Origin of the sequence: Cupriavidus alkaliphilus (assembly GCF_900094595.1) — a bacterium.
Lineage (GTDB): Bacteria > Pseudomonadota > Gammaproteobacteria > Burkholderiales > Burkholderiaceae > Cupriavidus > Cupriavidus alkaliphilus.
This window is the reverse complement of sequence record NZ_FMAD01000007.1, coordinates 111,566-223,316: the sequence shown is the minus strand read 5'-3', so window position 1 is coordinate 223,316 and position 111,751 is coordinate 111,566. Positions and strand designations below refer to the sequence as shown.

The 111,751-nt window shown below is 68.6% G+C and carries 106 protein-coding genes and 1 tRNA gene (2 of these 107 cut by a window edge); 69 read left to right on the top strand and 38 right to left on the bottom strand.

Features of this window, described 5'->3' with window-relative positions; translation table 11 throughout:
- Window positions 1-408: the 5' portion of a flavin-containing monooxygenase gene (locus GA0116996_RS16740; RefSeq protein ID WP_092313901.1), read on the bottom strand. The gene continues 1,146 nt to the left of window position 1, outside the view; 408 of the gene's 1,554 nt are visible here — the first part of the coding sequence; its start codon is at window positions 406-408; its stop codon lies beyond the left edge, outside the window.
- Between the two features lie 98 nt (window positions 409-506).
- Between GA0116996_RS16740 and GA0116996_RS16735 the strand changes: the two genes are divergently transcribed.
- On the top strand, window positions 507-1,184 hold the full coding sequence (locus GA0116996_RS16735) for a TetR/AcrR family transcriptional regulator (RefSeq protein ID WP_092313899.1): 678 nt from the start codon (window positions 507-509) through the stop codon (window positions 1,182-1,184).
- On the opposite strand, the gene nth is transcribed toward GA0116996_RS16735, so the two are convergent.
- Both nth and rsxB read right to left on the bottom strand, forming a co-directional pair.
- The gene (gene nth / locus GA0116996_RS16730) at window positions 1,153-1,797 is read right to left on the bottom strand and encodes an endonuclease III (protein WP_092313897.1); all 645 of its coding nucleotides are present in this window, start codon (window positions 1,795-1,797) and stop codon (window positions 1,153-1,155) included. The two genes, GA0116996_RS16735 and nth, sit on opposite strands and share 32 nt — an antisense overlap.
- Complete coding sequence (gene rsxB / locus GA0116996_RS16725) at window positions 1,794-2,615, bottom strand: electron transport complex subunit RsxB (RefSeq protein ID WP_092313895.1); 822 nt, start codon at window positions 2,613-2,615, stop codon at window positions 1,794-1,796. The genes nth and rsxB overlap by 4 nt, the downstream gene beginning before the upstream one ends.
- 321 nt (window positions 2,616-2,936) lie before the next feature.
- On the opposite strand from rsxB, the gene GA0116996_RS16720 reads away from it, so the two are divergent.
- Complete coding sequence (locus GA0116996_RS16720) at window positions 2,937-3,572, top strand: TetR/AcrR family transcriptional regulator (protein WP_092313893.1); 636 nt, start codon at window positions 2,937-2,939, stop codon at window positions 3,570-3,572.
- A gap of 49 nt (window positions 3,573-3,621) precedes the next feature.
- Here the strand turns inward: GA0116996_RS16720 and GA0116996_RS16715 are convergent, their stop codons facing one another.
- Together GA0116996_RS16715 and GA0116996_RS16710 are read right to left on the bottom strand one after the other, a co-directional pair.
- Complete coding sequence (locus GA0116996_RS16715; RefSeq protein WP_092313891.1) at window positions 3,622-4,890, bottom strand: polyhydroxyalkanoate depolymerase; 1,269 nt, start codon at window positions 4,888-4,890, stop codon at window positions 3,622-3,624.
- A gap of 307 nt (window positions 4,891-5,197) precedes the next feature.
- Window positions 5,198-6,394 (bottom strand): amino acid aminotransferase, encoded by a 1,197-nt coding sequence (locus GA0116996_RS16710; protein ID WP_092313889.1) that lies wholly within the window; start codon window positions 6,392-6,394, stop codon window positions 5,198-5,200.
- Window positions 6,395-6,566: 172 nt separating this feature from the next.
- Here GA0116996_RS16710 and uvrB point away from each other — a divergent pair, with 172 nt between their 5' ends.
- The 14 genes from uvrB (at window position 6,567) to iscX (ending at window position 18,203) form a co-directional block, all read left to right on the top strand.
- Entirely contained in the window at window positions 6,567-8,660 is a 2,094-nt protein-coding gene (uvrB, locus tag GA0116996_RS16705) for an excinuclease ABC subunit UvrB (protein WP_092313887.1), read from the top strand.
- Window positions 8,661-8,750: 90 nt separating this feature from the next.
- Window positions 8,751-8,972 (top strand): hypothetical protein, encoded by a 222-nt coding sequence (locus tag GA0116996_RS16700; protein ID WP_092313885.1) that lies wholly within the window; start codon window positions 8,751-8,753, stop codon window positions 8,970-8,972.
- 39 nt (window positions 8,973-9,011) lie between these two features.
- On the top strand, window positions 9,012-9,254 hold the full coding sequence (locus GA0116996_RS16695) for a hypothetical protein (protein ID WP_062797958.1): 243 nt from the start codon (window positions 9,012-9,014) through the stop codon (window positions 9,252-9,254).
- Between the two features lie 95 nt (window positions 9,255-9,349).
- The gene (locus tag GA0116996_RS16690; RefSeq protein ID WP_092313883.1) at window positions 9,350-9,838 is read left to right on the top strand and encodes a low molecular weight protein-tyrosine-phosphatase; all 489 of its coding nucleotides are present in this window, start codon (window positions 9,350-9,352) and stop codon (window positions 9,836-9,838) included.
- 81 nt (window positions 9,839-9,919) lie between these two features.
- Window positions 9,920-12,016 (top strand): site-specific recombinase, encoded by a 2,097-nt coding sequence (locus tag GA0116996_RS16685; RefSeq protein WP_092313881.1) that lies wholly within the window; start codon window positions 9,920-9,922, stop codon window positions 12,014-12,016.
- A 118-nt stretch (window positions 12,017-12,134) separates the two neighbouring features.
- Complete coding sequence (iscR, locus tag GA0116996_RS16680) at window positions 12,135-12,689, top strand: Fe-S cluster assembly transcriptional regulator IscR (protein ID WP_011614910.1); 555 nt, start codon at window positions 12,135-12,137, stop codon at window positions 12,687-12,689.
- A 52-nt stretch (window positions 12,690-12,741) separates the two neighbouring features.
- Window positions 12,742-13,965, top strand: a complete 1,224-nt coding sequence (locus GA0116996_RS16675) for an IscS subfamily cysteine desulfurase (RefSeq protein ID WP_279327337.1) — start codon at window positions 12,742-12,744, stop codon at window positions 13,963-13,965.
- 75 nt (window positions 13,966-14,040) lie between these two features.
- Entirely contained in the window at window positions 14,041-14,439 is a 399-nt protein-coding gene (gene iscU / locus GA0116996_RS16670) for a Fe-S cluster assembly scaffold IscU (RefSeq protein ID WP_092313877.1), read from the top strand.
- Between the two features lie 40 nt (window positions 14,440-14,479).
- Window positions 14,480-14,800, top strand: coding sequence for an iron-sulfur cluster assembly protein IscA (gene iscA, locus GA0116996_RS16665; RefSeq protein WP_012352433.1), 321 nt, complete (start codon window positions 14,480-14,482; stop codon window positions 14,798-14,800).
- Between the two features lie 24 nt (window positions 14,801-14,824).
- Window positions 14,825-15,049, top strand: a complete 225-nt coding sequence (locus GA0116996_RS16660; RefSeq protein ID WP_092313875.1) for a DUF3565 domain-containing protein — start codon at window positions 14,825-14,827, stop codon at window positions 15,047-15,049.
- 55 nt (window positions 15,050-15,104) lie between these two features.
- Window positions 15,105-15,623, top strand: a complete 519-nt coding sequence (gene hscB, locus GA0116996_RS16655) for a Fe-S protein assembly co-chaperone HscB (RefSeq protein WP_092313873.1) — start codon at window positions 15,105-15,107, stop codon at window positions 15,621-15,623.
- A 108-nt stretch (window positions 15,624-15,731) separates the two neighbouring features.
- Window positions 15,732-17,597, top strand: coding sequence for a Fe-S protein assembly chaperone HscA (hscA, locus tag GA0116996_RS16650; RefSeq protein ID WP_092313871.1), 1,866 nt, complete (start codon window positions 15,732-15,734; stop codon window positions 17,595-17,597).
- 38 nt (window positions 17,598-17,635) lie between these two features.
- Window positions 17,636-17,974 (top strand): ISC system 2Fe-2S type ferredoxin, encoded by a 339-nt coding sequence (fdx, locus tag GA0116996_RS16645; protein ID WP_025582290.1) that lies wholly within the window; start codon window positions 17,636-17,638, stop codon window positions 17,972-17,974.
- A 34-nt stretch (window positions 17,975-18,008) separates the two neighbouring features.
- Window positions 18,009-18,203 (top strand): Fe-S cluster assembly protein IscX, encoded by a 195-nt coding sequence (iscX, locus tag GA0116996_RS16640; RefSeq protein ID WP_092313869.1) that lies wholly within the window; start codon window positions 18,009-18,011, stop codon window positions 18,201-18,203.
- 126 nt (window positions 18,204-18,329) lie between these two features.
- Here iscX and lysS read toward each other — a convergent pair whose 3' ends face one another.
- The 3 genes from lysS to prfB form a co-directional block, all read right to left on the bottom strand.
- The gene (lysS, locus tag GA0116996_RS16635; protein ID WP_092313866.1) at window positions 18,330-19,886 is read right to left on the bottom strand and encodes a lysine--tRNA ligase; all 1,557 of its coding nucleotides are present in this window, start codon (window positions 19,884-19,886) and stop codon (window positions 18,330-18,332) included.
- 48 nt (window positions 19,887-19,934) lie between these two features.
- Entirely contained in the window at window positions 19,935-20,693 is a 759-nt protein-coding gene (locus GA0116996_RS16630; RefSeq protein ID WP_092313863.1) for an SDR family oxidoreductase, read from the bottom strand.
- Between the two features lie 100 nt (window positions 20,694-20,793).
- Window positions 20,794-21,898, bottom strand: a protein-coding gene (gene prfB / locus GA0116996_RS28070) for a peptide chain release factor 2 (protein WP_112775352.1) whose coding sequence is annotated in 2 segments (ribosomal slippage) — window positions 20,794-21,816 and window positions 21,818-21,898 — 1,104 coding nt in all. Because the reading frame shifts where the segments join, the coding sequence is not laid out codon by codon here.
- 192 nt (window positions 21,899-22,090) lie between these two features.
- On the opposite strand from prfB, the gene GA0116996_RS16625 reads away from it, so the two are divergent.
- Window positions 22,091-22,816 (top strand): peptidoglycan DD-metalloendopeptidase family protein, encoded by a 726-nt coding sequence (locus tag GA0116996_RS16625; protein WP_092313860.1) that lies wholly within the window; start codon window positions 22,091-22,093, stop codon window positions 22,814-22,816.
- A 31-nt stretch (window positions 22,817-22,847) separates the two neighbouring features.
- Here the strand turns inward: GA0116996_RS16625 and recJ are convergent, their stop codons facing one another.
- On the bottom strand, window positions 22,848-24,554 hold the full coding sequence (gene recJ, locus GA0116996_RS16620) for a single-stranded-DNA-specific exonuclease RecJ (RefSeq protein WP_092313857.1): 1,707 nt from the start codon (window positions 24,552-24,554) through the stop codon (window positions 22,848-22,850).
- 35 nt (window positions 24,555-24,589) lie between these two features.
- Window positions 24,590-25,720 carry a hypothetical protein gene (locus GA0116996_RS16615; RefSeq protein ID WP_092313854.1) on the bottom strand — a complete coding sequence of 377 codons (1,131 nt, stop codon included), beginning with the start codon at window positions 25,718-25,720 and terminating at the stop codon, window positions 24,590-24,592.
- 149 nt (window positions 25,721-25,869) lie between these two features.
- On the opposite strand from GA0116996_RS16615, the gene GA0116996_RS16610 reads away from it, so the two are divergent.
- The 4 genes from GA0116996_RS16610 (at window position 25,870) to GA0116996_RS16595 (ending at window position 31,231) form a co-directional block, all read left to right on the top strand.
- A complete protein-coding gene (locus tag GA0116996_RS16610) occupies window positions 25,870-27,120 on the top strand; it encodes a lipoprotein-releasing ABC transporter permease subunit (RefSeq protein WP_092313851.1) in 1,251 nt (416 codons plus the stop codon).
- On the top strand, window positions 27,113-27,853 hold the full coding sequence (lolD, locus tag GA0116996_RS16605) for a lipoprotein-releasing ABC transporter ATP-binding protein LolD (RefSeq protein WP_092313848.1): 741 nt from the start codon (window positions 27,113-27,115) through the stop codon (window positions 27,851-27,853). The genes GA0116996_RS16610 and lolD overlap by 8 nt, the downstream gene beginning before the upstream one ends.
- A 13-nt stretch (window positions 27,854-27,866) precedes the next feature.
- Window positions 27,867-28,727 (top strand): TatD family hydrolase, encoded by an 861-nt coding sequence (locus GA0116996_RS16600; protein WP_092313845.1) that lies wholly within the window; start codon window positions 27,867-27,869, stop codon window positions 28,725-28,727.
- A 71-nt stretch (window positions 28,728-28,798) separates the two neighbouring features.
- Window positions 28,799-31,231 (top strand): DNA internalization-related competence protein ComEC/Rec2, encoded by a 2,433-nt coding sequence (locus tag GA0116996_RS16595; RefSeq protein ID WP_092313842.1) that lies wholly within the window; start codon window positions 28,799-28,801, stop codon window positions 31,229-31,231.
- Window positions 31,232-31,253: 22 nt separating this feature from the next.
- Here the strand turns inward: GA0116996_RS16595 and GA0116996_RS16590 are convergent, their stop codons facing one another.
- The gene (locus GA0116996_RS16590) at window positions 31,254-32,198 is read right to left on the bottom strand and encodes a MurR/RpiR family transcriptional regulator (RefSeq protein ID WP_092313839.1); all 945 of its coding nucleotides are present in this window, start codon (window positions 32,196-32,198) and stop codon (window positions 31,254-31,256) included.
- A gap of 265 nt (window positions 32,199-32,463) precedes the next feature.
- On the opposite strand from GA0116996_RS16590, the gene edd reads away from it, so the two are divergent.
- From edd to ftsB, 12 genes are all read left to right on the top strand, one after another.
- Window positions 32,464-34,356 (top strand): phosphogluconate dehydratase, encoded by a 1,893-nt coding sequence (gene edd / locus GA0116996_RS16585; RefSeq protein ID WP_092313836.1) that lies wholly within the window; start codon window positions 32,464-32,466, stop codon window positions 34,354-34,356.
- 164 nt (window positions 34,357-34,520) lie between these two features.
- Complete coding sequence (locus tag GA0116996_RS16580; protein WP_092313833.1) at window positions 34,521-35,027, top strand: gluconokinase; 507 nt, start codon at window positions 34,521-34,523, stop codon at window positions 35,025-35,027.
- Window positions 35,028-35,393: 366 nt separating this feature from the next.
- Window positions 35,394-36,869 (top strand): circularly permuted type 2 ATP-grasp protein, encoded by a 1,476-nt coding sequence (locus tag GA0116996_RS16575; protein WP_092313830.1) that lies wholly within the window; start codon window positions 35,394-35,396, stop codon window positions 36,867-36,869.
- Between the two features lie 22 nt (window positions 36,870-36,891).
- A complete protein-coding gene (locus tag GA0116996_RS16570; RefSeq protein ID WP_092313827.1) occupies window positions 36,892-37,926 on the top strand; it encodes an alpha-E domain-containing protein in 1,035 nt (344 codons plus the stop codon).
- 44 nt (window positions 37,927-37,970) lie between these two features.
- The gene (locus GA0116996_RS16565) at window positions 37,971-38,810 is read left to right on the top strand and encodes a transglutaminase family protein (RefSeq protein WP_092313825.1); all 840 of its coding nucleotides are present in this window, start codon (window positions 37,971-37,973) and stop codon (window positions 38,808-38,810) included.
- Window positions 38,811-38,924: 114 nt separating this feature from the next.
- On the top strand, window positions 38,925-39,746 hold the full coding sequence (locus GA0116996_RS16560; protein ID WP_092313822.1) for a proteasome-type protease: 822 nt from the start codon (window positions 38,925-38,927) through the stop codon (window positions 39,744-39,746).
- Between the two features lie 13 nt (window positions 39,747-39,759).
- Window positions 39,760-40,566, top strand: coding sequence for an alpha/beta fold hydrolase (locus GA0116996_RS16555; protein ID WP_092313819.1), 807 nt, complete (start codon window positions 39,760-39,762; stop codon window positions 40,564-40,566).
- Between the two features lie 140 nt (window positions 40,567-40,706).
- Window positions 40,707-42,359, top strand: coding sequence for a CTP synthase (locus GA0116996_RS16550; RefSeq protein WP_092313816.1), 1,653 nt, complete (start codon window positions 40,707-40,709; stop codon window positions 42,357-42,359).
- A 27-nt stretch (window positions 42,360-42,386) separates the two neighbouring features.
- Window positions 42,387-43,256, top strand: coding sequence for a 3-deoxy-8-phosphooctulonate synthase (gene kdsA, locus GA0116996_RS16545; RefSeq protein WP_092313813.1), 870 nt, complete (start codon window positions 42,387-42,389; stop codon window positions 43,254-43,256).
- A 91-nt stretch (window positions 43,257-43,347) separates the two neighbouring features.
- A complete protein-coding gene (locus tag GA0116996_RS16540) occupies window positions 43,348-43,641 on the top strand; it encodes a DUF1330 domain-containing protein (RefSeq protein ID WP_092313810.1) in 294 nt (97 codons plus the stop codon).
- Between the two features lie 115 nt (window positions 43,642-43,756).
- A complete protein-coding gene (gene eno, locus GA0116996_RS16535; protein ID WP_092313807.1) occupies window positions 43,757-45,046 on the top strand; it encodes a phosphopyruvate hydratase in 1,290 nt (429 codons plus the stop codon).
- 168 nt (window positions 45,047-45,214) lie between these two features.
- Window positions 45,215-45,556, top strand: coding sequence for a cell division protein FtsB (gene ftsB, locus GA0116996_RS16530; RefSeq protein WP_025582264.1), 342 nt, complete (start codon window positions 45,215-45,217; stop codon window positions 45,554-45,556).
- Between the two features lie 50 nt (window positions 45,557-45,606).
- Here ftsB and GA0116996_RS16525 read toward each other — a convergent pair whose 3' ends face one another.
- The 3 genes from GA0116996_RS16525 to GA0116996_RS16515 all read right to left on the bottom strand — a co-directional run bounded on the left by GA0116996_RS16525 (window position 45,607) and on the right by GA0116996_RS16515 (window position 47,748).
- Entirely contained in the window at window positions 45,607-46,029 is a 423-nt protein-coding gene (locus GA0116996_RS16525; protein ID WP_092313804.1) for a hypothetical protein, read from the bottom strand.
- A 155-nt stretch (window positions 46,030-46,184) separates the two neighbouring features.
- Window positions 46,185-47,186: an Hsp33 family molecular chaperone HslO gene (gene hslO / locus GA0116996_RS16520; protein ID WP_092313801.1), complete on the bottom strand. Its 1,002-nt coding sequence runs from the start codon at window positions 47,184-47,186 to the stop codon at window positions 46,185-46,187.
- 37 nt (window positions 47,187-47,223) lie between these two features.
- Window positions 47,224-47,748 (bottom strand): gamma carbonic anhydrase family protein, encoded by a 525-nt coding sequence (locus GA0116996_RS16515; protein WP_018006882.1) that lies wholly within the window; start codon window positions 47,746-47,748, stop codon window positions 47,224-47,226.
- A gap of 149 nt (window positions 47,749-47,897) precedes the next feature.
- On the opposite strand from GA0116996_RS16515, the gene GA0116996_RS16510 reads away from it, so the two are divergent.
- Window positions 47,898-48,752 carry a ferritin-like domain-containing protein gene (locus GA0116996_RS16510; RefSeq protein ID WP_243419661.1) on the top strand — a complete coding sequence of 285 codons (855 nt, stop codon included), beginning with the start codon at window positions 47,898-47,900 and terminating at the stop codon, window positions 48,750-48,752.
- 7 nt (window positions 48,753-48,759) lie between these two features.
- Here GA0116996_RS16510 and GA0116996_RS16505 read toward each other — a convergent pair whose 3' ends face one another.
- Window positions 48,760-49,965: an MFS transporter gene (locus GA0116996_RS16505; protein WP_092313795.1), complete on the bottom strand. Its 1,206-nt coding sequence runs from the start codon at window positions 49,963-49,965 to the stop codon at window positions 48,760-48,762.
- A 27-nt stretch (window positions 49,966-49,992) separates the two neighbouring features.
- On the bottom strand, window positions 49,993-51,267 hold the full coding sequence (locus tag GA0116996_RS16500; protein WP_207781265.1) for a serine hydrolase domain-containing protein: 1,275 nt from the start codon (window positions 51,265-51,267) through the stop codon (window positions 49,993-49,995).
- Window positions 51,268-51,331: 64 nt separating this feature from the next.
- On the opposite strand from GA0116996_RS16500, the gene GA0116996_RS16495 reads away from it, so the two are divergent.
- Window positions 51,332-52,234 carry a LysR family transcriptional regulator gene (locus GA0116996_RS16495; RefSeq protein WP_092313789.1) on the top strand — a complete coding sequence of 301 codons (903 nt, stop codon included), beginning with the start codon at window positions 51,332-51,334 and terminating at the stop codon, window positions 52,232-52,234.
- Between the two features lie 3 nt (window positions 52,235-52,237).
- Here the strand turns inward: GA0116996_RS16495 and GA0116996_RS16490 are convergent, their stop codons facing one another.
- Window positions 52,238-53,968, bottom strand: coding sequence for an acetate--CoA ligase (locus GA0116996_RS16490; RefSeq protein WP_092313786.1), 1,731 nt, complete (start codon window positions 53,966-53,968; stop codon window positions 52,238-52,240).
- Window positions 53,969-54,106: 138 nt separating this feature from the next.
- Between GA0116996_RS16490 and GA0116996_RS16485 the strand changes: the two genes are divergently transcribed.
- Window positions 54,107-55,006, top strand: a complete 900-nt coding sequence (locus GA0116996_RS16485; RefSeq protein WP_092313783.1) for an alpha/beta fold hydrolase — start codon at window positions 54,107-54,109, stop codon at window positions 55,004-55,006.
- A gap of 25 nt (window positions 55,007-55,031) precedes the next feature.
- Here the strand turns inward: GA0116996_RS16485 and GA0116996_RS16480 are convergent, their stop codons facing one another.
- On the bottom strand, window positions 55,032-56,126 hold the full coding sequence (locus GA0116996_RS16480; protein ID WP_092313779.1) for an NAD(P)/FAD-dependent oxidoreductase: 1,095 nt from the start codon (window positions 56,124-56,126) through the stop codon (window positions 55,032-55,034).
- Between the two features lie 172 nt (window positions 56,127-56,298).
- Here GA0116996_RS16480 and GA0116996_RS16475 point away from each other — a divergent pair, with 172 nt between their 5' ends.
- From GA0116996_RS16475 to GA0116996_RS16445, 7 genes are all read left to right on the top strand, one after another.
- Window positions 56,299-57,144, top strand: a complete 846-nt coding sequence (locus GA0116996_RS16475) for a 3',5'-nucleoside bisphosphate phosphatase (RefSeq protein ID WP_092313776.1) — start codon at window positions 56,299-56,301, stop codon at window positions 57,142-57,144.
- A gap of 67 nt (window positions 57,145-57,211) precedes the next feature.
- Window positions 57,212-57,835, top strand: coding sequence for an L-threonylcarbamoyladenylate synthase (locus GA0116996_RS16470; RefSeq protein WP_092313773.1), 624 nt, complete (start codon window positions 57,212-57,214; stop codon window positions 57,833-57,835).
- Between the two features lie 77 nt (window positions 57,836-57,912).
- On the top strand, window positions 57,913-58,578 hold the full coding sequence (locus tag GA0116996_RS16465) for a site-2 protease family protein (protein ID WP_012352471.1): 666 nt from the start codon (window positions 57,913-57,915) through the stop codon (window positions 58,576-58,578).
- A gap of 11 nt (window positions 58,579-58,589) precedes the next feature.
- The gene (locus GA0116996_RS16460) at window positions 58,590-59,168 is read left to right on the top strand and encodes a class I SAM-dependent methyltransferase (RefSeq protein ID WP_092313770.1); all 579 of its coding nucleotides are present in this window, start codon (window positions 58,590-58,592) and stop codon (window positions 59,166-59,168) included.
- A 137-nt stretch (window positions 59,169-59,305) separates the two neighbouring features.
- Window positions 59,306-60,190, top strand: coding sequence for a 4-hydroxy-tetrahydrodipicolinate synthase (dapA, locus tag GA0116996_RS16455; protein WP_092313767.1), 885 nt, complete (start codon window positions 59,306-59,308; stop codon window positions 60,188-60,190).
- Window positions 60,191-60,239: 49 nt separating this feature from the next.
- Window positions 60,240-61,478, top strand: coding sequence for an outer membrane protein assembly factor BamC (gene bamC / locus GA0116996_RS16450; protein WP_092313764.1), 1,239 nt, complete (start codon window positions 60,240-60,242; stop codon window positions 61,476-61,478).
- 67 nt (window positions 61,479-61,545) lie between these two features.
- A complete protein-coding gene (locus GA0116996_RS16445) occupies window positions 61,546-62,334 on the top strand; it encodes an MBL fold metallo-hydrolase (protein ID WP_092313761.1) in 789 nt (262 codons plus the stop codon).
- Between the two features lie 100 nt (window positions 62,335-62,434).
- Here GA0116996_RS16445 and GA0116996_RS28510 read toward each other — a convergent pair whose 3' ends face one another.
- Both GA0116996_RS28510 and GA0116996_RS16435 read right to left on the bottom strand, forming a co-directional pair.
- On the bottom strand, window positions 62,435-62,677 hold the full coding sequence (locus GA0116996_RS28510; RefSeq protein ID WP_092313758.1) for a hypothetical protein: 243 nt from the start codon (window positions 62,675-62,677) through the stop codon (window positions 62,435-62,437).
- 198 nt (window positions 62,678-62,875) lie between these two features.
- Entirely contained in the window at window positions 62,876-64,081 is a 1,206-nt protein-coding gene (locus tag GA0116996_RS16435; protein WP_183299489.1) for a cupin domain-containing protein, read from the bottom strand.
- An 11-nt stretch (window positions 64,082-64,092) separates the two neighbouring features.
- Between GA0116996_RS16435 and GA0116996_RS16430 the strand changes: the two genes are divergently transcribed.
- Window positions 64,093-64,620, top strand: coding sequence for an FKBP-type peptidyl-prolyl cis-trans isomerase (locus GA0116996_RS16430; protein ID WP_025582242.1), 528 nt, complete (start codon window positions 64,093-64,095; stop codon window positions 64,618-64,620).
- A 66-nt stretch (window positions 64,621-64,686) separates the two neighbouring features.
- On the opposite strand, the gene GA0116996_RS16425 is transcribed toward GA0116996_RS16430, so the two are convergent.
- From GA0116996_RS16425 to GA0116996_RS16400, 6 genes are all read right to left on the bottom strand, one after another.
- Window positions 64,687-65,727, bottom strand: a complete 1,041-nt coding sequence (locus GA0116996_RS16425) for a hypothetical protein (protein WP_092313752.1) — start codon at window positions 65,725-65,727, stop codon at window positions 64,687-64,689.
- Window positions 65,724-68,417 carry a DNA mismatch repair protein MutS gene (mutS, locus tag GA0116996_RS16420; protein WP_092313749.1) on the bottom strand — a complete coding sequence of 898 codons (2,694 nt, stop codon included), beginning with the start codon at window positions 68,415-68,417 and terminating at the stop codon, window positions 65,724-65,726. Before mutS ends, GA0116996_RS16425 begins: the two co-directional genes overlap by 4 nt.
- 216 nt (window positions 68,418-68,633) lie before the next feature.
- Window positions 68,634-69,068 carry a universal stress protein gene (locus GA0116996_RS16415; RefSeq protein WP_092313746.1) on the bottom strand — a complete coding sequence of 145 codons (435 nt, stop codon included), beginning with the start codon at window positions 69,066-69,068 and terminating at the stop codon, window positions 68,634-68,636.
- Window positions 69,069-69,150: 82 nt separating this feature from the next.
- Window positions 69,151-70,260 carry a polyphosphate kinase 2 gene (gene ppk2, locus GA0116996_RS16410; RefSeq protein WP_092313743.1) on the bottom strand — a complete coding sequence of 370 codons (1,110 nt, stop codon included), beginning with the start codon at window positions 70,258-70,260 and terminating at the stop codon, window positions 69,151-69,153.
- A 14-nt stretch (window positions 70,261-70,274) separates the two neighbouring features.
- Window positions 70,275-70,490, bottom strand: a complete 216-nt coding sequence (locus GA0116996_RS16405) for an HP1242/YdcH family protein (protein WP_018006865.1) — start codon at window positions 70,488-70,490, stop codon at window positions 70,275-70,277.
- A 222-nt stretch (window positions 70,491-70,712) separates the two neighbouring features.
- Complete coding sequence (locus GA0116996_RS16400) at window positions 70,713-71,546, bottom strand: inositol monophosphatase family protein (RefSeq protein ID WP_092313741.1); 834 nt, start codon at window positions 71,544-71,546, stop codon at window positions 70,713-70,715.
- Window positions 71,547-71,749: 203 nt separating this feature from the next.
- Between GA0116996_RS16400 and GA0116996_RS16395 the strand changes: the two genes are divergently transcribed.
- Together GA0116996_RS16395 and cysE are read left to right on the top strand one after the other, a co-directional pair.
- On the top strand, window positions 71,750-72,568 hold the full coding sequence (locus GA0116996_RS16395; protein ID WP_425248315.1) for an RNA methyltransferase: 819 nt from the start codon (window positions 71,750-71,752) through the stop codon (window positions 72,566-72,568).
- A gap of 303 nt (window positions 72,569-72,871) precedes the next feature.
- The gene (cysE, locus tag GA0116996_RS16390; RefSeq protein ID WP_092314140.1) at window positions 72,872-73,615 is read left to right on the top strand and encodes a serine O-acetyltransferase; all 744 of its coding nucleotides are present in this window, start codon (window positions 72,872-72,874) and stop codon (window positions 73,613-73,615) included.
- A gap of 35 nt (window positions 73,616-73,650) precedes the next feature.
- On the opposite strand, the gene GA0116996_RS16385 is transcribed toward cysE, so the two are convergent.
- From GA0116996_RS16385 to GA0116996_RS16370, 4 genes are all read right to left on the bottom strand, one after another.
- Window positions 73,651-74,448, bottom strand: coding sequence for a UDP-2,3-diacylglucosamine diphosphatase (locus GA0116996_RS16385; RefSeq protein WP_092313735.1), 798 nt, complete (start codon window positions 74,446-74,448; stop codon window positions 73,651-73,653).
- Between the two features lie 66 nt (window positions 74,449-74,514).
- Window positions 74,515-75,015, bottom strand: coding sequence for a peptidylprolyl isomerase (locus GA0116996_RS16380; RefSeq protein ID WP_012352488.1), 501 nt, complete (start codon window positions 75,013-75,015; stop codon window positions 74,515-74,517).
- Between the two features lie 22 nt (window positions 75,016-75,037).
- The gene (locus GA0116996_RS16375) at window positions 75,038-75,622 is read right to left on the bottom strand and encodes a peptidylprolyl isomerase (protein ID WP_092313732.1); all 585 of its coding nucleotides are present in this window, start codon (window positions 75,620-75,622) and stop codon (window positions 75,038-75,040) included.
- 70 nt (window positions 75,623-75,692) lie between these two features.
- Window positions 75,693-76,427, bottom strand: a complete 735-nt coding sequence (locus GA0116996_RS16370) for a tetratricopeptide repeat protein (protein ID WP_092313729.1) — start codon at window positions 76,425-76,427, stop codon at window positions 75,693-75,695.
- A gap of 250 nt (window positions 76,428-76,677) precedes the next feature.
- Between GA0116996_RS16370 and cysS the strand changes: the two genes are divergently transcribed.
- The 10 genes from cysS (at window position 76,678) to GA0116996_RS16320 (ending at window position 89,824) form a co-directional block, all read left to right on the top strand.
- Window positions 76,678-78,069: a cysteine--tRNA ligase gene (gene cysS, locus GA0116996_RS16365; protein ID WP_092313726.1), complete on the top strand. Its 1,392-nt coding sequence runs from the start codon at window positions 76,678-76,680 to the stop codon at window positions 78,067-78,069.
- A complete protein-coding gene (locus tag GA0116996_RS16360) occupies window positions 78,066-78,908 on the top strand; it encodes a DNA-3-methyladenine glycosylase family protein (RefSeq protein WP_092313723.1) in 843 nt (280 codons plus the stop codon). The genes cysS and GA0116996_RS16360 overlap by 4 nt, the downstream gene beginning before the upstream one ends.
- Before the next feature lie 115 nt (window positions 78,909-79,023).
- Window positions 79,024-79,995, top strand: a complete 972-nt coding sequence (locus GA0116996_RS16355) for an acetyl-CoA carboxylase carboxyltransferase subunit alpha (RefSeq protein WP_025582220.1) — start codon at window positions 79,024-79,026, stop codon at window positions 79,993-79,995.
- Entirely contained in the window at window positions 79,961-81,415 is a 1,455-nt protein-coding gene (tilS, locus tag GA0116996_RS16350) for a tRNA lysidine(34) synthetase TilS (protein ID WP_354674125.1), read from the top strand. Before GA0116996_RS16355 ends, tilS begins: the two co-directional genes overlap by 35 nt.
- Window positions 81,416-81,561: 146 nt before the next feature.
- The gene (locus GA0116996_RS16345) at window positions 81,562-82,815 is read left to right on the top strand and encodes an aspartate kinase (RefSeq protein WP_092313717.1); all 1,254 of its coding nucleotides are present in this window, start codon (window positions 81,562-81,564) and stop codon (window positions 82,813-82,815) included.
- 129 nt (window positions 82,816-82,944) lie between these two features.
- Window positions 82,945-83,038: transfer RNA gene (locus GA0116996_RS16340), tRNA-Ser, on the top strand.
- Between the two features lie 280 nt (window positions 83,039-83,318).
- A complete protein-coding gene (locus GA0116996_RS16335; RefSeq protein WP_092314138.1) occupies window positions 83,319-84,248 on the top strand; it encodes an adenylate/guanylate cyclase domain-containing protein in 930 nt (309 codons plus the stop codon).
- Between the two features lie 217 nt (window positions 84,249-84,465).
- Complete coding sequence (locus tag GA0116996_RS16330; protein WP_092313714.1) at window positions 84,466-87,969, top strand: pyruvate carboxylase; 3,504 nt, start codon at window positions 84,466-84,468, stop codon at window positions 87,967-87,969.
- Window positions 87,970-88,240: 271 nt separating this feature from the next.
- The gene (locus GA0116996_RS16325; RefSeq protein WP_092313711.1) at window positions 88,241-88,816 is read left to right on the top strand and encodes an acyloxyacyl hydrolase; all 576 of its coding nucleotides are present in this window, start codon (window positions 88,241-88,243) and stop codon (window positions 88,814-88,816) included.
- Between the two features lie 132 nt (window positions 88,817-88,948).
- Window positions 88,949-89,824, top strand: coding sequence for a pirin family protein (locus GA0116996_RS16320; RefSeq protein ID WP_092313708.1), 876 nt, complete (start codon window positions 88,949-88,951; stop codon window positions 89,822-89,824).
- 51 nt (window positions 89,825-89,875) lie between these two features.
- Here GA0116996_RS16320 and GA0116996_RS16315 read toward each other — a convergent pair whose 3' ends face one another.
- Both GA0116996_RS16315 and GA0116996_RS16310 read right to left on the bottom strand, forming a co-directional pair.
- Window positions 89,876-90,274, bottom strand: coding sequence for a Zn-ribbon domain-containing OB-fold protein (locus GA0116996_RS16315; RefSeq protein WP_092313705.1), 399 nt, complete (start codon window positions 90,272-90,274; stop codon window positions 89,876-89,878).
- Window positions 90,275-90,291: 17 nt separating this feature from the next.
- Window positions 90,292-91,458: a thiolase domain-containing protein gene (locus tag GA0116996_RS16310; protein ID WP_092313702.1), complete on the bottom strand. Its 1,167-nt coding sequence runs from the start codon at window positions 91,456-91,458 to the stop codon at window positions 90,292-90,294.
- Window positions 91,459-91,697: 239 nt separating this feature from the next.
- Between GA0116996_RS16310 and GA0116996_RS16305 the strand changes: the two genes are divergently transcribed.
- From GA0116996_RS16305 to GA0116996_RS16270, 8 genes are all read left to right on the top strand, one after another.
- The gene (locus tag GA0116996_RS16305) at window positions 91,698-92,456 is read left to right on the top strand and encodes an IclR family transcriptional regulator (RefSeq protein WP_092313699.1); all 759 of its coding nucleotides are present in this window, start codon (window positions 91,698-91,700) and stop codon (window positions 92,454-92,456) included.
- A gap of 184 nt (window positions 92,457-92,640) precedes the next feature.
- Window positions 92,641-94,278, top strand: a complete 1,638-nt coding sequence (locus GA0116996_RS16300; RefSeq protein WP_092313696.1) for an ABC transporter substrate-binding protein — start codon at window positions 92,641-92,643, stop codon at window positions 94,276-94,278.
- A 39-nt stretch (window positions 94,279-94,317) separates the two neighbouring features.
- Entirely contained in the window at window positions 94,318-95,289 is a 972-nt protein-coding gene (locus GA0116996_RS16295) for an ABC transporter permease (RefSeq protein ID WP_012352504.1), read from the top strand.
- A gap of 59 nt (window positions 95,290-95,348) precedes the next feature.
- Window positions 95,349-96,296 carry an ABC transporter permease gene (locus GA0116996_RS16290; protein ID WP_092313693.1) on the top strand — a complete coding sequence of 316 codons (948 nt, stop codon included), beginning with the start codon at window positions 95,349-95,351 and terminating at the stop codon, window positions 96,294-96,296.
- A gap of 10 nt (window positions 96,297-96,306) precedes the next feature.
- Complete coding sequence (locus GA0116996_RS16285; protein ID WP_092313690.1) at window positions 96,307-97,269, top strand: ABC transporter ATP-binding protein; 963 nt, start codon at window positions 96,307-96,309, stop codon at window positions 97,267-97,269.
- On the top strand, window positions 97,266-98,225 hold the full coding sequence (locus tag GA0116996_RS16280; RefSeq protein ID WP_092313687.1) for an ABC transporter ATP-binding protein: 960 nt from the start codon (window positions 97,266-97,268) through the stop codon (window positions 98,223-98,225). The genes GA0116996_RS16285 and GA0116996_RS16280 overlap by 4 nt, the downstream gene beginning before the upstream one ends.
- 166 nt (window positions 98,226-98,391) lie before the next feature.
- Complete coding sequence (locus GA0116996_RS16275) at window positions 98,392-99,429, top strand: porin (protein ID WP_092313684.1); 1,038 nt, start codon at window positions 98,392-98,394, stop codon at window positions 99,427-99,429.
- 2 nt (window positions 99,430-99,431) lie between these two features.
- On the top strand, window positions 99,432-100,280 hold the full coding sequence (locus tag GA0116996_RS16270) for an N-formylglutamate amidohydrolase (protein WP_092313681.1): 849 nt from the start codon (window positions 99,432-99,434) through the stop codon (window positions 100,278-100,280).
- 12 nt (window positions 100,281-100,292) lie between these two features.
- Here the strand turns inward: GA0116996_RS16270 and GA0116996_RS16265 are convergent, their stop codons facing one another.
- From GA0116996_RS16265 to wrbA, 3 genes are read right to left on the bottom strand one after another with little or no spacing between them, the layout of a single operon-like run.
- Complete coding sequence (locus tag GA0116996_RS16265; protein WP_092313678.1) at window positions 100,293-101,711, bottom strand: FAD-binding oxidoreductase; 1,419 nt, start codon at window positions 101,709-101,711, stop codon at window positions 100,293-100,295.
- Window positions 101,712-101,730: 19 nt separating this feature from the next.
- Window positions 101,731-102,138: a DUF2069 domain-containing protein gene (locus GA0116996_RS16260; protein ID WP_092313675.1), complete on the bottom strand. Its 408-nt coding sequence runs from the start codon at window positions 102,136-102,138 to the stop codon at window positions 101,731-101,733.
- A complete protein-coding gene (wrbA, locus tag GA0116996_RS16255) occupies window positions 102,135-102,737 on the bottom strand; it encodes an NAD(P)H:quinone oxidoreductase (RefSeq protein ID WP_092313672.1) in 603 nt (200 codons plus the stop codon). Before wrbA ends, GA0116996_RS16260 begins: the two co-directional genes overlap by 4 nt.
- A 185-nt stretch (window positions 102,738-102,922) precedes the next feature.
- Between wrbA and GA0116996_RS16250 the strand changes: the two genes are divergently transcribed.
- Window positions 102,923-104,269, top strand: coding sequence for a YihY family inner membrane protein (locus GA0116996_RS16250; RefSeq protein ID WP_092313669.1), 1,347 nt, complete (start codon window positions 102,923-102,925; stop codon window positions 104,267-104,269).
- Between the two features lie 450 nt (window positions 104,270-104,719).
- On the opposite strand, the gene GA0116996_RS16245 is transcribed toward GA0116996_RS16250, so the two are convergent.
- The 3 genes from GA0116996_RS16245 to GA0116996_RS16235 form a co-directional block, all read right to left on the bottom strand.
- Window positions 104,720-105,037 carry an Mpo1-like protein gene (locus GA0116996_RS16245; protein ID WP_092313666.1) on the bottom strand — a complete coding sequence of 106 codons (318 nt, stop codon included), beginning with the start codon at window positions 105,035-105,037 and terminating at the stop codon, window positions 104,720-104,722.
- Between the two features lie 98 nt (window positions 105,038-105,135).
- A complete protein-coding gene (locus GA0116996_RS16240) occupies window positions 105,136-105,960 on the bottom strand; it encodes an alpha/beta fold hydrolase (protein WP_092313663.1) in 825 nt (274 codons plus the stop codon).
- A complete protein-coding gene (locus GA0116996_RS16235) occupies window positions 105,960-107,276 on the bottom strand; it encodes an O-acetylhomoserine aminocarboxypropyltransferase (RefSeq protein ID WP_092313660.1) in 1,317 nt (438 codons plus the stop codon). The genes GA0116996_RS16240 and GA0116996_RS16235 overlap by 1 nt, the downstream gene beginning before the upstream one ends.
- A gap of 245 nt (window positions 107,277-107,521) precedes the next feature.
- On the opposite strand from GA0116996_RS16235, the gene GA0116996_RS16230 reads away from it, so the two are divergent.
- From GA0116996_RS16230 to aroC, 4 genes are all read left to right on the top strand, one after another.
- Window positions 107,522-107,968 carry a CBS domain-containing protein gene (locus GA0116996_RS16230; protein WP_092313657.1) on the top strand — a complete coding sequence of 149 codons (447 nt, stop codon included), beginning with the start codon at window positions 107,522-107,524 and terminating at the stop codon, window positions 107,966-107,968.
- Between the two features lie 190 nt (window positions 107,969-108,158).
- Entirely contained in the window at window positions 108,159-110,057 is a 1,899-nt protein-coding gene (locus GA0116996_RS16225; RefSeq protein WP_092313654.1) for an MFS transporter, read from the top strand.
- Window positions 110,058-110,078: 21 nt separating this feature from the next.
- A complete protein-coding gene (locus GA0116996_RS16220) occupies window positions 110,079-110,813 on the top strand; it encodes a glutathione S-transferase C-terminal domain-containing protein (RefSeq protein WP_092313651.1) in 735 nt (244 codons plus the stop codon).
- An 85-nt stretch (window positions 110,814-110,898) separates the two neighbouring features.
- Window positions 110,899-111,751: the 5' portion of a chorismate synthase gene (gene aroC / locus GA0116996_RS16215; RefSeq protein WP_026164292.1), read on the top strand. The gene runs 257 nt beyond the window's last position; 853 of the gene's 1,110 nt are visible here — the first part of the coding sequence; it begins with the start codon at window positions 110,899-110,901; the stop codon falls past the right edge of the window.

The following is a 111,751-nucleotide window of genomic DNA, read 5'->3' as shown; positions in this document are numbered from 1 at the left end:
CCGCACCCGGCTGCGATCAGTGCGGCGTTCGGCTTCGACGGTCCAGCATGCGTCGGCGCTATCCCAAGCCGCGCTGACCACGCGGTGGCCGAAGCGGATCTGGCGCATGATGCCGGCTTCCGCGGCGGTCTCGCGGATATAGGCGCGGATCGACGGGCCGTCGGCGATGGCCTTGGCGCCGCGCCAGGGCTTGAAGCGATAGCCCAGCGTGTACATGTCAGAGTCCGAGCGGATGCCGGGGTAGCGGAACAGGTCCCAGGTGCCGCCGATGGCGTCGCGCGCCTCGAGGATGGCGTAGCGCTTGCGGGGACAGCGCCTCTGCAGCTGGCGCGCCGCACCGATGCCGGACAGGCCGGCGCCCACGATCAGGACATCGAGAACTGCGTCATCGGAACTGGCATCGCGCATGGGAAGGCATCCGGACGAGTGACGTTTCTGACAACATAGATTGTCAGAAGCGATCCGGCAAGTTTTCCGCGCGTTTTGTGGTCATAGGGAATGCCATAATGGCGCACATGACCCCCGAGCTGACTCCCGCGCGCCGCTATCGCGGCGCGGAAGCCGAAGAGCGCCGTGCCCAGCGCCGCGCGCAACTGATCGCCGCGGCCGTGCAGGTCTACGGCGAGCGCGGTTACCAGAACGCCACCGTCAAGGCCGTGTGCGAGGCCGCGGGCCTGACCGAGCGCTATTTCTACGAGTCATTCGCCAACAGCGAGGCCTTGCTGCTGGCATCGTTTCAAACGGTAACCCAGCGCCTGCTGCACATCCTGGTGCAGGCGGGCGAGGCGGCCGGCCACGACGGCGCGCAACAGGCGCTGGCAATGCTGCGCGCCTATTTCGGCGCGCTGCAGCGCGAACCGCGCTCGGCGCGGGTGTTCCTGGTGGAAATCCGTGGCGTCAGCAAGCTGGTCGACGGCGCGCTGGCCGATTCGCTGGATGAATTTGGCGGGCTGCTGGCGCAGGCACTGTTGCCGCCGGGACGCGAGCGCGATCCGTTGCTGACGGCCGGCGTGGCGGGCGGCGTGGTCCATCTTGCCGTGCGCTGGATCCGCCACGGCTACAGCCCCGAGGTCGAGGTGGTCGCGCGCACCGCGCTGCAGCTGGCGCTGGTGCTGGCGCACGCGCCAGCACCAGTACCAGCGCCGGTCGCGGCTACAGCTGCGGCGCGGGGGTTTTCTCCCTGAATTCGCACAGCGTTTCGATCGCGCAGTGCCAGCATTCCGGCTTGCGCGCCTTGCACACGTAGCGGCCGTGCAGGATCAGCCAGTGATGGGCGTCATGCAGGAATTCATGCGGCACGCACTTGAGCAGCTTCTGCTCGACGATGTCGACGTTCTTGCCAGGCGCCAGGCCGGTGCGGTTCGAGACCCGGAAGATATGCGTGTCGACCGCGATGGTCGGCTGTCCGAACGCGGTGTTGAGCACCACGTTGGCGGTCTTGCGGCCCACGCCCGGCAGCGCCTCCAGCGCCTCGCGCTCCGCCGGCACCTTGCCGCCATGGCGTTCGACCAGGATGCGGCAGGTCTCGATCACATGCCTGGCCTTGGTCTTGTACAGGCCGATGGTCTTGATGTATTCGCTCAGGCCGGCTTCGCCCAGCTCCAGCATCTGCCGCGGGGTATGCGCGACCGGGAACAGCCGGCGCGTGGCCTTGTTCACGCCCACGTCGGTAGCCTGCGCCGACAGCAGCACGGCGATCAGCAGTTCGAACGGCGAGCTGTACTCCAGTTCCGTGGTCGGCGCCGGATTGACTTCGCGCAGTGTCTCGAAGATGGCACGGCACTTAGCAGCGTTCATGATTCTTTTTTCGGGTCGTTGGCCGGGGCCTGGGCGGGATTGGGGTCATCCTGCCGCGGCGTCAGCCCGGCGCGCGCGCGCCGCGCTTCGGCGGCGTCGATCTGTGCCTGCACCGCGGCCGACACGTTGTCGGTATTGCGCGGCCGCGCCGCCTGCTGCTTCTGCCGCGCGCGTTCGATCGCGGCCTGGATGATGGCGCGCTTGCGTTCCTGCGCGGCGCGCTCGGCGTCGTTCTCGGGCGCTTCGGCCTGCACCGCGGCAAGCTTGGCGGCGGCCTTAGCGGCCAGGCGCGCATCGTTCTCCTCGCGCTCGCGCACCAGCCGCGCATTGCGCGCCAGGTAGCGCGCCTGCGCGGCATCGGCCTGCGCCTGCGACCACGCGTCCCAGCCGGTGCGGGTGCCGGTGACAGGGACCATGTCGATGCAGTCGACCGGGCAGGGCGGCACGCACAGGTCGCAGCCGGTGCACAACTCGGGGATCACGGTATGCATCTGCTTGGCGGCGCCGGCGATGGCGTCGACCGGGCAGGCCTGGATGCAGAGTGTGCAGCCGATGCACAGGCTCTCGTCGATGCGGGCGACCGCGCGCGGCTGCTCGCTGCCGTGCTCCGGATCGAGCGGCAGCGGTTCGGTGCCGAGCAGCGCGGCCAGGCGCGCGATGCCCTGCGCGCCGCCGGGCGGACAACGGTTGCAGGCGGCTGCGCCGCTGGCCATGGCTTCTGCGTAAGGGCGGCAGCCATTGAAGCCGCACTTGGTGCACTGGGTCTGCGGCAGCAGCGCCTCGAGACGGTCGGCGAGGGACTTGACGGCGGGATTCACGACAACGGACAGCTATTCAGGGGACAAGAGCGGGGTCAAAAAGGCGCACCAGCAGCGGCACCAGCGCGGCGCGGCCACGGGCAAAGCACGAAATTTGCGCGATGCTGTGAGCGGTTGGCGACATAACGGCGGCCCTTCCGGGGCGGACAATGTGCTGGCGGCCCCTGCGGCACCGGGGTCTCTGCGGACCCTGCGGTTTTCGCGCCGCAAGGATTATCCCCGATTTCGCCGGCGGACAGAAACGGCGATGATGCGCGTCGCGCGGCCGGATTGCCGCATTCCGGCCTGTGCCATAATCCGCGCAACGATCGACCACACCTCATGTCAACAGAGCCCAAGACCAAACGCGACCCGGAAGGGACGCGCCGACGCATCCTCGCTGCGGCCACCGAGGAATTCGCCAAGGGTGGTCTGGCCGGCGCCCGCGTCGACCAGATTGCCCGGCGCGCGGAAACCAACGAGCGCATGCTGTATTACTACTACGGCAGCAAGGAGGGCCTGTTCCTGGCGGTGCTGGAGAAGCAATACGCCAACTTCCGCGCCGCCGAAGAGCAACTGCACCTGGTCGACGAAGATCCGGTCGAGGGCGTGCGCACGCTGGCCCGTTTCGTCTGGGACTGGTACTACGAGCACCCCGAGTTTATCCGCCTGGTCAACAGCGAGAACCTGCACGAGGCGCGGCACCTGAAGAAATCGTCGCAGCTGCAGCAGCTGATCAACCCGGTGGTCGACGTGCTCGCCGACGTGATCCGGCGCGGCCAGCAGCAGGGACTGTTCCGCGACCATATCGACGTGCCGCAGTTCTACCTGACGATTTCCGCGCTGGGGTACTACGTGCTGTCGAACCGCTACACCATCAGCGCCGTGATCGGCCGCGACGTGGCGTCGCAGCAGGAGCACGAGCGCTTTGCCGAACTGCACACGGACATGCTGCTGAGCTACCTGAAGAAGCCCTGAGCCGCCGGCAGCGCTGCCATAAGAAAACGCCCGCTTGCGCGGGCGTTTTTTACTTGCTGGCCACGGCCACGGGGGCCTGGTGATACTTGCGGATAAAGTCGCGCAGCTGCGGGTAGATGTCCTCGCGCCAGCGCCGGCCCGAGAAGATCCCGTAGTGGCCGCAACGCTCCGCGTTCAGGTGCTGCTTGCGGTTTTTCGGGATGCCGGCGCACAGGTCGTGCGCGGCGGCGGTCTGGCCCGCGCCGGAGATATCGTCGAGCTCGCCCTCGATCGTCATCAGCGCCGTGGCCTTGATGTCCTGCGGGCGCACCGGCTTGCCGTCGATGGCCCAGGTGCCGTTGGCCAGGCGGAATTCCTGGAACACCTCGCGGATGGTGTCGAGGTAGTACTCGGCGGCCATGTCGAGCACCGCGTTGTATTCGTCGTAGAAGCGCACGTGCGCCTCGGCGTCGTCGGCATCGCCCTCGACCAGGCTCAGGTAGTAGTCATAGTGCGACGACAGGTGCCGGTCCGGGTTCATCGCGACAAAGCCGGCATGCTGCAGGAAGCCCGGGTAGACCCGGCGGCCGTGGCCAGGGTAGTTGGCCGGCACGGTGTAGATGACGTTGTTCTCGAACCACTCGTAGGACTTGTTGGTCGCCAGCGAGTTGACCGCGGTCGGGCTTTTGCGGGCATCGATCGGGCCGCCCATCATGGTCATGGTGCGCGGCGTCTTTTCGCCGGCGGACGCCATCAGCGAAATCGCGGCCAGCACCGGAACCGTGGGCTGGCACACCGAGATCACGTGCAGGTTCTCGGCGCCGATATGGCGGATGAATTCCTGGATGTAGTAGATGTAGTCCGACAGGTGGAAGGCGCCTTCCTCGACCGGCACCATGCGCGCGTCGATCCAGTCGGTGACGTAGACCTTGTGGTCCTGCAGCAGCGTGCGCACGGTGTCGCGCAGCAGCGTGGCATGGTGGCCGGACAGCGGCGCGGCCACCAGCACCACGGGTTCGTCCTTGAGCAGCTTGATGGTCTCGGGGTCGTCGGCATAGCGCTTGAAGCGCAGCAGCTTGCAGAAGGGCTTCTCCAGCACGGTCTGCTCGACGATGGGGATGTCGCGCCCGTTGGAGCGCACCGACTTGATATCGAACGCCGGTTTTTCGTATTCCTTGCCGAGCCGGTACAGCAGTTCGTAGCCGGCGGCCAGGCGGGGCGCGCCAGGTACCAGCGACATTGGGCTGAGGGGGTTGGTGAAGGTCTTGGCGGTCGCCTGGGCCCACGCGGTCAGCGGGTGCAGGATCGAGCGCTGGAACTCATGCAGTTGATAGAGCATGCCGTTTCTGCCTGGTCTTACTAAGAATGCGTACCACCAAGTAACAATGTACTGACAATACACCTTGGATCGTGTGCGCCGATTATGCCTGAATCGAACGACCGTGCTAACGATCTTGCTTTGCAGCATATACCTTAAAGTACTTCCGTATGCGCGGAACACAATAAGGCATAGGCCTGATTTTTCCGTGACAACGTCCTACAACATCGCAAACAAATGCAAAAAGCGGCCGAAGCCGCTTTTTTTCTATGGCATTGTGATGCACACGCCAGTTGCCGGCCGTTGCGGCGCGGCAACTGATGCGGTGTTACATCACCGCTGCGATCGCGTCGACCACCGCATCGATGTTGCGGCTGTTCAGCGCCGCCACGCAGATGCGGCCGGTGCCGACGGCATAGATGCCGTGCTCGTTGCGCAGGCGGTCGACCTGGGCCGAGGTCAGGCCCGAGTACGAGAACATGCCGCGCTGGGCCTTGACGAAGGAGAAGTCGCCCGGCACGCCCTTGGCGGCCAGCTTGTCGACCAGCGCGTGGCGCATCAGCTTGATGCGGTCGCGCATTTCGGCCAGTTCTTCTTCCCACATGGCGCGCAGTTCCGGGCTGTTCAGCACGGTGGCGACCACGGTGCCGCCGTGGGTCGGCGGGTTGGAATAGTTGGTGCGGATCACGCGCTTGACCTGCGACATCACGCGCTGCGCTTCTTCCTTGCTGGTGGTGACGATCGACAGCGCGCCGACGCGCTCGCCGTACAGCGAGAAGCTCTTCGAGAACGAGCTCGACACGAAGAACGGCAGGCCCGAGTCCGCGAACAAACGCACCGCGGCGCCATCGGCGTCGATGCCGTCGGCAAAGCCCTGGTAGGCCATGTCGAGGAACGGGATCAGGTTGCGTTCCTTGACCAGTTCCACCACCTGTTGCCACTGCTCGGGCGACAGGTCGACGCCGGTCGGGTTGTGGCAGCAGGCGTGCAGCACGACGATGGTGTTGGCCGGGAACGACTTCAGCGATTCCACCATGCCGGCGAAGTTCAGGCCATGGCTGGGGGCGTCGTAGTAGGCGTAGTTGACCACCGGGAAGCCGGCCGATTCGAACAGCGCGCGGTGGTTTTCCCAGCTCGGGTCGCTGATGGCGACCTTGGCGTCCGGGTACAGGCGCTTCAGGAAGTCGGCGCCGATCTTCAGCGCGCCGGTGCCGCCAAGTGCCTGGGCCGTCACCACGCGGCCTTCCGTGATCAGCGGCGATTCCTTGCCGAACAGCAGCGTCTGCACCGCCTGGTCATAGGCCGCGATGCCCTCGATCGGCAGGTAGCCGCGCGGGGTTGCGGTGGTCAGACGGGCTTTTTCTGCCTCCTGGACGGCGCGCAGCAGGGGGATTTTCCCTTCGTCGGTGAAGTACACGCCAACGCCCAGGTTGACCTTGGTCGCGCGGGTGTCGGCATTGAAGGCTTCGTTGAGGCCCAGGATCGGGTCGCGCGGGGCCATCTCGACGGCAGAAAACAAACTCATTTGGAATCTCGTGGTCGGCTATGTGAAAAACGGAAGGCGTAGAATGCTCCGTACTGCGCTGGAGGCTGCCAGGCCCGGCCGCGCTCTTCTTGGCTTGAAGCGGGGGCTGACAACCCCAAGATTCTAGCGTAATCCGCCCGTTTTCCTCAGGTATTTCCCTAGTCACGCCCCTATGACGAACCTTGCCGAAGCCGCGCCGGCCCTGGACGAAGACAAATTCGTCACATTTCCCGGCTCCCCGTTCCAGTTGTACCAGCCGTTCCCGCCCGCCGGCGACCAGCCCGAGGCAATCCGGCAACTGGTGGAGGGGGTGGAGGACGGCCTGTCGTTCCAGACCCTGCTGGGCGTTACCGGTTCGGGCAAGACCTTCACCATGGCCAACGTGATCGCCCGCATGGGGCGGCCGGCCATCGTGTTCGCGCCCAACAAGACGCTGGCGGCGCAGCTCTACGCGGAATTCCGCGAGTTCTTCCCGCGCAATGCCGTCGAGTACTTCGTCAGCTACTACGACTACTACCAGCCCGAGGCCTACGTCCCGCAGCGCGACCTGTTTATCGAGAAGGACTCGTCGATCAACGAGCATATCGAGCAGATGCGGCTGTCGGCGACCAAGAGCCTGCTGGAGCGCCGCGACACCATCATCGTCGCGACCGTGTCGGCGATCTACGGTATCGGCAACCCGACCGAATACCACCAGATGATCCTGACGCTGCGGGCCGGCGACAAGATCAGCCAGCGCGACGTGATCGCGCGCCTGATCGCGATGCAGTACACCCGCAACGAGACCGACTTCCAGCGCGGCACCTTCCGCGTGCGCGGCGACACCATCGACATCTTCCCGGCCGAGCACGCCGAGATGGCGGTGCGGCTGGAGATGTTCGACGACGAAGTCGAGTCGCTGCATTTCTTCGATCCGCTGACGGGGCGGGTGCGGCAGAAAATCCCGCGCTTCACGGTCTACCCGTCGAGCCACTACGTGACCCCGCGCGAGACCGTGCTGCGCGCGATCGAGGCGATCAAGGACGAGCTGCGCGAGCGGCTGGAGTTCTTCCACAAGGAAAACCGGCTGGTGGAGGCGCAGCGGCTCGAGCAGCGCACCCGCTTCGACCTCGAGATGCTGTCCGAGCTGGGCTTCTGCAAGGGCATCGAGAACTATTCGCGGCACCTGTCCGGCGCGCGCCCCGGCGATCCGCCGCCGACGCTGGTCGACTACCTGCCGCCCGACGCGCTGATGTTCCTGGACGAGTCGCACGTGCTGATCGGCCAGCTCAACGGCATGTACAACGGCGACCGCGCGCGCAAGACCACGCTGGTGGAGTATGGCTTCCGGCTGCCGTCGGCGCTGGACAACCGGCCGCTCAAGTTCGACGAGTTCGAGCGCAAGATGCGGCAGGTGATGTTCGTCACGGCCACGCCGGCGCAGTTCGAGCGGGAGCACGCCGGCCAGGTGGTGGAGCAGGTGGTGCGGCCGACCGGCCTGGTCGACCCGGTCATCATGGTGCGCCCCGCGACCACGCAGGTGGACGACCTGCTGTCGGAGATCCATGCCCGCGTCGGCGCCGGCGAGCGCGTGCTGGTGACCACGCTGACCAAGCGCATGGCCGAGCAGCTGACCGAGTTCCTGACCGAGAACGGCGTCAAGGTGCGCTACCTGCACTCGGATATCGATACTGTCGAGCGCGTCGAGATCATCCGCGACCTGCGCCTGGGCACCTTCGACGTGCTGGTGGGGATCAACCTGCTGCGCGAGGGGCTGGATATTCCCGAGGTGTCGCTGGTGGCGATCCTCGACGCGGACAAGGAGGGCTTCCTGCGCGCCGAGCGCTCGCTGATCCAGACCATCGGCCGCGCCGCGCGCAACGTCAACGGCACCGCGATCCTGTACGCGGACCGCATGACCGACTCGATGAAGAAGGCCATCGACGAGACCGAGCGCCGCCGCGCCAAGCAGATCGCCTTCAACGAAGCCAACGGCATCACGCCGCGCGGCGTGGTCAAGCGCATCAAGGACATCATCGACGGCGTCTACAACGTCAGCGACGCCCGGGCCGAGCTGCAGGCGGCGCAGGAGCAGGCACGCTACGAGGAGATGAGCGAGAAGCAGGTCTCGAAGGAGATCAAGCGGCTGGAGAAGCTCATGCTCGAGCATGCGCGCAACCTGGAGTTCGAACAGGCGGCGCAGGTGCGCGACCAGCTGGCCAAGCTCAAGGCGCAGGTGTTCGGCGCCAGCGGCGAGGGCGCGCTGCCGCCTGCCTCGCCTGCCTGATACGCCGCAACGCCCGGCGCGCTTCGCCTATAGTGAAATCCTCGGCGGCGCCGGCAGGGCAGGGCAACAGACCGCTGCAAAGGAGGCACGATGGAACGCCAGTTTGAATACGGCGGCTACGCGGTAGTGGTCACCGCGGTCCCGAATGCCGCCGGCGGCTTTGCCGCGCAGATGCGCATCGCCGACGCCTTTGGCGAACCGATGGGCCCGAGCTTCGAGGCCATCGCCGGCGACGCGCCCACGCCCGAAGCCGCCATTGCCCTGGCGGAGGCGGGCGCGATGCGCGCGATCGACGCGGGCGAGGTCAGCTAGCGCGCCGGCGGCACCCCCATTTCCCGTGGAGAAACCACAATGACCGACATCGGCGAATGGAAAAAGAAGGTCTATGAAACCCACGAAGTGCAAGTGCAGGTCAGGCAGCGTTCACAGAGCGAATGGTCGTACACCGTGCGCGTGTGCCGCCCCGGCACCAACATCCGGGCCGCCGGCACGCTGACCGACAGCTCGCGCATCACCGACCACTACAAGTCGGCCGAGGCCGCGCAGGTAGCCGGGTTTGCGCACGGCGAGCGGCTGGCCAAGCAGCTCGCCTAGCGTCGCGGTCCGTCGCGATCCGCGGCAAGCCGGGCCGGCGCAAAGGGCGGCAGGTAGAATCGCGCCTCCATGCCACCTTGCCAAGCCTTGATCCGATGAAGCCATACGCCATCCTGATGTGTTGCATGGGGAATATCTGCCGTTCCCCCACGGCGGAGGGCGTGCTGCGCGCCAAGCTCGATGCCGCCGGCCTGGCGGCGCTGGTGGAGCTGGATTCGGCCGGCACGCATGAGTACCACCTCGGCCGCGCCCCCGATCCCCGCACCCAGCGCCATGCGTTGCGGCGCGGCTATGACCTGTCGGCGCTGCGCGCGCGCAAGGTCGGCGTGCCGGACTTCGACCGCTTCGACCTGATCCTGGCGATGGACCGCGAGAACCTGGCCGGCCTGCTGCGGCTGCGCCCGGATGCTGGCGACAAGGTGCGGCTGCTGATGAGCTTCGCCACCCGCCACCACGCCGACGAGGTGCCGGACCCGTATTACGGCGAAGGCGATGGCTTCGAGCGCGTGCTCGACTACATCGAAGATGCCTGCGACGGCCTGGTGGCCGAACTGCGCCAGCGCCTGCAGCATCCGGCCGGCTGAGCCGGTCCGCCAGCCAGTCTTTCCCGGCCCCGCCGCGGCGCGCTGCGCCTGCGGCCGGTGGCCCGATCCCGACGAGAATCCATGCTTCGCAAACTGTTCCGCAAATGGCGCGAGTCGCGCAATGCCAGCCTGCAGCTCGACGCCATCCTGGCCGCGGCCGATCCGCAGGCGCCGCTGGCCGAGCGCAACGGCTGGCTGATCGAGCTGGCCTTCTGGATCCGGCGCGACGGCGGCCTCGGCAGCGATGCCGACAGCCAGGAAGACGGCGCGCCGCGCCGCCACCCTGAACTCGTGCGCGTGCGCTACCTGCTGCAGGTGCTGGAGCGGCATCCGGACTGGGCCGCGCGCTTTGCGCTGACGGTGCGCAGCCTGCTGCGCGAGAACGACCCCACCGGCCTGTTCTGCGATACCGGCGTGGCGCAGCATCCCGGCTTCGTCAGCGAGATGGTGAGCCGGCTGCAGAGCCGCTTTTTGCCGCCGCCGCCGAACCGCAGCGACATGGCGGCGCTGTTTGCGCTGGTGTTCGTCGGCGACGAAGATGCCGACTGGGTCGAGGCCATCGACGATGCGCTGATGGCGCGGCTGGCACGTGTGCTGGAGGCCGGCCGCGCCGATGGCGAGGCGGCGGGCCTGGCGCGCTATCGCGAAGCGCTGGGACAGACCCTGGCCACCAGCATCGCGGTGCTGGTCAGCCAGGTGCGCGCCACCGGGCTGAGCCAGGCGATCCGCTCGCGGCTGGCGGGGCGTGTCGAGGACACCCCGTTCTTCCGCCTGGACGAGGCCATCCAGGCCTTGCGCGAGGACGGCCTGCGCCGCGACGACCACAGCTTCGGCCATCGCCTGAACTACTTCCGCGCGCTGCTCGATGGCTGCCACGCCGCCGCCCGCCATGTGTACGAAGAGCTGGAGGAAAACGGCGTGTCGGTCGAGGTGGTGTTCCAGATCGAGCGCATGAAGGTGCAGCTCGGCCGCATCGAACTGCTGCTGGCGGCGTGGGTCGAGCCGGGCCGCCCCGGCATGCCGGCGCACCTGGTGGCCGAGCTGATCCGCTCGACCCAGGCGCGGCGCAGCATTGCGCATCTGGCCGGCACCTCGTTCGCGCAACTGGCGCGCAAGGTGGTGGAGCGCTCGGCCGAGACCGGCGAGCACTACATCGCGCGCGACCGCCGCGAATACGCCGAGCTGGTGCGCGCCGCGGCGGGTGGCGGCCTGGTCTCGGTGGCCACGGTGTACCTGAAGTTCCTGATCTACGGGCTGCACCTGGACAAGTTCAGCGAAGGCGTGCTGGCCTCGCTCAACTATGCCGGCAGCTTCCTGGCCATCCACTTCGCGCACTTCACGCTGGCGACCAAGCAGCCGGCCATGACCGGGCCCGCGCTGGCGCACCGGCTCGATAACGCGGGTCGGCCGGAAGGGCGCGAGATCTTCGTCGACGACACCGTCGCCATGATCCGCTCCAACGCGGCGGCCATTGCCGGCAACCTGGCGGTGGTGTTCCCGGTGGCGCTGGGCATCCAGTGGCTGGCGCACAGGCTGCTGGGTACCAACCTGATCACGCCGGCCAAGGCGATCGCCACCATCGAGTCCTTCTCGATCCTGGGACCGACGCCGCTGTACGCTGCCTTCACCGGCGTGCTGCTGTGGCTGTCCAGCCTGTTCGCGGGCTGGGCCGACAACTGGTTCGCGCTGCACCGCGTGCACGACGTGATGGCCTACCACCGCCGCCTGCAGTACGTGCTGGGCGCGCACGGCGCCACCCGGGTCGCGGACTTCTGGAAGCGCAACCTGTCGGGCATCGTCGCCAACGTGTCGCTGGGCCTGCTGCTGGGGCTGGGGCCGGAGATCCTGAGCTTTTTCGGCCCGCATATGGAAGTGCGTCATGTGACGCTCTCGACCGGGTCGGTGGGCGCGGCGCTCGGCGTGCTGGGGTGGGACGCGCTGCGCATGCCGGCGCTGTGGCTGGCGGTGGCGGGCATCGCGCTGATGGGCATGCTGAATGTGGCGGTCAGCTTTGCGCTGGCGTTCAATATGGCGCTGCGGTCACGCAATTTGCGGCGCATCGATCGCGCCGAGCTGAGCGCGGCCGTGCGGCGGCGCATCCTGAAACACCCGCTGTCGCTGCTGGTACCGCCGCGCGTGGCACCGGCGCAGGCGGCTGCAGGCGGGCGCCAGGCCTGAGGGCGGGGTGGTGCGGTGCGGCAGGGGTAGTTGACTGAATTAGTCGGGTACCTTTATACTTGACGGAAACGATCAAGTATTAGCTTTACCCCCACGCTTCACCCCAGAGCCCTGCACCATGAGACTGACCACCAAAGGCCGCTTCGCGGTCACTGCGATGATCGACCTGGCCATGCGCCAGGACCAGGGGCCGGTCACGCTCGCCGGCATTAGCCAGCGGCAGAAGATCTCGCTGTCGTACCTGGAGCAGCTGTTCGGCAAGCTGCGCCGGCACGAGATCGTCGAGAGCGTGCGCGGCCCGGGCGGCGGCTACAGCCTGGCGCGCAAGGCCGAGGACGTCACCGTGGCGGACATCATCATCGCCGTGGACGAGCCCCTGGATGCCACCCAGTGCGGTGGCAAGGGCAATTGTAACGGAGATGACGGCTCGGGGCGGTGCATGACCCACGAACTGTGGGCCACGCTGAACCAGAAGATGGTCGAGTACCTCGACTCGGTTTCCCTCAAGAACCTGGTGGACCAGCAGCGCGAGCGCCAGCCCGCCGTGCTGCACGACATGCGCGAAGACGCCGCGCAGCCGGTCGCCGCCGCCGCGCGCGGCAAGGCCGACAAGCAGGAAAAGCCGGTCCGGGCCAGAATGGTGAATTCAGTTTTCAGCCTGGCGCAGTCCTGAGCGCGCCGGCAAGACAGCAACACAGCGATCAGCGGTCCCTTACAAGGCAGTCATAACGATGAGCACCCCACATTTCCCCATCTACATGGATTACTCGGCCACCACGCCGGTGGACCCGCGCGTGGCGGACAAGATGATTCCGTACCTGCGCGAGCAGTTCGGCAATCCCGCCTCGCGCAGCCATGCGTACGGCTGGGAAGCGGAGCGCGCGGTGGAAGAGGCGCGCGAGCAGGTGGCCGCACTGGTCGGCGCCGACCCGCGTGAAATCGTGTGGACCTCGGGGGCAACCGAGTCGGACAACCTGGCGATCAAGGGCGCCGCGAACTTCTATTCGGGCAAGGGCAAGCACATCATCACCGTGAAGACCGAGCACAAGGCCGTGCTCGACACCACGCGCGAGCTGGAGCGCCAGGGCTTTGAAGTGACGTACCTGGACGTGAAGGACGACGGCCTGCTCGACATGGACGTGTTCAGGCAGGCGCTGCGCCCGGACACCATCCTGGTATCGGTGATGCTGGTCAACAACGAGATCGGCGTGATCCAGGACGTCGAGCAGATCGGCGAGATCTGCCGCGAGAAGGGCATCATCTTCCATTGCGACGCCGCGCAGGCGACCGGCAAGGTAGCGATCGACCTGAACAAGCTGAAGTGCGACCTGATGTCGTTCTCGGCCCACAAGACCTACGGCCCCAAGGGCGTCGGCGCGCTGTACGTGCGCCGCAAGCCGCGCGTGCGCATCGAGGCGCAGATGCACGGTGGCGGCCATGAGCGCGGCATGCGCTCGGGCACGCTGGCCACGCACCAGATCGTCGGCATGGGCGAAGCCTTCCGCATCGCCCGCGAAGAGATGGCGACCGAGAACGAGCGCATCCGCATGCTGCGCGACCGCCTGTGGAACGGCCTGTCGGACATGGAAGAGGTCTACCTGAACGGTGACCTGGAACATCGCGTGCCGCACAACCTGAACGTCAGCTTCAACTTCGTCGAAGGCGAGTCGCTGATCATGGCGATCAAGGACGTGGCGGTATCGTCGGGCTCGGCCTGCACCTCGGCCTCGCTGGAGCCGTCGTATGTGCTGCGCGCGCTGGGCCGCAACGACGAGCTGGCGCACAGCTCGATCCGCTTCACGGTCGGCCGCTTCACCACCGAGCAGGAAATCGACTACACCGTCGAGCTGCTCAAGAGCAAGATCGGCAAGCTGCGCGACCTGTCGCCGCTGTGGGAAATGTTCAAGGACGGCGTCGACCTGAACTCGATCCAGTGGGCCGCGCACTGAGCGCATTGGGTACCCGCAGGATCCCGCGAAAATAACAGCAAGACCCCCGTAAAAGATACGCAAGAGGTAAGCCAAATGTCATACAGCACGAAGGTTCTCGACCACTATGAAAACCCCCGCAATGTCGGTTCGTTCGACAAGAACGACGATGCGGTCGGCACCGGCATGGTCGGTGCACCGGCCTGCGGCGACGTGATGAAGCTGCAGATCAAAGTCAACGAGGCTGGCGTGATCGAAGACGCCAAGTTCAAGACCTACGGCTGCGGCTCGGCCATCGCTTCGTCGTCGCTGGTGACCGAGTGGGTCAAGGGCAAGACCGTGGACCAGGCGCTGGAGATCAAGAACACCCAGATCGCCGAGGAACTGGCGCTGCCGCCGGTGAAGATCCACTGCTCGATCCTGGCCGAAGACGCGATCAAGGCCGCCGTCGATGACTACAAGAAGAAGCACGGCGCCGAGCAGAAGGCCGCCTGACCTGTCGCACTGAGTACGGCACCGACGAAGGAACGCAACGATGATCACCATGACCGAGAAAGCCGCCAAGCATGTGGCGCGCTACCTGGAACGCCGCGGCAAGGGCGTGGGCCTGCGCCTGGGCGTGAAGACCACCGGCTGCTCGGGCCTGGCCTACAAGCTGGAATACGTCGACGAACTGCTGCCGGAAGACAACGTGTTCGAATCGCACGGGATCAAGGTCATCGTCGATGCCAAGAGCCTGCCGTATATCGACGGCACCGAACTCGACTACGCGCGCGAAGGGTTGAACGAAGGCTTCCGCTTCAACAACCCCAACGTCAAGGACGAGTGCGGCTGCGGCGAGTCGTTCACGGTCTGACGCACGCTGGCGCGGGCAGGTCCGGTGGAGCGCAGCATCGTCGGCTTCCGCCGGGACGAGGAAGGCCACTGGGTGGCTGAACTCGACTGCGGCCATGGCCAGCATGTGCGGCACGACCCGCCCTGGCAGTCGCGGCCGTGGACGCAGAGCGAGGCGGGCCGCGCCGCCATGATCGGCGCGCGGGTGAATTGCCTGAAGTGCGACCGCAACGAGCCGCCGGCCGAGTGGGCCAGCCAGCCCGCGCGGTAGCGGTGGCAGCACGGACGAAGGGCGGCGCGGCCGCTCTTTTTTCTTGGGGAAGCAGTTGAAAGACGATTTTTTTGCGCTGTTCGGCCTGCCGGTGCAGTACCGCGTCGACGAGGCCGCGCTGGACGCGGCGTACCGCACCGTACAGTCGCAGGCGCATCCGGACCGCTTTGCCAAGGCCGGCGATGCCGAGCGCCGCGTGGCGATGCAGTGGGCCGCGCATGCCAACGAAGCCTACCGCACGCTGCGCCAGCCGCTGCGGCGCGCCACCTACCTGCTCAAGCTGCGCGGCATCGACGTGCAGGCGGAGAGCAACACCGCCATGTCGCCCGCGTTCCTGATGCAGCAGATGGAATGGCGCGAGGCGCTGCAGGACGCGGCGGAAGCGCGCGACGTGGACCGCCTTGACGCGCTGCTGCGCGAGCTGCGCCAGGAAAAGCGCGAACGCCACGCGGCGCTGGGCGCGCTGCTCGACGCCGGCGACAACGACGCCGCCGGCGGCGCAGTGCGGCAACTGATGTTTATCGAGAAGATCGAGCACGATACCAGCGAGGCCATCGACCGGCTGGAAGACTGACCGGCAAGATCGCCGGGGCCATGACACAATGGCGCCCGGCCTGAAAACCGCACGCATGCCGCCCCGCATGGCGGTTTCCCCTGCCGTACAAGACAGCGAAGAATTACCATGGCACTGCTCCAGATTTCCGAACCCGGCATGTCGCCGGCGCCCCACCAACGCCGCCTCGCCGTCGGCATCGACCTCGGCACCACCAACTCGCTGGTGGCCGCGGTGCGCAGCAGCATTCCCGAAGTGCTGGCCGACGAGCGCGGCCGCGCGCTGCTGCCGTCGGTCGTGCGCTACCTGCCTGACCGTACCGCGCACATCGGCTACCGGGCCCAGGAAGAAGCGGTGCGCGACCCCAAGAACACCATCGTCTCGGTCAAGCGCTTCATGGGCCGCGGCCTGCGCGACGTCGCCAATATCGAGCACAGCCCGTACGACTTCGTCGATGCGCCCGGCATGGTGCAGATCAAGACCGCGGCCGGCGTGAAGAGCCCGGTCGAGATCTCGGCCGAGATCCTGGCCACGCTGCGCCAGCGCGCCGAAGACAGCCTCGGCGATGACCTGGTCGGCGCCGTCATCACGGTGCCGGCGTACTTCGACGAGGCCCAGCGCCAGGCGACCAAGGACGCCGCGCGCCTGGCCGGCCTGGAAGTGCTGCGCCTGCTCAACGAGCCCACCGCCGCGGCCATTGCCTACGGCCTCGACAACGCCGCCGAAGGCATCTATGCCGTGTATGACCTGGGTGGCGGTACCTTCGACATCTCGGTGCTCAAGCTGACCCAGGGCGTGTTCGAAGTGCTGGCCACCGGCGGCGATTCGGCGTTGGGCGGCGATGACTTCGACCAGCGCCTGCTGTGCTGGATCGTCGAGCAGGCAAATCTGCAGCCGCTGTCGGCGCAGGACATGCGCCTGCTGATGGTGCGCGCGCGCGCCGCCAAGGAAGCGCTGTCGGAAGCGGACAGCACCGTGATCGACGCGGTGCTGGAGTCCGGCGAGATCGTGCACCTGACGCTGACCGACGAGACCTTCGAGCAGATCACCGCCCACCTGGTGCAGAAGACGCTGGCGCCGGTGCGCAAGGCGCTGCGCGATGCCGGCGTGAGCACCGGCGAGGTCAAGGGCGTGGTGCTGGTCGGCGGTGCCACGCGCATGCCGTCGATCCGCAAGGCCGTTGGCGATTTCTTCGGCCAGAACCCGCTCACCAACCTCGATCCGGACCGCGTGGTGGCACTGGGTGCCGCGATGCAGGCCAACCTGCTGGCAGGCAATCATGCACCGGGAGAGGACTGGCTGCTGCTCGACGTGATCCCGCTGTCGCTGGGCGTCGAGACCATGGGTGGCCTGGTCGAGAAGATCATCCCGCGCAACAGCACCATCCCGGTGGCGCGCGCGCAGGAGTTCACCACCTTCAAGGACGGCCAGACTGCGATGGCGATCCACGTGCTGCAGGGCGAGCGCGAGCTGGCCAGCGACTGCCGTTCGCTGGCGCGCTTCGAGCTGCGCGGCATCCCGCCGATGGTCGCGGGCGCGGCGCGCATCCGCGTGACCTACCAGGTCGATGCCGACGGGCTGCTGTCGGTGACCGCGCGCGAGACGCATTCGGGCGTAGAGGCCTCGGTCACGGTCAAGCCGTCGTACGGGCTGGCCGACGACGATATCGCGCGCATGCTGCAGGACAGCTTCCGCGAGGCCGAGCACGACATGAAGAGCCGCGCCCTGGCCGAGGAACGCGTGGAAGCGGACCGCCTGGTCGAGGCCACGCAGCGCGCGCTGGAAACCGACGGCGACCTGCTGTCCGCGGAGGAGCGCGCCGCGGTGGAAGCGCTGATGGCAACGGTACGCGAGATTGCCGCCGGCGAGGACCATCTCGCCATCCGCGCCGCGGTGGAGCAGCTCTCGCACGGTACCGACGAATTTGCGGCGCGCCGCATGGACCGCTCGATCAAAAGCGCACTGGCGGGGCGCAAGGTGCAGGAGCTGGGCTGAGCGCCGCCCGCACCGCATTACCGAACTCAGGACACCACATGCCACAGATCATTGTTTTGCCCCACGTCGAATACTGCCCGGAAGGGAAAGTGATCGAAGCCGAGAAGGGCGTCAGCGTCCTCGACTCCCTGCTTTCCCACGGGATCGATCTCGAGCACGCGTGCGAGAAGTCCTGTGCCTGCACCACCTGCCACGTGATCGTGCGCGAGGGTTTCGATTCGCTCAACGAGGCCGAGGAGAAGGAAGAGGATTTGCTCGACAAGGCCTGGGGCCTGGAGCCGAATTCGCGCCTGTCGTGCCAGGCCATCGTCGACGAGGAAGACCTGACCGTCGAGATTCCCAAGTACACCATCAACCACGCCAAGGAAGGCCACTGAGCGGCCGGCACAGACCTCAGCGGAGAACAAGCCCATGAAGTGGACCGATACCTACGCCATCGCCGAAGCCCTGTACGACAAGTACCCGGATATCGATCCGGCCGGCGTGCGCTTTACCGACCTGCGCCGTTGGGTGCTGGAACTCGACGACTTTTCCGATGACCCGGCGCGTTCGGGCGAGAAGATCCTGGAGGCGATCCAGCAGGCGTGGATCGAGGAAGCGGAGTAAATTCCTGGCGTCAGGAATAAGCAAAAGGCCGGCTCGATGCCGGCCTTTTGCTTTGGTGCTGCGACGCAGGCCTGATCGCCTGCGGGTTTGCTCCCTCTCCCGCGCGCGGGAGAGGGAAGCAAAGCATCAGTCCTCCCGCCGCAGGTGCGGGAACAAGATCACGTCACGGATATTCGGGCTGTCCGTCAGCAGCATCACCAGCCGGTCGATGCCGATGCCGCAGCCGCCCGTCGGCGGCATGCCATATTCCAGCGCGCGGATATAGTCGGCGTCGAAGTACATCGCTTCCTCGTCGCCGGCGTCCTTCTGCTCGACCTGCTTGCGGAAGCGGTCGGCCTGGTCTTCGGCATCATTCAGCTCCGAGAAGCCGTTGGCGATCTCGCGGCCGGTGATGAACAGTTCGAAGCGCTCGGTGATGCCCGGCACCGTGTCCGACGCGCGCGCCAGCGGCGAGACCTCGACCGGGTAGTCGACGATAAAGGTCGGCTCCCACAGCTGGCTCTCGGCGGTTTCCTCGAACAGCACCAGCTGCAGCGTGCCCAGGCCGGCATTGAGGAACTGCGGCGCGTTGGTGTTGACGCCGAACTTCTTCAGTTCGGTGCGCAGGAATTCGGCATCGGCCAGCTGCGCGTCGGTGTACTGCGGCGCGAACTTCTGGATCGCCTGGCAGATGGTGAGGCGGTGGAACGGCTTCGACAGGTCCAGCTCGCGGTCCTGGTAGGTCAGCACCGCGCTGCCGCGCGCGTCGATCGCGGCCTTGCGGATCAGGTCCTCGGTGAAGTCCATCAGCCAGCGGTAGTCGGTGTACGCCGCGTAGAACTCCATCATGGTGAACTCGGGATTGTGGCGCGGGCTCACCCCCTCGTTGCGGAAGTTGCGGTTGATCTCGAACACGCGCTCGAAGCCGCCGACGATCAGGCGCTTCAGGTACAGCTCGGGGGCGATGCGCAGGAACATCTGCATGTCCAGCGCATTGTGGTGCGTGATGAAGGGCTTGGCCGCGGCGCCGCCGGGGATCGGGTGCAGCATCGGCGTTTCCACTTCCATGAAGCCGGCATCGGCCATATGGCGGCGCAGCGACGAGATCGCGTCGGTGCGCGCGCGGAAGGTGTTGCGCGTTTCCGGCGACACGATCAGGTCGACATAGCGCTGGCGATACTTCATTTCCTGGTCGGCCAGGCCGTGGAACTTGTCCGGCAGCGGGCGCAGCGACTTGGACAGCAGGCGCAGCTCGCGCACCTGCACCGACAGCTCGCCCTTGTTGGTGCGGAACAGCTCGCCGCGGGCGCTGATGATGTCGCCCAGGTCCCAGTGCTTGAAGGCGGCGTAGACCTCTTCGCCGACCTTGTCGCGGGTGATGTAGAACTGGATCTGGCCGCTGCCGTCCTGCACCGTGGCGAAGCTGGCCTTGCCCATCACGCGCTTGAGCATCATGCGCCCGGCGATGGCGACCTCGACCGGCGCGGCCTCGAGCGTGGCCTGTTCGGTGTCGGCGTACTGCGCCTGCAGCGCGGCGGCCTGGTGGGTGGGGCGGAAATCGTTGGGGAAGGCCACGCCTTGCTGGCGCAGCGCGGCCAGTTTCTCGCGCCGCTCCGCGATGATCTTGTTTTCGTCGACGGCGGGCGTGTCGGCGGCGGCGGCCTTGTTCTGCGCCTGGGCCTGGGCGCGGTTCGGTTCGGTCATGATGTCGTGTCGGTCGCGCGCCGGGCAGCGCGCGGGTTCAGTATGGCTTCAGTAGTTGCGGAGATCGTCCAGCTCGGTGGTGCCGAAATCCGGGCGGTGCAGGTAGGCGACGATGCGGCCGGCGGTTTCCTCGGCCGAGGCGAGCTGCTGGTTGGCCTTGAGCTCGCGGAAGCGCTGCACCTGGGCAAAATCGGCATTGCGGATGGTGGCCTGCATGCCGGTATCGATCACGCCGGGTGCCAGCGCCACCGCGCGCACGGTGCGCGGCGCCTCGGCCTGGGCGTATTCGGCATTGACCGAGCGCATGAACATGTCGAGCCCGGCCTTGCCGGCGCAGTAGGCGCTCCAGCCTTCGATCGGGCGCCGTGCCGCGCCGGAGGAGATCGCCAGCACCTTGCGCGGGCAGCCGAACTTCTCGGTGCGCTCCAGGAACGCCGCGGTCATGGTCATCGGCGCCGCCAGGTTGGTCAGCAGGTGCGGCACCAGCGATTTTTCCTGCAGCGCCGCGACCGGCCCGATCGGCTCGACCACGCCGGCGTTCAGGATCAGCGTGGCGCTGGTCGGCGGCAGGTCGAGCGTGTCGAGCACGCTGGCGAGCCAGGTGGCGGCGGGGCCGGCCTGCGCCAGGTCCTGCAGGTGCCAGGCCACCGGCACGCCGCTGAGCGTGGCGATGCGTTCGAGCTCGGTGTTGCGGCTGCGCGCCACGCAGATCAGGCGGTTGCCCGGCACGAGCAGGGCGTTGGTCAGTGCCGCGCCCAGCCCGCGCGAGGCGCCGGTGATGATGTACAGGTGATTGGCTTCGCTCATGGTGCCCCGGTCGGAAAGGCCGTCGTGCCGGCAAGGCGCGGGCGGCGGTACAGCGATGGATGGGTTGCTGTGCCGCCGCCGGCCGGCGGCGGGTACGGTCTCAGAGTCCCTGCTTGAGGCTGGCCTCGATGAACGGGTCCAGGTCGCCGTCCAGCACCTTCTGGGTGTTGGACATTTCCACGTTGGTGCGCAGGTCCTTGATGCGGCTCTGGTCCAGCACGTAGGAGCGGATCTGGTGGCCCCAGCCCACGTCGGTCTTGCCGGCCTCGAGCTTGTCGGCCTCGGCCTGGCGCTTGCGCATCTCGTGCTCGTACAGGCGCGACTTCAGCATCGACATGGCTTCGGCGCGGTTGCGGTGCTGCGAGCGGTCGTTCTGGCACTGCACCACGATCCCGGTCGGGATGTGCGTGATACGCACGGCCGAATCGGTCTTGTTGATGTGCTGGCCGCCCGCGCCTGAGGCGCGGTAGGTGTCCACGCGCAGGTCCGCCGGGTTGATCTCGACCTCGAACGAATCGTCCACCTCGGGGTAGACGAACACCGACGAGAACGAGGTATGGCGCCCGCCCGACGAATCGAACGGCGACTTGCGCACCAGGCGGTGCACGCCGGTTTCGGTACGCAGGTAGCCGAAGGCGTATTCGCCCTCGATCTTGATGGTCGCGCTCTTGATGCCGGCGACGTCGCCTTCGGACTCTTCCAGCACCTCGGCCTTGAAGCCCTTGCGCTCGCAGTACTTCAGGTACTGGCGCAGCAGCATCGAGGCCCAGTCGCACGCTTCGGTGCCGCCGGCGCCGGCCTGGATGTCGATAAAGGCGTTGGCCTGGTCCATCTCGCCGGCGAACATGCGGCGGAATTCCATGTCCGCCACCACCGCCTCGAAGCCCTTGACGTCGGCCTCGATCGACTCGAGGGTATCGTCGTCGCCTTCTTCCCTGGCGAGCTCGAACAGCTCGTCGGCACCGACGAGGTCATCGGTGAGCTTGCCCAGGACGCCGACCACGCCCTCGAGCATCTTCTTTTCCTTGCCGAGGTCCTGGGCCCGCTTGGGGTTGTTCCAGACGTCGGGGTCTTCCAGCAGGCCGTTGACTTCGTCCAGCCTTCCTACTTTGACATCGTAGTCAAAGATACCCCCGTAGATCTTCCGTCCGGGAACGGAGATCGGAGATGGCACCGGAGATGGCGTTGAGGCGTTCTGCTTCCATGATGTTCCTGCGCTTCGAAAACCTCGAATTATAGCGGATCGGCGCGGCAGATCGGGGCTTCACGGGCGCAGCGGCGCGGCCGCAAACCGAACGGAACGGCGCCCGCGCGGTCTATCCGGCGGTGCCGGCCGGCGCACGCGGCGATAATACGGGTCGCAAGCCGCCCCCGGCACAGACCAAGAACAGGGACGCATGACGAAAACCAGACATGACATCGAGCCAGGCCGGCGCCGCGCGCTGGGCCTGCTGCTGGCCGCCGCGACGACGGCAATCACGGCCGGCTGCGGCACCACGGGCGGGCCCGTGCCGGACGGCTACTACCGCGTCGAGCGCGGCGACACGCTGTATTCGATCGCGCGCAAGCACCGTCGCAGCGTGCGCGACCTGACCCGCTGGAACAGCGACCTCACCAGCCCCAGCCAGATCGAGGTGGGGCAGCTGATCCGGGTGCGGCCGCCCGGCGCCGCGGCCGGCGGCGCGACGGCGTCGACCGGCACCGGCCAGGCCGTGACCGATACGCCGCGCGTCGACAGTGCCGCGGCATCCCGCCCGCCGGCCAGCAGCATCCGCCTGCAATGGCCGGCCGACGGCCGCGTCACGGCCGGGTTCTCGCCGCCCGCCAGCAAGGGCCTGAGCATCGCCGTGCCGGCCAACGGCACGGTGCGCGCCGCCGCCGCCGGCCGCGCCATCCACGTCGGCAACCTGCGCGGCTACGGCATGCTGGTGATCGTCAAGCACAACGACGACTGGCTCACCGTGTACGGCAACCTGGACCAGCCGCTGGTCAGCGAAGGCACGCAAGTGTCGGCGGGGCAGGACGTGGGCCGCATGGGCGCGAGCCCGAGCGAGCTGCACTTCGAGGTGCGCGGCAACGGCAAGCCGGTGAATCCGGCCAGCTACCTGCCGTCGCGCGGCTGAGCCGGGGCGCGCCGCGCCCCCTCCGGGCACGCTACTGCGCGTGCTCGATCACCAGCTGCACGCGGGTGACACCGTTGAAGGTGTTGTTGTCGAGCCGGTAGGCCACCTGCGCGCTGGCGCCGAGCGAGTCGGCATGGTTGAACCAGATCGCGTCGAAGCGCTGGCTGCCGCGCCCCAGCTGCAGCTTCAGGTGCTTGCCCTTGAGCACGCTCTGGCGCAGCACGTCGAACTCGCCGCAGAAGGTCGGCGCGGGGAAGCCCTGGCCCCACACCTGCTGCTCGAGCAGGGTGACGAACTCCGGGCTGAAGCACTGGTCCTCGATATCGCCGTCGGTCTCGATCACGCGCGCCAGCTGGTCGTCGGTCAGCCATTCGCGCCCGACCGCCTCGAACGCTTCCTGGAATTCGGCAAAGCGCTCGGCGCGCACGGTCAGCCCCGCCGCCATGGCGTGGCCGCCGAACTTGAGCAGCATGCCGGGATGGCGCTTGGACACCAGGTCGAGCGCATCGCGCAGGTGGAAGCCCGGGATCGAGCGGCCCGAGCCCTTGACAGTGGTGTCGTCGCCCGGCGCGAAGGTGATGGTGGGGCGGTGGAACTTGTCCTTCAGCCGCGACGCGACGATGCCGATCACGCCCTGGTGCCAGGTGTCGTTGAACACGCTGACGGTATAGCGCGCCGACGCGTCCGCGCCCGCAAGCCCGGCCATGGGCTGCTCCAGGATGCGCAGCGCCTCCTGCTGCATGCCGGCCTCGATGTCGCGCCGCTCGCGGTTCATGCTGTCCAGCTCCTGGGCGATTTCCCAGGCGCGGTTGGCATCGTCGGTCAGCAGGCACTCGATCCCCAGCGACATGTCGGCCAGCCGGCCGGCCGCATTCAGGCGCGGACCGAGGCCGAAGCCCAGGTCGAAGGTATTGGCGCGCGCGGCCTCGCGGCCGGCGGCGCGGAACAGCGCGGCCACGCCGGGCTGCATGCGGCCTGCGCGCATGCGGCGCAGGCCCTGCGCCACCAGGATGCGGTTGTTGGTGTCCAGCCTGACCACGTCGGCCACCGTGCCCAGCGCCACCAGGTCCAGCAGCGTCTGCAGCGGCGGCTGGGACTGCTGGGTGTAGACGCCGCGGCGGCGCAGCTCGGCGCGCAGGGCCAGCAGCACGTAGAACATCACGCCCACGCCCGCCAGGTTCTTGCTGGGGAATTCGCAGCCCGGCTGATTCGGGTTGACGATCACCGCGGCCTGCGGCAGTTCCGAACCAGGCAGGTGGTGGTCGGTCACCACCACGTCGATGCCCAGCGCATTGGCCGCGGCGACGCCGTCGACGCTGGCGATGCCGTTGTCGACCGTGACGATCACGTCCGGATTCTGCCTGGCCGCCAGCGCGACGATCTCCGGCGTCAGGCCATAGCCGTACTCAAAGCGGTTGGGCACGATGTACTCCACCCGCGCCCCCAGCATGCGCAGGCCGCGCACGCCGACCGCGCAGGCGGTGGCGCCGTCGCAGTCATAGTCGGCGACGATCAGCAGGCGCTTGCCGGCGGCGATGGCGTCCGCCAGGTAAGTCGCGGCATGGCCGATCCCTTTCATTGCCGCGGGCGGCACCAGTTCAGGCAGGTCGGTGGCCAGTTCGGCGGCGCGGGCTACGCCGCGCGCGGCCAGGATGCGGGCCAGGGTCGGGTGCAGGCCGGTGGCGGCCAGCGCGCTGGCGTGTTCGGGGGAATATTGACGGATGGCGATCCGGGTCATGGGCGGGGCGGCAGTGTGTTGGGAGAGCGCTGGCTTCAGGCGGCAAGGGCGAGGTCTGACAGCAGCGCGCGCCAGTCGCCGCGCTGGCCCATGCCGCGCCAGAACTTGCGCAGGTCGGCGCGCCGCACGGTGAACTCGGCAAAGTGGTTCTCGCCGCCCAGCACCAGCGTGATGGCGCCGATCTGGCCGGCCGCAAGCGCTGTCAGGGCCGGGCCGAACCAGTCGGCATCGAGCGCGTGCATGCGGTCCAGCCACAATCCCCAGTCTTCGGCGATATGCGCTTCGGTGGCGCTGTCGAGCATGACCAGCACCGAGCCTTCGAGCGCGGCCGCGCCGCCCAGGCCTGCCGGCACCGGCAGCACGCGGCTGCCGGCGGCCAGCGCCAGGCCGCTCAGGAAGGGGTCGCTGCTCAGCACCGTGTCGGCCAGCCGCGGCACCGGCTGCAACGCGCCGCCGCCGTACAGCCAGACCGAATTGACCGGCACCTCGCCGGCGGCTTCGCGTGCCTGGTTGACGCGGTGATCGAACCACGTCATCTGGATTTCGTTCTGCAGCCGGCGCCAGTCGCGCGCGCGCGCGCCGGCCTGCATCCAGATGTCGATATTGCGGCCCGCCGCGCGCAGCGGCGTGGTGGCTTCGAGCGGGCCGAACACGGCCTCGGGCAGATACCAGCGCTGCGGGCAGGGCGTCTCCAGCGCGATGCCGGATTCCTGCAGCAGCGCGTCGATGGCCTCGCGCAGCGCGGTGGCTTCCTGCGGCCGCAGCCCGAGCTGGCCCGGCGGCATCAGCACCAGGTGATCGCGTGCGGCATGGATGTGCACCGGCTGCAGGCAGGCCCAGGACTGGCCGTCGGCGGTGGCCGCGGTGCCCGCCGGGGTGGCCGTGGCCGCGGCCGCGCTGTCGGCCAGCCGCATATAGGGCGCCAGCGGCACCTGCGCCGTGTCCAGTCCGGCCTTGCCGGCCAGCCAGCGTTCCTGCGGCAGGCTGCGCAGGAAGGGGTCGTCGTGCCGCTCGCGCGGGCCGGGCGCGGCCCGGGTCAGCAACTTTCCGAGCGCTGGCAGCTCCAATTGCCGCAGCAGCGCGCCGGGGACGACGTCGTCGCGGCCGTCGTCGCCGGCGCCGGGCGGGACGGAAAAGGGCACAATCAGGGTCAGGTGCGTCATCATGGTGGCGAGATTGTAAACTCCCGGCTGGCTCGCGCCAGTCCCGGACGCTGCCGCGGCGTGACCGTGGCGCCGCCCGCCACGGCTGGCCTGCGTGCTGTCGGCGGCGCCCCGACGGGCACTGGCGCTTTTCCGAAACAACAGGAATCCTCTTGAAATTTCCCTACGAGTGGCAGATCGGCTGGCGATATACCCGCGCAAGCAAGCGCGCCAGCCGCAACACCTTCATTTCGTTTATCTCGATGATCTCGATGCTGGGCATCGCGCTCGGCGTGGCCGCGCTGATCGTGGTGCTGTCGGTGATGAACGGGTTCCAGAAGGAAGTGCGCGACCGCATGCTGTCGGTGCTGGCGCATATCGAGGTGATCGGCCCGTCGGCGCTGCCGGACTGGCAGAAGACCGCGGCCGAGGCGCTGCAGAACAAGGAGGTGGTCGGTGCCGCGCCCTACGTGGCGGCGCAGGCCATGCTGACCCGCGACGATGCCGTGCGCGGGGTGCTGCTGCGCGGCGTGGAGCCGTCGCAGGAGCCCAATGTGTCCGAGGTCGGCAGCCAGTTCCGCGCCGGCAGCATGGCGGCGCTGGTGCCGGGCAGCTTCGGCATCGCGCTGGGCAACGAGCTGGCCAATGCCATGGGCGTCCAGGTCGGCGACAAGGTCACGCTGCTGGCGCCGCAGGGCACCATCACGCCGGCGGGCGTGCTGCCGCGGCTCAAGCAGTTCACCGTGGTGGGCGTGTTTTCGTCCGGCCACTTCGAGTTCGACAGCGCGCTGGCGCTGGTCAACCTGCAGGACGCCGAGACCCTGTTCCGCCTGAGCGGCCCTACCGGGGTGCGCCTGAAGCTGCAGGACATGCAGCGCGCGCCGCTGGTGGCGCAGGAACTGGCCGGCACCATGTCGGGCGAGCTTTACCTGCGCGACTGGTCGAAGCAGAACCGCAACTGGTTTGCCGCGGTGCAGACCGAGAAGCGGATGATGTTCATCATCCTGACGCTGATCATCGCGGTGGCCGCGTTCAACCTGGTGTCGACGCTGGTGATGACCGTCACCGACAAGCAGGCCGATATCGCCATCCTGCGCACCATGGGCGCGCAGCCGGGCTCGATCATGAAGATCTTCATCGTGCAGGGCGTGGCCATCGGCTTTATCGGCACGCTGCTGGGCGTGGCCGGCGGCACGCTGATCGCCACCAATATCGACGTGATCGTGCCCTTCATCGAGCGGCTGCTGCACGTGCAGTTCCTGCCGCGCGACATCTATTTCATCAGCCAACTGCCTTCCGATCCCCGCGTGAACGACATCGCCACCATCGGCATCATCTCCTTCGTGCTGGCCACGCTGGCCACGCTCTATCCCAGCTGGCGCGCCGCCCGCGTCAATCCGGCGGAGGCGCTGCGCTATGAGTGAAGCCGTGCTGCAAGCCGATACTTCCACACCCGCCCCGGGCCTGCCGCGCACCGGTGCTCCGGTACTGGTGGCCGAGGGACTGACCAAGCGCTTCCGCCAGGGCGAACTCGACGTCGATGTGCTGCGCGGCGTCGACGTGCGCGTCAACGCCGGCGAGAAGGTGGCCATCGTGGGCGCCTCCGGTTCCGGCAAGAGCACACTGCTGCATGTGCTGGGCGGGCTCGACGAGCCCGATTCCGGCCGCGTCGCGCTGCTCGGCAAGCCCTTCACGGCGCTGCGCGAGCGCGAGCGCAACGTGGTGCGCAACCGCTCGCTGGGCTTTGTCTACCAGTTCCACCACCTGCTGCCGGAATTCACCGCGCTCGACAACGTGGCGATGCCGCTGCGCATCCGCGGCCTGACCCAGTCCGCCGCGCGCGAGGCCGCACAGGCGATGCTGGAGCGCGTCGGGCTGGGCGGGCGCTCGCGCCACCGGCCGGGCGAACTGTCCGGCGGCGAGCGCCAGCGCGTCGCCATTGCGCGCGCGCTGGTGGGCCAGCCGGCCTGCGTGCTCGCCGACGAGCCCACCGGCAATCTCGACGACCACACCGCCGGCGGCGTCTACGACCTGATGCTGGAACTGTCGCGCACGCTTGGCACCAGCTTCGTCATCGTCACCCACGACCTCGATCTCGCCGGCCGCTGCGACCGCGTGCTGCGGCTGCGCGACGGCCACCTGCACCAGGAACGCTGAAGCGGCCGCAGCCATGTGGATCGACACCCATTGCCACCTCGACGCGGGCGAGTTCGACCCGGACCGCGAGCAGGTTGCGAACGCGGCCGAGGCGGCCGACGTGCGCGGCATCGTGGTGCCGGCGGTGGCCGCGTGGAACTTCGACACCGTGCGCGCGCTGGCGCAGCGCGACGCGCGCTGCGTCTACGCGCTGGGCATCCATCCGCTGTGCTCGCCCGGCGCGGCCCAGCCCGAGCTGGACACGCTGCGGCGCCAGGTCGCCGCCAGCATGGGCGACCCGCGCTTCGTCGGCATCGGCGAGATCGGGCTCGATTTCTTCGTCGCGGGGCTGGATGCGGACCACCAGACCTGGCTCTACGTCGAACAACTGAAGATCGCGCGCGAATTCGACCTGCCGGTGCTGCTGCATGTGCGCAAGTCGCAGGACCAGGTCGGCGCGCAACTGCGCAAGCTGGGCGTCAAACGCGGCATCGCCCATGCCTTCAACGGCAGCCACGAACAGGCGCGGCGTTTCGTCGAGCAGGGCCTGAAGCTGGGCTTTGGCGGCAATGTCACCTTCAGCCGCGCGCGCCAGATCCGCCGGCTGGCGACGGAGCTGCCGCTGGAAGCCTTGGTGCTGGAAACCGACGCGCCGGATATCGCGCCGGCGTGGCTGTCCGACGACCAGTTCGGCGAACAGCACAAGGCGCGCAACACGCCGGCGGAGGTGGCGGGGGTGGCGCGCGTGATGGCGGAGCTGCGCGGCATCGACGCACTGACGCTGGCGCAGGCGACCTGGCGCAATGCCGTGGCGGCGCTGCCGCGCCTGGCGGCGTTTGCCGACACCATGGCGCCTCCGCTCGCCGGCGGTCACACAACTTCCACGCCTTCTTGACAGGCTGACAAGCTTGCCGCGCCTGCGCGCGGGTACAACTCCGGTAATGCAAGATCAACGGAGGAGGTGCCATGCGTCGCTTCGTGGTGGCATTCGTGGCCGGATGCTGGACCCTGCAGCAGCAGTCGACGCTGCCGCAGCCGCACGGCCTGCGCCTGGGCGCCGCGCTGCTGGCCTTGTGCGCCATCGGCATGGCCTGGTGGGGCAGGCGCCTGCCTGCCATGCTGCAAGGCCTGGCGCTGGCGATGCTGGCCTTTGCCATTGCGTTCTGCTGGGCCGCCTGGCGCGCCGAGTTGCGCCTGCGCGAATGGCTGCCCGTGGCGCTGGAAGCCCGCGACCTTGACGTGCGCGGCGTGGTCTCCGGGCTGCCCACCCAAACTGTCACCGGCACACGCTTCGCGTTCACCGTCGAGCAGTCAGCCGGTTCAGCCCCGCCGTTGCCGGGCCGGGTCATCCTCAACTGGCGCGACGCGCCCCCCGCGTTGAGCCCGGGACAACGCTTCACGCTGACGCTGCGCCTGCGGCGCCCGCGCGGGCTCGCCAATCCGTCCGGCTTCGATTACGCCTACTGGCTGCTGGCGCAAGGCTATGGCGCGACCGGATACGTGCGCCGCGCCCAGGGTCCGCCGCAGGATGCCGCCTCCGAGCGGCTGGCCTGGCGCATCGAAGCCCGGCGTGCCGCGGTGCGCGATCACCTGCGCGCCGCGCTGCCGGCCGGGGCGCGCTATGGCGCGGTGCTGGTTGCGCTGGTGATCGGTGACCAGCGCGGCATCGAGGCGCAAGACTGGCAGTTGTTCCGGCGCACGGGTGTAAGCCACCTGGTCGCCATTTCCGGGCTGCATATCACCATGGTGGCCGGCATGGCCGCGTCCCTTGCCGGACTGTTGTGGCGCCACTCGTTCGGCTGCGGCCGCTGCCTGCGCCGGCCACTGCCATTGTGGCTGCCGGCCCGGCAAGCCGCGCTGGTGATGGCGGTGGCCACGGCGCTGGGCTACGGCATGCTGGCCGGCATGCAGATCCCGGCGCTGCGCACCGTCGCCATGCTCTGCGTCGCGGCGGTCGCGGTATGGGGGTCGCGCGCGCCGCCGGCGTCGGTAGTGCTGGCGTGGGCGGCGCTGGTGGCGCTGCTGGTGGATCCGTGGGCGGCGATGCTGCCCGGCTTCTGGCTGTCCTTCGGTGCCGTCGCGGTGATCTTCTTCGCTGCGCGGCCGGGACGGGACGCCGCGACCGCAGGACGCTGGCAACGGCTGCGGGCAGCGCTTGCCGCGGGCGCGCGCACCCAGTGGGCCGTCACCATGGGGCTGGTGCCGCTGACGCTGTTGCTGTTCGGCCAGGTCTCGGTGGTGTCGCCGTTCGCCAATGCCCTGGCGATTCCCGTGGTCAGCCTGCTGGTGACGCCGCTGGCGCTGCTGGGCGCCGCGCTGCCGCTGTGGCTGGCCGCGCCGGTCATGGCGATCGCCCATTTGGCGATGGTGGTGCTGGCTGCCGTGCTGGAATGGTTCTCCCTGCTGCCATGGGCGATGTGGGAGGCCGCCAGCGCGGGGCCGGTGGCGTTGCTGCTGGCGGCGCTTGGCGTGGCGCTGCTGGTGGCGCCCGTGGCTTCGGCGCGCCTGCGCCGGCATGGCGGGCTGCTGATGCTGCCGATGCTGCTGGCGCGCGGCCCGCCGGTGGCCGAAGGCCAGTTCCGCGCGGTGATGTTCGACGTCGGGCAGGGCACGGCGGTGCTGGTGCGCACGCGCTCGCACGCCCTGCTGTACGACACCGGGCCGGGCTATGCCACCGGCGCCAGCGCGGGCGCGCAGGTGGTGGTGCCGCGATTGCGCGCCGAGGGGGTGACGCGGCTCGACCACCTGATGGTCAGCCATGAAGACATCGACCATGCCGGCGGCGTCGCGGACATTGCGGGGACGGTCGACGTGGCGGCACGCAGCACCGGTGCGCCTGCCGGCCACCCGCTGCTGGCAGCTCCCCATCCGGGGGCTGGTCCAGCCGACTGGAGCCCGTGCGCCGCGGGACAGCAATGGGAGTGGGACGGCGTGCGCTTTGCCGTGCTGCACCCGCTTCCCGAGCAATCGCAGCAGGCCGCCATCCCCAGCAATGCGCGCAGTTGCGTGCTGCGCGTGGATAGCGCTGCGCACAGCCTGCTGCTGACCGGCGATATCGGCCTGGAGCAGGAGCGGGCGTTGATCGGGCGCTTGCCGGCCGGGGTTTTGCGCGCCGACGTGCTGGTAGTGGCGCATCACGGCAGCGGCACGTCGTCCGGCGCGGACTGGATCGAGGCGGTCGCGCCCGCGGCCGCGGTGTTCCAGCTGGGCTATGGCAACCGCTATCGCCATCCGAGCGCCGAAGTCTGGGAGCGCTTTGGCCGCGCGGGCATCCCGCGCTATCGCACCGACGAAACCGGCGCGGTAACCCTGGACACCGCGCGCGCGGGTTACACGCTGTCGATGTTCCGGCAGGCGGAGCCGCGCTACTGGCGGGAACGGCCGCCTGCGCCGCGCTAGGGCGCGCCCGTGCCGCGGGCGGTCAACCGGCCTTGCGGCGCCCGGGGCGCGCCGCGGGCGGCACAGGGTTGGCTGGCGGGGCGGGCTCGGCCGCGGCGGTGCGGCCCCGGCTGCGTGCCGGCGCCGGCTCGGCCCCGGCGATGCGCCGCTCGCGCAGATGCGCCTTGGCGCGCTGCAGGCGCGGCGCGACGGTGTCCGCGCGCGCCAGCGCGACGCCCGCGGCGAGCACGTCGCCCAGCACCAGGTGGCTGATGCGCGAGGTCATCGGCGTGTAGACCTCGCTGTCTTCCTCGACGTCCGAGAACACGCAGACATCGGCCAGCCGGGCCAGCGGCGAGCCGCTGTGGGTCAGCGCCAGCACGCTCGCGCCGCTGCTGCGCGCGAGCGTGGCGGCGGTCAGCATGTCCCAGGTGCGGCCGCTGTTGGAGACCAGCACGGCCACGTCGCCCGGAGCCAGCAGCGCCGCCGACATGCTGAACACGTGCGGGTCGGCATAGGCGACGGTCGGCATGCCCAGGCGGAAGAACTTGTGCTGCAGGTCCAGCGCGACGATGCCGGAGTTGCCGCAGCCGTAGAACTCGATGCGGCGCGCGCCGGCGAGCAGCTGGATGCCATGCTCGATCTGGTCGGCCGACAGCGCGTTGCGCACGCTCATCAGCGTGGCAATGGTGCGGTCGAACACCTTGCCGGCGATGTCCGCCGGGCGGTCGTCGGCGGCGACATCCTGGTGCACGAAGGGCGTGCCGCCGCCGAGATTCTGCGCGAACTGCAGCTTGAATTCGCGGAAGCCGTCGTAGCCCAGCGCCGCGCAGAAGCGCGCGATGGTGGGTTGCGATACCCCGGCGCGCTCGGCCAGTTCCGGCATCGACAGCCGGATCACGGCGGCGCCGTGGCGGGCGACATAGTCGGCCAGGCGGCGTTCTGAAGGACGAAGGGTGTCGTAGACGGCAAGGATGCGGTCGCGCATGGCGGCAGGCGGCGGTATCGGTGTGGAAAGAATATGTAGATATTCTACATTGATTGGCGCCGCATCTTGCCGGAAATGAGGTCCGGCTGGCTCTCCGGGTTTGTCCTGATTACGGCATTTTCTGCGTGATTTTTCCGTGCGGATGGGTCGACGGGCGGCAGGTGCTGGGTATAATGGCGCCCGATCTGTAGAAAATCTACAGTTTTCGGCGCCGCTGCGGCGCCCGTCGCCCCGCCTCATTCCGCCCACAAGGACCGTCATCGCCATGCCTTCCGCCGTCCACGCCGAGCTTCAGGCCGTTACCGCCCGCATCGTTGCGCGCAGCCGCGCCAGCCGTGCCGCCTACCTTGCCCGCTGCGAGCGTGCGCAGGCGGAACTGGCGCCGCTGCGTGGCATGTCTTGCGCCAACCTGGCGCACGGCTTTGCCGCGCTGCCCGCCAGCGACAAGCTGAAGCTGCGTGTCGAGCATGCGCCCAACCTGGGCATCGTCACCGCGTACAACGACATGCTGTCGGCGCACCAGCCCTACGAGCGCTATCCCGCCGTGATCCGCGAGGCCGCGCGCGCGGTCGGCGCGGTGGCGCAGGTGGCGGGCGGTGTGCCGGCCATGTGCGACGGCATCACGCAGGGCAACGCCGGCATGGAGCTGTCGCTGTTCTCGCGCGATGCGATTGCCATGGGCACCGCGGTGGCGCTGTCGCACAACACCTTCGATGCGGCGCTGATGCTGGGGGTGTGCGACAAGATCGTGCCCGGGCTGCTGATGGGCGCGCTGCAGTTCGGCCACCTGCCGATGGTGTTCGTGCCGGCGGGCCCGATGGCCAGCGGGCTGCCCAACAAGGAAAAGGCGCGTGTGCGCCAGCTCTACGCCACCGGCCAGGTCGGGCGCGACGCGCTGCTGGAAGCCGAATGCCAGGCCTATCACGGCGCCGGCACCTGCACCTTCTACGGCACCGCCAACAGTAACCAGTTCCTGATGGAAATCATGGGCCTGCACCTGCCCGGCGCGGCCTTCGTCCATCCCGACAGCGGCTTGCGCGATGCGCTGACGGCCGCGGCGGCGCAGCGCGCGATCGCGCTGCGCGCGCGCGGCGACAGCTACCTGCCGCTGGCGCGCATCGTCGACGAACGCGCCATCGCCAATGCCATGGTCGGCCTGCTGGCCACCGGCGGCTCCACCAACCACACCATCCATCTGGTGGCGATGGCGCGCGCCGCGGGCATCGTGATCGACTGGAACGATTTCGACCTGCTGTCGCGCATCACGCCGCTGCTGGCGCGCGTCTATCCCAACGGCTCGGCCGATGTGAACCACTTCCATGCCGCCGGCGGCGCCGGCTTCGTGATCCGCGAGCTGCTGCAGGCCGGGCTGCTGCACGAGGACGTGCAGACCGTGGCCGGCCCGGGCCTGGCCCGTTACGCGCAGGAGCCGGTGATGACGGACGGCGTGCTGCACTGGCGCGACGGCGCGGCGCGAAGCGGCGACCCGCAGGTGTTGGCGACCGCCGCCGCGCCGTTCTCCGCCGAGGGTGGCCTGCGGCTGATGCAGGGCAACCTGGGCCGCGGCGTGATCAAGGTCTCGGCCGTGGCGCCCGAGCACCGCGTGGTCGAGGCCCCGGTGCGGGTGTTCGATTCGCAGGAGGCGCTGCAGGCGGCGTTCGATGCCGGCGAGCTGGCCGGCGACCTGGTCGCGGTGGTGCGTTTCCAGGGACCGAATGCCAACGGCATGCCGGAACTGCACCGGCTGACCCCGGTGCTGGGCGCGCTGCAGGACGCCGGCCACAAGGTGGCGCTGGTGACCGACGGACGCATGTCCGGCGCCTCCGGCAAGGTGCCGGCGGTGATCCACGTCGGCCCCGAGGCGCTGGCGGGCGGCGCGCTGGCGCGTGTGCGCGATGGCGACCGCATCCGGGTCGACGCCGTCGCCGGTACGCTGCAATGGCTGGGCGACGAGGCCGAATTCGCGGCGCGCGCGCCGGCCCGCGCGCCTGCCGATCCGTTCGCGCAGTTCAGCCTGGGGCGTGGCCTGTTCGGCCTGTTCCGGCGCCACGCACGGATCGCGGAAGAGGGCGGCAGCGCACTCGACCTGTCCGAGCTGGATGCCGCAGCCGCCGGTGGCGACGTCCATACCGCCGCGCTGCGATCCGTCGCACAATAACCCGGTCAGAGGCCAATTTTTATAGTGAAGTTTCCCGCGGGGACGACAGCGCCCCGCGACGTCCCTGGGATCGGCAGCAACCGCGTTCAGCGGGGCCGACCGGGACAGGCAGGCAACCGACAAGGATGGCACCACCATCCGATACCAAGACCGACGGAGCAGACATGATCTATATCCTGATGGGCGTTTCCGGCAGCGGCAAGACCACGGTGGGCCAGCTGCTGGCGCAGCGGCTGGGCTGCGGCTTCCATGACGCCGACGACTTCCACAGCGACGCCAACAGGGCCAAGATGCACGCCGGCATCCCGCTGACCGACGAAGACCGCTGGCCCTGGCTGGCCGCGATGCGCGCGGCCATCGACACCGCCCGGGCCGAGGGCCGCACCCATGTGTTCACCTGCTCGGCGCTGCGCCAGGCTTACCGCGACCGGCTGACCCCGCCCGATGGCGGCGTGACCTTTGTCTTCATGAGGGGGGATGCCGAGCTGATCGGCCAGCGCCTGTCCGCGCGCACCGAGCATTTCTTCAACCCCGAGCTGCTGCAAAGCCAGTTCGATACGCTCGAAGAACCCGGCGACGCGCTGGCGCTCGACATCCGCCAGCCACCCGAGGCGCTGGTCGACACCATCCTGCAGGCCACGGTGCGGCAGGGCGCCGGCGCGGCGCGCTAACCTGCCGCCGACCTGCCCACGGAGGGGCATGGTCCGGGGCGAGCTCCCGATTTTTTTCCATGGATCGCAACCACCGCCGCCGGCCTTGTCGGCGGCCGTGGTTGCGTGCGCTGGCAGGCATCTTGCTAGCCTGACTTTGGTGCCGGTGCGGCGCGGGAACGGTGCCACAGGCGGCCCGCCGCGCCACCTTGCGGCTTTCGCCGGCACGGGTATGCTGGAAGGGCCAGTGACTCGACGGCATCACCGCGGCTTGCGCGCACCGGCGCGGCCGCGCGGCAGGGCAAGACAGCCAGGGCAACCAGGGCGGCCGGCAGCGGCGCGAACGCGCGCCGGCTTCGGCGCCCGCGACATGGAGGAGCGGCCATTATGGCGGCGCGGTACTTCGACGAGATGCTGGACTGGCGCGAGGACAATGCGCTGGCGCTGATCCACGCGGGACAGGCCTTGCCTGAAGGGGCGGTACGCCCGCACTACCGGCATTTCGCCGAATGGCTGGCGCGCCAGACCGAAAGCACGATGGCCAACAAGCGCGCGGAGGCCGACCTGGTGTTCCGGCGCGTGGGCATCACCTTTGCCGTCTACGGCGACAAGGACGAGGCCAACAGCGGCACCGAGCGCACCATCCCGTTCGACGTGGTTCCGCGCATTTTCCCCGCGAGCGAATGGGCGCTGCTGGAAAAAGGCCTGCGCCAGCGCGTGGCCGCGCTGAACCGCTTCGTCCACGACATCTACCACGGCCAGGACATCATCCGCGCCGGCGTGATCCCGCCCGACCAGATCTACAACAACGCCCAGTACCGGCCCGAGATGCTCGGTGTCAGCGTGCCGCACGACGTCTATGCGCATGTCGCCGGCATCGACGTGGTGCGTGCCGGCGAGGGCGAGTTCTACGTGCTGGAAGACAACCTGCGCGTGCCGTCGGGCGTGTCGTACATGCTCGAGAACCGCAAGATGATGATGCGGCTGTTCCCGGACCTGTTCGCGCGCAACCGCGTGGCCCCGGTCGCGCACTATCCCGACCTGCTGCTCGACATGCTGCGCGGGGTCTCGCCGCAGGCCATCGCCGATCCTACCGTGGTGGTGCTGACGCCGGGCATGTACAACTCGGCGTACTTCGAGCACGCCTTCCTGGCGCAGCAGATGGGGGTGGAACTGGTCGAGGGCAGCGACCTCTTCGTCGAGGACGACCACCTGTTCATGCGCACCACGCAGGGGCCGCAGCGTATCGACGTGATCTACCGGCGCGTCGACGACGATTTCCTCGACCCGCTCGCGTTCCGCCCCGATTCCGCGCTGGGCGCGGCGGGGTTGCTGTCGGTCTACCGCGCCGGCAACGTCACCATCTGCAATGCCATCGGCACCGGCGTGGCCGACGACAAGTCGATCTATCCGTATGTGCCGGACATGATCCGCTTCTACCTGGGTGAAGAGGCGATCCTCAGCAACGTGCCGACCTACATATGCCGGCGCCCCGACGACCTGCAGTACGTGCTGGACCATATGGCCGAACTGGTGGTCAAGGAAACCCACGGCGCCGGCGGCTACGGCATGCTGGTCGGCCCGGCGGCGACGCGCGCCGAGATCGATGCCTTCCGCGAGGTGGTCAGGGCCAGGCCCGAGCAGTACATCGCGCAGCCCACGCTGGCGCTGTCGACCTGCCCGACCTATGTCGAGGCCGGCATCGCGCCGCGCCATATCGACCTGCGCCCGTTCGTGTTGTCGGGCAGGGAGGTGCGCATGGTACCGGGCGGGCTGACGCGCGTGGCGCTGCGCGAGGGCTCGCTGGTGGTGAATTCCTCGCAGGGTGGCGGTACCAAGGACACCTGGGTGCTGGAACGATGAACGCCGATACGGGAGAGCCCACATGCTGAGCCGCACCGCCGACCACCTCTTCTGGATGGCCCGCTACACCGAGCGCGCGGAGAATACCGCGCGCATGCTAGACGTCAACTACCAGACCTCGCTGCTGCCGCAATCGGCCGAAGTCGCCGAGCAGGGCTGGTGGGCCATGCTGGACATCTCGGAGCTGACCGAGGTGTTCGACCACAAATACGGCCTGCTGTCGCGCGACGACGTGATCGATTTCATGGTGCGCGACATGACCAATGCCTCGTCGATCATGAGCTGCCTGCGCGCGGCGCGCGAGAACGCGCGCGCGGTGCGCGGCTCGCTCACCACGGAGGTCTGGGAGACCGTCAACACCACCTGGCTGGAGGTGCAGCGCCTGATTGCCGACGGCGTGCTGAAGGAAGACCCGGCGCGCTTCTTCGAATGGGTCAAGTTCCGCTCGCACCTGGCGCGCGGGGTGCAGTTCGGCACCATGCTCAAGGACGATGCCTTCCATTTCATGCGGCTGGGCACTTTCCTGGAGCGCGCCGACAATACCGCGCGCATCCTTGACGTCAAGTTCCAGGCGTCGTCCGGCGCGGAGGGTGGGAACGGTGGGAACGGCGGGAACGGCGGGAACGGCGGGAACGGCGGGAATGGCGGAGCGGGCGTGGAAGCCGAGCCCAATCCCGGCCAGGGTGCCCACAACGATTTCTACCACTGGGCGGCGATCCTGCGCTCGGTGTCGGGCTTCGAGGTTTACCGCAAGGTCTATCGCGCGGTGATCACGCCGCAGCGCGTGGCCGAACTGCTGATCCTGCGCCCGGACATGCCGCGCTCGCTGGTGTCGAGCATGGACGAGGTGGTGGCGATCCTGCATACGGTGCGCAACCAGCATTCGGCGGAAACCGAGCGGCAGGCTGGTAAACTTCATGCCGACCTGAAGTACGCGCGTATCGACGATATCTTTGCCGTCGGCCTGCATGCGTACCTGACCAGCTTCCTGGAGCGCATCGGCGACCTCGGCAACGGCATCAGCCGGGACTTCCTGGTGCCGCTGCAGGCGGCCTGAGCCGGGCCACCGGCAGCCCCCGTGCCGCCGCGCGCCCTGATACCGTGAAATACAAGATCCACCACCATACCGTCTACCGCTACGCCGAACCGGTGCGGCGCAGCGTGCACGAAGTGCGGCTGCAGCCGCGCTCGGGCCCGCTGCAGACCGTTGACCACTGGCAGCTGTCGACGCCGGGCAACCCCTCGTCGGCCCGCGACGGCTTCGGCAACATCGTGCACAACTTCACGGTGATCGGGCCCGCCAGCACCATCGCCATCGAAGCCAGCGGCGAAGTGGAGGTGCTGCCGCCACATGGCGACCTCGACCGCGACGGGCACCATGCGTTCTGCGATGCGCCGCCGGATGGCGAAGCGCGCGTGTCGCCGCTGTACTTCCTCGGCAGCACGCCGCTGACCACGGCGCCGGCGGCGATGCAGGCGTTTGCCGCGCCGTTCCTGGCGGCGGGGCATGACATCGAGGCGCTGCTGGCGCTGGCCGGTGGCATCGGCGAGCGCGTGCGCTACAAGCCCAACACCACCGATGTCGGCACCTCGGCCGCCGAGGCCTTCGCCCTGGGCAGCGGCGTGTGCCAGGACCAGGCACAGGTTATGGTCGCGGCTTGCCGGGCGCTGGGCATTCCGGCGCGCTATGTCAGCGGATATTTCTACGACCCGGCCGCCACCGAACTGGCCAGCCATGCCTGGGCCGACGTGTGCCTGGACCCGGCCGGCGAAATCTGGTGCAGCATCGACATCACGCATGGCTGCCTGACCGACGAACGCCATATCCGGCTGGCGGTGGGGCGCGATTACGCGTCGGCGGCACCAGTGCGGGGCATCCTGGACGGCGGCGCCGGCGAGACGCTGGAAGTCAATGTAACAATTACGCCACTTTCGACCTGATTAGGTGCTTGCTTCCAGACGCGGCGCCGTGCCGGTGCACGGGCGCTAGAATCCGGAGTGATGCAGGCCACTGCCGGCTGGGGCCGGCCGCCACCCAGAACACCAAGACAAACCATGACGTATTGTGTAGCCATGCGGCTGGATGCCGGCCTGGTATTCCTGTCCGATTCCCGCACCAATGCCGGGGTAGACGCCATCTCGACCGCGCGCAAGATGACGGTGTTCGAGGAGCCCGGCGACCGGGTAATGGTGCTGATGACCGCCGGCAACCTGGCGATCAGCCAGTCGGTGCGCCAGATCCTGATCGAGGACCATGACGAGAAGCGCTCGCTGTGGACCGCGCGCGACATGTTCGAGGCCGCCTCGATCGTCGGCGAAGCGGTGCGCCAGGTGCACCGGCGCGATGCGCACGCGCTGCGCGACGCCGGCATTGAGTTCAATGTCAGCCTGATCTTCGGCGGCCAGGTGCGCGGCGAGCGGGTGCGGCTGTTCAATATTTACGCGGCCGGCAATTTCGTCGAGGCCACGCCCGAGAACTGCTATTTCCAGATCGGCGAGGCCAAGTACGGCAAGCCCATCGTCGACCGCGTCGTGCATCCGTCGCTGCCGCTGGCGGAAGGCGCCAAGTGCGCGCTGATCTCGATGGACTCGACGCTGAAATCGAATATTTCGGTCGGCCTGCCGCTGGATCTGCTGGTTTATGAAGCGGATTCGCTGCAGGTGACCCGCTTTGTCAATATCGACGAGCGCAATGCCTATTTCCGCATGATCCGCGACACCTGGGGCCATCGCCTGCGCCAGGTCTTCGGCGAGATCCATAACCCGGAATGGGATCCGGCCGCGCCCGCGGAATTCTCGCTGGCGCGCTCCGGCGAGGCCGACCGCTGGGCCCAGCCGGTGCGGGCCAGGCGCGTGCATCCGCGCAAGCCGGACTGAGGCGGCGGCAGACATGCGCGAGATCATTCATTTTTCCCACGCCAACGGCTTCCCGGTGACGACCTACCGCAAGCTGTTCGGCGAACTGGACGGCGAGTTCGAGTTCCGCGCCGTGGACCGCTACGGACACAAGCCGGAATTCCCGGTGACGCGCGGCTGGCCGCATCTGGTGGAAGAGTTGCTGGGCGACATCGACCGGCAATACCGCCAGCCGGTGTGGCTGGTGGGCCATTCGCTGGGCGGTTTCCTGTCGCTGATGGCGGCGCTGCGCCGCCCGGAACGGGTGCGCGGCGTGGTCATGCTGGACTCGCCGATCATCGCCGGCTGGCGCGCGTCGCTGCTGAAAACCGCCCAGATGCTGGGCATCGATGAAAAGCCGGGTCCGGCGGCGGTGACCAGGAACCGGCGCACGCACTGGCCGGATGCCGAGGCGGTGTGGGAACACTTCCGCGCCAAGCCCAATTTCGCGGTGTGGGACCAGGAGGTGCTGCGCGACTACGCCATCCACGGCACCGAGCCCACCGGCAAGGACAGCGAGCGCCGGCTGCGCTTCGACCGCGAGGTCGAATACTGGATCTACCGCACACTGCCGACCAGCCTGGGGCGCAAGGTCGCGCGCGGGGCGCCGGTGCCGGTCGGCTTCGTCGCCGGCACGCGCTCGCGCGAGGTGCGGCAGTGCGGCCTGGGGGCGACGCGCCGGCTGGTCGGGCCCAACCTGCGCTTTATCGAAGGCGGCCATCTGTACCCGATGGAGCGGCCCCGGCAGACCGCGCAACTGGTGCGCGAACTGATCGGCGCGATGCGGGAGCAGGGGCGCTGAGCCGGTGTGCGGCGCATGCGCCGCAGCGCGCCCCCAAACATGGCGCGCAGCCCGCCGCAGCCGGGCTGCTGTCACAATTTCCGGGTCGGCGGGGGACGGGCTCTCATGTATAATCCCGATTTCCCCGGCAAGCTCGGTTTATGACCAAATTCGTCTTCGTCACCGGTGGCGTCGTCTCTTCTCTCGGCAAGGGCATCGCTGCTGCCTCGCTCGCGGCCATTCTTGAGTCGCGCGGCCTCAAAGTCACCCTCCTCAAGCTCGATCCCTACATCAACGTCGATCCCGGCACGATGAGCCCTTTCCAGCATGGCGAGGTGTTTGTCACGGAAGACGGTGCGGAAACCGACCTCGATCTCGGCCACTACGAGCGCTTCGTCTCGGCCAAGATGCGCAAGTCGAACAACTTCACCACCGGCCAGATCTACGAATCGGTGATCCGCAAGGAGCGCCGCGGCGAATACCTGGGCAAGACCGTGCAGGTGATCCCGCATATCACCAACGAGATCCAGGCCTTCGTCGAGAAGGGCGCGGCCGCGTCGCACGACGGCAAGGCCGACGTGGCGCTGGTGGAAATCGGCGGCACCGTGGGTGACATCGAGTCGCTGCCGTTCCTGGAAGCCGCGCGCCAGATGAGCCTGCGCATGGGCCGCAACCACTGCGCCTTCGTGCACCTGACGCTGGTGCCGTTCATTGCCAGCGCCGGCGAGCTGAAGACCAAGCCGACCCAGCACTCGGTGCAGAAGCTGCGCGAAATCGGCATCTCGCCCACCGCGCTGCTGTGCCGCGCCGACCGCCCGATCCCCGACGACGAGCGCGCCAAGATCTCGCTGTTCGCCAATATCCCGCAGGACGCCGTGATCTCGGTGTGGGACGCCGACAGCATCTACAAGATCCCGCAGATGCTCAACGAGCAGGGCCTGGACCGCCTGATCTGCGAGGAACTGCGCCTGGATCCCAAGCCGGCCGACCTGTCGATGTGGCAGAAGCTGGTCAACGCCCAGGAAAATCCCGAGCACGAAATCACCATCGGCATGGTCGGCAAGTACGTCGACCTGACCGAGTCGTACAAGTCGCTGATCGAGGCGCTGCGCCACGCCGGCATGCACACCGCCACGCGCGTCAATATCGAGTACATCGATTCCGAGGAACTGGAATCGGGCCACCTCGAAGTGCTGGCCCCGCTCGACGCGATCCTGGTGCCGGGCGGCTTCGGCAAGCGCGGCACCGAAGGCAAGATCCGCGCGATCCAATACGCGCGCGAGAACAAGATCCCCTATCTGGGCATCTGCCTGGGCATGCAGCTGGCGGTGATCGAGTTTGCCCGCCACCTGGCCGGCATGGCCGACGCCAACTCGACCGAATTCAACCTGGAAACCGAGCACCCGGTGGTCGCGCTGATCACCGAGTGGGTCGACCGCGAAGGCAAGGTCGAGCAGCGCTCGGCCGATTCCGACCTGGGCGGCACCATGCGCCTGGGCGCGCAGCGCGTGCCGGTCAAGGAAGGCACCAAGGCCGCGGCCATCTACGGCGCCGAGGTCAACGAGCGCCACCGCCACCGCTACGAGGTCAACAACCACTACGTGCCGACGCTGGAAAAGGCCGGCATGGTGATCTCGGCGCGCACGCCGACCGAGAACCTGCCGGAGATGATGGAGCTGCCGGAGTCGATGCACCCGTGGTTCGTCGGCGTGCAGTTCCACCCGGAATTCACCTCGACCCCGCGCGACGGCCATCCGCTGTTCAAGGCCTACGTCGAAGCCGCGCTGGCCAGCCAGCAGCGCAAGGGCGCGTAAGGCCCGCCGCAAGCAGGAGAGACAGTCATGAAACTCTGTGGATTCGAGGCCGGCCTCGACCAGCCGTTCTTCCTGATCGCGGGTCCGTGCGTGATCGAGTCCGAGCAGATGGCGCTGGATACCGCGGGCGAGCTCAAGGCCATCACCACCGAGCTCGGCATCCCGTTCATCTACAAGTCGTCGTTCGACAAGGCCAACCGCTCGTCGGGCAAATCGTTCCGCGGCCTGGGCATGGAGAAGGGCCTCGAGATCCTGGCCCACGTCAAGCGCGAGATCGGCGTGCCGGTGCTGACCGACATCCACGAGATCGACGAGATCCAGCCCGTTGCCGCCGTGGTCGACGTGCTGCAGACGCCGGCGTTCCTGTGCCGCCAGACCGATTTCATCCGTGCCTGCGCGCAGAGCGGCAAGCCGGTGAATATCAAGAAGGGCCAGTTCCTGGCGCCGCACGACATGAAGAACGTGATCGACAAGGCGCGCGACGCTGCGCGCGAAGCCGGTCTGCCCGACGATGTCTTCATGGCCTGCGAGCGGGGCGTTTCGTTCGGCTACAACAACCTGGTGTCGGACATGCGCTCGCTGGCGATCATGCGCGAGACCGGCGCCCCGGTGGTATTCGACGCCACCCACTCGGTACAGCTGCCGGGCGGCCAGGGCACCAGCTCGGGCGGCCAGCGCGAGTTCGTGCCGGTGCTGTCGCGTGCCGCGGTCGCCACCGGCGTGGCGGGCCTCTTCATGGAAACCCATCCGGATCCGAGCAAGGCCATGTCCGATGGCCCCAACGCGGTGCCGCTGTCGCGCATGAAGGAACTGCTGGCCGTGCTCAAGGAGCTGGACACGCTGGTCAAGCGCGCCGGCTTCCTGGAAGACAATTTCGGCTGGCCGGCCTGCGCCTGAGCCCGCCCCGTTTGTCGCCGCCGCGCCGGTCGCGCGCGCCGGCGGTGACAAACCATATCGAAAGACAATACAAAAAATCGGGAGATTCTCCATGGCCGCGGGCTTTATCATCGCCTACGTCGACGTGACCGACCCCCAGCAGTACGAGGAATACAAGGTGCTCTCGAGCAAGGCCATGCAGATTCATGGCGCCGAGGTGCTGGTGCGCGGCGGCAAGACCGAGGCGCTCGAGGGCGAATGGGCGCCGACGCGCGTCGTGGTGCTGAAATTCCCCAGCTATGACGCCGCCAAGGCCTTCCACGACGGCGAGGCCTACCGCGCCGCGCGCAAGTCGCGCGAGCACGCGGCGAAGATGAACATGATCGTGGTCGAAGGCGCCGCCTGAGCCGGCAGCCGCCAGGCAGCCGTCATGCGCGCATGACCTGCGCGCGTGACATGCGCCTGACACGCACGCAGGTTGAAGTGATCAGCAGCAAGAATCAACAGTCAGAGAGGAATTCATGAGTGCAATCGTAGATATCATCGGTCGCGAGGTTCTCGACTCCCGCGGCAATCCCACCGTCGAGTGCGACGTGCTGCTGGAATCCGGCGTGATGGGCCGCGCGGCGGTGCCGTCGGGCGCGTCGACCGGTTCGCGCGAAGCCATCGAGCTGCGTGACGGCGACAAGAGCCGCTACCTGGGCAAGGGCGTGCTGAAGGCGGTCGAGCACATCAACACCGAGATCTCCGAAGCCATCATGGGCCTGGACGCCTCCGAGCAGGCCTTCCTGGACCGCACCCTGATCGACCTCGACGGCACCGAGAACAAGGGCCGCCTGGGCGCCAACGCCATGCTGGCGGTGTCGATGGCGGTGGCCAAGGCCGCCGCCGAAGAAGCCGGCCTGCCGCTGTACCGCTACTTCGGCGGTTCGGGCGCGATGCAGCTGCCGGTGCCGATGATGAACATCGTCAACGGCGGCGCGCACGCCAACAACAGCCTGGACATCCAGGAATTCATGATCATGCCGGTGTCGCAGACCAGCTTCCGCGAAGCCCTGCGCTGCGGCGCCGAGATCTTCCACGCACTGAAGAAGATCCTGGCCGACAAGGGCATGTCCACCGCGGTGGGCGACGAAGGCGGCTTCGCCCCCAACTTCTCGTCCAATGAAGAGTGCCTGAACACCGTCGTGCAGGCCATCGAGAAGGCCGGCTACCGTGCCGGCGAGGACGTGCTGCTGGCGCTGGACTGCGCCGCGAGCGAGTTCTACCACGAGGCCGAAGGCGTGTACCAGCTGGAAGGCGAAGGCCTGAAGCTGTCGTCGACCCAGTTCGCCGACTACCTGGCCAACCTGTGCGACAAGTTCCCCATCGTGTCGATCGAGGACGGCATGGCCGAAGGCGACTGGGACGGCTGGAAGACCCTGACCGACAAGCTCGGCAAGCGCGTGCAACTGGTGGGCGACGACCTGTTCGTCACCAACACCAAGATCCTGAAGGAAGGCATCGAGAAGGGCATCGGCAACTCGATCCTGATCAAGATCAACCAGATCGGCACCCTGACCGAGACCTTTGCCGCCATCGAGATGGCCAAGCGCGCCGGCTACACCGCCGTGATCTCGCACCGCTCGGGCGAAACCGAAGACAGCACCATTGCCGACATCGCCGTGGGCACCAACGCCGGCCAGATCAAGACCGGCTCGCTGTCGCGCTCGGACCGCATGGCCAAGTACAACCAGCTGCTGCGCATCGAGGAAGACCTGGGCGATATCGCCAGCTACCCGGGCAAGGGCGCGTTCTACAACCTGCGCTGACGGTTTGCCGCGTCGCTCCCGCGCCAGCGGGAGCGACAGCGGGCGAATGGCATGGCGGCGGCCGGGACTTCCCGGCCGTCGCCGTTTTTGTATCGAAATCTGCCTGGCAATTGCCTTCCAGGCGGAGTTCGCAGATCATTGTGCGGAAATTCCTGTCCGCCATCTTTCATGCGCCTGATTTCGCTGCTGTTGTTCGTGCTGCTGCTTGCCATCCAGTACCCGCTCTGGCTTGGCAAGGGCGGCTGGCTGCGCGTGTGGGACCTGAACCGCCAGCTGACCGAGCAGGGCGCCCGCAACCAGACGCTCAAGCTGCGCAACGCCAAGCTGGAAGGCGAAGTGGCCGACCTGCAGGACGGCACCGGTGCCATCGAGGAACGCGCCCGCTATGAGCTGGGCATGGTGCGCGAAGGCGAGGTCTTCGTGCAGTTCGTGGCGCCGGCCCCCAAGGTCAGCGCCACGCCGCCATTGCCGCCGCCGCCGAATTCGGTCGCCGGCCGGGGCGGCCACTAAGCCGTTCACCGTGACTGCCGGCGGCTTGCTTCAAGCCCGCCGCAGCGACCTCACCACCAGCCGTACGGATAGCCGCCCCAGCCCCAGCCGGGCATGCCGACGCTGACGCCGCCGCCCCAGCGGCCGCCACCCCATCCCCCGTAATACAGGTTCCAGCTGGTGTTGGGATAGGCATAGGCCGCGCGCGCGGCCGCGGCCTGCTGGTCCAGCGCGATCGCGGCGGCCTGGTCGCGCAGCACCTGCTGGTTGAGCGCGTCGAGCTTCTGCTGGTCTTCGGCGCTCAGCGGTGCCGGCGGCACGGCATTGGGCGCCAGCCGCGCGGTAGGCGGCGAGCCATTGGCGTCGCGCGGGATCTGCGCGCAACCGGCAGCCAGCAGCAGCGCGCCGAGCGCGGCGCATGCCGCCACGCCGCGCCGCGGCAGCCGGGCACGGGAAGCGAAGTCAGGCAGGGGAGGGTTGGCTCGGGCGGACATGGCGGTTCTCAGGCTCGCTGACCGGCAGCTGGATGCTGCCATCGTACAGCCGTTGGACCGGGCGGCAAGGCCGATGTTTCCAGCGCGCCGCGCGCCGGATGTCCTGCACCGCCCGCGCCGGTGCGGCAGCGCACGCAGGCGCTGCCGAAGGCGGGTCAGTGGTGCTGGCTGGCGCCCGCGCCGGCGCCGGTGGCGACCGGCGTGGCCGAGAACAGCTGCGCGCAGTCGACCGGGTCGAACTCATAGCGCTGGCCGCAGAAGTCGCAGTGGATTTCGACATGGCCGCGCTCGGCGATGATGCTTTCGATCTCCGCCTGGCCCAGCGACTGCAGCATGCCGGCCACCTTCGGGCGTGAGCAGCTGCAGTAAAAATGCGGCATCAGCGGCTCAAACACGCGCAGGCCGGCGTCCTGCAGGTCTTCCCAGAACAGGCGGCGCAGCAGCGTGTCGGGGGTCTCGGCCAGCAGTTCCTCGGCCTTCAGCGTGGTGCCGAGCTGCACCGCGCGGTCCCAGGTATCGAGATCCTGCGCCTTGGCGTGGCTGGCCAGCGGCGCGCCGGTCTCGCCGACTTCGGCGGTGCCGCCGTACGCCGGCAGCTTCTGCAGCAGCATGCCGGCGGCGACATGGTCGTCGGCGGCGAGCCATAGGCGCGTGTCGAGCTGCTCGGAGGCCTGCATGTAGTGCTCCAGCACGGCGCTGATCGAGCCCAGCGGTCCGTGCGCGTCGGCCAGCGGCACGATGCCCTGGTACGGCTGCTGGCCCGGAAGCTTGTCCTTGGGGTCCAGCGTGATGGCGAAGCGGCCGTGGCCGTGGGCGTTGACCATCTGCGCCAGCGTGGCATTGTCGGCCAGCTGTGCGCCTTCGGCCAGCTTGGCGGTCGCGCGCATCGACAGGTCGGACAGGCATTCCACCACCAGCATGCGCACCGGGCCGTCGCCGTGCAGCTGCATTACCAGCGCCCCGTTGAACTTCAGGTTGGCCGACAGCAGCGCCGCGGCGGCCATCATCTCGCCCAGCAGCCGGCGCACCGGGGCAGGGTAGCTGTGGCGGCCGAGCACTTCTTGCCAGGTGGCTTCCATGCGCACCAGCTCGCCGCGCACGGGGGCCGCGTCGAACAGGAACTTCTGCAGGGTGTCTGGGGTGGTGGTATCGGTCACAATAATCGGTCGGGTTTCGGTAGAGGCTCGGCGGTCGTCAGCCGATCCGCTTGAGCTGTTGCTTGTACAGGGCCTGCCGCGTGGCGTAGGTCTCGGCGTTGCGGTACAGGTTGGCGACGTCGGCATCGGTCAGCTGGCGCACCACCTTGGCCGGCGCGCCCAGGATCAGCGAACGGTCCGGGAACACCTTGCCCTCGGTCACCACGGCGCCGGCGCCTACCAGGCATTCCTTGCCAATCACGGCACGGTTAAGCACCACGGCCTGGATCCCGATCAGCGAGCCTTCGCCCACGGTGCAGCCGTGCAGCATGGCCTGGTGGCCGATCGAGACCTTGTCGCCCAGCGTCAGCGGACAGCCCGGGTCGGTATGCAGCACCGAACCCTCCTGGATATTGGTGTCCGCGCCGACCACGATCGGCTCGTTGTCGCCGCGGATCACGACACCGGGCCAGGCGCTGGCGCGGGACTTTAGGGTCACGTTGCCGATGATGGTGGCTTCGGGGGCCACGTAGGCTTCGCTGTCGATACTGGGCTTGACGTCGCCGAGCTGGTAAAGCGCCATGAGGTCTCCTGCATGAATGGCTTTTGTTGAAGTGGGGGTTGCCGCCGGACTTTAAAGGGCCGGTGCCGGGGAACGGCGCCGCGCCGCGCGGCGCGGCAGGCGGGCGCCGGCCAGGCCCTACAATGGCGGCAGACCCGGATTTTACGCCCATGCCAGAAAAAACACCCGACGCCGCGCCGCCTGACCCGTCTCCTTCGCCACGCCGCCAGGCGCTGGCGGTGCTGTGCCTGACGGATCCGCGCGACAAGGCCGTGGCGGCACGCGCACTTTATCGCCAGGTGATGACGTTGCCCGATTCCGCCCTGGAAGCGGGCGAGGCGATCCATGCCGAGGCCACCCACGCGATCCCTGGGCGACCGGCGCGCCCGGTACTGGTGGCGCCCCAGCACGTCGAGCGGCGCCGTTCGCTGCAGACCCCGGCGGGGCGCGCGGCGATGATCCACGCGCTGTGCCATATCGAGTTCAATGCGATCAACCTGGCGCTGGACGCGGCCTGGCGCTTTGCCGGCATGCCGCCCGCGTATTACCGCGACTGGCTGCGCGTGGCCGATGAAGAGGCCTACCACTTCACGCTGCTGGCCGACCACCTCGGCACGCTCGGCGCCGCCTACGGTGACTTCCCGGCCCACAACAGCCTGTGGGAGATGACCGACAAGACCGCCGGCGACGTGCTGGCGCGCATGGCGCTGGTGCCGCGCACGCTGGAGGCGCGCGGGCTCGACGCCTCGCCGCCGGTGCGTGCCCGGCTGGCCGGCGCCGGCGACCATGCCGCCGCGGCCATCATCGACATCATCCTGCGCGACGAGGTCGGCCACGTCGCCATCGGCAACCACTGGTACCGCTGGCTGTGCGCGCAGCGCGGGCTCGATCCCGTGGCCACCTACGCACGCCTGGCCGAGCAATACCGCGCGCCGAAGCTGCGCGGGCCCTTCAATCTCGAGGCGAGGCGCGCCGCGGGGTTTGACGAGGACGAGCTGGCCTGGCTGGAGGCCTCTGCCGGCTAGACAGGCTTCAGTGGTGCGGCGGGAAACCATGCCGGCGCGCCGACCACACCGCCAGCCATGTTGCCGCGAGCAGCGCCACCAGCACCGGCGGGAATACTGCGATGCCCGGCCCGTCGAGCAGCAGCCCGCCGATGACGCCGCCGCCGGCGATGGCGATGTTCCACGCCGTGACCAGCATCGACTGCGCCACGTCGGCGGAATTGCCGGCGGTCTTTGCCAGCGCGGTCTGGAACAGCGTGGAGACGCCGCCGAAGCCCAGGCCCCAGATCCCGGCCGCGCCATAAATCACCGACTGGTGTGCGCCGCCGGCCGCGAGCGCCAGCACCGACAGCCCGAACAGCAGCGTGCTGGCCAGCGTCAGCGCCCGCAGCCACTTGTCGATCAGCAGGCCGGTGATCCAGATGCCGGCGAGCGAGGCCACGCCGAAAACGAGCAGCACAAGATCCAGTCGTGTCCCGGCGTTTGCCGCGCGCAGGAACGGCGAGATATAGGTGTAGAGGATGTTGTGCGCCAGCACGAAGGCAAGCGTCACGAACAGCACGGGGCGCACGCCCGGCAGGGTAAAGACGCGCGCTAGCGGCAGCCGCTGGCCGGCGGATTGGCCGGCAAAGTCCGGTACGGTCGCCAGCACCCAGGCAATCAGGCCCAGTGTCATCGCGCTGATGATGCCGAAGCCCGCCCGCCAGCCGATGATGGCACCGAGGAAGGTCCCGGACGGCACGCCCAGCGACAGGGCCAGGGGGATGCCCACCATCGCGACCGCAATGGCACGGCCCTTGAGGTGATCGGGAACCATGCGTGCGGCATAGCCGGCCAACAGGGCCCACAGCAGGCCCGCCGAAACGCCGGCGAGAAAGCGCGCCGCCATCGTCACGACATAGTCGCCTGACCATGCCGTCACGGCGTTGGCGACGGCGAATCCCGCAATGGCAAGCACCAGCAGCGGCCGGCGCCGCAGGGCCTGCGTGGCCGCCGTCAGCGGAATGGCGGCCACCAGCGAGCCGAAGGCGTAGATGGTGACCAACTGGCCGGCAAGCGGCTCGGAGATAGCGAGGCCCGCGCCGATCTGGGGCAGCAGCCCTGCCGGCAAGGCTTCGGTCAGCACGGTGATGAAGCCGGCGACGGCAAGCGCAAGCAGTGCCGGCAGCGGTAGCCGCTCAGGCTGCGCGCCCTGGTGTGCATGGTTCGCAAGTGTGTTGGTGGCTGTGGTCATGTTGGCGCCCTGGGTAGGGGTAAGGGGTTATGCGTTGCGAGTGGAGGGCTGCGCGGCAGCGGGAGCGACCCCATAGACCGCGTCGCGCAGGTCGGTGACAAAGCGGCCTGACATGCCTTCGTACAGCGTGTTGGTGAACGCCACCACGCTCAGTCCCTGGCTGCGGTCGACGAACCAGGCGTGGCCGTAGGCGCCACCCCAGCGCCAAGTGCCGGCGGATTCCGGGGAACCCGCCCGGCGCGGATCGCGCAGCACCGAGAAGCCCAGCCCGAAGCCGGTTCCCGGCGCATCGGGCAGGTCCAGGCCGCCGGTATGGTCGCGTCCCATGTCCTCGACCAGAGAACCGGGCAGCAACCTGCCGCCGCCCTGGCGCAAGCTCTCCAGCAGGCGCAGGAAGTCTTGCGCCGTGCCTGCCATGCCGGCGCCGCCGGATGGGTGCGCGCGCGCATTGAAGATGCGGGCAGGGCTGTAGCGAATGCCAACCGTGCCCTCGACCACAGGAACCACTTCGCCTTCGCGCAGGCGGCGTGGCCGAGGGTTGTCATTGACATACGGGGTCGGAACGCGCTGCGGATCCCGCACCACGAAGCCCGTGTCGGCCATGCCCAGCGGGCCGGTGACCAATTGCCGCACGGCGGTGTCGAGCGGCGCCCCGTGGACGCGCTCGATCAGCGCACCGAGCACATCGGTCGCGAGCGAGTAGCCCCATGCACTGCCCGGTTCGTACAGCAAGGGCACGCTGGCGATGCGCCGCAGGTTCTCGGCCAGGCTGATGGCGGTGTCGTCCATGCCATCGGAGACGCCGGCACGGGCATAGGGTCCGTCTGCGCCGGACTCGAAAAAGCGATAGCCCAGCCCCGCGGTATGGCTGAGCAGTTGCCGCGCCGTGATCCGTGCCGGTCGGCGGTCGGCCAGGCGCGGGCGGAATTCGGGCAGCCAACGGTCGATGCCCTGGTCGAGGTCGAGCCGGCCTTGTGCCGCCAGCACCAGCGCGGCCACGGAAACGATGGGCTTGCTCACGGAAGCCAGCCGGAAGACGGCATCCAGCGCCATCGACTGCCCGTTTTCCCGGTCGGCCAGGCCAGCCGCCTGCTGGTGGACCAGTTCGCCGTCACGGCTGACCAGCACGACGGCGCCGACCAGTCGCTGCTGGTCCAGCGCTTGCCGGATAACGGCGTCGACGCGCGCAATCACAGGCGCGCGGGATGCAGGGGACACACCGGGGCGTGGTGCAATCGTTGGGAGGGACACAGCGAAATCCTTTTTCGATGAACGACCCGTCCACGATAAGGAACCAGCCATTAAAGAAAAAGTGGGCTACAGTTCCTTTTTCTCCGGAACTTTGTGTCCGCAATCGGGGGGCATCATGGACAGCCTCAGTGGCTTCGCGGTGTTTGTGCAGGTGGCCGAGACCCGCAGTTTTGTCGCGGCGGGGCGCCTGCTGGGGGTGTCGGCCTCTGCCGTCGGCAAGAGCGTGGCGCGGCTGGAGGAACGGCTTGGGGTGCGGCTGTTCCACCGCAGCACGCGCAGCGTCACGCTGACCGCTGAAGGCGCGCTGTTCCTGGAGCGCAGCCGCCGCGTGCTGGCGGAGATCGAAGCGGCGGAGCTGGAGCTGGCCGAGACCACCGCGGCGCCGCGCGGCCGCCTGCGCGTAAGCCTGCCGCTGGTCAGTTCACTGGTCTTGCCCGTGCTGGGCGATTTCATGCGCGCGTATCCGGACATAGAGCTGGACCTGGATTTCACGGACCAGCTGGTCGATGTCATCGAGGAGGGCTTCGATGCGGTGGTCCGCACCGGCGAGCCCGCGGACTCGCGCCTGTCGGCACGCAGGCTGGGTGCTTTCCAGGCGGTGCTGGTGGCGTCGCCCGAATACCTGGCGCAGCGTGGCGCACCCAAGGTGCCTGCCGACCTGGCCGGCCATGCCTGCCTGCATTACCGCTTTCCCCACACCGGCAAGCTTGAGGCATGGCCGCTGCGGCGCGCGCCGGGCGAGCCCGAGCTGGCGCCGCCGACATCGATGATCTGCAACAACCTCGAGACGCGTTTGTGTTTTGCGCTGCGCGGCCTGGGCATTGCCTGCCTCCCGGATTTCGCCATCCGCGAGCAGCTGGCAGACGGCAGCCTGTGCCAGGTACTGGCCGGCCATGTGGGGCCGGCCAAGGCCTTCCACGTGCTCTGGCCGGCGAGCCGGCATGCCTCGCCCAAGGTACGGGCGCTGGTCGACTTCCTCTGCGCGCGGGTCTTCCCCGCCGACGAGGCGCGCGCCTAGGGCCTAGGCGCGCCTGGCGGCGCGCTCTTCCTCCAGCAAGCGCAACACCCGCCGCTGGATTTTCCCGGTCGTCGTCATCGGCAGCTGGTCGATGAATTCGATCGCCTTCGGGTATTCGTACGGCGCCAGCTGGCCGCGCACGTGCGCCTGCAGTTCCGCGACCAGCGCCGCGTCGGCGTCGAACGAACGCGCGACCGACGGCGTCAGCACCACGAAGGCCTTGACCACCGCGCCGCGCTCCGGATCGGGCGACGGCACCACGGCGCAGTTGGAGACCGCCGGATGCTTGAGCAGGCAGTTCTCGATCTCGCTCGGCCCGATGCGGTAGCCGGAGGACTTGAACACATCGTCGGCGCGCCCCTGGTACCACAGGTAGCCGTCGGCATCGACGCGCGCCAGATCGCCGGTGCGGCACCAGCGCAGGCCGTCGCGCTCGGTGTACTTGGCCGCGGTGGCGGCGTCGTTCTTCCAGTAGCCGAGGAAGAACACCGGGTCCGAATGCCCGGCGCCGTCGGTGGCGCACACCGCCACCTCGCCATCCTCGCCCGGCGCGCAGGGGCGGCCTTCGTCGTCGATCACCTGCACGCGGTGGCCGGGGTAGGGGCGACCCATCGAACCCGGCCGGGCCGGCCAGCCAAGCCGCTCGTCGTCGTTCTGCGCGGTGCAGTTGCCGACGATGTAGTTGATCTCGGTCTGGCCGAACATCTCGTTGACCAGCACGCCGAGCGCGTCGCGGCACCAAGCGAACACGGTCTCGCCCACGGCCTCGCCGGCGCTCATCAGCGCGCGCAGGCGGATGTCGTAGTGACGGCGCGGCTCGGGGCAGGCCTTCATCATCTGCTTGAGCGCGGTCGGGAACAGGAAGGTGTTGGTGACGGCATAGCGCTCCAGCAGCTCGAAGGCACGCTCGGCGGAGAAGCGGCCCTGGTAGCCGACGATCGGCTTGCCGAAATACAGCGCCGGCATCAGCGCGTCCCACAGGCCGCCGGTCCAGGCCCAGTCGGCAGGGCTCCAGAACACGTCGTCGTGCTGCGGATACCAGTTCTGCGAGCAGACGAAGCCGGTCAGGTTGCCGATCAGCGCGCGGTGCGGGATCAGCGCGCCCTTGGGCGGGCCGGTGGTGCCGCTGGTATAGATCAGCACCGCGGCCTCGTCAGCCTTGGTCTGCTCGGCGACGAAGGTCGGCAGCTGCGCCGCGAGCAGCAGGTCCCAGTCGTGGTCGCCGCGGCCGCGGGCGTCGCCGGCGGCGATCACGGTGGCCATGGTCGGGCATTCGGGGCGCGCCGCCAGCAGGTTGTCGATCGAGGTCTCGTCGGCGATGGCCACGCCGGCTTCGCTGTGCGCGATGCGGTAGGCCAGCGCCTCCGGCCCGAACAACATCGACAGCGGCATGGCGATGGCGCCCAGCTGGTAGATCGCCATATGCGCAATCACGGTCTCGATGCGCTGCGGCATCACGATGGCGACGCGGTCGCCGCGCGCCACGCCCAGCGCGCGCAGCGCCGCGGACAAGCGGTTGGCCTCGGCCTGGATATAGGCAAAGCTATGCGCGTTGCGGCGGCCGTCCTCATGCTCGGTATAGACCGCGATGCGGTCCATGCTGGACGGGTCACGGGCCCAGCGGCCGCAGCAGGCTTCGGCGATGTTGAACTGGGCCGGAATCTCCCAGCGGAAGGAGTCGTACAGGGCGCGATAGTCGTCGCGCCGGCTTGCCGGCAAGGCAGCTGCGGCCATTCAGGGTCTCCGTTGGGGTCCGCCTCGCGGCAAACGGCGAGCCGCTATAATGCGCACAAGCGAACGATCGTTCTATTTTGTCGTGGCTTCCCCGCCAACCCCCGCGGCGGGCAAGATCCCGACGCAAGGGTGGAGACAATGACAATCAAGGAAACCTCGCGGTCTGAATTTATCACGGTGCGCGGGCTGCGCTACCACGTGCGCCACTGGGGCACGTCCGGCGCGCGCAAGCTGTTCATGCTGCATGGGTGGATGGACGTGGCCGCGTCGTTCCAGTTCCTGGTCGACCACCTGCGCGGCGACTGGCATGTGATCGCGCCCGACTGGCGCGGTTTCGGCGCGACCGACTGGCCCACGCGCTACCCCGGCACGCAGTCGTACTGGTTTGCCGACTACCTCGCCGACCTGGAGGCCCTGCTCGACCACTATGCGCCCGACGGGCAGGTCGACCTGGTCGGTCACAGCATGGGCGCCAACGTGATCTGCCTGTATGCCGGCATCCGCCCGCAGCGCGTGCGCCGCGTGGTGGACCTGGAGGGCTTCGGCATGACCGCGACGCGGCCGGAGCAGGCGCCCCGGCGCTACGCGCGCTGGCTCGACGAAGTGCGCGCCGGCACCGAGCTGAAGACCTATGACAGCCTCGACGGCGTGGCCGCGCGCCTGCAGAAGACCAACCCGCGCCTGCCGGACGAGCGCGCCGCGTTCCTGGCCGCGCACTGGTCGCGCCGCAACGCCGAGGGCCGCTGGGAGATCCTGGGCGACCCCGCGCACAAGCTGGTCAACCCGATGCTGTACCGGCTCGACGAAGTGATGGCGGTGTGGGAGCAGGTCACCGCGCCGGTATTGCACATCGAGGCGCGCGATTCGGAGACGCTGCGCCATATCGCCCACAAGCAGGCCATCGATGAATTCAGGCAGCGCTTCCGCGCCTTCCGCGACTTCCGCGAGGCGGTGGTGGAGGACGCCGGCCACATGCTGCACCACGACCAGCCCGCCGCCGTGGCGGAACTGGTGGAATCGTTCTGCGCCGGCAGGTGATACCGGCGCATGGGCAGTCCACGCTTCAGGCGTGGGTGAGCTTTTCCTTCAGTGCGGCGTTGTTGCTGGTGTGCACGTGCACCAGTGCCTTTTCAGGGAAGGCGTAGTGGTAGGCGCGGCGCAGCGCCAGCGCGGCCTCGTGGAAGCCGGATAGGATCAGCTTCTGCTTGTTGGGGTAGAACGCGATATCGCCGGCGGCGAAGATGCCGCGGCGCGAGCTTTCGTAGGTGGTGGTGTCGACCAGGATGCGGCCGGCGCGCATGTCCAGGTCCCACTGCGCGATCGGGCCAGGCTCGGACACCAGGCCGTACAGCGCCACCAGTTCCTCGGCGGGCAGCACGGTGCTGCCGTCGCGGGTCCGCACTTCGACCTCGCTGAGCGCGCCGTCCGCACCTTCGGTGCGCAGTGCGCCCAGCATGCCGACCACGAAGTCCATTTCGCCCTCGGCCACCGCGCGGCGCATCTCGGCGACGGTGCCGTCGGCGGCGCGAAAGCCCTCGCGCCGGTGCAGCAGCGTCACGCGCGCGGCTACCTTGCGCAGCGCCAGCGCCCAGTCCAGCGCAGAGTCGCCGCCGCCGGCGACGACCACGCGCTTGCCGGCGAAGTGCGAGACATCGCGCACCGCGTAGTGCACGTGGCGGCCTTCCAGCGCCGGCGCCTCCGGCAGCGACACACGCTGCGGCGCAAACGCGCCCGCGCCGGCGCAGACCAGCACCGCGGCGACATCGAAGCGCTTGCCGCCGTCGGTCGTCACCAGCAGGCGCTCGTGCCCGGCATGGCCCTCCGGCGCTGCTGGCGCCGGGATTTCGGCCGCGCTTTCGGCGCGCTGGCCGAAGTGCATCGGGAAGTCGAACGGGGCGCATTGTTCCAGCAGCCGGTCCACCAGGTCCTGCGCCAGGCATCCCGGCACGGCGGGAATGTCGTAGATCGGCTTTTCCGGATACAGCTCGGTGCACTGGCCGCCGGCGCGGTCGAGCACATCGATCAGTTCACATTTCAGGCCTAGCACGCCGGCCTGGAACGCGGCGAACAGGCCGACCGGGCCCGCACCGACGATCAGGACATCGGTGGTGGTGAGCGGGGCGGTGGCGGGAGCAGTGGCTGGGTTGGCGGTGGACATGGGGCATGGCAGGCACGCCAGGTGCCCGCGAATCGACGATGCAAAGCCCGACTATACCCCGCAGCCGGCGGCTTTCCGCCGACGCCAGCGTTGCCGGCATGGCTTTGCCTGGCCGGCCGGGTGGGCGGCGGCGCCGCGCAGGCCAGGGGCGGACGGGAGTAGAATTGCCACCATGCAAAACGCCCACGCCATCAATGCCGACCTGCATTGCCATTCCACCGTTTCCGACGGCACGCTCGCGCCGCGCGCCGTGGCGCAGATCGCCCGCGACGCGGGGGTTGCGTACTGGGCGCTGACCGACCACGACGAGCTGGGCGGGCAGGCCGAGGCACGCGCCGCCGCCGAGGAATTCGGCATGCGCTATGTGCCGGGCGTCGAGATCTCGGTGACCTGGGCCGGACAGACCGTGCATATCGTCGGGCTGCAGATCGACCCGTTCTGCCCGGAGCTGATCGATGGCCTGACCGAAACCCGCTCGGGCCGCGCGCGGCGCGCGCGCGATATCGCCGATGCGCTGGCCAGGGTGGGCATCGAGGGTGCCTACGAAGGGGCCCTGCAGTACGTGGGCAACCCGGACCTGATCTCGCGCACGCACTTTGCGCGCTGGCTGGTCGACCAGGGCCGCTGCGCCAGCATCGGCGATGTCTTCAGCGAGTACCTGTCCGAGGGCCGTCCTGGCTATGTCGGCCACCGCTGGGCCAGCCTGTCTGAAGCCGTGGGCTGGATCCGCGCGGCCGGCGGCATCGCGGTGATGGCGCACCCGGGCCGCTACCACTACACCGACACCCAGCACGACGCGCTGTTCGATGAATTCAAGGCGCTGGGCGGCGGCGCGGTCGAGGTGGTGACCGGCAGCCATACCCCCGACCAGTACCGCCGCTACGCCGAGGTGGCGCGGCACTACGGGCTGCTGGCTTCGCGCGGCACGGACTTCCACGGGCCCGGCGAGGGCAGGGTGGAACTCGGCACGCTGCCGCCGCTGCCGTCCACGGTCACGCCAGTCTGGCACGACTGGTAGGCGCCCCGCCTGGCCGGGGCCAGCCCCCGGATGCCGCTCCGTTCCGTCCGACTCCGCTCCCTGGCCCATGTCCCAGTACTTCGAGATTCATCCGCTCAACCCGCAGTCGCGCCTGCTCAAGCAGGCGGCCCAGATCCTGCAGAAGGGCGGGCTGGTCGCGCTGCCGACCGACTCAAGCTATGCGCTGGCCTGCCGGCTCGACGACAAGGCCGCGGTCGAGCGCCTGCGCCGGCTGCGCGGCATCGACGACCGCCACCACCTGACGCTGATGTGCCGCGACCTGTCCGAGCTCGGCAACTTTGCCCGCGTCGACAACCGGCAGTATCGCTGGCTCAAGGGCGCCACGCCGGGCCCGTACGTGTTTATCCTGGAAGCGACCAAGGAAGTGCCGCGGCGGCTGTCGCACCCGGCGCGCAAGACCATCGGCGTGCGCGTGCCCGAGCACGCCATCCCGCTGGCGCTGCTTGGCGAAACCGGCGAGCCGCTGATCTCGGCGACGCTGCAGCTGCCGGGCGACGAGGAACCGCTCAACGATCCGGCGCAGATCCGGGCGCGGCTGGAAAAACAGCTCGACCTCGTGGTGGACGGCGGGCCGGCGCCGGCGCAGCCGACCACGGTGATCGACCTGACCGGCGGCGAGCCAGAACTGGTCCGCGCCGGCCGCGGCGACATCGCCCGCTTCGGCCTCTGACCCGCGGCACCGCCCGCGCCTTCGGTCGGGTGCACCAGCGTGCGCCCGGGCGCCGGCGGGCCGCTACAATAGCGCTCATGGATTCCTCCCTTATCCAGACCTTCGCGGTCTATGCCCTGCCGGTGCTGTTCGCGATCACGCTGCACGAGGCCTCGCACGGCTACGTGGCCAAGCTGTTCGGCGACAGCACGGCCTATGCGCTCGGGCGCGTCAGCCTGAACCCGATCCGCCATATCGACCCGATCGGCACCATCGCCGTGCCGCTGCTGCTGTACATCATGACCAGCGGCCAGTTCGTGTTCGGCTACGCCAAGCCGGTGCCGGTGGTGTTCGAGCGCCTGCGCAACCCGCGCTGGCATGGCATGTGGGTGGCGCTGGCGGGCCCGGCCAGCAACGTGGTGCAGGCCTTCGTGTGGGTGCTGCTGGCGATCGGCCTGACCTGGGGCGGCGTGCGCGAGCCGTTTTTCGGCGAGATGGCGCTGGCCGGCGTGCGCGTCAACCTGGTGGTGGCGGCCTTCAACCTGTTCCCGGTGCCGCCGCTGGATGGCGGGCGCGTGTTGACCGCGCTGCTGCCGCAGGGTATTGCGCGCGCGGTGTCGCGCATCGAGCCGTACGGCATTTTCGTGGTGCTGGCGCTGGTGGCCGCGGGGGTGATCACCACCATCTGGATGACGCCGGTGGTCAATGTGCTGATGTCCCTGATCGAGCTGCTGCTGCGCCCGATCGTGCTGCTGCTCAATTGACAGGGGCTGCCATGACGCTGTCGCATGCCGGCCTTGCCGCGCCCTCCGCCTGGGTCACGCGCTGGGCGCATCTGCTGCGTCCGGGCGCACGGGTGCTGGACCTGGCCTGCGGCGGTGGCCGCCATGCCGCCTGGCTGGCGGAGCGCGGCCACCAGGTGCTGGCGGTCGACCGCGATGCCGACGCCATCGCCGGCCTGCCCGCCGGCGTCACCGGGCGCGTGGCCGACCTGGAGCAGGGCGACTGGCCGCTGGCCGGCGCGGCGCCGTTCGACGCCATCGTCGTCACCAACTACCTGCATCGGCCGCTGTGGCCGCACCTGGCGGCCGCGCTGGCGCCGGGTGGCTGCTGGATCTACGAAACCTTCGCCGCCGGCAACGAGACCGTGGGCAAGCCGTCGCGGCCGGATTTCCTGCTGCGCCCCGGCGAGCTGCTCGAGGTCGCGCGCGCCCATGGGCTGCGCGTGGTGGCTTACGAGGACGGCGTGGTCGAAGTGCCGAAAACAGCCTTCGTGCAGCGCCTATGTGCGGTGCGCGAGGCGGCGCCGGCGGCCGGTGCGGCCGCGCCGCCACGCTACCGGCTCGATCCCTGAGCGGCGCGCCGCGGTGTCGGCGCAAACGGCGCCGCATGCGTTGAAACAGTTGGTATCAACCCCTGTCCGGGCAGCGGTCGAAGCGGCCTGCGGTTCCGGTACAATCCCGTTATTCGCATCCCGAATTCCCTAACGTTATGACACAGATTACCGGCAGCATCGTTGCCATCGTCACCCCGATGCAAGAGGACGGCAGCCTGGACTTCCCGGCCCTGCGCGCACTGGTCGACTGGCACGTTGCCGAAGGCACCGACGCCATCGTGATCGTGGGCACCACCGGCGAGTCCCCGACGGTGACCGTCGAGGAGCACTGCGAACTGATCCGCGTTGCCGTCGAACAGGCCGGCAAGCGCATCCCGATCATCGCGGGCACCGGCGGCAATTCCACCAAGGAAGCGATCGAGCTGACCGCCTTCGCCAAGAAGGTGGGCGCCGATGCCTCGCTGCAGGTCGTGCCGTACTACAACAAGCCGACCCAGGAAGGCATGTACCGGCATTTCCGTACCATCGCCGAGGCGGTGGACCTGCCGGTGCTGCTGTACAACGTCCCCGGCCGCACGGTCGCGGACATGAACAACGAGACCATCCTGCGCCTGGCGCAGGTGCCGGGCATCGTCGGCGTCAAGGAAGCGACCGGCAACATCGACCGTGCCGCGCAGTTGATCAAGGGCGCGCCGGAAGGCTTCGCCATCTACAGCGGCGACGATCCCACCGCGGTGGCGCTGATCCTGCTGGGCGGCCACGGCAATATCTCGGTGACCGCTAACGTGGCGCCGCGCAAGATGCACGAGATGTGCGCGGCGGCACTGAAGGGCGACGTCGTGACCGCGCGCCGCCTGCATATGGAACTGATCGGGCTGAACCAGGCCATGTTCATCGAAGCCAATCCGATCCCGGTCAAGTGGGCGCTCCAGCAGATGGGCAAGATGGCAGGCGGTATCCGCCTGCCGCTGACCCCGCTGTCCGAGGGCAACCACGACTATGTACGCAAGGCACTGGCCGCCGCCGGCCTGCTGGCCTGATTCTTCGCGGCGTCCTGCTGTCCGCCTTATCTATTAGGATTGCGTGTCAATGAAACTGAAGCTTAACCGCCGCGGCGCGACGCAAGTCCGCCGCGCCGCCCTGGTTGTGCCCGTGCTCGCCGCCGGTGTGTTGACCGGCTGCAGCAGCCTCAACGAGGCCATGCAGCCCGACAAGATCGACTACAAGTCGTCGGCCTCGAAGCGCACGCCCACGCTGGACGTGCCGCCCGACCTGACCAAGCTGGAAGGCGACCGCCGTTACTCGGTGCCCGATGCCAACGGCACCTCGACGCTGTCGACCTACAGCCAGGCCACCAAGGTGCGCGAGCAATCGCCGACCGAAAACGTGCTGCCGTCGGCGCAGGGCATCCGCATGGAGCGCGACGGCAACCAGCGCTGGCTGGTGATCAGCAATGGCATGCGCGGCGACCAGCTGTGGCAGCAACTGCGCGGCTTCTGGCAGGAGAGTGGTTTCCTGCTGGTGCAGGACTCGCCCGAGACCGGCATCATGGAAACCGACTGGGCCGAGAACCGCGCCAAGATCCCGCAGGACATCATCCGCAACACCATCGGCAAGGTGTTCGACGGCCTGTACTCGACCTCGGAGCGCGACAAGTTCCGCACCCGCGTCGAGCGCGCACAGAACGGCACGCTGGAAGTCTTCATCAGCCACCGCGGCGCGCAGGAACAGCTGACCGGCATCGACAAGTCCAGCACGGTCTGGACCCCGCGCCCGGCCGATCCTGAACTGGAAGCCGAATTCCTGTCGCGCCTGGCCCAGCGCCTGGGCGTGCAGAAGGAGCAGGCCGACCGCATGGCCAAGAACCCGGCGCCGGCCGGCAATGCCGCGGCGGCGGCGGGCGCTGCCGCCGGCACCGCTGCCGCAGCGGGGGCCACAGCCGGCACCGATGGCGCCGCGCCGAACAAGTCGTACCTGGCCCAGGTCAACGGCGCCCCGGCGCTGCAGCTGCCCGAGCCGTTCGACCGCGCCTGGCGCTCGGTGGGGCTGTCGCTGGACCGCGTCAACTTTACCGTCGAAGACCGCGATCGCGCGCAAGGGCTGTACTTCGTGCGCTATGTCGACCCGCGCAACACGGTCGACAACCGCGGCTTCTTCTCCAAGCTGTTCACCAAGCCGGACGATCCCAAGACCGCGAAGAAGTACCGCGTCTCGCTCAAGGGCACGGGCAGCGGCACGCTGGTGACGGTGCTCAACGACGCCGGCCAGCCGGAGAACGGCGAAGTCGGCAAGCGCATCCTGTCGCTGATCGACGAGCAACTGCACTGAGCCGGCGCATGATTGCTGGCTTGCCGACCGGCCGTCCTGGCCGGTGCCTGGCGGGGAGGGCGCGGCCATGATGCGCTTCGCCTTCCTCGGCAGCGGCAGCGAGGGCAACTCGCTGCTGATCGAATCCCGCGAAGACACCACCACCACGCGCGTGCTGCTGGACTGCGGCTTCGGCATCCGCGAGACCGCCCGGCGCCTGGAGCGCCTGGGCGTCACGCCGGACCAGCTCGACGCCGTGCTGGTCACGCACGAGCATGGCGACCATGTCGGTTCGGCTTATGCCTTTGCCGCGCGCCATCGCCTGACGGTCTATACCAGCTATGGCACCTGGCTGGCCACCTCGCACCTGCGCGGTGCCGACGTGGCCGACGTGCGGGTCTGCTGCGCCGACCATGGCTTTGCCATCGGCGGCCTGCACGTGTTGCCCTATACCGTGCCGCACGACGCGCGCGAGCCGGTGCAGTTCGTGCTGTCGGACGGGCAGGCACGGTTGGGCGTGCTGACCGATGCGGGCATGGAAACACCTTACGTAACCGCGCGCCTGGCGGGCGTCGATGCGCTGGTGCTCGAATGCAACCATGACCGCGAGATGCTGCGCAATTCGGTCTATCCGGCCTCGCTCAAGCGGCGCATCGGCGGCGACTTCGGCCACCTGGCCAACGAAGTGGCGGCCAGCATCCTGGCGCAGGTAGCCCATGACGGGCTGAACCGCGTGGTGGCGGCCCACCTGAGCAAGCAGAACAATACGCGTGAACTGGCCACCGGCGCGCTGGCGGCGGCGCTGGGCGCCAGGCCGAGCGAAGTGCTGGTGGCGGATCAGGAAGAAGGCCTGGCGTGGCAGGCGGTGCGGGCCTGAGGCCCGAGGCCCGAGGCCCGAGGCGGCAGGGGCCGCGCGACGGCGTGCCCCAAAAACAAAACCGGCCCGAAGGCCGGTTTTTTTATCGGTCAGGAACCGATTACTGCTTGGCGGCCGGAGCCGAAGCGTCAGCAGCCGGAGCCGAGGCGTCAGCAGCCGGGGCCGAAGCGTCAGCAGCCGGAGCGACCGGGGCTTCAGCAGCCGGAGCCGAAGCTTCAGCAGCAGGAGCGGTAGCAGCCGGAGCAGCCGTGTCAGCGGCCGGGGCGGCAGCTTCTTCCTTCTTGCCGCAAGCAGCGAGAGCAACAGCGGCCAGCAGCGATGCGATCAGGAGAGACTTCTTCATTGTTCGTCCTTTAACTTGTAATAACGAAAAACAGGCGATGAATAATTACCGGTAATTATCGCTCTTGAACTGCAAAATTAGGCCCTCCCGGGTGCCGACATATGCAGTGGTCCACAGTACTAGCCAGCCAACGATTATATCCGCGTTTTCCCGGCTTGTGTAGCGCCGAAATTTGCTGATTCGCAATGTTACGCATTATTACAGCCGCGGCCCCAATTGCAACCATCCTTCCAGGGTCCAGTGATGGAATGTTTCCATCAGATCGGGCAGATCGGCACAGTTTCCAACCTCCTGGGCACTAAGCTGCCGATTATCGGCCAACTTCTTCAGCCACGGCATCAATTCGGCCGGCGGCTCGTAGGCTTCTCCATTCAGGAAGAAATTGGCCCGGTCGTAAAGCGCAATCGATGCCGGCGCCAGCACCACCCCATGCCGGGACGCCAGTGTCGCATAACGGCGCAACGGCATGTCAGCGATCTCTGCAAATTCAACGCCAGGCTTGGGCTCGGACAGATGGCTGCCGAGGAATTCCGACACCATCTGGCTGTTCCATTGCAGTGACTTGAGCCGTTCTGCCACCGCCTTGGCCATGCCGGCCGGCAATTGCGCGGGACGCGTCGCGGCACGCTCGCCGGCATCGGCATAACGGCCGCCGAGATCCTCGTTGTCTTCCACCGTTTCCGAAAGCCAGGCCAGGAAGTGGCCGGCCAATTCGCGATAGGCGGGCGCACGGAAACCGATCGAGCAGGTCATGCATTCGCCCTCGGCAATACCATCGTGCGCATATTGCGGCGGCAGGTACAGCATGTCGCCCGGTTCCAGCACCCATTCCTGTTCCGCGCTGAAGTCGGCAAGAATCTTCAGCGGCATGTCGGGGATCAGCTCGAGGCTGGTCTGTGACGAAATGCGCCAGCGGCGCCGGCCCGAGACTTGCAGCAGGAACACGTCGTACGAGTCGAAGTGCGGACCCACGCCGCCGCCGTCGGTGGCGTAGCTGATCATCACGTCGTCGAGGCGCGCGTCGGGCACGAAGCGGAAGCGGCCCATCAGTTCCGCCGCGGCGGCATCGTGCAGGTTGACGCCTTGCACCAGCAAGGTCCACTGGCGGGTCTTGACGCCGGGCAGGTTTTCGCGCGCAAATGGACCATGCGCGAGCTTCCAGCGGTTGCGGAAGTGCGTCACCAGGCGCGATTCGACCTCGTCGCGATCGGCGAGATCGAAAAGCGCATCGCGCGACACCGGCGGCACAATTCCCGGCACCGCCTGTCGAATGAGCATGGGCTTGCGATGCCAGACATCCCGCATGAATGCAGCAGGCGTCATGCCACCAAGCAGGTCGAGCGGAGTGTCTGGATCGACGGGGCCAGGGGGCAGGGCCTGCGCGTATAATGCGGAATCGTTCATGGAGTCAAGAATTGAAAATCGCTAAGAACACGGTGGTGTCCGTGATGTACAAGCTATCGGACGCGCAAGGCAATCTGATCGAGGAGTCAGATGAAGCCATGGTCTATTTGCACGGCGGCTATGATGGCACGTTCCCCAAGATCGAGGAAGCGCTCGACGGCCATGACACCGGCTTCGAGACCCAGCTGCAGCTGGAGCCGGAAGATGCGTTCGGCGACTACGATGCCGACCTGGTGAAGGTCGAGCCGCGCAACCGCTTTCCCGAGCCGCTCGAAGTCGGCATGCAGTTCGAAGGCATGCCCGAGGACGGCGACGAAGAAGACTCCGTCATCTACACCGTGACCGACGTGGCCGAGGACAAGGTCGTGCTGGACGGCAACCATCCGCTGGCCGGCATGGCGCTGCGCTTCTGGCTGAAGGTTTCGGAGGTGCGCGAAGCCACCGCCGAGGAAGTCGAGCATGGCCACGCCCACGGCGCCTCGGGCGTTGAAGTGGTGGACGAAGACGAGGACGACGATACCCCTCGCACGCTGCACTGAGCCTTTGCTTGCAGTGCTGTCTACAGGAAGCCGGCCGTTGCCGGCTTTTTTGCTTTGGCGCGCGCGTCAGTTCGGTGCCGGGGCAGCCTTCAGCACCACCGCGAACGGCGACGCCGCGGCGGGCGTGATCACCAGTTCGGCCCATTGCGAGATCGAGCTGGCTGGCAGTGACACGCGCGTGAAGTTCTGCAGCACCTTGCCGGCCGCGTCGCGCAGCGGCTTGTCGATGCCGAAGCCGTTGTCGGCGCCGCTGCCGGCGGCGTGCACCAGCAACACCTGGCCGTTGAAGCGCGCGCTGAGGTCGCGCAGCTGGCGCTTGAATTCGAGGTAGCCGTCGCGCGTGCGATGGCGCATGAAGCCGTCGAGCAGCGTAGGCCGTCCCTTCTTCTCCCAGCCGTTGGCGAAATGCGGATCGGCATGGGCCACCACGACGATGCCGTTCAGGCCGCGCTGGCGCGCCACCGAAAACGCCCGCGCCAGCCACTGCCGGTTGGCTTCGCGCCGGTCCTCGAACTCGCTGTTGCGGCCGCCTTCGTCGCGGTAGTGGTTGTTGTCGCCCGGCACGTTGAGGCCGACGATCAGCACGTCGCCGACACTGATGCGCATGTTCTCGCGGAAGCTGCGGAACAGCGCCTGGTCCGATTGCCGCACCAGCGGCCGCGTCTGCCGTCCGAGCGTGGCGTCTTCCGGAAAGAACAATTCGCGCAGCCGGCTCAGCCGCTCGACCGGGTCGAAGCTGCCGTTGACCGGCAGCCTGCATTCGGACCAGTCGGTTTCGCCCGGCACGTAGATCAGCGGCAGCGGCGACTGGTTCAGCAACTGCTGGCGGCTGCTGAGCACCGCATCGCTGCATGACTCCGTATCGCCCTTGATGCCGCCGGCATGGATTACCAGGTTCAGCTTGCGCTCGGCGAAGTGGTCGAGCAGCGTCGCCAGATTGGCTTCCGCGGCGGGCCATTGCGGCAGGTCGGCGACCAGCGCGACGCGCACCACCTGCGGCTTGGCCGGTGCCCGCGCCGCCAGCGCCTGCGGCGCGGCCGCCGCCATCGCGGCCAGGCACAGCCATGGCAGCAGCAGGGTCGGCAGGGCCCGGCGCAGCGCCTTCATGCCGTATCGACCGCCTCGCCCGCCAGCGCCTTGAGCCGGTACAGCGCCTCCAGCGCCGCGCGCGGGGTCAGCGTGTCCGGATCCATGTCGGCCAGCGCGTCGATCACTGCTGCCTGCTCCGGCGCCAGCGCGGGGGCGGAGGCGGCCGTGGCGGCAGGGTTGTGGTCCCAGGCGTTGTCGCCGTCCGGCGTCGGCGGCGCGGCGAACAGGTCGAGCTGCGGGGTGGGCGTGGCATCGGCGGATTGCTGCTCCAGCCAGGCCAGGTGCTTGCGCGCGGCGCGGATCACCGGCTGCGGCACGCCGGCCAGTTGCGCCACCTGCAGGCCGTAGCTCTGGCTGGCCGGGCCGTCCTGCACCGCGTGCAGGAACACGATGCCATCACCATGCTCGACCGCCGACAGGTGCACGTTGGCCGCCTGCGGAAACTCCTGCGGCAGCTGGGTCAGTTCGAAGTAATGCGTGGCGAACAGGGTATGGCTGCGGTTGTGCGACAGCAGATGGCGCGCGATGGCCCACGCCAGCGCCAGGCCGTCGAAGGTCGAGGTGCCGCGGCCGATCTCGTCCATCAGCACCAGCGATGCCGGCGTGGCGTGGTGCAGGATGCCGGCGGCCTCGGTCATTTCGACCATGAAGGTCGAGCGCCCGCCGGCCAGGTCATCGGCGGCGCCGATGCGGGTGAAGATGCGGTCGATCGGCCCGATCACCGCCCGCCGCGCCGGCACATAGGCGCCGACGCATGCCAGCAGCACGATCAGCGCGGTCTGGCGCATGAACGTCGATTTACCGCCCATGTTCGGGCCGGTGATCAGCAACAGCTTGCGCGCCTCGTTGAGCTGGCAGTCGTTGGCGATGAACGCCACCGACTCCGCCGCGAGCTGGCCCTCGACCACCGGATGGCGGCCCTGCACGATGTCGACCACGTTCTCGGCGACGCGCTCCGGCGCCGACCAGTCCAGCGTCTGCGCGCGCTCGGCCAGTGCCGCCAGCACGTCCAGCCGCGCCAGCGCGCCAGCCACGCGCTGCAGCTCGCCGATATGCGGCAGCAGTGCCTGCAGCAGGCCATCGTAGAGCTGCTTCTCGCGCGCCAGCGCGCGGTCCTGCGCCGACAGGGCCTTGTCCTCGAAGGCCTTGAGCTCGGGCGTGATGTAGCGCTCGGCGTTCTTCAGGGTCTGGCGGCGGCGGTAGTCGTCGGGCACCTTGTCGGCCTGGCCGTTGGTGACCTCGATATAGAAGCCGTGCACGCGGTTGAATTCGACGCGCAGGTTGGCAATGCCGGTGCGCGCGCGCTCGCGCGCTTCGAGGTCGATCAGGAACTGGCCGCAGTTTTCGGAGATATCGCGCAGCTCATCGAGCTCGGTATCGAAGCCGCGGGCGATCACGCCGCCGTCGCGCACCACGGTGGCGGGCTCTTCGGCCACAGCGCGCACCAGCAGGTCCAGGCAGTCTTGCGGTACGGCCAGGTCCTGCAGGGTCTGCACCAGCAGCAGGCTGCCCTGGTCGTCGCGCAGGCAGGCCTGCACCTCGGGCAGCGCGCGCAGCGTATCGCGCAGCGACGACAGGTCGCGCGGGCGCGCGTTGAGCAGCGCCAGCCGCGAGGTGATGCGCTCGACGTCGGCCAGCCGGCGCAGCGCCGCGCGCAGCGCGTCGGTGCCCTGGTCGATCAGCACGCCGATGGCCTGCTGGCGCGCCTGCGGCACCGCCGGGTCGCGCAGCGGGTGGTGCAGCCAGTGGCGTAGCGCGCGGCTGCCCATGGCGGTGCAGCAGGTGTCCAGCAGCGAGAACAGCGTGGGCGACTCGCCGCCGCGCAGGGTTTCGGTCAGTTCCAGGTTGCGCCGCGTGGCGGAATCCAGTCCGACATACTCCGATTCGCGCTCGACCTTCACGCCCTGCACATGGCGCAGCGACTGGCCCTGCGTGGTGGCGGCGTAGTTCAGCAGCGCGCCGGCCGCGCCCAGCGCGGCGCCCAGCCCGGCACAGCCGAACGGGTCCAGGCTGGCCACGCCCAGCTGCTCGCGCAGCCGGCGCGTGCCGGCGTCCTGGTCGAAATGCCATTCCGGCAGGCGCGTGCGTGCGCACGCCAGCGCGGGCAGTTCGATGCCATCGGCATAGAGCAGCTCGGCCGGGCGGATGCGCTCCAGCTCGCGGCCCAGCAGCGCCGCTTCGCATTCCATCAGGCGCAGCTCGCCGCTGGCCAGGTTCAGCCACGCCAGCCCGGTCTTGCTGACGCCGCGGCGCGTGGTTTGCTGGTGCACTGCCATCAGGAAGGTATCGGCCTTGTCGGGCAGCAGCGCGGCGTCGGTCAGCGTGCCGGGGGTGACGATGCGCACCACCTTGCGCTCCACCGGCCCCTTGCTGGTGGCGGGGTCGCCGATCTGCTCGCAGATCGCCACCGACTCGCCCAGCTTTACCAGCCGCGCCAGGTACTGGTCGGCCGAGTGGAAGGGGATGCCGGCCATGCGGATCGGCACGCCGTTCGACGAGCCGCGCGCGGTCAGCGTGATGTCGAGCAAGCGCGCGGCCTTTTCGGCATCGTCATGAAAGAGTTCGTAGAAGTCACCCATGCGGTAGAACAGCAGGGTGTCGGGGTGGTCCGCCTTGATGCGCAAATATTGCTGCATCATGGGCGTGTGGCGGCTGCCTGCGGCGTCTGCCTGTGCCTGTTCAGGGTCGGTTTTCTTCTGCAATCCCATTGCCATTTAGCCTGTCTGGCGGTGGGCTTGCGTCGTGCCGCCCGATCCGCGCCGAGCGCACCTTGCGTGCCGAAGAAAAGCGCCCCCGCGGGGGCGGGCCGGGCGCTGGTCCGGCGGCCTGTGGCCGCGGCACGAAGGGGCGTTTTCGATTATGGGCGATATGGTACAGCACGGTGCTGCCGCCGAAGGGCCGCAGACCGCCGCGCCGGCCCCGGATCAGCGGAACACCAGCACCGGGATGTCGCTATGGGTCAGCACTTTCTGCGTTTCGCTGCCCAGCAGCAGCCCGCTGAGCCCCCGGCGGCCGTGCGAGGCCATGAAGATGACATCGCAGCCCAGGTCGCGAGCGGCATGGATGATGCCCTGGTACGGCGCCGAAGCACTGGAGACGTGGCCGCTGCACGGCACGCCGGCCAGCGCGGCCGCGGACTCGACCTTGGACAGTTCCTGGCGCGCCTCGGCTTCGACGCGCTGCTGGTAGGCGTCGCGCTTTTCGTGCGAGCTGTCGCTGGTCAGCACATAGGGATAGCTCTCCACGCACATGTATGGCGTGAGCCGTGCCCCGGCGGTGCGGGCGAACTGGATACCGGCGGAGACGGCCTGGTGCGACAGCTCCGAGCCGTCGACGGGGAGCAGGATGTGCTTGAACATGGGTTCCTTTTCTGTTGTGTGGAGGCAAGGGCGCGAAGCGGAGCGGACGCCAGCGGGTAGCGTCCGCGCTTCGGCGCCGCGTTCAGTTGGCCAGCGCGCGCCCGACGATCAGCGGATCCGGCTGGCCGATCGCGGTGGTGTCGCGGTTGGCATAGGGAAAGCGCGACAGGATGTAGCGCAGCGCATTGAGCCGCGCGCGCTTCTTGCAATCGGAGCGGATCACGGTCCAGGGCGCATCGGCGGTATCGGTATGCGCGAACATTGCTTCCTTCGCGCGGGTGTAGTCGTCCCATTTGTCGAGCGAGGCGACGTCGACCGGGCTGAGCTTCCATTGCTTGAGCGGATGGATCTCGCGCTCGCGGAAGCGCCGCCGCTGCTCCTTCTGGCTGACCGAGAACCAAAACTTGAACAGGTGGATGCCGCTGCGCACCAGGTGCCGCTCGAAATCGGGCGCCTGCTGCAGGAAGTCCTGGTATTCGCGCGTCGAGCAGAAGCCCATCACATGCTCGACGCCGGCGCGGTTGTACCAGGAGCGGTCGAACAGCACGATCTCGCCCGCGGACGGCAAGTGCTGCACGTAGCGCTGGAAATACCATTGGCCGCGTTCGCCTTCGGTGGGCTTTTCCAGCGCCACCACGCGGGCGCCGCGCGGGTTCATGTGTTCCATGAAGCGTTTGATGGTGCCGCCCTTGCCGGCGGCGTCGCGGCCTTCGAACAGTATCACCACGCGCTGGCCGGTCTCGCGCACCCAGGCCTGGAACTTGAGCAGTTCCACCTGCAGGCGGTACTTCTGCTTCTCGTAATTGCGCCGCGACATCAGGTTCTGGTACGGGTACGCGCCTTCGCGCCAGCCGGCGGACAGCTCATCGTCCGGATGGCGCTGGCGGCCGGCCTGCCAGGCAGCCGGGTCGCCTTCGAGTATGAGGCTGCGCAGCTGCGCGGCCTCGTCCGGCGCCAGGCCGTCGAGCAGCGTGCGGATGGCGCCCATCATGCCGCTGCCATCGCCGGCCTGGCTGGCGAGGATGTCCTGCATGCCGCTTGCCGCGAGTTGCACCGCGGCTTCGATGGCGCTGTCCACTTCATTGCGCTGGGCCGACAGCGCCGAACGGGTGGGCAGTACATCGCCCCTGGCGGTGGCGCGGGGCCGTGTTGCGGTGGGGGTACGGGTGGGGAGGGTGTCGCGATCGGTCATCTGCGCGCCTCCGGTCAGGCGGTGGCACGGCGCAGGATCTGGTAGAGCTGGTCCTTGAGCAGCAGCTTCTCTTTTTTCAGCCGCTCGATCTCGAAGGTGGACGCAGGTACCAGGCCCGCTTCCATGTTGTGGATTTCCTGGTCGAGCGTATTGTGGCGGTGGAACAGCCGCGCAAAGCGGGCGTCCTGCGTCTTGAGGGCGGTGATCTGGTCGCGGTACTCGGGAAACATGCTGGCTCTCCTGTAGCTGGATCCGCGCGCACATGGCGTGGCGCATGGATTCATTCTGGTGAGCGCAGGGCGGCGCGGCCTTGACCAGGATCATGGCCCGCCGGGGAATGAGACGAGGCCGCAAGGCGGGATGCAAGGGCTTGCGGGCCCGGGAAAAACAAACGCCCGCCGGAATGCGGCGGGCGTGCTTGCCTGCATGGCCGCTCAGGCCATCTGCGAGGGTCAGGCGGCGCTGGGGCTGGCGCTCGGCTTGGCGTTGTCCAGCGAGTACGGCGACAGCAGGCGCACCATCTGGGCAAAGGCCTTGGGGTTGCCGGCCAGCACTTCGCCTTGTTCCAGCTGGCGCGGCTCGCCGGCGTAGTTGCCGACCAGGCCGCCCGACTCGGTGATCAGCAGCATGCCGGCGGCCATGTCCCACGGCTGCAGGCCACGCTCGAAGAAGCCGTCGAGGCGGCCGCAGGCGACGTAGGCCAGGTCCAGCGCGGCGGCGCCAGGGCGGCGCAGGCCGGCGCAGCTGCGCGTCATCAGCGCGAAGATCTCGAGGTACTCTTCCACGCCCTCCAGGTCACGGAAGGGGAAGCCCGTGCCGATCAGGCAGTCGGCCAGCTTGTCGCGGCGGGTGACGCGGATGCGGCGGTTGTTGAGGAAGGCACCGGCGCCCTTGGTGGCGGTGAACAGCTCGTCGCGGGTCGGGTCGTAGACCACCGCCTGCACCGGCGTGCCGCGGTGCAGCTGGGCGATCGAGACCGCGTATTGGGGAAAGCCGTGGATGAAGTTGGTGGTGCCGTCGAGCGGGTCGATGACCCAGGTGTACTCGTGGGTGGCTTCTTCTTCGGTCCAGGACTGGCCGGACTCTTCCGCTAGAATGCCGTGTTCCGGGTAGGCCGTGCGCAGGATCTCGATGATCGCGGCTTCGGCGGCGCGGTCCACCTCGGTAACGAAATCGTTGTGTTGCTTGCGCGAGACGCGCACCAGATCGACGTCGAGCGACGCGCGGTTGATGATGGATCCCGCCTTGCGGGCCGCCTTGATGGCGATATTGAGCATCGGATGCATGAATCTCTCCAGGCCGGCCATGACCGCGCGGCGGGGCGCCAAAGCGCCGCTCGCCCGCTCATGGGCAGCTGACAACACAACGGATTGTAGAAGAACGTGGGGCGTCGCCGGCCTTGCTGCAGGACGCTTCGCAAATGTGTCGCGAACGTCTCGCGGGCATGCATAAACCTGGCGCCGCGCCAAAGAAGAACCCCGAATTGTATATGAACCCGGCAATTGATACGAGCCAGCCCGCCACCCCCACGTCAGGCGGGGATGCCTTCGGCCGCGTGCGCTTCGTGCTGGTGGAAACCAGCCATCCCGGCAACGTCGGCTCGGTGGCGCGGGCCATCAAGACCATGGGCTTTGGCAGCCTGGTGCTGGTCTCGCCGCGCGAGCCCGAGGTGCTGCGGCATCCCGACGCCGTGGCCATGGCCAGCGGCGCCGACGACGTGCTGGCCGCCGCCGTGATCGTCGACCAGGTCGACGCGGCCCTGGCCGGGGCCGCGCTGACCGTGGCCATGACCGCGCGCCAGCGCGAGTTCGGACCGCCGCGGCTGCTGCCGCGCGCCGCCGCCGCGCGTGCGCGCCAGACCCTGTCCGGCAGCGGCGACGTGGCGTTCGTGTTCGGCAACGAGCGCTATGGCCTGCCCAACGAGGTGGTGGAGCGCTGCAACGCGGTGACCCATATCCCGGCCAATCCCGCCTATACCTCGCTGAACCTGGCGCAGGCGGTGCAGCTGGTCGCCTACGAGATGCGGCTGGCGCTGCTGGAGGCCGCCCCGGACGCGGGCGCCAATATCGGCTATGCTGGCGAGCCGGCCACGGCCGAACAGGTCGAGGCCATGTTCGGCCACCTGCAGACCGGACTGGAGGCGATCGGCTTTCTCGATCCTTCCAATCCTCGCAAGCTGATGACCCGGCTGCGCCGTCTGCTGGCGCGCAGCGGCCTCGAGCGCGAGGAAGTGAACATCCTGCGCGGCATCGCCAAGCACATGCTGATTGCCGCGCAGAACCAGTCGGGCCCTCAGGCCGACCGGTGACAGGAGCAAGGGATCGTGGCAGCAACCCGTAGCGATGCGATGTGGGACCAGAGCGGTGCATGCCGAGGCGGCGTGGCCGGGAGTCCTGCCGGCGCGGGTGGCCGCAGGCCCGGTCGATGTTGATCGCAGCATCGCAGCAATTTCCCTGGCGGATCAGGGGCCAATCGCCGGCGCCGCAAGGCGGCCCGGCAAATCCCTTACACTCCTGATCCTCTTCACCGGCCCCCGACCGCGCCGGCGACCCTGCCCCGGGCCCTGGCCCGCGTGGCGTGGCGCACGGTGCGGCACCACGACACGACCAAGATGTTCTCTCGCCTGAAGGAAGATATCGACACCATCATGCTGCGCGATCCCGCCGCGCGCAGCCGCCTGGAAGTCCTGACCTGCTATCCGGGCCTGCACGCAGTGCTGCTGCACCGGCTGGCGCACGCGTGCTGGCGCGCGGGCTGGCACTGGCTGGGCCGCTGGATTTCGCACTGGTCGCGCTTCTTCACCGGCATCGAGATCCATCCGGCGGCGACGCTGGGCCGGCGCGTGTTCATCGACCACGGCATGGGGGTGGTCATCGGCGAGACCGCACAGATCGGCGACGACTGCACCATCTACCAGGGCGTGACGCTGGGCGGCACGTCGCTGTACAAGGGGCAGAAGCGGCATCCGACCCTTGGTGTCGGCGTGGTGGTCAGCGCGGGCGCCAAGGTGCTGGGCGGATTCGAGGTGGGCGACGGCGCGCGCGTGGGTTCCAACGCGGTGGTGCTCAAGCCGGTGCCGCCGGGCGCGACCGCGGTCGGCATCCCGGCCCGCATCATCCTGCCGGATGCGCCGTCGGTGCAGCAGGGTGCGAAGCAGGAGTTCTCGGCCTACGGCATCACGCCGAATGCCGACGATCCGGTGTCGCTGGCGCTCAAGAGCCTGATCGACAATGCCGCGCTCCAGCACGACCGCATCGAGGCCGTGCTGGCTGCGCTCGACCGGCTCGGCGAACACCTGGAGAACACGCCGAACGACCCGTTCGATGCCAGCGAGCTGCGCAAGCTGATGAAGTAACGGCGCGAGGGAACGGGCGAGCGGGCCGGCGCCGTTCAGTCGGTCTGCGGCAGCAGCCGGAAGCCGTCCTGGTCCAGCTGCAGCACGGCGGCGCGCGGATGCGCGCCGTCCAGGTCCCAGTCGGTCAGGACCCAGCGCACGCCTGCGCCTTCCTCGTGGCGCGCCGGGCGATGGGTATGGCCATGGACCATCAGCGACGCGCCGGCGGCGCCCAGCAACTCGGCCGCCGCCGCGGGGGCCACATCACCATAGACCACCGGTACCGCCGCGCCGGCGCTGCGCTGCCTGGCGCGGTTGCCTTCGCTGTCCGCGCGCAGCTTGCGCGCGACGGCCAGGCGCGCGCGCAGTGGCAGCGCCAGGAACACGCGCTGCACCCAGCGCTTGCGGGTCCAGCGGCGAAAGCGGTTGTAGCGTTCGTCGTCGATGCACAGCATGTCGCCGTGGCTCAGCACCACGCGCTGGCTGGCGCAGTGGATCACGGTGGGGTCGGCCAGCAGCGTGGCGCCGGCGGCGCCGGCGAAGCGGCGGCCCAGCAGGAAGTCGCGGTTGCCGTGCATCAGGTACACCGCCACGCCGCGCGCGGCCAGTGCGCGCAGCGCCAGCGCCACGCGTTGCGCGAACGGCGCCTCGGTTTCTTCGTCGCCGACCCAGAATTCAAAGAAGTCGCCCAGGATGAACAGCGCGCGCGCCTGCGTGGCGGCGCGCTCGAGCGTGCGCTCGAAGGCCGCCAGCGTGCGCGGCATGCCGGGCGTGAGATGCAGGTCTGAAATGAACCACGCCGGCGCCTGTACCTCGAGGGGACCGGCCACCGGCGTGTGGGAGATTGCGGTCATGCGTGGTGTCGGGAGGGAAAGGCCGGCACGCGGGCGCGCACGGTACCGCAATCGGCGGGCATCGGCTTATTCGACGACGACGGCCTTCTCGATCACCACGTCTTCCAGCGGCACGTCCTGGTGGAAGCCCGAGCTGCCGGTGCGCACGCCCTTGATCTGCTCGACCACATCGGTGCCGTCGACCACCTTGCCGAACACGGCATAGCCGAAGCCCTGCGGGGTCGGCGACGAGAAGTTGAGGAAGTCGTTGTCGACCACGTTGATGAAGAACTGCGCGGTGGCCGAGTGCGGCGCATTGGTGCGCGCCATCGCCACGGTGTAGCGGTCGTTCTTCAGGCCGTTGCCGGCTTCGTTCTCGATCGGGGCGTCGGTGTCCTTCTGCTTCATGCCGGGCTCGAAGCCGCCGCCCTGGATCATGAAGTTCTTGATCACACGGTGGAAGATGGTGTTGTCGTAGTGGCCCTTGCGGACATACGACAGGAAGTTCTCAACCGTTTTCGGGGCCTTTTCGGCGTCGAGTTCCAGGGTGATCACACCCTTGTTGGTCTGCAGCTGTACCTTGGACATGGCGGTTTCCTCTGTTCGGTAATTATTTGACGACGGTGGCCGACTCGATCACGATCGGCGCGGCCGGCACATTGCGCATCGGGCCGTAGGCCGTGGTCGGCACGGCCTTGATCTTGTCGATCGTGTCCATGCCTTCCACCACCTTGCCGAAGACGGCATAGCCATTGCCGTCCGGCTGCGGGTAGTCGAGATTCGGATTATCCACCACATTGACGAAGAACTGCGCGGCGGCCGAATCCGGGTTGCTGGTGCGCGCCATGGCAACCGTGCCGGCCTTGTTCTTCAGGCCGCTGCGGGCTTCCAGCGGGATCGGCGCGCGCGTGGGCTTTTCCTTCATGTCGCGGTCGAAGCCGCCGCCCTGCACCATGAAGCCGTTGATCACGCGGTGGAAGATGGTGCCACTGTAGAAGCCGCTCTTCACATATTCCAGGAAGTTCGCGACGGTCTTGGGTGCGGCCTCGGGATAGAGCTCGACCGTGAACTTGCCGGCGCTGGTGACGAACTGGACGCGCTCGGCGGCCTTCTGCTGGGCCAGCGCGCTGAACGAAGACAGCGCGAGGGCGCCTGCGGCCAGGCCGGCAATGACGATGCGACGGGAACGGATCATGAAGGGAACTCCGGTAAGTCGGGATGGACACGGCCCGGGCGTGCCGCGCCGGGCCTGCGGATGAATGCTGTCAGTTGGCCGCGGGGGCGCTGGCCGGCGCCTGGCGCCCGCCCGGAGCCGCCTTGCGGCCGGTGGCCGCGGGTGCGGCCGGTTTCGGTGGCGCTGCCACGGCGGAAGCCGGGGCCAGCTGGCGCAGGCCGGCACTGGCGCGGGCATCGCCGGGATTGCGGCGCAGTGCTTCGGTGTAGGCCTGCTCGGCCAGGCGGCGGTAGACGTCGCCCAGGTTGGTGTAGCCGACCGCGAAGGCGGGCTTGACCTCGGTGGCCAGCAGCAGTTCGGCTTCGGCGCGCTTCAGGTCGCCGCGCTTGGCATAGAGCAGCGCGAGGTTGTTGTGCGGCTCGGGCAGCTCCGGAAAGTCCTGCGCCATCTCGCTGAAGGCCTGGATCGCTTCGTCCTCGCGGCCGGCCTGGGCCAGCGCCCAGGCGCGCTGGAAGCGGGCCTGCGCATTGCGCGGGTTAGCGGCGAGCACGCGGTCGAAGCCCTTGATGGCGTCCTCGTAGCGGCGCGCGTTGGCGGCTTGCTGGGCCTCGCCCATGCCCGGGTCGGTCGACTGGATGCCGCCGACCGGCGAGGTCGGCACCGCCAGCGACAGCGGGCCGTTCTGCGCGGACGCGGGGCCCGCCAGCGCCGCGGCCAGGGCCAGCAGCGGCAGGACAGTGCGGGATCCGCGCCGGCGCGCGCGTGCAGCGCAGGCAGCGGAGGCAGCGGAGGCAGCGGAAAGCGGGGAGGGCAGCGGCAGGCTCATTGAGGACGGGTCCGTTATACTCCGCGGCATTCTAGCAAAGCGGCAAGTGCGGCACGAAGGCGATGCCGTGGCGGCCAGGCGTGCGGTGTCGATGTCTGACGTGCGTGCGCGCCGGCCGGCCGGGCCGCGGGTCCGACTCGCGCACCGCCTTCCGGTAAGATATGGGGCGCGACGGCATTGCGCCAGCAGCGCCGTTCGCGCTGCCTGCCGTGTGGAACCGGCAGACTCCTCTCACCACTCACTTCGTTTCATGCAGCCCCTCAACATCTACAACACGCTCGCGCGTGAGAAACAGCCATTCGTGCCAATCGAACCCGGCAAGGTCCGCATGTATGTGTGCGGCATGACCGTGTACGACTATTGTCACGTCGGCCACGCGCGCGTGATGGTGGTGTTCGACATGGTGCACCGGTGGCTGCGCGCCGCCGGCTACGAGGTGACGTATGTGCAGAACATCACCGATATCGACGACAAGATCATCCGCCGCTCGGTCGAGAACGGCGAGACCATCGGCGAGCTGACCACGCGCTTCATCCAGTACATGCACGAGGACGCCGCCGCGCTGGGCGTGATCCGTCCCGACCACGAGCCGCGCGCCACCGACTACGTGCCGCAGATGCTCGACATGATCGGCAAGCTCGAGGCCAGGGGCCTGGCCTACCAGGCCAGCGACGGCGACGTGAATTACTCGGTGCGCAAGTTCGACGGCTACGGCAAGCTGTCCGGCAAGTCGCTGGAAGACCTGCGTGCCGGCGAGCGCGTCAGCGCCAACGATGCCAAGCAGGACCCGCTCGACTTCGTGCTGTGGAAGTCCGCCAAGGCCGGCGAGCCGCCCGAGAGCAAGTGGGACTCGAAGTGGGGCGCCGGTCGCCCGGGCTGGCACATTGAATGCTCTGCGATGAGCTGCGCGCTGCTGGGCGAGCATTTCGACATCCATGGCGGCGGGGCCGACCTGCAGTTCCCGCACCACGAGAACGAAATCGCGCAGTCCGAAGGCGCCAGCGGCAAGCCCTTCGTCAACCTGTGGATGCACAACGGCTTCGTGCGCATCAACGACGAGAAAATGTCCAAGTCGCTTGGCAATTTTTTCACCATCCGCGAGGTGCTGAAGGCGTACGACGCCGAGGTCGTGCGCTTCTTCATCCTGCGCGCGCACTACCGCAGCCCGCTGAACTACAGCGACGCGCACCTGGACGATGCGCGCCACGCGCTGACGCGCCTGTACACGGCGCTCAAGGACAGCCAGCCGGGCGGCTGCGCGGTGGACTGGGACGAGCCGCACGCGAAGCGCTTTGCCGAGGCCATGGGCGACGACTTCAATACGCCGATCGCGATGTCGGTGCTGTTCGACCTTGCCAGCGAGATCAACCGCACCGGCTCGACCGCGGCCGCGCGCCAGCTCAAGGGGCTGGCCGGCACGCTGGGCCTGCTCGAGCGTGACCCGCATACCTTCCTGCAGGGCGGCGGCAAGACCGACGACGGCCCGGCGCCGGCCGAGATCGAGCGGCTGATCGCGGCGCGCAAGGCCGCCAAGGCCGAGCGCAATTTCGCCGAGGCGGACCGCATCCGCGCGCAGCTGCTGGAAGCGGGCATCGTGCTGGAAGACAAGCCGGGCGGTGCCACCGAGTGGAGGCGTGCTTGAACGCTGCCGCGCGCAAGCCCGCCACCGCCACGCCGCCCGCCGCCGCGGGCCGGGCGAAGGCGGCCGGCCCGCGCCCGGCCAAGGCCGGCGCCAGGGAAGCGCCGCTGCCCGACGGCAAGGACACCGGCGTGCGGCCCGCGGCCAAGGCCACGCGCAACGCCAAGGCCGTGTTGCCCGAGGCGCAGGCAGTGCCGCTGCCGGTCGAGACCGTGGCCGACGCGGTGCGACCCGCCTACTGGGACGAGGCTTGCGCGGACCTGATGAAGCGCGACCGCATCCTGCGCAAGATGATTCCGACCTACGGCCCGGCGCACCTGATCTCGCGTGGCGATCCGTTCGTCACGCTGGCGCGCGCGGTGGTGGGGCAGCAGATCTCGGTCAAGGCGGCGCAGTCGGTGTGGGAACGGCTGCATGCGGTGTGCCCGCGGCTGGCGCCGGCGCAGTTCCTGCGCGCCGGCACCGAAAAGCTGGCGGGCTGCGGCGTGTCCAAGCGCAAGGCGGAATACCTGATCGACCTGGCCGGGCATTTCAAGGCCGGCACCGTTCATGTCGCCCAGTGGGCGCAGATGGACGACGAGGCCGTGATCGCCGAGCTGACGCAGATCCGCGGCATTGGCCGCTGGACCGCCGAGATGTTCCTGATGTTCAACCTGATGCGGCCCAATGTGCTGCCGCTCGACGACGTCGGCCTGATCAACGCCATTTCGACCAACTATTTCAGCGGCGAGCCGGTCACGCGCAGCGAGGCGCGCGAGGTGGCGGCCAACTGGGAACCGTGGCGCACGGTGGCAACCTGGTATATGTGGCGCAGCCTCGACCCGTTGCCTGTGACGTATTAAGCATCGCTACAACAAAATTTAACGGCGGGTGCAGTCCGGGCTATCTGGCAGGCGCTAAGATAGCGGCCAATTTCCGGTAGAATGCGCCCCTTCACAGACAGGTACGTGTGATTTTATGAAAACCACCTTCCTGGATTTTGAGCAGCCCATTGCCGAACTCGAGGCAAAGATCGAAGAACTGCGCTTCGTGCAGGACGATTCGGCTGTCGATATTTCCGAAGAGATTTCGCGGCTGGCCGGCAAGAGCCAGCAGCTGACCAAAGACATCTATGCCAACCTGACCCCGTGGCAGGTTGCGCAAATCGCCCGCCACCCCCAGCGCCCCTATACGCTGGACTACGTGCGCGAGATCTTTACCGATTTCCACGAACTGCACGGCGACCGCACCTTTGCCGACGACCTGTCGATCATCGGTGGCCTGGCGCGCTTCAATGGCCAGTCGTGCATGGTGATCGGGCACCAGAAGGGCCGCGACACGAAAGAGCGCGCCATGCGCAATTTCGGCATGCCCAAGCCCGAGGGCTACCGCAAGGCCAAGCGCCTGATGGAGCTGGCTGACAAGTTCGGGCTGCCGATCTTCACCTTCGTCGACACCCCGGGCGCGTTCCCCGGCATCGACGCCGAAGAGCGCGGACAGTCCGAGGCCATCGGCCACAACCTGTACGTGATGGCCGGCCTGAAGGTGCCGCTGATCGCCACCATCATCGGCGAGGGCGGTTCGGGCGGCGCGCTGGCGATTGCCGTGGGCGACGTGGTGCAGATGCTGCAGTTCGCCACCTACGCGGTGATCTCGCCGGAAGGCTGCGCCTCGATCCTGTGGAAGACCGCCGAGAAGGCGCCGGAAGCCGCCGAGGCGCTGGGCCTGACCGCGCACCGGCTGAAGGCGCTGGGCCTGATCGACAAGATCGTGAGCGAGCCGCTGGGCGGCGCGCACCGCGACTACAAGGGCATGGCGGCGCTGCTCAAGCGCTCGCTGGCCGAGTCGCTGCGCCAGTTCCAGGGCATGAGCGTGAAGGAGTTGCAGGCACGCCGCTACGAGCGCCTGCTGGCCTATGGCAAGTTCAAGGAAACCGGCGCCCAGGACTGACCCGTCCGCCCGGCTGACCGACAAGGTCGCACAGGCCCTGCAGGCCGGTGCGGCCTTTGTTGTTTCTGGCGGTGCCGCGGCGGGCGCGCCGACGGTCGCGGTGGCCCTGTCGGGCGGGCGCGACTCGGTCGCGCTGCTGCATGCCGCGCGCGCCGCGGTGGCGCAGGCGGGCGATGGCGCGCGCGTGGTGGCGCTGCATGTCCATCACGGCCTGCAGGCCGAGGCCGACGACTGGGACCGCTTCTGCGCCGCGCTGTGCGCGCAATGGCAGGTGGGCTATTTCGTGCGGCGCGTGTCGGTGCGGCCGGCGGCGGGCGAGGGCGTCGAGGCGGCCGCGCGCCGCGCGCGCTATGCCGCGCTGGCGGCGATGTGCGCCGATAGCGGCGCGCGCCTGCTGCTGTTCGCCCATCACCAGGACGACCAGGTCGAGACCGTGCTGCTGCGGCTGTTCCGCGGCGCCGGCGTGGCAGGCATGGCGGGCATGCCTGCCATGCGCCCGCTGGATCCGCGCAGCGGCGTGATGCTGCTGCGCCCGTGGCTCGATGTCCCGCGCGCCGGCATCGAGGCATACTGCGCCGCCCACGCGCTGCAGTGGGTCGACGACCCGTCCAATGCCGACGGCCGCTATGCGCGCAACGCCTTGCGTGCGCAACTGCCGGCCCTGCAGGCGGCCTTTCCCGCGCTGGCGGTCAATGTGGTGCAGGCGGCCGCGCATTTTGCCCAGGCCGGCGCGCTGATCGACCAGCTCGCCGCCAACACGCTGGCGACGCTGGCGCGTGCCGGCCGCGATGCCGACACGCTGTCCGAACTCGACCTGCCCGGCCTGCGCGCGCTGCCGGCGCCGCAGGCCGATGCGGTGCTGCGCCTGTGGCTGCGCGACCTCGGCGTGCGCGCCCCGTCCACCGCGCGGCTGGCGGCGATGCGCGAGCAACTGATTGCGCACGCCGGCGGCGAGCCGGCGATCGCGCATGAAGGCATGGTGCTGCGCCGCTTCCGCGAGCGCGTGCTGGCGTGCGTGCCGCCGCCGGCGGTGGCGCCTGCGCCGGTGCTGCTGGACTGGCGCGGCGAGGCCCGCATCGTCGTGCCCGCCTGGCGCGGCGAACTCCGTTTCTTCCGCGACGACACCTTCGGCGTGCCCGAAGCCGTGTTGCGGCAGCCCTTGCGCCTGGCCGCGCGCAGCGGCGGCGAGCGCATCGTGCTGCGCCCCGGCGGCCCGGCCCGGGCGCTGAAGCAAGCCTGCCAGGAGGCCGGCATCCCGGCCTGGCGCCGGGCCTGGCTGCCGCTGTTGTGGGCCGGCGACACGCTGGTGCTGGCCGCCGGACTGGGCATGCATCGCCGCTGGCCCGACGCCGCGCCGGCGCCGCGCTGGTGCGTGGCGTGGCATCCGCACGCGCCGGCGCAGGCGATGCCGCCGCGCTGATCTCGCCGAGACGAGGTCCGCCGCGCGGTCCGATAGCCGCCGGCATCACATCCGATCTGCCGCGCTTAGTCCCCGTGCGCCTTGCCTGACCGGGCTGCTTCGTGTATTTTCAAGGGCTTTGCACAATCGCTGGCGTCGACAAGAAGATGGCTCTCATCGTTCACAAATACGGCGGCACTTCGATGGGTTCCACGGAACGCATCAAGAATGTCGCCAAGCGCGTGGCCAAGTGGCACCGCGCCGGTCACCGCGTAGTCGTGGTGCCTTCGGCCATGTCGGGCGAGACCAATCGCCTGCTGGGACTCGCCAAGGAAATTTCGCCCCAGCCCAATCCGCGTGAACTGGACATGCTCGCCTCCACCGGCGAACAGGCCAGCGTGGCGCTGCTGGCGATCGCGCTGCACGGCGAGGACATCGACGCCGTCAGCTACACCGGCTGGCAGGTTCCGGTGAAGACCGATTCGTCCTACACCAAGGCCCGCATCGAATCGATCGACGACGAGCGCATCCTGGCCGACCTCGACGCCGGCCGCGTGGTGGTGATCACCGGCTTCCAGGGCATCGACGACGACGGCAACATCACCACGCTGGGCCGCGGCGGCTCGGACACCTCGGCCGTGGCCATTGCCGCCGCGATCGAGGCCGACGAGTGCCTGATCTACACCGACGTCGACGGCGTCTACACCACCGATCCGCGCGTGGTCGAGGACGCCCGCCGCCTGGACCAGATCACCTTCGAGGAAATGCTGGAAATGGCCAGCCTGGGCTCCAAGGTGCTGCAGATCCGCTCGGTGGAGTTCGCCGGCAAGTACCGCGTCAAGACCCGCGTGCTGTCGTCGCTGACCGACCCGCTTATGCCGCTCGAGCAGGAAATGCACTCGGGCACGCTGATCACTTTTGAGGAAGAAGACTCCACCATGGAAGCCGCTGTCATCTCCGGCATCGCCTTTGCCCGCGACGAAGCCAAGATCACCGTCCTGGGCGTGCCCGACAAGCCCGGCATCGCCTACCAGATCCTGGGCCCGGTCGCCGACGCCAATATCGACGTCGACATGATCATCCAGAACCAGTCCGTCGACGGCAAGACCGACTTCACCTTCACCGTGCCGCGCGGCGAGTACCAGCGCGCGCTGGCCATCCTGAACGATGGCGTGAAGGCGCACATCGGCGCCGGCAGCGTGTCGGGCGACCCCAAGGTGTCGAAGGTGTCGGTGGTGGGCGTGGGCATGCGCTCGCACGTCGGCATCGCCAGCAAGATGTTCCGCACGCTGTCGGAAGAGGGCATCAACATCCAGATGATCTCCACCTCGGAAATCAAGATCTCGGTGCTGATCGACGAGAAGTACATGGAACTGGCCGTGCGCGCGCTGCACAAGGCCTTCGAACTGGAACAGGCGTGATCCGTTCGTGAGCTTTTCTGGCGGGGCCGCAAAATTTGTGTTGAGTCATCGATTTTTCATTGACCAACCCCGGCGGCATCGCTAGAATACGCGCTTCGTTGTGTGGCTCCCTCACACAACGCAAGTTTGGGAGACGTGGCCGAGAGGTCGAAGGCACTCCCCTGCTAAGGGAGCATCCGGGCCAAAACCTGGATCGAGGGTTCGAATCCCTCCGTCTCCGCCAATGACAACCGTCCTTGGCGGCGGAACCCCGGAAGATCGCGGTCTTCCGGGGTTTTGTTTTTTGGGCGCCCCGCAGGGCGCATCCCGCCACATCGGCAATCCGTTCGCGTTGCCTTGCGCCGCTCACCCGATGCGTGCGCCGATCTCCTTGCCTTCCTCGTCCGGCGCGCTCCAGATTCATATTGAGCATCGGCTTTGCCGGTGCCAGAATTCCCAGCATGCGGAAGCGCGGCGCCGGCAGCTGGCCGGATCGCCGCGCGGGGATGGCGGGACGGATCGGGATGCACATGGACCGGGAACTGCTGCACCAGGCGTCGGAGGGTTCGGTACTGTTCGCGGATGTCAGCGGCAGTACGCGGCTCTATGAACGGGCGGGCAACGCGGCCGCCCTTGCCGCGGTCGGCCGTTGCATCGGCGCGATGAAATCCTGTTCCGAGGCCTCGCAAGGCCGGCTGGTCAAGACCATCGGCGACGAGGTGATGGTGCTGTTTCCCTGCGCCGAGCAGGCGCTGCAGGCGGCATTGGACATACAGCGGGCGGTTGCCGAGCTGCCGCCCGTGGCCGGCTTCACCATGTCGTCCCATATCGGCTTTCACCATGGCCCGATCCTGTCGGACGCGTCCGGCGATGTCTTCGGCGATGCCGTGAACCTGGCCGCACGGCTGTCCGGGCTCGCCGCGCGCGGACAGATCATCACCAGCAAGGACGCGGTCGCGGACCTGCCCGCGCCGCTGCGCCAGATGACGCGCTACCTGTACCCGATCCACGTGCGCGGCAGGGCGCAGCCGGTGGAGCTGTACGAGGCGATCTGGCAGCAGGCCACCGACCTGACCCTGATCGCGGGATTCAAGGAGCCGCTGTCGCATGCCGCGTTCCTCACCTTGCGCTATCGGGACACCGTGGTCGAGATGAACGCCGTCTCGGCGCCGGTGACCATCGGGCGGGACGCCGGCATGACCATCGTGGTGTCGGACCGTCTCGCGTCGCGCTTCCAGGCCATGGCCGAGCCGCGCGCCGGCAGGTATGTCCTGATCGACAGAAGCTCGAATGGCACCCATGTCTGCATGGATGGGGCCGAGCCATTCATTTTGCGCCGCGACGAGGTCACGCTGAGGGGGCACGGCTGGATCGGGTTTGGCCAATGGACGGGGCCGAGCGCGGAATGCATCGAATTCGCCCTGCAGGTCGACAAGACCGGCGCGGCCCGATAGCTGCAATGCGCGTGAAAACGGCCGGGAATTTCAGTTTTGAATTCCATGTGTGCCCGGCGACGTTGAAAATCCGCTTGTAAATCAACAAGCGGGGCGATGGCTCGCTTCTTGCGCCCATGCGGGTACAGGCGCATGCTGGTTCCCGCCTGTGCCCCGCCATTCCCCCTCACCCGACTTTCCGTGGCCACCGCGCACGGAGGGACATTTTCTTGCCGCCATGGACTACCGCCCGATCCAATCCCTGCTGATTGCCAACCGCTCCGAGATCGCGATCCGCGTCATGCGCGCGGCCGCCGAGATGAATGTGCGCACGGTGGCGATCTATTCGAAGGAAGACCGCCTCGCGCTGCATCGCTTCAAGGCCGACGAGAGCTACCTGGTCGGCGCGGGCAAGAAGCCGCTGGCGGCCTATCTCGATATCGACGACATCCTGCGCATTGCGCGGCAGGCCGGGGTCGACGCGATCCATCCGGGCTATGGCTTCCTGTCGGAGAACCCCGAGTTCGCGCAGGCCGTGATCGATGCCGGCATCCGCTGGATCGGCCCGTTGCCGGAGGTGATGCGCAAGCTCGGCAACAAGGTCGCGGCGCGCAACGCGGCGATCGCCGCGGGCGTGCCGGTGATGCCGGCTACCGAGCCGTTGCCGCATGACCTGGACGCGTGCAAGCGCCTGGCCGCCGGCATCGGCTATCCGCTGATGCTGAAGGCGAGCTGGGGCGGCGGCGGGCGCGGCATGCGCGTGCTGGAGAGCGAGCAGGACCTGGAAGGCGCGCTCGCGGCGGCGCGGCGCGAGGCGCTGGCGGCGTTCGGCAACGACGAGGTCTACGTCGAGAAGCTGGTGCGCAACGCGCGCCATGTCGAAGTGCAGGTGCTGGGCGACACCCACGGCAACCTGGTGCATCTGTACGAGCGCGACTGCACCGTGCAGCGGCGCAACCAAAAGGTGGTCGAGCGCGCGCCGGCGCCGTATCTCGACGATGCCGGCCGCAGCGCACTGTGCGAGTCGGCGCTGCGGCTGATGCGCGCGGTCGGCTACACCCATGCCGGCACGGTCGAGTTCCTGATGGATGCCGACTCGGGCCAGTTCTACTTCATCGAAGTCAACCCGCGCATCCAGGTCGAGCATACCGTCACCGAGATGGTCACCGGCATCGATATCGTCAAGGCGCAGATCCGCATCACCGAGGGCGGCCATATCGGCATGACCGAGAACACGCGCGATGCCGACGGCAAGATCGTAGTGCGCGCCGCGGGCGTGCCGGTCCAGCAGGATATCCATCTGAACGGCCACGCGCTGCAATGCCGGATCACCACCGAGGATCCGGAAAACGGTTTCCTGCCGGACTACGGCCGCCTGACCGCGTATCGCAGCGCCGCCGGCTTCGGCGTGCGGCTCGATGCCGGCACCGCCTATGGCGGCGCGGTGATCACGCCGTACTACGACTCGCTGCTGGTCAAGGTCACCACCTGGGCGCCGACCGCGCCGGAATCGATGCGGCGCATGGACCGGGCGCTGCGCGAGTTCCGCATCCGCGGCGTCGCGTCCAACCTGCAGTTCCTCGAGAACGTCATCAACCATCCCGCGTTCCGCTCGGGTGACGTCACCACCCGCTTTATCGACAAGACCCCGGAACTGCTGGCCTTTGCCCGGCGCCAGGATCGCGCCACCAAGCTGCTGCGCTACCTGGGCGAGGTCAGCGTCAACGGGCACCCGGAGCTGAGCGGACGCGTGCTGCCGACGCTGCCGCTGCCCGCGCCGGTGCTGCCGGCGATCGACACCAGCGCTGCGCTGCCGTACGGCACGCGCGACCGGCTGCGCGAACTGGGCGCCGAGAAGTTCTCGCGCTGGATGCTGGAACAGAAGCGGGTGCTGCTGACCGACACCACTATGCGCGACGCGCACCAGTCGCTGTTCGCCACGCGCATGCGCACCGCCGACATGCTGCCGATCGCGCCGTTCTATGCGCGCGAGCTGTCGCAGCTGTTTTCGCTGGAGTGCTGGGGCGGCGCCACCTTCGATGTGGCGCTGCGCTTCCTGAAGGAAGACCCGTGGCAGCGCCTGGAGCAGTTGCGCGAGCGCGTGCCCAACGTGTTGTTCCAGATGCTGCTGCGCGGCTCCAACGCGGTGGGCTACACCAACTATGCCGACAACGTGGTGCGCTTCTTCGTGCGCCAGGCGGCCAGCGCCGGCGTCGACCTGTTCCGCGTGTTCGATTCGCTCAACTGGGTGCGCAATATGCGCGTGGCGATCGATGCGGTGGGAGAAAGCGGCGCGCTGTGCGAAGGCGCGATCTGCTATACCGGCGACCTGTTCGACCCGAAGCGCTCCAAGTACGACCTGAAGTACTACGTCGGCATCGCGCGCGAGCTGCAGCAGGCCGGCGTGCATGTGCTGGGCATCAAGGACATGGCCGGCATCTGCCGGCCGCAGGCGGCCGCGGCGCTGGTCCGGGCGCTCAAGGAAGAGACCGGGCTGCCGGTGCATTTCCACACGCACGACACCAGCGGCATCTCGGCCGCGTCGGCGCTGGCCGCGATCGAGGCGGGCTGCGATGCGGTCGACGGCGCGCTCGACGCGATGAGCGGGCTGACCTCGCAACCCAACCTGTCGAGCATCGCCGCGGCGCTGGCGGGCAGCGAGCGCGACCCGGGCCTGGACCTGGAGCGCCTGCACGAGGCGTCGATGTACTGGGAAGGGGTGCGTCGCTACTACGCGCCGTTCGAATCCGAGATCCGCGCCGGCACCGCCGACGTCTATCGCCACGAGATGCCGGGCGGCCAGTACACCAACCTGCGCGAGCAGGCGCGCTCGCTCGGCATCGAGCACCGCTGGACCGAGGTCTCGCGCGCCTACGCCGAGGTCAACCGGATGTTCGGCGACATCGTCAAGGTCACGCCGACCTCCAAGGTGGTCGGCGACCTGGCGCTGATGATGGTGGCCAACGACCTGAGCGCCGCCGACGTGTGCGATCCGGGCAAGGAGATCGCCTTCCCGGAATCGGTGGTGTCGCTGTTCCGGGGTGAGCTGGGTTTCCCGCCCGACGGCTTCCCGGCGGCGCTGTCGCGCAAGGTGCTGCGCGGCGAGCCGCCGGCGCCGTACCGGCCCGGCGAACAGATCGCGCCGGTCGACCTCGACGCGGCCCGCGCCGCGGGCGCGGCGGCGTGCGAGCAGCCGCTCGACGACCGCCAGCTGGCCTCGTACCTGATGTATCCCAAGCAGGCCGCCGAGTACCACGCGCATGTGCGCCAGCACAGCGATACCTCGGTGGTGCCCACGCCGGCCTACCTGTACGGGCTGCAGCCGCAGGAAGAGGTGGCGATCGACATCGAGCCCGGCAAGACCCTGCTGGTGTCGCTGCAGGGCACCCATCCCGATGCCGACGAAGGCAAGATCAAGGTCCAGTTCGAGCTGAACGGGCAGTCGCGCACCACGCTGGTCGAACAGCGCAGCACCGCGCAGGCCGCGGCCGCGCGCCAGGGCCGGGCGGTGGCCGAGCCGGACAACCCGCTGCATATTGCCGCGCCGATGCCGGGCTCGATCGTGACGGTGGCGGTGCAGCCCGGCCAGCGCGTGGCCGCGGGCACCACGCTGCTGGCGCTGGAGGCGATGAAGATGGAGACCCATATCGCCGCGGACCGGGATTGCGAGATCGCGGCGGTGCATGTGAAGGCGGGCGATCGGGTGGCGGCGAAGGACCTGCTGGTCGAACTGAAGGACTGACCCGGGCAGCCCGACACGCCGCTGCGCCAGAGCCAGCCCTGCGCAAAACCCCGGAAGACCACGGTCTTTCCGGGGTTTTTGCTTGGCTGCGCAGCAGCCAGGCCGCCATGCATCGCTTCCCCTGGCGCGCATCGCAATATTGTTCCTGCAATGAAACACTGTGTTTGCCTGACGGAGGCTTCTGCAATCTCAAAGCGCTGCTATCGTGTCGAGCCGTGATCAAAAGAAAGCGGTGGCGCGTCGATTTCGCAGGCGCGCCCGACATAGACGGATGTCAGTGAAGAAAAACACATTGTCAGGGGGGCTGCCGCGCGCGGCTCTGGTGTCGATTACGGCCGGCCTGCTGGCGCTGCCGTCCGCCGCCGGCGCCGCGGCATTCTCGATGCAGGCGGGCTATGGGCGCGACAACCGGCACGGCGTGGAGAAATACGAAGTGGCGGCGCGCTGGGACGAGATCGTGCAGTGGCAGCTGTCGAGCCGGCTGGCGCTGGCGCTGGACGGCGAGGTCAACATTGCCAACTGGCGTGCGCTGTCGTCGCGGCCGTCGAGCCAGCTGACCGAGTTCGGCGTGTCGCCGATCTTCCGGCTCAGCTATGCGGGGGAGTACGCCACGCCGTTCGTCGAGGCCTCGGTGGGCCTGCGCGTGCTGACCCACACCGAGATTGCCGGCGGCCACCGCATGGGCTCGGCGTTCCAGTTTTCCGACATGATCGGCGTCGGCGTCGCCTTCGGCAAGGCGCAGCGGCTGACGATCGGCTACCGCTTCCAGCACCTGTCCAATGCCGGGATCCAGGACCCGAATCCGGGCACCAACTTCAGCATGGGATACGTGCGCTACCGCTTCTGAGCGCTGGCGGCATCGTTCCAGCGGCAGGACGCTGCATCGCAATCCCGCCGCCTACCGCGCCCTGGCCGCGGCACCTATCATCGCTTCATGGATCATTGCCGGCCCGCGTGGCCGGCATTCTCGGAGATCGACATGAAGCGCATTCTGGGTGTCTACAGCGCACCGCGTCCGCACTGGGTCGGGGATGGTTTCCCGGTGCGTTCGATGTTCTCGTACACCAGCCACGGCAAGCAGCTGAGCCCGTTCCTGCTGCTCGACTACGCCGGCCCGGCCGACTTCACGCCGACGCAGCGTCCGCGCGGGGTGGGCCAGCATCCGCACCGCGGCTTCGAGACCGTGACCATCGTCTACAAGGGCGAGGTCGCGCATCGCGACTCGACCGGGCAGGGCGGGGTCATCGGTCCGGGCGACGTGCAATGGATGACGGCGGGCGCCGGCATCCTGCATGAAGAGTTCCATTCGCCCGCCTTTACGCAAAGCGGCGGCGCGCTGGAGATGGTGCAGCTGTGGGTCAACCTTCCGGCGCGCGACAAGATGGCCGCGCCGGGCTACCAGGCCATCGTCGACCGCGACATCCCGGCAGTGCCGATGCCCGACGGCGCCGGCACGGTGCGCGTGATCGCCGGCGAATACGAAGGCAAGCGCGGCCCCGCACGCACCTTTACGCCGATGCATGTGTGGGACATGCGCCTGAACCAGGGCGCCGGCACGCGCGTGGCGCTGCCCGAGGGCTGGCATACCGCGCTGGTGGTGCTGCGCGGCAAGGTCACGGTCAACGCCGAGGCCACCGTGCGCGATGCCGAGATGGTGGTGCTGGATGGCGCCGGCGATGCGGTCAGCATCGAGGCCGGCACCGATGCGGTGGTGCTGCTGCTCAGCGGCGAGCCGATCGACGAGCCCATTGTCGGCCACGGCCCGTTCGTGATGAACACCGAGGCGGAGATTGCCGAGGCGTTCCGCGACTTCAGCAGCGGCCGCTTCGGCAGCATGGCCGCGGGACGGCAGTAGGCCACCGCCCGCACTCAGCCGGCACGTCGCCGGCTGACTGCCGCGCCCGCCTCAGGCGAGCGCGAAGGTCGGCACCGGTGCGCCGCCGTCGCTGGGCGAGAACCTGACCTGCACCTTCTGGCCGATCCGCACCGTGTCGAGATCGCAGTCGACGATATGGGTCATCATGGTCACGCCTTCTTCCAGCTTCACGTAGGCGATGCAGAACGGGTTGGGGCCGGCGCGGCGCGTCACGCTGTAGGTGTAGATGGTGCCGCGGCCGCTGGCCTGCTTCCAGGAGGTGGTGCCCATGCAGAACGGGCACAGCACGCGCGGGTACCAGTGCGGCTTGCCGCAGTCGTCGCAGACCTTGACCAGCAGCTTGCCCTCGCGCGCGGCCTGCCAGAACGGCAGGTTGTCGGGCTGTTCGTCGGGCGCCTTGTAGACGGCTGGGATGTGTGGGGTCGTCATGTCAGTGCTCCGGCGCTTTATTCACGTTCAAGGATCAGGGTGGCGCTGCCGTGGCGCGAGCCCAGGTAGCCGCCGGTGCCTTGCGCCAGCGCGAGGTCGCAGTTGGCGACCTGCACCGCGGGATGGGCCTCGCCGCGCAGCTGGCGCACGGCTTCGATGACCTTGGTGATGCCGCCGCGGTTGGCCGGGTGGTTGTTGCACAGGCCGCCGCCATCGGTATTGAACGGCAGCTTGCCGACGCCCGAGATCAGGTTGCCGTCGGCGACGAACCTGCCGCCTTCGCCCTTCTTGCAGAAGCCCAGGTCTTCCAGCTGCATCAGCACGGTGATGGTGAAGCTGTCGTAGATCGACGCGTACTTGATGTCGGCCGGGGTCACGCCCGCTTCGGCAAACGCCGTCGCGCCCGAGAAGCGCGCGCCGGACCAGCTCAGGTCGACTTCGCCGCCGAGCTGGCCCTTGATGTATTCGCCGGCCCCGCGGATCTTCACCTTGGGCCGCTGCAGCGTCGCGGCGATTTCCGGACGCGCCACCACCAGCGCGCCGCCGCCGTCGGAGACCACGCAGCAGTCCAGCTTGTGCAGCGGATCCGAGATCATCGGCGAGTCCAGCACGTCTTCGACCGTGACCACGTCGCGCAGCATGGCGTGGGGGTTGTGCTGGGCGTGGTGCGACGCCGCTACCTTGACCCAGGCGAGCTGCTCGGCGGTGGTGCCGTACTCGTGCATATGGCGCATCGCCGCCATCGCGTACAGGTTGACCGTGACCGGGCTGAACGGGCTTTCGAACGGCAGGTCGGGCAGGTTGGCGCCCCAGTTGCGCGCCTGCGTGCCGGTGGAGCCTTCCGAGCGCGGCCGGCCCGCGAGCGTGATCAGCGCGACGTTGCACTTGCCGGCGGCGATCGCCTGCGCGGCGTGCGAGACATGGACCAGGTAGGCGGAGCCGCCCGTATCGGTCGAATCCACATGGCGCACCTTCAGGCCGAGGTAGTCGACCATGTTGACCGCGCCCAGCCCGGGCGCGTCGCCGGCGCAGAAATAGCCGTCGACGTCGGCCAGGGTCAGGCCGGCGTCCTGCAGCGCGCCCTTGGCGCTCTCGGCGTGCAGTTGTGCCACGGTCTTGTCGGGTGCCTTGCGGGTCGGATGCTCGTAGGCCCCGACGATGTAGGCCTTGCCGTTGATGCTCATCTGTTCTCCTTCGGTGCGTCAGGTGGTGCCAGCGCGAGGGCGGGGCGATGCTGGCACGGCGATCCCGAGAGTATTGCGTAGCTTGCCCGCCGGGTTGTATTCGGAAGTGCCGAAGGGTGTATTCGGTCCGGGCGGGGATGCTGCGATCCAGGCCTGGCGCGAGGCACTTGCAGCGCGAACGATTGCGGCGACCGCTACAATCTGCGCTGGATATTTCTGAATCTAGACGAAAAGGATCGATGACCTACATCGTTGAAGCGGTGGACGAGGCCCTGGGCCTGCTGATGCTGGTGGCCGAGCACCCATCGCTGGGCGTGACCGAGCTGGCACGGCGCGCCGGGCTGACCAAGGCGCGCGCGTTCCGGCTGCTGACCACGCTCGAGCATCGCGGCCTGATCGCGCGCGAGTCGTCGGCGGCGGTCTACAAGCTCAGCTACAACGCGCTGCTGGTGGGCAATGCCGCGCGCGAACAGTTCGACCTGGTCAAGCTGGTGGGCCCGCGGCTGGCGGCGATTGGCGCGGCCTGTGGCGAGAACGTGATCGTGCGCGTGCGCGACGGGCTCGAATCCGTGTGCGTGGCGCGGCACGAGTCGACGCAATCGGTGCGGGTGCATACCGAGATCGGCAACCGGCGGCCGCTGCATGTGGGGGCTTCCGGCAAGCTGCTGCTGGCCTTCGCCGCACCCGAGGTGTTGGAGGCGGTGCTGGCGCAACAGCTGGAACGCTTCACCGCCAAAACCATCATCGAGCCGCAGGCGTTGCGCGAGGAACTGGCGACGATCCGGGCCGCCGGCTATGCCGTGTCGGTCGGCGAGCGCGATGCCGACGCCGTCTCTGCCGCCGCGCCGCTGCGCGACCACAGCGGCGCGGCGGTCGCGTCGCTGAGCATCGCCAGCCCGGCCAGCCGCACCACGCAGCAGGCGCTGGACAGCCATGTGGCGATGGTGGTGGCGGAGGCCGCCAACCTGTCGCGGGCACTCGGCTACACGGGCGGCTGAGCCCGGTACCGCGCGGCCACGTCCCGCGCACTTCCCGTCCCAAACGGCGCTTCGGCGCCGTTTTTTTTGCCTGTCGCCGGTCGCAGGGGTAAACCCTTCTTATCGGGACAGGCTTCGATGTCTTATCCTTCGATACGCGGTATCACTGAATGAAACAATGTATCGGGAAGCGAACCACCCCACCATGTCCAGCCCAGCCATCCACCTGGCGCCGCGCCTTGCCGCCGCCGTCCTGGCCACGCTTGCTGCCGCGGCGCTGCTTGCCGGCCCGAACGCCGCCCGGGCGGCCGACCTGCGCATCGGCTACAAGGCCGAGATCAGCGCCGCCGATCCCCATGTGCTCGACGCCGCCGGGCGCAACCTTTGGGGCCATGTCTACGAAACCCTGGTCGGACTGGACAACACGCTGCGTCCGGTGCCGCTGCTGGCCACCGCCTGGCGCCAGCTGGACGACCGCACCTGGGAGTTCCAGCTGCGTTCCGGCGTGCGCTTCAGCAATGGCGAGCCGTTTACCGCCGAGGACGCGCGCTACTCGATCGAGCGCGCCATGAAGCTGCCGGGCGCGCGCACCTTCCGCACCTACCTGAAGTCGGTGGCGGAGGTCGAGGTCACCGGGCCGCTGACGTTGCGCGTGCGCACGCGCTCGCCCAACCCGGTACTGCCGCAGAACGTGGGCATGGTGGCGATGCTGCCGCGCTCGCTGGGCGCGGGCGTGCGCGAAGCCGATTTCGCCCATGGCGGCGCCGCCATCGGCACCGGCCCGTACCGGCTGGTGGCGTGGGAGCATGGCCAGCAGCTGACGCTGTCGCGCAATCCGGGCTACTGGGGCGGGGCGCAGCCGTGGCAGCGGGTGGTGTTCCAGTTCATCCCGAAGGAGCCGGCGCGGGCCTCGGCGCTGCTGTCCGGGCTGGTGGACGTGATCGACGGCTCGTCGGCCAGCATTGCCGAGGCCTTTGCGCGCACCAACGGCCGCATCCGCATCGTCTCGGCCACCTCGTACATGCTGAACTACCTCCAGCTGGACCAGGCCCGCGCGGTCTCTCCCTATGTGCAGGACCACGCGGGCCAGCCGCTGGCGGCCAACCCGTTGCGCGACGTGCGGGTGCGGCAGGCGATCAGCCTGGCGATCGACCGCGACCTGATCGCGGCGCGCGTGACCAAGGGCGATTCCGTGCCGGCCGGGCAGATGGTGCCGCAGGGCTTCTTCGGCTTCGCCCCGGCGGTGCCGGCACCGCGCGCCGACGTGGAGCGGGCGCGCTGGCTGCTCGCGCAGGCCGGCTATCCGCAGGGCTTCCGCCTGACGCTGCATTGCCCCAACGACCGCTACCTGAACGACGCCAAGACCTGCGAGGCGGTCGGCCAGATGCTGACCCGCGCCGGCATCCGCACCGAGGTGCGCACGCTGCCGTATTCGGTCTATATCACCCGCGCCACCTCGGGCGGCGCCTGCGGCAAGCCGGAGTTCAGCGCCTTCCTGCTCGGCATCGGCGCGGTCAGCGGCGATTCGCTGGAGCCGCTGGTGGCGGTGGCGCATGCGCAGGACAAGGCCGCCGGCCTGGGCGCCAACAACCGCAGCGGCTATGCCAACGCAGCGGTCGACGACCTGATCGGGCAGGCCATGCGCACCATGGCACCGGCCCCGCGCGAGCTGGCCCAGCAGGAAGCGGCAGAGCGGCTGGCGGCCGACGCCGGCATCGTCCCCTTGCATCACCTGCGCGCCGCCTGGGCCTATCGCGACGGACTTGCGGTGCAGCCGCGCAGCGACGGCTTTACCTATGCCGGCAACATCCGCCCGGCGCCGCCGGCCGCGCCGCAACGCTGATCGCGCCAACCCGTATCCGCATCCCCACCGGCTTCTACCATGCTTGAAACCCTACTGAAACGGCTGCTGCAGAGCATCGCGGTGCTCTGGATCATGTCGGTGCTGACGTTCTGCGCGGTCAACCTGATCGGCGACCCGGTGCACCTGCTGGTCAGCCCCACCGCCACCGAGCAGGAGATCACCGAGGCACGCCATGCGCTCGGCCTGGACCTGCCGGTGCCGCAGCAATACCTGCGCTTCCTCGAGGGCGCGCTGCACGGCGACCTCGGCGACTCCTTCGTCTACAACCGGCCCGCGATCGAGCTGATCGTCAGCCGCGTGCCGGCCACGCTGGAACTGGCGGTGACGGCGCTGCTGCTGTCGCTGGGCATCGGCATCCCGATGGGCGTCTACGCCGGCCTGAAGCCGCACAGCCGGCTGGCGCGGATGCTGATGGCGGCCTCGCTCGGCGGCGTGATCATGCCGACCTTCTGGATCGGCATGATCGGCATCCTGGTGTTCTCGGTGAACCTGGGCTGGCTGCCGTCGGGCGGGCGCGGCCCGGTCAGCACGGTGCTGGGCGTGCCGCTGTCGGTGACCAGCTGGGAGGGCATCCGCTTCCTGCTGCTGCCGGCGCTGACCCTGTCGCTGTTCAAGATCTCGCTGGTGGCGCGGCTGACCGAGGCCGGCACGCGCGAGGTGGCGGGGCAGGAGTACATCAAGTTTGCCCGCGCCAAGGGCGTGGGCGGGGCGCGGCTGGTGCTGCGCCACGTGGTGCCCAACGTGCTGATCCCGATCGTGACCGTGGTCGGGCTGGAGTTCGGCCACCTGATCGCCTTCTCGGTAGTGACCGAGTCGGTGTTCTCGTGGCCCGGCATGGGCAAGCTGATCATCGATTCCGTGCTGGCGCTGGACCGCCCGGTGGTGGTGGCGTACCTGCTGGTCACGCTGCTGCTGTTCGTGGTGCTGAACCTGGTGGTCGACCTGCTGTACGTGGTGCTCGACCCGCGCCTGCGGCACAAGGCGGCCTAGCCCCGCCGCGTCCATTCCCCGCTATCGAAGACCGAATACCGAAGACCGAGACTGAACCGATGTCCCTGCCTCTATCCGAAAACGATGAAGCCGCTCCCGCGCTCCCCACGCTCGCCCCGGCGCCAGCCGCCGCGCCGCCGGCTCGACCTTCGCTGCTGCGGCGCTTCTGCGCCAACCGGGTCTCCGCCGCCGCGCTGGCATTGCTGCTGGTGCTGCTGCTGGTGGCCGTGCTGGCCCATGCGATCAGCCCGCAGAACCCCTATGACCTTGCCACGGTGTCGGTGATCGATTCCGAGCTGCCGCCGGGCAGCACGGGCTATGAAGGCCAGGCGCGCTACTGGCTCGGCACCGACGGCGCCGGGCGCGACCTGCTCAGCGCCATCTTCTACGGCATCCGCATCAGCGTGGGCGTGGGCGTGATCAGCGCGGTGGTGGCGCTGATGGTGGGCAGCGCGGTGGGGCTGGCCGCGGCCTACTTCGGCGGCGTGGTCGATGCCGCCATCATGCGCGTGGTCGACCTGCAGCTGAGCCTGCCGGCGGTGCTGGTGGCGCTGATCCTGCTGGCGGTGCTGGGGCAGGGCGTCGACAAGACCCTGCTGGCGCTGGTGATCGTGCAATGGGCCTACTTTGCCCGCACCGTGCGCGGCGCGGCGCAGGTGGAGCGGCGCAAGGAGTATGTCGAGGCCGCGCTGGGCCAGGGGCTGCCGGCGCTGCGCGTGATGTTCCGCCATATCCTGCCCAACTGCATGGCGCCGCTGGTGGTGACCGGCACGCTGCAGATCGCGCATGCGATCACGCTCGAGGCCACCATGAGCTTCCTCGGCATCGGCCTGCCGCGCACGCAGCCGTCGCTGGGCATGCTGATCGCCAACGGCTTCGAATACATGCTGTCGAACAAGTACTGGATCAGCGTATTTCCGGGCGTGGCCCTGGTGCTGCTGATCGGCTCGATCAACCTGGTGGGCGACCGCCTGCGCCGCGTGCTCAATCCGCGGCTGGAAGCGTAAGGAGCCCGGCATGGCACTACTGGAAGTTTCGGGCCTGAGCACCAGCTTCGCGTTCGCGCACGGAGCGGTGAAGGCGGTCGACGGCGTGTCGTTCACGCTGGAGCCGGGCGAGATCCTGGGGATCGTGGGCGAATCCGGCTCGGGCAAGTCGGTGACGGCGTTCTCGCTGATGAACCTGCTGGATCCGCCCGGGCGCGTCACCGGCGGCTCGGTGCGCTTCAACGGTCAGGAGCTGCTGGCGTGTTCGCCGCGCCAGTGGCAGGCGCTGCGCGGCGACCGCATCGCGATGGTGTTCCAGGACCCGATGATGTCGCTCAACCCCGTGATGCGCGTGGGCGAACAGCTCGCCGAGACCGTGCTGGTGCACCACCGCCGCACCCGCGCGCAGGCCCATGCGCAGGCGGTCGAGGCGCTGGCGCGGGTCGGCATTCCGGCGCCGCAGGAGCGCATGCGCGCCTATCCGCACGAGCTGTCCGGCGGCATGCGCCAGCGCGTGGCGATCGCCAACGCGCTGATCAACCGGCCCGACCTGATCATCGCCGACGAGCCCACCACCGCGCTCGACGTCACCATCCAGGCGCAAATCCTCTACGAGATGAAGCAACTGGTGCGCGAGACCGGCGCCGCCGCGATCTGGATCAGCCACGACCTTGCCGTGGTCAAGGACCTGGTCGACCGCGTTTGCGTGATGTACGCGGGCCGGGTGGTGGAGCAGGGGCCGGTCGCCGAACTGATCAGGCGGCCGCTGCATCCGTACACGCGCGGCCTGCTCGATTCGCTGCCGACCCCGGCGATGCGCGGCGCCACCCTGCGCGCGATCCCGGGCGCGGCGCCGGCACTGGCCGCGCTGCCGCCGGGCTGCGCCTTCGCGCCGCGCTGCCCGCGCGCGCGTCCCGCGTGCGCCCAGGTCCCTGTCGAAACCACTGTGCGCGGCCGCACGCTGCGCTGCTTTTATCCCCTGGAGGCGGCATGACGGTCATGCTCGAAGCGCACAACCTGCAGAAACGCTTTCTGCTCAAGCCCGGCCTGCTCGCGCGCATGGCCGGCAAGCCGGCGCAGGCGGTGCATGCCGTCAACGATGTCTCGCTGCAGGTGCGCCAGGGCGAGGTGCTGGGCGTGGTCGGCGAGTCCGGCTGCGGCAAGTCCACGCTGGGCCGCATGCTGGCCGGCCTGCTGCCGCAGACGGGCGGCGAGATCGCGTGGCAAGGCCAGCGCGCCGAGATCGCTTCCGCCGCCTATCACCGTGCGGTGCAGATGGTGTTCCAGAATCCCTATGCGTCGCTGAACCCGCGCCTGCGCATTGGCCAGGCCATCACCGAAGGCGCGGTCTACCACGGCCTGATCGAGCGCTCGCGCGCCGCCGCGGCCGCCGGCGAACTGCTGCAGCAGGTGGGACTCGATCGCGGCTATGCCGAGCGCTATCCGCACGAGTTCTCCGGCGGCCAGCGCCAGCGCGTGGCGATCGCGCGCGCGCTGGCGCTGCGCCCGCGCCTGCTGATCTGCGACGAGGCCGTCTCCGCGCTCGACGTCTCGGTGCAGGCGCAGATCATCAACCTGTTCATGCAGCTGCGGCGCGAGCACGCGCTGACCTATGTCTTCATCAGCCACAATCTGGCGGTGGTGGAGCATATGTCGGACCGCGTGGTGATCATGTACCTGGGCCGCATCGTCGAAAGCGGCCCGGCGCGCGAGGTGTTCGCCGCGCCCAACCATCCCTATACCCGCGCCTTGCTGGCCGACGCGCCGCGCCTGGGCGCCAGTCCGCCCGCGCACCAGCCGATCCGCGGCGAACTGCCCAGCCCGCTGGCGCCGCCGAGTGGCTGCGCCTTTCATCCGCGCTGCCCGCACGCGAACGCACGCTGCAAGACGCAGGTGCCGCTGCTGCGCGATATCGGCGGACGCCTGTCCGCCTGCCACCTGAATCACTAGATAGCCGCCGCCCGGCGCGGCCCGCTCACGCTCCCGATCGAACGAATCCGTCCCGCCTGCGCGGGATGGGCGGGTGCCTGCGCGCGCCGCGCCGGCGGAACACGCGGCAGTTGGACCACAGAGGGGGGGAATTTTGCATGACAGACCACGACAGGGGAGCAGCAGCATGAACGGTATCCACACCCGGCGCGCACTCGCACGCGCCTGCCTCGGCGGCGCGCTGGCGCTGCTGTCGGCCGCGGCCGACGCAACGGTGACGCTGTATGGCCGTATCGACACCGACATCGAATACCAGAAGGGGCCCGATGGCCGGGCTGCGCAGATGGCGGACAACGCCTCGCGCTGGGGCCTGCGCGGCAGCGAAGAGCTGGGCGGCGGCCTGCGCGCGGCATTCGGCCTGGAGCAGGGCTTCGGCGCAGACAACGGCGTCGCCACCAACCCGCAGTTCCGCAACGCCTTCGTCGGCCTGCAGGGCGGCTTCGGCGCGATCGCGCTGGGCCGGCTCGATTCCGCGACGATCGTGGGTTCGCCGATCTATTCGCAGGTGACGCAGAACATCGACTTCGCCATTCACGACGCGGGCGCCACCGCGATCGGCACCAGGGTGCTGAACGCGCGCAACCGCGTGTCGAATGCGCTGGGTTATATGACGCCGAGCTTCGGCGGCTTCTCGGTGCGCGCGCGCATGAACCTGGCGGGACCGGATTCGACCACGCCCAATACCCGGCCGCCGGTGCAGGCGGAGGACGATTTCCGCCAGTTCGACCTGGGCCTGAACTACGCCGCCGGCAAGTTCGCGGCAGGCCTGGGCTATTCGCGCGATGCCAAGAGCGGCGGCCTGGTGGCCAACGATTTCCGCGACAAGGTGCAGGCGGTGGCTTCGTACGACTTCACCGTGGTCAACCTCTACGGCATCGTCGGGCGCGACCGCTACGCCGGCACCGCGACCACGCGCACCGACGTGCCGTACTGGCTGGTCGGCTTCTCGGTGCCGTACGGCGCCCACAAGCTCACCGTCAACTACATGCAGCGCGCGGTGCAGCGCGACCCGCAGGGCCGGCTCAGCAAGGTGCAGGCCGGCTACGGCTACAGCCTGAGCAAGCGCACCATGCCCTACGTCTTCTTTGACCGCGAGGATCCCAACTCGCACAAGTCCGGCGACACCGTGACCACGGTGGGCGTCGGCATCCAGCACAAATTCTGATCATGACGCTTCCGTATTCGCTGACTGAACCGGCCGGGGCGGCACTGCCGCTGGTGGTGGATTCCCCGCACAGCGGCCTGCTGCATGCCGAGACCCTGCCGCTGGCGGCGCCGCCCGAGGCCTTGCTGTCGGGCTGGGACGCCTATGTCGACCAGCTCTTCGCGCATGCGCCGCGGGTGGGCGGCACCTTGCTGTGCGCCGACTTCCCGCGCTGGCTGGTCGACGTCAACCGCGCCCGCGACGATATCGACCCCGACCTGATCGATGGCGCCATGCCTTATGAAGTGCGCCCCACCGACAAGTCCGGCCGCGGCATGGGCGTGCTGCGCCGGCTGGCGCTGCCGGGCGTGCCAGTCTATGCCGCGACGCTGTCGCCGTACATGGCGGAATACCTGCTCAAGACCTACTACGACCCGTACCACGCCGCGCTGTCGGGGCTGCTGGCGCAGCGCCATGCGCGCTGGGGCGCGGTGTGGCATCTCGACTGCCATTCGATGAAGTCGCGCGGCAATGCGATGAATGTCGACAACGGCGCCGCGCGGCCGGATTTCGTCGTCAGCAACGGCGACGGCTCCACTTGCTCGGCGGCATTCATCGAACTGGTGGCGGAGTGCCTGCGCAGCCTTGGCTACAAGGTGGCCATCAACTGGCCGTACAAGGGCGCGCAGCTGATCCGCGCCTATGCCGATCCGGCGCAGCGGCGCCACAGCCTGCAGATCGAGATCAACCGGGCGCTGTACATGGACGAGGCCACGCTGGCGCAGCATGCGGGCTTCGCCGTGCTGCGCGGCCATCTCGACGAACTGCTCGAGCACATCGCGGCCCATATCCACACCGAGCTGCGCCGCTGAGCGCAGGCGCGCTCAAACCACTTTGCCGGGATTCATCAGCCCGAGCGGATCCAGCGCGCCCTTGATCGCCCGCATCATGGCAAGTTCGACCTCGCTCTTGTAATGCCGGTTTTCCTCGCGCTTGAGCTGGCCCAGGCCGTGCTCGGCCGAGATCGAGCCGTTATGCGAGCGCACGCTGTCGTGCACGATGCGGTTGACCTGGTCCTGGTGCGCCAGGAAGTCATCGTGGTCGACGCCTTCGGGCGGCGCCACGTTGTAGTGCAGGTTGCCGTCGCCAAGATGGCCGAAGGTGACCATGCGCGCACCGGGAAAGGCGTTCTGCAGCAGCGCGTCGGTGCACTCGATAAAGTCCGCGACGCGCGATACCGGCACGGCGATGTCGTGCTTGATGTTCTTGCCGTCTTCCACCTGCGCCAGCGGAATATGCTCGCGCAGGTTCCAGAAGTCGCGCGACTGCTGCACCGATTCGGCCACCACCGCGTCGGCGACCACGCCGGCGTCGAAGGCGGCCGACATCATGGTCTCGAAGATGCCGCGCGCATGGGCTTCGCTTTCGCTGTCGGACAGTTCCAGCAGCACCAGCTGCGGATGCATGTCGGCGAACGGATAGCGCAGCTGCGGGAAGTGCCGCGTCACCAGCGTCATGCTGAGCGCCGACATCAGCTCGAAACCGGTCAGCATGGCGCCGGCGTGCGACTGGGCGATGGCCAGCAGCGCCAGCGCGGCGCGCGGGCTGTGCACCGCGGCCAGCGCCGTGACCGACGCGCGCGGCAGCGGGAACAGCTTCATCACCGCGGCGGTGATGATGCCCAGCGTGCCTTCGGCGCCGATGAACAGGTCGCGCAGGTCGTAGCCGGTGTTGTCCTTGCGCAGGCCGCGCAGCCCGTGCCAGGTTTCGCCGGAGGGCGTCACCACTTCCAGCCCCAGGCACAGTTCGCGCGTGTTGCCGTAGCGCAGCACCGCGGTGCCGCCGGCATTGGTCGACAGGTTGCCGCCGATGGTGCAGCTGCCCTCGGCCGCCAGGCTCAGCGGAAACAGCCGGCCGTGCTCGCGCGCCACCTCCTGCAGCTGCTGCAGCACCACGCCGGCCTCGACCGTGATGGTGTTGTTGAGCGGATCGACCTGGCGGATGCGGTTGAGCCGCTGCAGCGAGATCACCACTTGCGGTGCGCCCGCCACCGGCGTGGCGCCGCCGCACAGGCCGGTGTTGCCGCCCTGCGGTACCACGGCGATCCGGTGCGCGTGGCAGGCATGGACCACCTCGGCGACTTCCGCGGTGGTGCCCGGGCGCAGCACCGCCAGCGCCTCGCCGCGATAGCGCTTGCGCCAGTCGGTCAGGTAGGGCGCCTGGTCGGCCGCATCGGTCAGCACGTGCTGCGGGCCCAGCGCGGCGCGGCACAGTGCGAGGAAGGAGTCTTGAGGCGAGGTCATGGCGATGGATGGACGCGGTTCAGGACTTGGGCTCGGCCGCCTTGGCGGCGGCGCGGGCGCGGCGCTTGTACGGGCGCAGGTAGAGGATGGTGCTGGTGAAGAACACCAGCGTCAGCGCCACCTCGACCCACGCCAGCGTGGACGAGGGCGCGCGGTCGCTGGTGGCGCGCACGATGCCCTCGGTGAAGAACAGCAGGATCAGCATCGACGACCACTGCATGGTGTAGCGGTTGCGCGAGAGCACGCCGCGCAGCGGCAGCAGCAGCGGCAGGAACTTGAGGATCAGCCATGAGCCGCCCGGCCGCAGCGGCGCCAGGAACCATTCCCAGGCAATGCACAGCACCAGCAGCGCCAGCAGGCTGCCTACGCTGAGCCGGTACAGCCACGGGCTGTGCAGGGCCTGGTCGCTGTTTGCGGCGGGGGTCATGCCTGCGCTCCGGCCAGGCGCAGCGCGGTCTGCGCCAGCCGGCGGCCCATGGCCAGGGCCAGCGCCGATTCGTCTTCGGTGACGGGCCCGCGGTTGTCGCCGTGGGCATGGTGGCTGGGGCCGTACGGCGTGCCGCCCGAGGCCGTCGTCATCAGCCCCTTCTCGGAATAGGGCAGGCCCAGGATCAGCATGCCGTGGTGCAGCAGCGGCAGCATCATCGACAGCAGCGTGGTCTCCTGCCCGCCGTGCAGGCTGCCGGTGGCGGTGAACACGCAGGCGGGCTTGCCGGCGAGCGCACCCGACAGCCACTGGGCCACGGTGCCGTCGAGGAAGTACTTCACCGGCGCGGCCATGTTGCCGAAGCGGGTAGGGCTGCCCAGCGCCAGACCGGCGCATTCCTCCAGGTCGCGCAGCTCGGCATACGGCGGGCCGTCGGCGGGGATCTCCGGCGCGGTGGCCTCGCACACGGTGGAAACCGGCGGCACCGTGCGCAGGCGGGCCTGCGCGCCGGGGACGCTGTCGATGCCGGTGGCGATCAGTTCGGCGAGCTTGCGGGTGCTGCCGTGGCGGCTGTAGTACAGGACGAGGATCTCGGTCATGGAGCGGGATGGCCGGCGGTGAAGGGGCAGCGAAGCGGCGATGCGGGAGGGTGCCGGCAACAATGCGCGTATTATAGATGCGCCCCCCGCGCCATCTCCCGATGGCCTCGCGCTGCACGCGCAACGGGGCCATCCTTGAATTCGACAGACGATCCTACAGACCAGATCCAGGAGGTTGCTTGCGCATGATTGGAGCCCGCGTCGCCCGCCTGCGCCGGGAATGGAACCTGCAAAAGGTGCGTGCCCTGGCGCGCTATGCGCTGCGCCGCGCCGCCGAAGACCGCCTGCCGCAGGTCTCGGCCAGCCTGACCTTCACCACCGTGCTGGCGGTGGTGCCGGTGCTGACCGTGGCCTTCGCGCTGCTTGCCGCGTTCCCGGTGTTCCGCGACTTCCGCAATGCCATCGAGGCATTCCTGTTCCAGAACCTGATTCCCGGCAACGTCAGCGAATCGATCCAGCGCTATCTCGGCATGTTCGCCAAGAGCGCGCGCGGGCTGACCGCGATGGGCCTGGGCGGGCTGATGGTGACCTCGGTGCTGACCATGCTGACGGTGGAAGACGCGCTCAACGCGATCTGGCGCGTCAAGCAGCGCCGCCCGCTGGCGCAGCGGGTGCTGGTGTTCTGGGCGGTGCTGACCTTCGGCCCGGTGCTGATCGGCGCGAGCCTGTCGATCAGTTCCTACCTGATCTCGATCTCGGCCGGCTATGTCGGCACCATGCCGGTGGGGCTGGGCCTGCTGGTGGGCGCGGCGCCGGTGCTGCTGTCGGCGCTGGCCTTTGCCTTCCTGTACACGGCGGTGCCCAACGCCTATGTCGAGTGGCGCGACGCCATCGTGGCCGGGCTGGTCGCGGCGGTGGCGTTCGAATTCGCCAAGCGCGGCTTCGGCTATTTCATCACCGAGATCCCGGCCTACACCGCGGTCTACGGCACCTTCGCCGCGCTGCCGCTGTTCCTGCTGTGGATCTACCTGAGCTGGCTGGTGACACTGCTGGGCGCGACCATCGCCGCCAACCTGCCGGTGATCCGGCAGGGCTACTGGCGCCGCCGCAGCTTTGCCGGCAGCGAGTTCTTCGACGCGCTGGGCGTGCTGCTGCTGCTCTACCGCGCCCGCGATGAAGTGCCGCGCAGCGTCGGCGAACTGGACCTGAGCCGCAAGCTGCGGGTCGAGGCTGACTACCTGGCCAGCCTGCTGGACAAGCTCAAGGCCATGCACCTGGTCGGCCGCCTGCAGCAGGAGCGCGGCCAGGCCCACTGGGCGCTGCTGTGCGACCCGTCGCAGGTGACGCTGCGCACGCTGCATGACCGGCTGGTGCTGAACCTGCCGCGGCTGCCTCGCACGGCGCTGGCGCAGCATCTGCGCGGCGCCGATGCGCTCAAGTCGATATTGGACAATCCGCAGCTGGACCAGACGCTGGAAACGGTGTTCCGGCAGCAGCCGGTGGACTTGCCGCCCACGGCCGGCGATGGCGACGGACAGCGCCCGCGGCGTGCGCTGGAGGTGGTGCCACCGGGGTGGCATGGGCAGGTTTGATTTTTGGTTAGCTGGCTTGCAGGCTGGCGCGTGATTGGACCGGATCACAGGCCGACAGCGCCAAGCGAGCGCAGCGAGGCGTACCGTGCCACGCCCCCTGACCTGCGAGACTGACGGCGCAGCAGCCGTAGGCGTTCCTACGACAAGGCCGGCAGCAGGGGCCACTCCGCGCTCTGGGCTCGTTCAACCCACACTTCAACGCCCCTGCCACAGTGGTGCACCACCGCGGCAGGCAGTCCTGCTATGTGAGGAAGCCAAGCCCCGTACGAAAACGCCCAGGCACACTACGATAAGACATGCCGCCCGCAGGGCAGTAAACGCGCTTTTTGGTTACTTTTTGGCGCTCGGCCAAAAAGTGACCCGCCCAGGAGGGCGGAACCAGGCAGTTCAACAGCCGACAGCATGTCACCAACAGCGCCCACCCCAAATTAGCGTCAGGCCCCGCCCCCCTCAAAACGAAATCCTCCCCCGCCAAATATCGGCATACATCACCCAATCCCCCATCAGGCTATAAACCGGATGCCGGAACGTAGCCGGCCGATTCTTCTCGAACCCGAAATGCCCGACCCAGGCGAACGCATACCCCGCCACCACCGCGGCGAGCAGCCACCAGGCATTGCCGGTCACGACCAGCGCCACCAGGCACAGCAGCGCCACCGTCGAGCCGGCGAAATGCAGCCGCCGGCAGGTACGGTTCTGGTGCTCGCTCAGGTAGTAGGGATAGAAGGCCGCGAAATTCTCGAACTCGCGCGCGCGGGCGTGGGCCATGGCTGTCTCCGGCAGGTCTTGTTTGCTGCAGTGTAGACCTTCGGCGCCGGGATGTAATGCGGACGGCCGCCGGCGTGGCCAGCCGTCCGGGACCAGCGTCAGCCCGCTGCCACCACCTTGCGCGCAAACGCCGCCAGCGCATCCAGCACTTCATCCGGACGCTCGCCCATCAGCGCGTGGCCGCACGGCACCGTCACCAGGCTTGCGCTGCGCATCTTGCCCGCCAGGGCCTGGGCCGCCTTCGGCGAAGTCATCATGTCCTTGCTGCCGGTGACGAACAGCGCAGGGCACGCCGCCGCCGCGGCGGCTTCCTCGCCATGGGCATAGGCGTTGCAGGCCGTGAAGTCATTGTGGAACACATGCGCCTGCGGGTTGTTGCGCGCCACCCGTTCCATCAGCCGCTGGCTGCCGCCATGCATCCATGCGCCGGGGCCCGGCGACGACGGCTTGTTGGCGAGGCTGGAATGCGACCAGGCGTTGACCATGGCGATGGCTTCGCCCTCGCGATTGAGCGAAGCGTCCAGCAGCGCGTCCGAGACCTTCATCGGATAGGCCGTGGCCAGCAGGCCGATGCCGCGCACCGCCTGCGGATGCCGCGCCGCGCATTCCAGCGCGATCAGCGAGCCCATGCTGTGGCCGAACACCAGGGCCGGCGCGGTGACGCCGGCGGCGGCCACCAGCGCCATGACCCAGTCGGCCATGGCTTCGACCGTGGCCAGCGGCGCGCCCTTGCTGCGGTTGTGGCCGGGCAGGTCCACCGCCAGCACCGAGAAGCCATGGTTGGCGAACCAGCGCGTCTGCAGCGCCCACACGCTGTGGTCGTTCTGCGCGCCGTGGACGAAGACGGCGCAGGGCAGGGCGGGATCGAAAGCTTTGCCGCCGGTATAGGCATAGGCCGGCTGGCCGGCAAGGTTCAGTTCCATCAGGCTTGCCCTCCCTGTTTGCCCGCGCCCATGGCCTTCTCGGCCGCCTTCAGGCCGCGCTTGAGATCGTCGATCAGGTCGTCGGCATCCTCCAGGCCGACCGACAGCCGGATCGTGCCTTCGGTAATGCCCGCCGACTGCAGCGCGGCCGCGTCCATGCGGAAGTGCGTGGTCGAGGCCGGGTGGATCACCAGCGAGCGCGCATCGCCCACGTTGGCCAGGTGCGAGAACAGCGACAGGCTTTCGATAAAGCGCTGGCCGGCGACCCGGTTGCCCTTCAGGTTGAAGCTGAACACCGCGCCACAGCCGCGCGGCAGCAGGCGTTTGGCCAGTTCGTAGTCGGGGTGCGATTCCAGTTCCGGGTACGACACCGACTCCACCATCGGATGCGACACCAGGAACTGCACCACCTTGCGGGTGTTGTCGACATGGCGGCTCATGCGCAGCGGCAGCGTCTCCACGCCCTGCAGCAGCTGCCACGCCGCCATCGGGTTCATGCACGCGCCGAAATCGCGCAGCCCTTCGCGGCGCGCGCGCAGCAGGAACGGCGCCACCGTGCTTTCCTCGGTGAACACCATGTTATGGAAGCCCTCGTACGGCTCGGACAGCTCCGGGAAGCGCCCCGAGGCCTCGAAGTCGAAGGTGCCGCCCTCGACCAGCACGCCGCCGATGGTGGTGCCGTGGCCGCCCAGGAACTTGGTGGCCGAGTGGTAGAGCAGGCCGGCGCCATGGTCGAACGGCCGCAGCAGGTAGGGCGTGGTGAAGGTGGAGTCCACCAGCAGCGGGATGCCGTGGTCCTGGCCCAGTTGCGCCAGGGTCGGGATGTCGAGCACGTCCAGCCCGGGGTTGCCCAGCGTCTCGCCGAACAGCAGCCGGGTATCGGGCCGGATGGCCGCGCGCCAGGCGTCGATGTCGCGCGCCTTGACGAAGGTGGTCTCGATGCCGAAGCGGCGCAGCGTGTAGTGCAGCAGGTTGTGCGAGCCGCCGTACAGCGCCGACGATGCCACGATATGCGAGCCCGCACCCATCAGCGTGGCCACCGCCAGGTGCAGCGCGGCCTGGCCCGAGGCCGTGGCGATGGCGCCGGCGCCGTTCTCGAGCGCGGCGATGCGCTCCTCGAGCACCGCCACCGTGGGGTTGGAAATGCGGGAGTAGACGTGCCCCGCGCGCTCCATGTTGAACAGCGACGCGGCGTGCTCGCTGTCGCGGAACACGAAGGACGTGGTCAGGTGGATGGGGGTGGCGCGGGCCCCGGTGGCGGGGTCGGGCGCGGCGCCGGCGTGCAGCGCCAGCGTGTCGAAGCGGGTTCCGGACATGGTCGGTCGGCCTTGAGTTGTCTCCGGCCAGCATCGTAGCATCGTGTGCCCGCCCACGCTCGGTGGCGGCCCGCAAACCGGCCTCCCGCTTTACTTTGGCGGCGGGTTTGGGCTAGCATCGGCCAACGGGCAAGGCGCCCGCACACCCCTAAACAGAAAACAATGTGACCGGCATCGCCCCCGCCAGCGGCCGCGGCGATGCCCTCAGTTTCAGCTCGGACAGAGCGCAGGCAGCGGAGACCATCATGAAAGTCAGCGACATCCTCCAGATCAAGGGCAATACGCTCTATACCGTGACGCCTGACACCTCCTTGCTGGTCGCGGTGCACACCATGGCCGAGCACGATATCGGCTCGCTGGTGGTGATGGAGTACGGCGACCTGGTGGGCATGCTGACCTTCCGCGAGATCATCGAGACCCTGGCGCGCAACCACGGCAACGTCGGCACCAGCAGCATCCGCAAGGTGATGGACGATGCGCCGCTGACCTGCACCATGGAAACCGACGTCAACGAGGTCCGCCGGATGATGCTGGAGCGTCACACCCGCTACCTGCCGGTGCTCGACAACCGCACCCTGATGGGCGTGATTTCGTTCTACGACGTGGCCAAGGCCGTGGTCGAGGACCAGAGCTTCGAGAACAAGATGCTCAAGGCCTATATCCGCGACTGGCCGGAAGAGCGCGCCGAGTGAGGTGCCAAGTGAGGGCGCCGGGCCGCGCCGGCTGAGTCCACCCGAAGCCACCCAGGCCTCCTGAAACCGCCTGCGGAAATACCCTCGGTTGGCGCCACCTGGCCGCGGCAAGGTGGCGGCAAGGCCGCGGCTGCGGCACACTAGCCGGCGTTCCCATTTCCGTGGCGGTCCCCGACCGACCGGCCCCCTCATGAGCCAACACAGCCAGTTCCGACTGCTCGGCCTGCGCCGTTTCGCGCCGTTCTTCTGGACCCAGTTCCTGGGGGCGATGAACGACAACGTGTTCAAGGTCGCCTTCACCTCGCTGGTGACCTACCACACGGCGCTGTTCGAGGGCGTCGACGCGCGCAGCGCGGCGTTCCTGATCTCGGCCATCTTTATCGCGCCGTTCGTGCTGTTCTCGGCCACCAGCGGGCAGATCGCCGACAAGCTGGAGAAGTCGCGCCTGATCCGGCTGGTCAAGTCGCTGGAGATCGCCATCATGGTGCTGGGGCTGGCCGGCTTTGCCTGGCACAGCGCGCCGCTGCTGTACGCCGGCACCTTCCTGATGGGGCTGCATTCCACGCTGTTCGGGCCGGTCAAATTCGCCTACCTGCCGCAGCACCTGGACGAAAGCGAACTGGTCGGCGGCAACGGGCTGGTCGAGATGGGCACCTTCGTCGCGATCCTGATCGGCACGCTGATCGGGGGCGAGCTGGCCGGGCTGCAGCAGGGCGGCGCCATCGTCGGACCGCTGTATGTGGGCGCGGCCTGCGTGATCATCGCCGTGGCCGGGCGGCTGGTGGCGGGCCGGATCCCGGCGTCGCCGGCGCCGCAGCCGGACCTGCGCATCAACTGGAACCCGTTTTCCGAGACCTGGCGCAACCTGGCGCTGGCGCGCGGCAATCGCACCGTGTTCCTGAGCCTGCTCGGCATTTCGTGGCTGTGGTTCCTCGGCGCGACCTTCCTGACCTCGTTCTTCAGCTATGCCAAGGATGTGCTGGGCGGCGACCAGAATGTGGTGACGCTGCTGCTGGCGGTGTTCTCGCTGGGCATCGGCACCGGTTCGCTGCTGTGCGAGCGCCTGTCGGGGCGCCATGTCGAGATCGGCCTGGTGCCGTTCGGCTCGATCGGCATGACCGTGTTCGCGGTCGACCTGTACTTTGCCAGCCAGGGGCAGGCGCCGGCCGCGTTGAGCGGCATCGGCGCCTTCCTGGCCGCGCCGCACCACTGGCGCGTGCTGGCCGACCTGTTCTTGCTGGCGATGTTCGGCGGCTTCTACAGCGTGCCGCTGTACGCGCTGATCCAGAGCCGCAGCGCGCCCACGCACCGCGCCCGCATCATCGCCGCCAACAACATCCTGAACAGCTTCTTCATGATCGCGGCCTCGCTGCTGGGCGTGGCGCTGACCCAGGCGGGCTACACCATCCCGCAGCTGTTTCTGGTGGTGGGGCTGCTCAACGCGGTGGTGGCGGTCTATATCTACTCGCTGGTGCCGGAATTCCTGCTGCGTTTTATCGCCTGGATCCTGGTCCATACCCTCTATCGCCTGCGCCGCATCAACGCCGAGCGCATCCCCGCCGAAGGCCCGGCGGTGCTGGTATGCAACCACGTCAGCTTCGCCGACGCGGTGGTGCTGATGGCGTGCAGCCCGCGCCCGGTGCGCTTCTTGATGGACCACAACATCTTCAAGGTGCCGCTGCTGTCGTGGTTCTTCCGTCAGGCGCGCGCGATCCCGATCGCGCCGGCGCACCAGGACCCCGAGATGCTCAGGCGCGCCTACGACAGCGTGGCCCAGGCACTGGACGATGGCGACCTGGTCTGCATCTTCCCCGAAGGCAAGATCACCGCCACCGGCGACATCAATCCGTTCAAGCAGGGCGTGCAGCAGATCATCCGCCGCACCCCGGTGCCGGTGGTGCCGATGGCGCTGCGCGGGCTGTGGGGCAGCTTCTTCTCGCGCAAGGGCGCGCCGGCGATGTCGCGGCCGTTCCGGCGCGGCATCCTGAACCGGCTGGAGCTGGTGGTGGGCGAGCCGGTGCCGCCCGAGTCGGCCACGCCGGAAGGCCTGCAGCAGATGGTGCAGACCCTGCGCGGCGACTGGCGCTAGCTGACGCAAAGGCGATCCTCGATGATTACCCTCTATACCTTCGGCCCCGCCTTCGGGCTGCCCGATGCCAGCCCCTTCGTCACCAAGGCCGAGATGCTGCTGAAGCTGGCCGGCCTGCCGTACACGGCGCGCCGCGGCAGCCTGCGGCGCGCGCCCAAGGGCAAGCTGCCGTACCTGGACGACATGGGCCGGATCGTGGCCGATTCCACCATGATCCGCTGGCATATCGAGAAGACCTACCACATCGATTTCGACGCGGGCCTGAGCGCGGCCGAGCGCGGCGTCGCCTGGGCCGCCGAGAAGCTGATGGAGGACCATCTCTACTGGGCGGTGGCGCGGGTGCGCTGGCTCGACCAGGCCAATTTCGACAAGGGGCCGGCGCAGTTCTTCCGCAGCGTGCCGGCGCCGGTGCGCGGGCTGGCCGAGCGGCTGGTGCGCCACAAGGTGCGCAAGACGCTGTGGGGCCAGGGCCTGGGCCGGCATAGCGAGGAAGAGCTGGTGGCGCTGGCGAGCAAGGGCGTGACCTCGATTGCCGACATCCTGGGCGACAAGCCCTACCTGATGGGCGACCAGCCGTGCGGCGCCGATGCCACGCTGTTTGCCTTTGCCGGCAGCCTGCTGTGCCCCGTATTCGACACCCCGATCCGCACCGCGGCCGAGGGTCATGCCAACCTGGTGGCCTATATGGACCGGATGCGCGCCGAGTTCTACCCGGAGCTGGCCGCCGCGCCGGCGGCGCAAGGCGTCGCCGCCTGAGCCCGCCGGCGCCGCCAAGGGCCGCCCGAGCCCGGCCATTGGCCTTACAATGGAGGCCGTCCCCAATTCCTGTGCGGTTTCCATCATGTCCGGCAACACCCTTGGCCTGCTTTTCACTGTCACCACCTTCGGCGAATCGCACGGGCCCGCCATCGGCGCGGTGGTGGACGGCTGCCCGCCGGGCCTGGCGCTGACCGAGGCCGATATCCAGGGCGACCTGGACCGCCGCAAGCCCGGCACCTCGCGCCACGTCACCCAGCGCAAGGAACCCGACCAGGTCGAGATCCTGTCCGGCGTGTTCGAGGGCAAGACCACCGGCACCCCGATCTGCCTGCTGATCCGCAACACCGACCAGCGCAGCAAGGACTACGGCAATATCGTCGAGACCTTCCGCCCGGGCCACGCCGACTACACCTACTGGCAGAAATACGGCATCCGCGACCATCGCGGCGGCGGCCGCTCGTCGGCGCGCCTGACCGCGCCGGTGGTGGCGGCGGGCGCGGTGGCCAAGAAGTGGCTGCGCGAGCAGTACGGCACCGAGATCCGGGGCTATATGTCGCAGCTGGGCGAGATCGCGGTGCCGTTCACCGACTGGTCGCACGTGCCGGAGAACCCGTTCTTCGCCGCCAATGCCGACATCATCCCCGAGCTCGAAACCTATATGGACGCGCTGCGCCGCGACGGCGACTCGGTCGGCGCGCGGATCGAGGTGGTGGCCAGCAACGTGCCCGTGGGCCTGGGCGAGCCGCTGTTCGACAAGCTCGATGCCGATATCGCGCACGCGATGATGGGCATCAACGCGGTCAAGGGCGTCGAGATCGGCGCCGGCTTCGACAGCGTCGCGCAGCGCGGCAGTGTCCATGGCGACGAACTGACCGCCGCGGGCTTCCGCACCAACAACGCCGGCGGCGTGCTGGGTGGCATCTCCACCGGGCAGG

Bases quoted from the DNA above. Each gene is read 5' to 3' on its own strand.
- GA0116996_RS16735 (WP_092313899.1), top strand. From the start codon at position 507: ATGGCGCACATGACCCCCGAGCTGACTCCCGCGCGCCGCTATCGCGGC.
- nth (WP_092313897.1), bottom strand. From the start codon at position 1,797: ATGAACGCTGCTAAGTGCCGTGCCATCTTCGAGACACTGCGCGAAGTC.
- GA0116996_RS16720 (WP_092313893.1), top strand. From the start codon at position 2,937: ATGTCAACAGAGCCCAAGACCAAACGCGACCCGGAAGGGACGCGCCGA.
- GA0116996_RS16715 (WP_092313891.1), bottom strand. From the start codon at position 4,890: ATGCTCTATCAACTGCATGAGTTCCAGCGCTCGATCCTGCACCCGCTG.
- GA0116996_RS16710 (WP_092313889.1), bottom strand. From the start codon at position 6,394: ATGAGTTTGTTTTCTGCCGTCGAGATGGCCCCGCGCGACCCGATCCTG.
- uvrB (WP_092313887.1), top strand. From the start codon at position 6,567: ATGACGAACCTTGCCGAAGCCGCGCCGGCCCTGGACGAAGACAAATTC.
- GA0116996_RS16700 (WP_092313885.1), top strand. From the start codon at position 8,751: ATGGAACGCCAGTTTGAATACGGCGGCTACGCGGTAGTGGTCACCGCG.
- GA0116996_RS16695 (WP_062797958.1), top strand. From the start codon at position 9,012: ATGACCGACATCGGCGAATGGAAAAAGAAGGTCTATGAAACCCACGAA.
- GA0116996_RS16690 (WP_092313883.1), top strand. From the start codon at position 9,350: ATGAAGCCATACGCCATCCTGATGTGTTGCATGGGGAATATCTGCCGT.
- GA0116996_RS16685 (WP_092313881.1), top strand. From the start codon at position 9,920: ATGCTTCGCAAACTGTTCCGCAAATGGCGCGAGTCGCGCAATGCCAGC.
- iscR (WP_011614910.1), top strand. From the start codon at position 12,135: ATGAGACTGACCACCAAAGGCCGCTTCGCGGTCACTGCGATGATCGAC.
- iscU (WP_092313877.1), top strand. From the start codon at position 14,041: ATGTCATACAGCACGAAGGTTCTCGACCACTATGAAAACCCCCGCAAT.
- iscA (WP_012352433.1), top strand. From the start codon at position 14,480: ATGATCACCATGACCGAGAAAGCCGCCAAGCATGTGGCGCGCTACCTG.
- hscA (WP_092313871.1), top strand. From the start codon at position 15,732: ATGGCACTGCTCCAGATTTCCGAACCCGGCATGTCGCCGGCGCCCCAC.
- fdx (WP_025582290.1), top strand. From the start codon at position 17,636: ATGCCACAGATCATTGTTTTGCCCCACGTCGAATACTGCCCGGAAGGG.
- iscX (WP_092313869.1), top strand. From the start codon at position 18,009: ATGAAGTGGACCGATACCTACGCCATCGCCGAAGCCCTGTACGACAAG.
- lysS (WP_092313866.1), bottom strand. From the start codon at position 19,886: ATGACCGAACCGAACCGCGCCCAGGCCCAGGCGCAGAACAAGGCCGCC.
- GA0116996_RS16630 (WP_092313863.1), bottom strand. From the start codon at position 20,693: ATGAGCGAAGCCAATCACCTGTACATCATCACCGGCGCCTCGCGCGGG.
- GA0116996_RS16625 (WP_092313860.1), top strand. From the start codon at position 22,091: ATGACGAAAACCAGACATGACATCGAGCCAGGCCGGCGCCGCGCGCTG.
- recJ (WP_092313857.1), bottom strand. From the start codon at position 24,554: ATGACCCGGATCGCCATCCGTCAATATTCCCCCGAACACGCCAGCGCG.
- GA0116996_RS16615 (WP_092313854.1), bottom strand. From the start codon at position 25,720: ATGATGACGCACCTGACCCTGATTGTGCCCTTTTCCGTCCCGCCCGGC.
- lolD (WP_092313848.1), top strand. From the start codon at position 27,113: ATGAGTGAAGCCGTGCTGCAAGCCGATACTTCCACACCCGCCCCGGGC.
- GA0116996_RS16600 (WP_092313845.1), top strand. From the start codon at position 27,867: ATGTGGATCGACACCCATTGCCACCTCGACGCGGGCGAGTTCGACCCG.
- GA0116996_RS16595 (WP_092313842.1), top strand. From the start codon at position 28,799: ATGCGTCGCTTCGTGGTGGCATTCGTGGCCGGATGCTGGACCCTGCAG.
- GA0116996_RS16590 (WP_092313839.1), bottom strand. From the start codon at position 32,198: ATGCGCGACCGCATCCTTGCCGTCTACGACACCCTTCGTCCTTCAGAA.
- edd (WP_092313836.1), top strand. From the start codon at position 32,464: ATGCCTTCCGCCGTCCACGCCGAGCTTCAGGCCGTTACCGCCCGCATC.
- GA0116996_RS16580 (WP_092313833.1), top strand. From the start codon at position 34,521: ATGATCTATATCCTGATGGGCGTTTCCGGCAGCGGCAAGACCACGGTG.
- GA0116996_RS16575 (WP_092313830.1), top strand. From the start codon at position 35,394: ATGGCGGCGCGGTACTTCGACGAGATGCTGGACTGGCGCGAGGACAAT.
- GA0116996_RS16570 (WP_092313827.1), top strand. From the start codon at position 36,892: ATGCTGAGCCGCACCGCCGACCACCTCTTCTGGATGGCCCGCTACACC.
- GA0116996_RS16560 (WP_092313822.1), top strand. From the start codon at position 38,925: ATGACGTATTGTGTAGCCATGCGGCTGGATGCCGGCCTGGTATTCCTG.
- GA0116996_RS16555 (WP_092313819.1), top strand. From the start codon at position 39,760: ATGCGCGAGATCATTCATTTTTCCCACGCCAACGGCTTCCCGGTGACG.
- GA0116996_RS16550 (WP_092313816.1), top strand. From the start codon at position 40,707: ATGACCAAATTCGTCTTCGTCACCGGTGGCGTCGTCTCTTCTCTCGGC.
- kdsA (WP_092313813.1), top strand. From the start codon at position 42,387: ATGAAACTCTGTGGATTCGAGGCCGGCCTCGACCAGCCGTTCTTCCTG.
- GA0116996_RS16540 (WP_092313810.1), top strand. From the start codon at position 43,348: ATGGCCGCGGGCTTTATCATCGCCTACGTCGACGTGACCGACCCCCAG.
- eno (WP_092313807.1), top strand. From the start codon at position 43,757: ATGAGTGCAATCGTAGATATCATCGGTCGCGAGGTTCTCGACTCCCGC.
- ftsB (WP_025582264.1), top strand. From the start codon at position 45,215: ATGCGCCTGATTTCGCTGCTGTTGTTCGTGCTGCTGCTTGCCATCCAG.
- GA0116996_RS16525 (WP_092313804.1), bottom strand. From the start codon at position 46,029: ATGTCCGCCCGAGCCAACCCTCCCCTGCCTGACTTCGCTTCCCGTGCC.
- GA0116996_RS16515 (WP_018006882.1), bottom strand. From the start codon at position 47,748: ATGGCGCTTTACCAGCTCGGCGACGTCAAGCCCAGTATCGACAGCGAA.
- GA0116996_RS16510 (WP_243419661.1), top strand. From the start codon at position 47,898: ATGCCAGAAAAAACACCCGACGCCGCGCCGCCTGACCCGTCTCCTTCG.
- GA0116996_RS16505 (WP_092313795.1), bottom strand. From the start codon at position 49,965: ATGACCACAGCCACCAACACACTTGCGAACCATGCACACCAGGGCGCG.
- GA0116996_RS16500 (WP_207781265.1), bottom strand. From the start codon at position 51,267: ATGGCTGGTTCCTTATCGTGGACGGGTCGTTCATCGAAAAAGGATTTC.
- GA0116996_RS16495 (WP_092313789.1), top strand. From the start codon at position 51,332: ATGGACAGCCTCAGTGGCTTCGCGGTGTTTGTGCAGGTGGCCGAGACC.
- GA0116996_RS16490 (WP_092313786.1), bottom strand. From the start codon at position 53,968: ATGGCCGCAGCTGCCTTGCCGGCAAGCCGGCGCGACGACTATCGCGCC.
- GA0116996_RS16485 (WP_092313783.1), top strand. From the start codon at position 54,107: ATGACAATCAAGGAAACCTCGCGGTCTGAATTTATCACGGTGCGCGGG.
- GA0116996_RS16480 (WP_092313779.1), bottom strand. From the start codon at position 56,126: ATGTCCACCGCCAACCCAGCCACTGCTCCCGCCACCGCCCCGCTCACC.
- GA0116996_RS16475 (WP_092313776.1), top strand. From the start codon at position 56,299: ATGCAAAACGCCCACGCCATCAATGCCGACCTGCATTGCCATTCCACC.
- GA0116996_RS16470 (WP_092313773.1), top strand. From the start codon at position 57,212: ATGTCCCAGTACTTCGAGATTCATCCGCTCAACCCGCAGTCGCGCCTG.
- GA0116996_RS16465 (WP_012352471.1), top strand. From the start codon at position 57,913: ATGGATTCCTCCCTTATCCAGACCTTCGCGGTCTATGCCCTGCCGGTG.
- GA0116996_RS16460 (WP_092313770.1), top strand. From the start codon at position 58,590: ATGACGCTGTCGCATGCCGGCCTTGCCGCGCCCTCCGCCTGGGTCACG.
- dapA (WP_092313767.1), top strand. From the start codon at position 59,306: ATGACACAGATTACCGGCAGCATCGTTGCCATCGTCACCCCGATGCAA.
- bamC (WP_092313764.1), top strand. From the start codon at position 60,240: ATGAAACTGAAGCTTAACCGCCGCGGCGCGACGCAAGTCCGCCGCGCC.
- GA0116996_RS16445 (WP_092313761.1), top strand. From the start codon at position 61,546: ATGATGCGCTTCGCCTTCCTCGGCAGCGGCAGCGAGGGCAACTCGCTG.
- GA0116996_RS28510 (WP_092313758.1), bottom strand. From the start codon at position 62,677: ATGAAGAAGTCTCTCCTGATCGCATCGCTGCTGGCCGCTGTTGCTCTC.
- GA0116996_RS16435 (WP_183299489.1), bottom strand. From the start codon at position 64,081: ATGAACGATTCCGCATTATACGCGCAGGCCCTGCCCCCTGGCCCCGTC.
- GA0116996_RS16425 (WP_092313752.1), bottom strand. From the start codon at position 65,727: ATGAAGGCGCTGCGCCGGGCCCTGCCGACCCTGCTGCTGCCATGGCTG.
- mutS (WP_092313749.1), bottom strand. From the start codon at position 68,417: ATGGGATTGCAGAAGAAAACCGACCCTGAACAGGCACAGGCAGACGCC.
- GA0116996_RS16415 (WP_092313746.1), bottom strand. From the start codon at position 69,068: ATGTTCAAGCACATCCTGCTCCCCGTCGACGGCTCGGAGCTGTCGCAC.
- ppk2 (WP_092313743.1), bottom strand. From the start codon at position 70,260: ATGACCGATCGCGACACCCTCCCCACCCGTACCCCCACCGCAACACGG.
- GA0116996_RS16405 (WP_018006865.1), bottom strand. From the start codon at position 70,490: ATGTTTCCCGAGTACCGCGACCAGATCACCGCCCTCAAGACGCAGGAC.
- GA0116996_RS16400 (WP_092313741.1), bottom strand. From the start codon at position 71,546: ATGCATCCGATGCTCAATATCGCCATCAAGGCGGCCCGCAAGGCGGGA.
- GA0116996_RS16395 (WP_425248315.1), top strand. From the start codon at position 71,750: ATGAACCCGGCAATTGATACGAGCCAGCCCGCCACCCCCACGTCAGGC.
- cysE (WP_092314140.1), top strand. From the start codon at position 72,872: ATGTTCTCTCGCCTGAAGGAAGATATCGACACCATCATGCTGCGCGAT.
- GA0116996_RS16385 (WP_092313735.1), bottom strand. From the start codon at position 74,448: ATGACCGCAATCTCCCACACGCCGGTGGCCGGTCCCCTCGAGGTACAG.
- GA0116996_RS16380 (WP_012352488.1), bottom strand. From the start codon at position 75,015: ATGTCCAAGGTACAGCTGCAGACCAACAAGGGTGTGATCACCCTGGAA.
- GA0116996_RS16375 (WP_092313732.1), bottom strand. From the start codon at position 75,622: ATGATCCGTTCCCGTCGCATCGTCATTGCCGGCCTGGCCGCAGGCGCC.
- GA0116996_RS16370 (WP_092313729.1), bottom strand. From the start codon at position 76,427: ATGAGCCTGCCGCTGCCCTCCCCGCTTTCCGCTGCCTCCGCTGCCTCC.
- cysS (WP_092313726.1), top strand. From the start codon at position 76,678: ATGCAGCCCCTCAACATCTACAACACGCTCGCGCGTGAGAAACAGCCA.
- GA0116996_RS16355 (WP_025582220.1), top strand. From the start codon at position 79,024: ATGAAAACCACCTTCCTGGATTTTGAGCAGCCCATTGCCGAACTCGAG.
- tilS (WP_354674125.1), top strand. From the start codon at position 79,961: ATGGCAAGTTCAAGGAAACCGGCGCCCAGGACTGACCCGTCCGCCCGG.
- GA0116996_RS16345 (WP_092313717.1), top strand. From the start codon at position 81,562: ATGGCTCTCATCGTTCACAAATACGGCGGCACTTCGATGGGTTCCACG.
- GA0116996_RS16335 (WP_092314138.1), top strand. From the start codon at position 83,319: ATGCACATGGACCGGGAACTGCTGCACCAGGCGTCGGAGGGTTCGGTA.
- GA0116996_RS16330 (WP_092313714.1), top strand. From the start codon at position 84,466: ATGGACTACCGCCCGATCCAATCCCTGCTGATTGCCAACCGCTCCGAG.
- GA0116996_RS16325 (WP_092313711.1), top strand. From the start codon at position 88,241: ATGTCAGTGAAGAAAAACACATTGTCAGGGGGGCTGCCGCGCGCGGCT.
- GA0116996_RS16320 (WP_092313708.1), top strand. From the start codon at position 88,949: ATGAAGCGCATTCTGGGTGTCTACAGCGCACCGCGTCCGCACTGGGTC.
- GA0116996_RS16315 (WP_092313705.1), bottom strand. From the start codon at position 90,274: ATGACGACCCCACACATCCCAGCCGTCTACAAGGCGCCCGACGAACAG.
- GA0116996_RS16310 (WP_092313702.1), bottom strand. From the start codon at position 91,458: ATGAGCATCAACGGCAAGGCCTACATCGTCGGGGCCTACGAGCATCCG.
- GA0116996_RS16305 (WP_092313699.1), top strand. From the start codon at position 91,698: ATGACCTACATCGTTGAAGCGGTGGACGAGGCCCTGGGCCTGCTGATG.
- GA0116996_RS16300 (WP_092313696.1), top strand. From the start codon at position 92,641: ATGTCCAGCCCAGCCATCCACCTGGCGCCGCGCCTTGCCGCCGCCGTC.
- GA0116996_RS16295 (WP_012352504.1), top strand. From the start codon at position 94,318: ATGCTTGAAACCCTACTGAAACGGCTGCTGCAGAGCATCGCGGTGCTC.
- GA0116996_RS16290 (WP_092313693.1), top strand. From the start codon at position 95,349: ATGTCCCTGCCTCTATCCGAAAACGATGAAGCCGCTCCCGCGCTCCCC.
- GA0116996_RS16285 (WP_092313690.1), top strand. From the start codon at position 96,307: ATGGCACTACTGGAAGTTTCGGGCCTGAGCACCAGCTTCGCGTTCGCG.
- GA0116996_RS16280 (WP_092313687.1), top strand. From the start codon at position 97,266: ATGACGGTCATGCTCGAAGCGCACAACCTGCAGAAACGCTTTCTGCTC.
- GA0116996_RS16275 (WP_092313684.1), top strand. From the start codon at position 98,392: ATGAACGGTATCCACACCCGGCGCGCACTCGCACGCGCCTGCCTCGGC.
- GA0116996_RS16270 (WP_092313681.1), top strand. From the start codon at position 99,432: ATGACGCTTCCGTATTCGCTGACTGAACCGGCCGGGGCGGCACTGCCG.
- GA0116996_RS16265 (WP_092313678.1), bottom strand. From the start codon at position 101,711: ATGACCTCGCCTCAAGACTCCTTCCTCGCACTGTGCCGCGCCGCGCTG.
- GA0116996_RS16260 (WP_092313675.1), bottom strand. From the start codon at position 102,138: ATGACCCCCGCCGCAAACAGCGACCAGGCCCTGCACAGCCCGTGGCTG.
- wrbA (WP_092313672.1), bottom strand. From the start codon at position 102,737: ATGACCGAGATCCTCGTCCTGTACTACAGCCGCCACGGCAGCACCCGC.
- GA0116996_RS16250 (WP_092313669.1), top strand. From the start codon at position 102,923: ATGATTGGAGCCCGCGTCGCCCGCCTGCGCCGGGAATGGAACCTGCAA.
- GA0116996_RS16245 (WP_092313666.1), bottom strand. From the start codon at position 105,037: ATGGCCCACGCCCGCGCGCGCGAGTTCGAGAATTTCGCGGCCTTCTAT.
- GA0116996_RS16240 (WP_092313663.1), bottom strand. From the start codon at position 105,960: ATGGAACTGAACCTTGCCGGCCAGCCGGCCTATGCCTATACCGGCGGC.
- GA0116996_RS16235 (WP_092313660.1), bottom strand. From the start codon at position 107,276: ATGTCCGGAACCCGCTTCGACACGCTGGCGCTGCACGCCGGCGCCGCG.
- GA0116996_RS16230 (WP_092313657.1), top strand. From the start codon at position 107,522: ATGAAAGTCAGCGACATCCTCCAGATCAAGGGCAATACGCTCTATACC.
- GA0116996_RS16225 (WP_092313654.1), top strand. From the start codon at position 108,159: ATGAGCCAACACAGCCAGTTCCGACTGCTCGGCCTGCGCCGTTTCGCG.
- GA0116996_RS16220 (WP_092313651.1), top strand. From the start codon at position 110,079: ATGATTACCCTCTATACCTTCGGCCCCGCCTTCGGGCTGCCCGATGCC.